This window comes from Rhodobacter capsulatus (assembly GCF_052363185.1).
GTDB classification, from domain to species: domain Bacteria; phylum Pseudomonadota; class Alphaproteobacteria; order Rhodobacterales; family Rhodobacteraceae; genus Rhodobacter; species Rhodobacter capsulatus_E.
Genome location: NZ_CP198955.1, coordinates 477,281 through 588,219 on the forward strand (window position 1 = coordinate 477,281; position 110,939 = coordinate 588,219).

Here is a 110,939-nt window from a genome sequence, read left to right on the forward strand (position 1 = left end):
GGCGCGTTGCGCAGCCATTGCCCGATGAACCTGCGGGTGAGCTATGAAACCTGCGAGCCCCCCGCGGCGGTTCTGGCCGATCTGGCGCGGATCGAGACGCTCTGGTCGATGGCGCGGGCGGCCCACGGCGCCGGGGGACCTTGGCTTTTCGGGCGCTGGTCGCTGGCCGATGCCTTCTTCGCCCCGGTGGCGGCGCGGATCGCGGGCTACAACCTGCCGGTGGGCGCAGAGGCCGCGGACTATGTGGCGACCTGGCTCGCCGATCCCGATTTCCGCGCCTGGCGCGCGGAGGGGCTGGCCGAAGGCCCCGATCAGCCGTTTTACAAGCGCGACTGGCCGACCCGTCCCTGGCCCGGACCGCAGTGACGGGCGCAGTGATCCGTTAACCCATCCCGCCCGGTTCTGCGCTAGGCTGCAACCGGGCGGAGAGTGGGCATGCTGGCAAGAACCTATACGGTGGCTTTCGAGGGCGTCGAGGCGCGGATCGTCGAGGTGCAATGCGCCCTTGCCGCCGGGATGCCATCCTTTTCCATCGTTGGCCTGCCCGACAAGGCGGTCTCCGAGGCCCGCGACCGGGTGCGCGCGGCGCTGGCGGCGCTGGCCATCGCGTTGCCGATGCGGCGGATCACGGTGAACCTGTCGCCTGCCGATCTGCCCAAGGAGGGGTCGCATTTCGACCTGCCGATCGCGATTGCGCTTTTGGCCGCGATCGAGGTCGTGCCCAAGGAAGAGGTCGAGGGGCTGGTCTCGATCGGCGAACTGGCGCTGGATGGCCGGATCGTGCCGGTGGTCGGCGCGCTGCCCGCGGCGATGGCGGCGGCGGCCGAGGATCGGGCGCTGATCTGCCCGAAATCCTGCGGTGCCGAGGCCGCCTGGGTGGGCGCGACCCAGGTTTTCGCCCCCGCGACCCTGACCGAGGCTTTGCGCCATCTGACCGGCCAGCAACCGCTGGCCCCCGCCCGCCCGGGCGAGGTGGAGACGCAGGCCCCCGCCCGTGACCTGCGCGACGTCAAGGGACAGGAACGGGCGAAACGGGCGCTCGAGATCGCTGCGGCCGGGCGGCATCATCTGTTCATGGTGGGCCCGCCCGGTTCGGGCAAGTCGATGCTGGCGGCGCGGCTGCCCGGCATCCTGCCGCCGCTTTCGGCGCTCGAAGCCCTTGAAACTTCGATGGTGCATTCGCTCTCGGGGCTTTTGTCCGAAGGCGGCATTTCCCGCGCGCGGCCGTTTCGCGAACCGCATCACACCGCCTCGATGGCGGCGATGATCGGTGGCGGGCGCGGCGCAAGGCCGGGCGAGGTGAGCCTCGCCCATAACGGCGTGCTGTTTCTGGACGAGTTCCCGGAATTTCCCCGCCCGGTGCTGGAAACCCTGCGCCAGCCGATCGAAACCGGCGAGGTGGTGGTGGCCCGCGCCAATGCCCATGTGCGCTATCCCTGCCGGTTTTTGCTGGTGGCGGCGGCCAATCCCTGTCGCTGCGGCTATCTGGGCGATCCGGCGCGGGCCTGTGCCCGGGTGCCGCAATGCGGGGCGGAGTATCTGGGCCGGATTTCCGGGCCGCTGATGGACCGCTTCGATCTGCGCATCGAGGTGCCCGCCGTCGATTGGCGCGATCTGGACTTGCCCGCGGCGGGGGACACGTCGGCGACGGTGGCGGTACGGGTTGCGGCCGCCCGCGAGATCCAGACCCGCCGTTTTGCCGCGCATCCCCATATCCGGGTGAATGCCGAGGCCGAGGGCGCGGTGCTCGACGAGATCGCGGCGCCCGATGCCGAGGGCCGGGAGCTTCTGGCCAAGGTCGCCGAACGTTTCGGGCTGACCGCGCGCGGCTATCACCGGGTTCTGCGCACGGCGCGGACGGTGGCCGATCTGGACGGATCGGATCGGGTCCGCGCGCCGCATCTGGCCGAGGCGGTCAGCTACCGTCTGACCTTTGCGGCGGCGCGCTAAGAACGCGGGTCACGAAACGGGCCGCATCGCGCAGGGCGTCCCGCGCCTCGGGGATCAGCCCGTCCAGCATCTGCCAGGCATGCGGCACGCCGGGCCAAAGCTGCAGCAGCACCTCGGCTCCGCCGCCACGCAGCTTTTCTTCCATCCGCAGCGCATCATCGCTCAGGATCTCGGTCTCGGAGGTTTGCAGCAGCACCGGCGGGCAGCCGGGGTAGCTGGCAAAGATCGGTGAGGCCTCGGGGTCGTCGGCCGGATGGCCCTGCAGATAGAATTGTGCGGCATCGGGCAGGCGATGACCCGCCAACATCGGGTCGGAGGCGGCGTTTTCGCGCACTGAAGGCGAGGCCCCGGTCAGGTCGAACCAGGGCGAAAAGGCAAAGGCCCCGGCGGGCGGCGTGCCCTTGGCACAAAGCTTCGACAGCAGCGCAAAGGCCAGCGCCGCCCCGGCGCTGTCGCCCGAAAGCACAAGGTTTTCAGGCCTGTACCCCTGTGCGAGCAAAGCGTCCCAGACCGTCTCGGCATCGCGCAGCGCAGCGGGGAAGGGATGCTCGGGCGCAAGGCGATAGGCGGGCGCAATCACCGTGACCCCGGCCAGTTTCGCCAGCCGCGACAGCATCGGCAGATGCGTTTGCGGACTGCCCGCGATGAAGACGCCGCCGTGGAAATGCACCACCGCCACGCCTTCGCGCGGGCGACCCGCCCGGATCGACAGCGCCGGCCGCCCGGCGAGCTGCAGCGGCATCGCCACACTGCCCGGCGCGGGACGCAAAGCGATGCGGGTGAACCGCTCCATCGCGTCGCGCAACTCCGCCGGATCGGTCATCTTCGCCAGCTTCGGCTTGGTGAAAAGCCGCAGGCCAAGGGTCAGAAAAGATGCGCGCAGGCTCATGTCAGACCCCGTTTCGCCTCGATCACCTGCCAGATCCGCTCGGCGACATTGGTGCCGTCGAATCGCTCCAGCTCTTGAATGCCGGTGGGAGAGGTGACGTTGATCTCGGTCAGCCAGTCGCCGATCACGTCGATGCCGACGAAAATCTGCCCCTTCTCGCGCAGGGTGGGACCGATGGCGGCGCAGATTTCCCGTTCACGATCCGTCAGTTGCGTGGGCTCGGGGCGGCCGCCGACATGCATGTTCGACCGTGTCTCGCCCAAGGCGGGAACGCGGTTGATCGCGCCGACGGGCTCTCCGTCGATCAGGATGATGCGCTTGTCGCCCTTGACCACGGCGGGGATGTATTTCTGCACGATCATCGGCTCGCGGTTGATCGAGGTGAAAAGCTCGTGCAGCGAGGCCAGGTTGCGGTCGTTCGGATCAAGCCGGAACACCCCGGCACCGCCATTGCCGTAAAGCGGTTTCAGGATGACATCGCCATGTTCGGCCTTGAAATCGCGAATCACCGCCAGATCGCGGGCGATCAGGGTGGGCGGCGTCAACTCGGGGAAATCGAGGACAAGAAGCTTCTCGGGATGGTTGCGCACCCAGAACGGATCGTTGACGACCAGCGTCTTCGGATGGATACGCTCCAGAAGATGCGTCGTGGTGATATAGCCCATGTCGAAGGGCGGGTCTTGCCGCAGCCAGACCACATCCATCTCGGACAGGTCGCATTCGGTTTCCGCGCCAAGGGTGAAATGAGCGCCCTGTTCGCGCCGAACGGTAAGCGGCCAGCCCCGCGCCAGAACCCGCCCCTGCCGGTAGATCAGCCGGTCGGGCGTATAATAGAACAACGAATGACCGCGCCCCTGCGCCTCAAGCGCGATGCGGAAGGTGCTGTCACCGTCGATGTTGATCCCCGCGATCGGGTCCATCTGGAATGCGACTTTCAAGGCCATGACGCCCCCTTTCGTTGCGCCCTTGATGCCCTGCAGGCCGCTGCGATGCAATGCCGCTAGTCGAACATATAGGCATTCTCGAGAATTTCGATCCGGCCCTGCGCATCGACCAGAGCCACGTCGAACCGCCTGTCGAGAGTGGCGCAATCCGGCATGGCGGCGACGAATTCATCGGCCGAGACGCAGATCCGCTCCAGTTGTCGCTGCGTCACCCGCTCGACCGCCCAGGCATGGGTTTGCGCGCGCTTGACTTCGATGAAGATCACCTTGTCGCCTTCGCGGGCGATCAGGTCGATTTCGCCGCCATAGCGGCCACGCCAGCGATGCGCCGCGATCTTGCTGCCGCCACGACGATAATGGGCCTCGACCTGATGTTCGGCCGCAAGTCCGGCATGATATGACATGGCGCCGCCCATCAGTCTCTCTCCATCGCCAAGGCACGCTGATAGACCTCTCGCCGGGGCAGTCCCAGCACCTCGGCCACTTCCGCTGCCGCATCCTTCACGCTCAGGCGCTGCAGACGATCCCGCAGCGCGGCTTCGACATCTTCGGGGCCGAACCGCGGCGCCCGGGACCGATCGACCAGCACGACGATCTCGCCCTTGATCGGCGCGTCGGCACAACCCGCCACGAGATCCGCCAAGGTTCCGCGCCGGACCTCTTCGAATCGCTTGGTCAGTTCGCGGCACAGCACCGCTTCCCGATCCGCGCCCAATTCTGTGGCCAGATCGGTTAACATTTCCCTAACGCGCTTGGGCGATTCATAGAAAACCAGCGTCGCCGGCACCTGGGCGAATTCGGCAATCCACTTGCGCCGCGCCTGGGCGGTGTTGGGGGGGAATCCGGCGAACAGGAACCGGTCCGAGGGCAGGCCGGAAACCGTCAGCGCGGCCAGCACGGCCGAGGGGCCGGGGGCGGCAAAGACCCGGCGCCCCGCGGCGATCGCGGCGCGGCCAAGCTGAAATCCCGGGTCCGCCACCAGCGGCGTGCCTGCCTCCGAGGCATAGGCCACCGTCTTGCCCTCGGCCAGGGCCGCCAGAAGGCGGGGGCGCACCGTCTCGCCATTGTGGTCGTGATAGGCGACCAGCGGCCGGCCCGCCAGCGGGATGCCGTGGATGTCCATCAGATGGCGCAGCGTCCGTGTATCCTCGGCCGCCAGAACATCCGCTTCGCGCAGAATGTCGAGCCCGCGCAAGGTGATATCCCGTGCCGCGCCGATCGGGGTCGAGACGAAATGCAGCCCCGGCGCGGGCTTGCGTCCGCCGGGGCCGTATTCCTCCAGCGGATCGCGGGGCGGTCCGGGGTCGTCATCTGGCTGCGTCATCGCTCCGCCTATCGTTTCCGAGTCAAGTTTACTTCGCGCGGCGAAAAGCTTACGGTTCGCCCAATTCCCCCCGCCGACACGGAGGCCGATTTCATGTTCGCCGCTTTGCGCCCCCCCCGCAACCCCCCTGACGATCCTTGTTGCCCTGATCGCCACGCTGCTTGTCGCAGCCTGCGAGCCGGTTCCCGGAACCGGCAACGGGCCGAGCGTCGAGGCCGGTGCCGCCGTGCCGGTGGCGCTTCTGGTGCCCGCAGGTTCGGGCAATACCGGCGACGAAACCCTGGCCGCCTCGCTCAAGCAGGCGGCGCAGCTGGCGATTTCGGACCTCAACGGCGTGCAGATCGACTTGCGCGTCTACAACACCGGCGCCGGACCCGAACAGGCGGCGGCGATGGCGACGAAGGCCGTGGACGAGGGCGCCAAGATCATCCTGGGCCCGGTCTTTGCCGAATCCGCCAATGCCGCGGGCCTGGCCGTCGCCAACCGCGGCGTCAGCGTGCTCTCGTTCTCGAACAACACCGATATCGCGGGCGGCAATGTCTTCGTGCTGGGGCCGACCTTCCCCAATACCGCGAACCGGCTGGCCCGCTTTGCCTCTGCGCAGGGCAAGCGCAACATCATGATCGTGCATGACCAGACCCCGGCGGGCACGATCGGCGCGGGCGCGGTGCAATCGGCCGTGGCCCGCTCGGGTGCGGCGGTGGCGGGCATCGCCTCCTATCCGTTCTCGCAGCAGGGCATCATCGAGGCGATGCCGACGATTTCGGGCCGGGTCAAGGCGGGCGGCGTCGATGCGATCTTCCTGACCGCCGATACCGCGGGCGCGCTGCCGCTTCTGGCGCAGATGCTGCCCGACAACGGCGTCAATCCCGGTCAGGTCAAGTTCATCGGCCTGACGCGCTGGGACATTCCGGCGGCGACGCTGGCGCTGCCCGGGCTGCAGGGCGGCTGGTTCGCGCTGCCCGATCCGAACCTGAACAGCCGCTTCAAGGAACGCTACGAGACCGCCTTCGGCGCCGCGCCGCATCCGATCGCGGGGCTCGCCTATGACGGCATCGCCGCGATCGGCGCGCTGGTGAAATCGGGCCGTCCCGACGCGCTCAGCCGCGCCGCGCTGACCCAGCCTTCGGGCTTCGTCGGCGTCAACGGCATCTTCCGGCTGCGCCCCGACGGCAGCAATGAACGCGGCCTTGCCGTCGCAGAAATCCGCAACGGGCAGGCCGTCGTCATCGACGCCGCCCCCCGTTCCTTCGGCCTGGCCGGGTTCTGATCCCGGCCGTTCCCCCGCCGCCGAAAGGCCCCAAGGACCATGAGCCCGCCGTGACCGACCCTGCCACTCCCGCCCCGGCCCCCGCCGGGGCGAGCTTGCTTTTCGATCTTCCCGCCCTGACCCGCGCGCTGGAGGCGACTTTGCAGGGCACCGATGCCCGCAACCTCCGCGCCGAGACGGTGCGCTTTCTGCTGGCCGAACGCGAAACCGCGCTGCCGCAGATCACCGCCGATTTCGGCCGTCATCCGCGCAAGGCCGGGGAGACCGTCGCCGCCTATGCCGCGATGACCGACGGGCTGATCCGCGCCGTCTTTCACGTCGCCACCACGCGGCTGCATCCGCCGCAGGTGCCGACCGCGGCCGAGGGGATCTCGGTTCTGGCCGTCGGCGGCTATGGCCGGGCCGAGATGGCGCCCTTTTCCGATGTCGATCTGCTGTTCCTGACGCCCTGGAAGATCACCCCCTGGGCCGAAAGCGTGATCGAGAGCATGCTTTACATGCTGTGGGATCTGAAGCTGAAGGTCGGCCATGCCTCGCGCACGGTGGAAGATTGCATCCGGCTTGGCCGCGAGGATATCACCATCCGCACCGCGCTTTTGGAAAACCGCTATCTCGATGGCGATGCGGCCCTGGCCGAGCGGCTGAACCAGACCCTGCGCAACGATCTGTTCAAGGGCACCGGCCCCGAATTCATCGAGGCGAAACTGGCCGAACGCTCCGAGCGCCATCGCCGTCAGGGCGGGCAGCGCTATGTTCTGGAACCCAACGTCAAGGAGGGCAAGGGCGGGCTGCGCGATCTGCAGACGCTCTACTGGATCGCGAAATACCTGCATGGCGTCAATGACACCGCCGATCTGGTCGGGCTTGGCGTCTTCACCGCCGAGGAATATGCGGTCTTTCAGGAGGCCGAGGATTTCCTCTGGGCGGTGCGCTGCCATCTGCATCTGATCGCCAACCGCGCCTCGGATCAGCTGTCTTTCGACGCGCAGGTCGAGGTGGCGCGGCGCATGGGCTTTGCCGATGCCGCGGGCCGTCGCGGCGTCGAGGTCTTCATGCAGCACTACTTCCGCCATGCGACGCGGGTGGGCGAGCTGACGCGAGTCTTCCTCACCGTGCTTGAGGCGCAGCATGCGAAACCGGCGCCGGTGCTCAAGCGGCTGTTCCGGCGCAAGAAACCGCTGAAAGCGCCGTTCTTTGACGATATTTCCCGCGTCAACGTCGCGGACACAAGGGCCTTTCTGGCCGATCCGCTGAACTTCCTGCGCATCTTCGAGGAAGCCCTGCGCACCAACATGCTGCTGCATCCCGATGCGATGCGGCTGATCGCGGCCAATCTGGACCGGATCGACGACCAGCTGCGCGAGAGCCGCGAGGCCGCGCATATCTTCCTTGATCTGCTGCTCAAGCATGGCAACCCGGAACGGGTGCTGCGGCGGATGAACGAGCTGGGCCTTCTGGCGGCCTATATCCCCGAATTCGAGCCGATCGTGGCGATGATGCAGTTCAACATGTATCACAGCTACACGGTGGACGAACACACGATCCAGTGCATCTCGACGCTGGCGCAGATCGAGCGGCGCGAGCTGATCGAGGAATTGCCGCTCTCGTCGCATATTCTGGATACCGGCGTGAACCGGCGGGTGCTGTATGTGGCGCTGCTGCTGCATGACATCGGCAAGGGCCGGCCCGAGGATCACTCGATCCTGGGCGCGCAGATCGCCCGCAAGGTGGCGCCGCGGCTGGGTCTGAATGCCGACGAATGCGAGACGGTCGAATGGCTGATCCGCCATCACCTGTTGATGTCGGACGTGGCGCAGAAACGCGATCTGTCGGACCCGCGCACCATCCGCGATTTCGCCAAGCAGGTGAAGACGCGCAAGCGGCTCGATCTTCTGACCGTGCTGACCGTCTGCGACATCCGCGGTGTCGGCCCGAATGTCTGGAACAACTGGAAGGCGACGCTCTTGCGCCGTCTTTATTCCGACACGACGACGGCGCTGGAACACGGGCTGGAGGCGGTGAACCGCGAGCAACGCACCGACGAGGCGAAAAAGGCGCTGCGCGAGGCGCTGACCGGCTGGGAGCAACGCGAGATCCGCGCCGAACTGGGCCGCCATTACGACCCCTATTGGCAGGGGCTGACGACCGGCACCCATGCGATCTTTGCCGAGTTGCTGCGCGGCCTTGGCGATGACGAAATCCGCATCGACCTGCATCCCGATCTGGATCACGATGCGACGCGGGCGGCCTTTGCGCTGTCCGATCATCCGGGGATCTTTTCGCGGCTGGCGGGCGCCTTGGCGCTGGTGGGCGCGAATGTCGTCGATGCCCGCACCTATACCTCGAAGGACGGCTATGCGACCGCGGTCTTCTGGGTGCAGGACAGCGAGGGCCACCCCTATGAAGCCGCCCGGCTGCCGCGGCTGCGGGGCATGATCGAAAAGACGCTGAAGGGCGAGGTGGTGGCCCGCGATGCGCTGAAGGATCGCGACAAGATCAAGAAGCGCGAACGCGAATTCCGCTTTCCGACCCATATCACCTTCGACAATGAAGGCTCCGACATCTACACGATCGTCGAGGTCGATACCCGCGACCGGCCCGGGCTTCTGTATGACCTGACCCGGGCGCTGGCCTCGTCGAACATCTATATCGCCTCGGCCGTGATCGCGACCTATGGCGCGCAGGTGGTCGACACCTTCTACGTCAAGGACATGTTCGGGCTGAAGCTGCATTCGGGGCAGCGGCAGGAATCGCTGGAAAAACGGCTGCGCGATGCGATCATCCGCGGCGCCGAACGGGCAGGGCAGGCATGAAACCCATTCGACTGGTCCGCGGTTTTCTGACCGTGGGCGGCTGGACCTTCGGGTCCCGCCTTCTGGGCTTTGCCCGTGACATGATGATGGCGGCATATCTGGGCTCGGGTCCGGTGGCCGAGGCCTTTCTGGTCGCCTTTTCGCTGCCCAACATGTTCCGCCGCTTCTTCGCCGAGGGCGCCTTCAACATGGCCTTCGTGCCGATGTTCGCGAAAAAGCTGGAAGGCGGCGAGGATGCGCTGGGTTTCGCGAAAGACGCCTTCAAGGGGCTGACGGCGGTTCTGCTGCTTTTTACCCTGATCGGCACGCTGGCGATGCCCTGGCTCGTCTGGGCGATGGCCTCGGGCTTTGCGGGTGATGCGCGCTTCGATCTGGCGGTGCTCTATGGTCAGATCGGTTTTTCCTACATCTTCTTCATCTCGCTTGTGGCGCTTTTGTCGGGGGTTCTCAATGCCTTCGGCCGCTTCACCGAGGCGTCGCTGGTGCCCGTTCTGATGAACCTGATCTTCATCCTGGCGATGGCCTTGGCGGACCGGGCGGGCTGGGACATGGGGCTGACGCTGGCCTGGACGGTGCCGATCACCGGCGTCGCGCAATTCGCCCTGACCTGGGTTTCGGCGCATCGGCTGGGCTATACGCTGCTGCCGGGCCTGCCGCGGTTTTCCCCGGATCTGAAGCGGCTCTTGATCATCGCCGGGCCTGCGGTGCTGGCGGGCGGCGTGGTGCAGATCAACCTTCTGGTCGGTCGTCAGGTGGCCTCCTTCACCGAGGGCGCGGTGGCCTGGCTTTCCTATGCCGACCGGCTTTACCAGCTGCCCTTGGGCGTTGTCGGGATCGCCATTGGCACGGTGCTTCTGCCGGTGCTCTCGCGTCATCTGCGCGCGGGCGAGGAGGCGCAGTCCCGCGACAGCTTTTCGCGCGGCGCGGAATTCGCGCTGTTCCTGACCGTTCCGGCCGCCGTGGCGCTGGTGGTGATCTCCACCCCGCTGATTTCGGTGCTCTATGACCGCGGCGCCTGGCAGCCCGAGGATACCGTGGCCACCGCCCTGGCGCTGGCGGCCTATGGGCTCGGCCTGCCCGCCTTCGTGCTGCAAAAGGTGCTGCAACCGCTTTACTACGCGCGCGAGGATACCCGCCGCCCGTTCCACTATGCGCTGGTCTCGATGGGGGTGAATGCCGCGTTTGCCATTGGCATGATGCCGGTGATGGGTTTTGTCGCTGCGGCCTTGGCCACCACGGTCTCGGGCTGGGTGATGGTCGGCCAGCTCTGGTGGGGGGCGCGCAAGATGGGCGCGGCCGCCCGCCCCGATGCAAGGTTCTGGCGCAGGCTGTGGCGGATCGCGCTGGTCTCGGGCGTGATGGGGGTGCAGCTCTGGTTTGCCGCCGACTGGCTGGCGCCGCAGCTGGCGCAGCCGGGGGCGGCGCGCTGGGGGGCGCTGGGTCTTCTGTGCGGCTCGGGCATCGCGCTTTACTTCGCGCTGGGCGCGCTGATCGGCGCCTATGGCTTTGGCGAACTGAAGGGCATGCTGCGCCGCCGCCGCGGCTGATCAGCGCTTGCGCAGCTTGCGCAACAGATGCCGCCAGCCGCCCGGGGCGACGAAGAAGCTGAGCAGGAACCCGGCGCCGAAGCCGGAAAATTCCGCGATCCAGTCCGGCCCGGTGCCGAACAGCGCGGCAAAGACGACCTGCAGCCCCGCCAGCATGCCGATCAGCGAAAAGGCCCGCATCCGGTTCGGCTCGCCCCGCCCCAGCCGCATCCACAGGATCCAGGTGAAGGCCCCGATCAACCCGTAAGCCCCGGTATAGCCGCCGATCAGCATCATCTGGGGAAAGGGCAGCGCGGCATAGACAAGCGCGCCCAGCACCGTCGATCCCAGATAGACCGCGGCCACCGCCCAACCGGCAAAGACCTCGCCGACGAATTTGCCGATCGCCAGAATGAAGACCACCACCATCGCCGCATGGGTCAGGCTCAGATGGACAAAGGCATAGCTGACGAGCCGCGCCAGATCTTGCACCGACCATTGCCCGATCTCGGCCATATGGCGAAAGCCCACCGGATCGAAGCCCAGCTGGCCCAGGATCGCCAGCCGCCAGCCCATCGCCTGCGCGCCCAGGGCGCCTGTGCTGCCCAGCGCGAACAGGATTTCCGTCACGATGATCGGCGCCGCCAGCAGCCAGACCACGGGGGGCAGCGGGTTCAGCGGTTGCTCGTCATGGCCGTGGTGCATTGTCCCTCCTTTGGGGGTGTCATTGACGCCCCGCGCCCTTTAGCGATAAGCGCAAGGCATCCGAATTTCCAGCCCGGAGCGCCCAGATGTCCGAACTCTCGCAACCTACCCCCGAAGAGATCAACGCCAAGTTCACGCCGCGGATCTTTTCCGGCATCCAGCCCTCGGGCAATCTGACGCTGGGCAATTATCTGGGCGCGCTGAAGCGCTTTGCCGAAAAGCAGGACGAGGGCATCGAAACGGTCTATTGCCTGGTCGATCTGCATGCGGTCACCGTCTGGCAAGACCCCGAGGCGCTGCGCAAACAGACCCGCGAGGCGGCGGCGGCCTTCATCGCCTCGGGCATCGACCCGGCGCGGTCGGTGCTGTTCAACCAAAGCCAGGTCTCGGCCCATGCGGAACTGGGCTGGCTTTTGAACTGTGTCGCGCGGATGGGCTGGATGAACCGCATGACGCAGTGGAAGGACAAGGCGGGCAAGAATGCCGAAAAGCAGTCGCTGGGGCTGTTCGCCTATCCCTCGCTGATGGCGGCCGACATCCTTCTTTACCACGCGACGATGGTGCCGGTGGGCGAGGATCAAAAGCAGCATGTGGAGCTGACCCGCGACATCGCGGCGAAGTTCAACCATGATTACGGCGTCGATTTCTTCCCGGCGCCGCTGCCCTTGATCGAGGGCGTCGCGACCCGGGTGATGAGCCTGCGCGATGGCAGCAAGAAGATGTCGAAATCCGATCCCTCCGATGCAAGCCGGATCAACCTGACCGACGATGCCGACACGATCGCGAAGAAGTTCCGCAAGGCGGTGACCGATCCCGAGCCGCTGCCCGAGAGCCTTGAGGGCCTTGAGGGCCGGGCCGAGGCGCGCAACCTTGTGAACATCTATGCCGCGCTGGCCGACAAGACCCCCGCCGAGGTGGTGGCTGAATACGCCGGGCAGGGCTTTGGCGTGTTCAAACCGGCGCTGGCCGATCTGGCGGTGTCGAAGCTGGAGCCGATCTCGACCGAGATGAGCCGGTTGATGAACGACCCCGCCGAGATCGACCGGATTCTGGGCCTGGGCGCCGAGAAGGCCGATGCGATCGCCCAGCCGATCCTGCAAAAGACGCTTGAGATCATGGGGATGATCCGCTCGCGCTGAGCGGTGCAGGCGGGGGCTCTGCCCCCGCACCCCCGGGATATTTGTGGCAAGATAAAAGCAAAGCCCCCTTTATCTTGCCGCAAATATCCCGGGGGGTGAATGAGCGCAGCTCAGAGGGGGGCAGCGCCCCCCTGCGCCGGTGCGGCTTTCGCCTCGGCCCGGGGATAAAGCCGCGCCATCGTCACGCCGCGGGCAAGGTTCAGCACCATCAGCGCCGCCCAGAGCCCGTGATTGCCGAAGGCCGGGATCAGCGCGCAGAGCGCACCGATGTAGATCGCGACCGAGAGCAGCATCGCGTTGCGCATCTCGCGCGTCAGGGTCGCGCCAATGAAGATGCCGTCGAACATCCAGGCGGCAATGCCGACGAGCGGCGCGAGGCCCATCCAGGGCAGGTAGTGCCGGGCCGTTTCCCGCACCTCGGGCGCGGTGGTCATGGTGTCGATGATCGCCCCGCCGAAGAGCAGGAAGGCTGCCGCCAAGAGCGCCGCACCGCCTGCGCCCCATTGCGAGGCAAGGATCGCCGCACGGCGTAACCGGGCGGGCGAGCGGGCGCCGACCGCCTGCCCGACGAGGCTTTCCGCCGCGAAGGCGAAGCCGTCGAGCGCATAGGCGGTGATTTCCAGAAACTGCAGCAGCACCTGATTGGCGGCGAGTTTCACATCACCCTGTCCCGCGCCCAGAAACAGAAAGGCGGTGAAGCTGCCCTGCAGGATCACCGAGCGGATCATGATGTCGGTATTGACCCGCGCCATCTGTTTCAGCGGCGCGGCGGCCAGGATCACCGCCCGGCTCAGCCCCGGCACGAGGGCGCTTCGGGCCAGCCAGAGCGCCAGCGCCAGCCCCGAGAGTTCCGCGATCAATGTGGCCGCCGCCACCCCTTTCACCCCCCAGCCAAGGCCGAGCACGAACCACAGATCCAGCCCTACATTCAGCCCGTTCATCAGCAGTTGCAGCACCAGCACGGCGCGGGTGCGTTCCAGCGCGATCAGCCAGCCGGTGAAGGCGTAAAGCGAAATCGTCGCCGGCGCCCCCCAGATCCGGATCGACAGGTAGTCCTGCGCCAAAGTCTCGACCCTGTCCGAGGCGGGGGCGATCTGAAAGGCGGCCCAGAGCATCGGCACCTGCAGCGCGATCAGGCAAAGCCCCGCGGCCAGCCCGATCCCCACGGCGCGAATGAGCCCGGCCGAGATTTCAAGACTGTCGCCCTCGCCCTTGGCCTGCGCCACAAGGCCGGTGGTGCCCATGCGCAGGAAGCCGAAGATCCAGTAAACCGAGGCCAGCACCACCGCGCCAAGACCGACGGCGCCAATGGGCGCGGCCTGCCCCATCTGGCCCACCACCGCCGTATCGACCGCGCCCAGAAGCGGCACGGTCGCATTCGAAATCACGATCGGGGCCGCGATCCGCAGCACCCGGCCGTGGGTGATGGGCGTCATTCCGCGCGGTCCGGCATCAGGAAATGTCCGGTCGCCTGGGCGAAAAGCTTCGCGCGGTTGTCCTGCCAGGCTTCGACATGAACGCTGGCATAGCGCCGCCCGGAGCGGTTCACCCGCGCCCGCGCATAGGCATCGCGCGGCAGGCCGGATCGCAGGTAATCCACGGTAAAGTCGATGGTTTTCGGCAGTCGCTGCAGAACCGGGTCGGGGGCGGACAGATCGATCCGCCCGGCCTCCATATCCTCCCACAAAAGCGTCCAGCTCAGTTCCATGATCGCCGACACTTCAAGGAAGGCCGCCGTCACCCCGCCGTGGATCGCCGGGATCAGCGGATTGCCGATCAGCTTGTCGTCATAGGGCAGCACGGCGGTCAGCTCGTCGCCGCGGCGGTCGAAGCTGATGCCGAGGAAGCGGATATAGGGCACGCCCGACACCAAAGCGCGCAGGGCGGCATCGCGGCGGCCCTTGACCAGATGCACGGGTTCGGGTTTCGGACGGCTCATTGCGCACCCCCTTTCGGGCGTTCGACGGTAAAGGCGCCGGTGGCCGAGGCGACGGGCAGGCCCGCTTCCTCGTCATGGGCGGTGGCGCGCAGGAAGGCGACGGTGCGGGTGATGTGATAGACCTCGGCCCGGGCGGTGATGCGCTGGCGCGGCGTGGCCGCGCGCATGTAATCGATGCGCAGGTCGATCGTCGCCGTGCCCGCGGGCGCCTCGGGGTGGCTCATCACCGCGGCGCCGCAGCAGGTGTCCAAGAGCGCCGAGACCGCGCCGCCGTGAATGACCCCGGTGCGCGGATCGCCCACCAGATCCTCGCGCCAGTCCATCGAGAGTTCCGCCGCGCCGCCGCCGATCGCGTCCAGCCGCATCCCCAGGGCGCGGGCATGCGGGATCGCCTCGATGAACATCCGCGCCTGTTTCAGCTTTGCCTCGTCCATGTGCCCTCCGGTTTTGGCCACGATGCCGTGACGTTGCGGTCAAGGCAAGCCGCGCGCGGCGCGAGAGTGGTTGATGCTGCGTCAACCGCGGGTTAGCTTCGCGCGCGAGGGGGAGCAAGCCATGGCAGAAGTGCTGAGCTTCAAGGAGATGTGCGCGCGGTTCGACGTCACGCCGCGGACGCTGCGCTATTACGAATATATCGAGCTGCTCTCGCCGCAAAAGGAGGGCAGGGCACGCTATTACGGCCCGCGCGAAGTGGCGCGGATGACGCTGATCCTGCGCGGGCGGCGGTTCGGCTTCAGTCTGGAAGAGCTGCGGCAGTGGTTGTTGATCTATGATCATCAGGGCACCGAGGCGCAGAACCGCGCCTGGATCGAACTGGCCGACCGGCAGCTGGGCGTGCTGGGCAAGCAGCTTGAAGAGCTGCAGGCCGCGATCACCGATCTGCGGGCCCTGCGCGACGATGTCGCCAGAATCATCGTCGACTGACCTTCGAATCGATCCTGGCGTCGGGGCGGACTTGCGGTGCGCGTCATTGTCTTGCCCGCCGTCGCGGGGGGCGTGATTTCCATTTTCCGGCAGTTTTTTCGCTGACATTACGTCAACGTAACCGTGACGCCACGTTACAGTGACGCGGACGTCAACCAAACTTGTAATGTGATGGTGGAAACTCGATCTGCCGCCTTACGTTACGCAAAGGGAAGCAAGGGGCGGCATGATGAGTGACGACATGATGACGATCCGCGAGATGTGCGATGCGTTCGAGGTGACGCCCCGCACCTTGCGGTTCTACGAGGCGAAGGAGCTGCTGTTTCCGCTGCGCGAGGGGCAGAAGCGGCTGTTCACCCGGCGCGACCGGGCGCGGCTGAAACTGATCCTGCGCGGCAAGCGCTTTGGCTTCAGCCTTGAGGATATTCGTCAGCTGCTGGACCTTTATGACATGGGGGACCAGCAGAAGACGCAGATGGCCGAGACGCTGAAACTGGCGCGTCAGCGGCTGAGGGAGATGGAGCGTCAGCGCGACGAACTCGGTCAGGCGATCGAGGAGTTGGCGGCGCAGATCGCCTGGGGCGAGGAGAGGTTTGCCGGCATGGCCGAGTGATCCCCGCCCCGGGCAGACCGGACAAGGGAGAGGACCATGCCGAACTATACCGCAAACACCCGTGACATGCAGTTCGTGCTGCATGAGCTTCTGAAGATCTCCGGGCAGGATGTGCCCGGCTATGCCGATCTGGAACGCGAGTTCACCGAGGCCGTGCTGGATGCCGCAGGCAAGGTCGCCTCCGAGGTGCTGGCGCCCTTGAATGCGGTGGGCGACCACGAGGGCTGCCGGCTCGAAAACGGCGCCGTGCGCGTGCCTGCTGGGTTTGACAAGGCCTTTGCCGCGATGAAGGAAGGCGGCTGGACGGCGCTCGATTGCAACCCCGATTATGGCGGGCAGGGGATGCCCTATGTGATCAACTGCGCCGTGGGCGAGATGTTCGTTTCCGCCAACATGGCCTTCAACATGTATCAGGGCCTGACGCATGGCGCCGTTTCGGCGATCGAGGCGCATGGCACGGACGCGCAAAAGGCGACCTATCTGCCGAAGATGATCGCCTGCGACTGGACCGGGACGATGAACCTGACCGAGCCGCATTGCGGCACCGATCTGGGTTTGCTCCGCACCAAGGCCGAGCCGCAGGCGGACGGCAGCTACAAGATCACCGGCACGAAGATTTTCATCTCGGCGGGCGATCACGATCTGGCCGAGAACATCATCCATCTGGTGCTGGCCAAGGCGCCCGGCGGCGGCGAGGGGACGAAGGGGATTTCGCTTTTCATCGTGCCGAAATTCCTGGTGAACGCCGATGGCTCCTTGGGCGCCCGCAATGCGGTCAGCGTCGGCAAGGTCGAGCACAAGATGGGCATTCACGGCTCGGCCACCTGCGTGATGAATTATGACGGTGCGACGGGCTATCTGCTGGGCGAGTTGCACAAGGGCATGCGCGCGATGTTCACGATGATGAACGAGGCGCGTCTGGGCGTGGGTCTGCAGGGCTATGCGGTGGCCGAGGCCGCCTATCAGGCGGCGCTTGCCTATGCCAAGGACCGCCTGCAGGGTCGGGCCGTGACCGGGGTTGCCAACCCCGCCGGTCCGGCCGATCCCTTGATCGTGCATCCCGACATCCGCCGCGCGCTGATGGACCAGAAAAGCTTTTTGGAGGGGGCGCGGGCCTTCACCTTCTGGGGGGCGACGCTGATCGACCGCGCGCATGGGCTGCAGGATGCCGAGGCCGAGGGGCTGATCTCGCTGATGACGCCGGTGATCAAGGGCTTTTTGACCGACAAGGGGTTTGAGGCCTGCGTGCAGGCGCAGCAGGTCTGGGGCGGGCATGGCTATATCGAAGAACAGGGCATGAGCCAGTTCGTCCGCGATGCCCGGATTGCCATGATCTACGAAGGCGCGAACGGGGTGCAGGCGCTGGACCTTGTCGGGCGCAAGCTGGCGGCCGGGGGCGGCAAGCCGCTGATGGGCTTCTTCGAGATGGTCAAGGCCGAGTGCAAGGCGCATGACGGCGACGAGCGGATGAAGCCTTTCACCGATCCGCTGAAGGTGGCGTCAAAGCAGATGCAGGCGGCGGGGATGTTCTTCATGCAGAACGCCGCGAAGAACCCGGATGCGGCGCTCTCGGGCAGCTATGACTTCATGCATCTGATGGGGCATGTCTGCCTTGGCCTGATGTGGACGCGGATGGCCGCGGCGGCCCATGCGGCGCTGGATGGCGGGGCCTCGGACCGGGCCTTCTACGAGGCGAAGATCACCACCGGGCGCTATTACATGGCGCGGCAGCTGCCCGCCTGCGGCTTGCATCTGGCGCGGATCGAAAGCGGCTCCGAGGTGGTGATGGGGCTCTCGGCCGATCAGTTCTGAGCCGCGCAGGATTTCGCCTTCGGGCTGGCGCCCGAGGCGACCCGCCGGGGGCTCCGCCCCCGGACCCCCGGGATATTTGCGGCAAGATAAAACCAGAGCGTCCGCATCTTCAGGATTGAAAAAGGGCCCGTCTGTCGCCGGAGGGGCCCTTGGTTTTTTCGCGTCGAAGCGATCAGCGGCGCGGATCGTGGCTGTCGTCTTCGTCCTCGTCGTCGTCGCCATGCGGCAGGTTGAAGAAGCTGTCGGCATCCGAGAAATCCTTCGGATCTTCCCGCTCTTCCTCGCGCGGGTCGAGGCCGAAGCCCTCGATGCCGCCGGGCAGGCGCGGTTCGGGGCTCATGCCGAGGCTTTGTTCGGTCGAGACCAGCTTGCGGCGTTCGTCATCGCTCATCACGCCATCGGCGGCGCGTTTCTTCGCGGCCTTCTGCACTTCGCTGTCCAGTTCGGATTGACGGCACAGGCCCAGCGCCACCGGGTCGATGGCGGTCATCGAGCCGATGTTCCAATGGGTCCGCTCGCGGATCGAGGCGATGGTCGGTTTCGTCGTGCCGACCAGGCGGGCGATCTGCGCATCGGCCAGTTCCGGGTGGAACTTGACCAGCCACAGGATCGCATTCGGCCGGTCCTGCCGTTTCGACAGCGGCGTGTAGCGCGGGCCGCGGCGCTTGTCCTCGCCCACGGCGGCGGCGTTGAATTTCAGACGCAGCTTGTAAAGCGGGTCCTTCTCGCCCTTTTCGATCTCGCGCGCGTCAAGCTGGTTCGAGGCGACCGGATCAAACCCCTTCACCCCCACGGCAACGTCGCCGTCGGCGATCCCCTGCACTTCCAGTTCATGCATCGAGCAGAAATCGGCGATCTGTTTGAAGGTCAGCGTCGTATTGTCCACGAGCCAAACGGCGGTGGCCTTCGCCATCAGGGGCTTGTTCGTCATCGGAGCGATCCTTTACACATATCTCTCCCGGGCCGAGAAACCGGCTGCGGCCCGGGTTCCCCCCGGCCGCGGTCCATCTCTGGTGGGGAATTGCGTATCCATATAGGGCCGAATGGCTGCGGAGGAAAGAGAAAATGAGATTTTTCGCCATTTGTGCCGCAGTTCTGCTCGCCTGTCACGCCCTTGCCGAGGGCGAGCGGGCCGGAGATTTCGACTATTATGTGCTGGCGCTGAGCTGGTCGCCCGGCTGGTGCGCGACCGACGGCAAGGGCCGGAACGCCCGGCAATGCGATCCGGGCAGCGGGGCGGATTTCGTCTTGCACGGGCTTTGGCCGCAATATGAGGCGGGCTGGCCGAGCTATTGCCGCACCACGGCCCGCGATCCCTCGCGGGCGCAATCGGCGGCGATGGCGGATGTCATGGGCTCGGATGGCGCGGCCTGGTATCAGTGGAAGAAACACGGCCGCTGTTCCGGGCTGACCGCCGCGGACTATTTCGCGACGGCGCGGCAGGCCTATGAGAGTGTCGCCATTCCCGTTCCGTTTCAGCAGCTTGCGCGGGATGTCCGGCTGCCAGCCGAAGCCGTCGAACAGGCGTTTCTGGATGCCAATCCGCGGCTTTCGCCCGAGATGGTGACGGTGACCTGCGCGGGCGAGCGGATCGACGAGGTGCGGATCTGCCTGACGAAGGATCTGGTGCCGCGGCGGTGCGGGGCGGATGTGCGGCGCGATTGCCGCAAGCCCGATGCGGTGATGGAGCGCGTGCGATAGCGGGGGCAAGGGCGTATTTGGACCAAGAAAAAGCAGCTGTGTTTTTTCTTGGTGCAAATACGCCCTTTCCGGGGGGCGTTTTCAGGAAACGCGCAGCACGATCTTGCCGATATGGGCGCTGGATTCCATGCGGGCATGGGCGGCTGGGGCCTCTTCCAGCGCGAAGGTGCTGTCGTGCACCACCTTCACCTTGCCCGCTTCGATCATCGGCCAGACCTGGGCGCGCAGCTGCCGGGCGATTTCGGCCTTGGCGGCGTCGGATTGCGGGCGCAGCGTCGCGCCGGTGAGGGTCAGGCGGCGCAGCATCACCTGGGCGAAGTTGATCTCGGCCTTCGGGCCTTCGAGGAAGGCGATGAAGACGAGCCGCCCGTCATCGGCAAGCGCCTTGATATTGCGGGCGATGTAGCTGCCGCCGACCATGTCGAGGATCAGGTTCGCACCGCCTTCGGCGCGCAGGATCTCGGCGAAATCGGCTTCGCGGTAGTTGATCGCGGTGGCGCCCAGGGCGTCGCAGGCGGCGCATTTTTCCGCGCTGCCCGCGGTGGCCCAGACCCGGGCGCCCAGCGCGCGGGCGATCTGGATCGCCGTCGTGCCGATGCCCGAGGAGCCGCCGTGCACAAGGAAACGCTCGCCCGCGGTCAGGCCGCCGCGCATCACCACGGTTGACCAGACGGTGAAGCAGGTCTCGGGCAGGCAGGCGGCGTCGCGCAGGCTGATCCCCGCGGGGACGGGCAGGGCATGGGCGGCGGGGCAGGTCGCATAATCGGCATAGCCGCCGCCCGGCAGCAGCGCGCAGACCGCATCGCCCACCGACCAGCCCGACACGCCCGGGCCCAGCGCGGCGATTCGGCCCGAACATTCGAGCCCGGGCAGATCCGAGGCACCGGGCGGGGCCTTGTAGGCGCCCGCGCGTTGCAGCGCGTCGGGGCGGTTCACCCCGGCAAAGGCGATCTCGATCAGGATTTCGCCCGGACCGGGCACCGGCACGGCGCGGCTGGCAAGTTTCAGCACCTCGGGGCCGCCGGGGGCGGTGATCTCGATGCAGCGCATCACCTGCGGCAGGGCGGTCACAGCGTTTCCCCCCGCGCCGAAAGACTGCCGGGCGCGATCCTCGGCTCGGGCGCGCGAATCGTTTCCAGAACGCCGCGCAGGCCGGGCAGGCGCATCAGCCCGCCCTTGAGCTTTTCGAACTGCAGCACGTTTTCGATCCGGTGATCGAGGAAGGCCCAGGTGTCGGCCTGCCCGGGGCTTTCGTCGCCGATCCAGAACAGCACCGTCGCCGAAAACACCCCCGAAAGCGTCAAGCGCTTGGAATACCAGTTGTAATCGCGGCTTTCATCGCCAAGGCCAAGCCAGATCGTATCGGCGGTTTCCCAGACGAGCCGCCCGCCCAGCGCCATGTTTTGCGGCAGGGCAAAGGCGGAACTGGCGCGGCGCACGAGTTCCGCATCGACAAGGCCGATGCGCATCTTGACTGCCGCCGCCACCTTGTCGCGGAAGCGAAGGCCCTGAAAATCCTGCGATTTCAGCGCCTCGGCCAAGGCGCGGTCAGCGGCGCGGTGATAGTCTGCCGCCAGATCGATGGCGCCGCGCGGGCAGACCAGACGCGCCAGCGTCGGATCGACGCCGATATCGGTCACCGCCGCCGCAAAGGCCGGATCGGACCAGCCATCGAAAGGCACATGCGGCGTGATCGCCTCGAGCAGGTCGGCCCGCAGGCGCGATGCCTCCAAATGGTCGTTTTTCATTGCTTTTCCCTTGCGCGGCAGCGGTGGACAAATGTCCGGACCTTTGCTATATGGCCGCTTCCTGCAAACTGATGCAACTCAAACTTAGGAAGGTGGTGACACCACATGCAGGTCAGCGTTCGCGACAACAACGTCGAACAAGCGCTTCGTGCCCTGAAGAAAAAACTTCAGCGCGAGGGGGTTTTTCGCGAAATGAAGCTCAAGCAGCATTTCGAAAAGCCGTCCGTGAAGAAAGCGCGCGAGAAAGCTGAAGCCGTTCGCCGTGCCCGTAAACTGGCGCGGAAGAAAGCTCAGCGCGAAGGCGCACTTTAAGAGGCGTTTGATAACGCTGGCGGGCTCGCCCGCACCGCGAACCCCCGTGGCCCAGCCACCGGGGGTTTTTGGTTTTCTGCGCGTCCCGGGCCCCTCAGATCGGCAGGGCGGTGGTCTTGAAGACGGTGCGCAGCGCGAAGGAGCTTTGCATGCCCTGCACCCCCGGCAGCCGCGCCAGTTTCGAGCGGTGGATGCGGGCGAAATCCTCGGTATCCTCGGCCACGACCTTCAGCAGGTAATCGGCCGAGCCCGCCATGAGATGGCATTCGAGCACGTCGGGGATCTTTTTCACCTCGCGTTCAAAGGCTTCCAGCACCTCGTCGGCCTGACCCGACAGCGTGATCTCGACAAAGACGGTGGTCGGACGGCCCAGGCGGCGGGCATCGAGCAGGGCGACGTAATCCTTGATGTAGCCCTCGTCCTCAAGCCGCTGCACCCGGCGGTGACAGGCCGAGGCGGAGAGGTTCACCCGCTCGGACAATTCGGCATTGGAGATCCGGCCCTGCTTTTGCAGCACGGTCAGAATGCGACGATCTGTGGCGTCAAGGCTCATGGGGGCGCAATTTTCTTCGAGGATTAGTCGGATTGATCGAAGATATGGCCGTTAAATTGTCTGTTTTGCAAGCACATTTGAACGCATTTTTCATGTCAACCAGCGCAGAGTGGGGGCAGAAATGGCAGGGAGGAACGCCATGAAGATCGGATGCGTGAAAGAGATCAAGCCGCAGGAATTCCGGGTGGGGATGACGCCCGCCGCGGCGCAGGAGGCGGTGGCGCAGGGCCATGCGGTCCTGATCGAGGCCGGGGCGGGGCTGGGCGCGGGCTTTGCCGATGCCGATTATGTCGCCGCCGGGGCGGAGATCGCGGCCGATGCTGCCACGGTCTGGGCCGAGGCCGAGATGGTGGTCAAGGTGAAGGAGCCGCAGGCCGCCGAACGGGCGCAGCTGCGCCCCGGGCAGGTGCTCTTCACCTATCTGCATCTGGCGCCCGATCCGGAACAGACCGCGGATCTGCTCAAATCCGGGGCCACCTGCATCGCCTATGAGACCGTGACCGACCGCATGGGCGGGCTGCCGCTTCTGGCGCCGATGTCCGAGGTGGCGGGGCGGCTGGCGCCGCAGGTCGGCTCCTGGGCGCTGCAAAAGGCGAATGGCGGGCGCGGTGTGCTGATGGGCGGCGTGCCCGGGGTGCGTCCGGCCCATGTGGTGATCATCGGCGGCGGCGTTGTCGGCACGGCGGCGGCGCGGGTGGCGACCGGGATGGGGGCGCATGTGACGGTGCTGGATCGTTCGATCCCGCGGCTGAGCTATCTCGACGATGTCTTCATGGGGCGGCTGACGACGCAATATTCCGACCGCGCCGCCACGGCCGAGCTGATCCGGGACGCTGACATGGTGATTGGCGCGGTGCTGGTGCCGGGGGCGGCGGCGCCGAAACTGGTCAGCCGCGCGATGCTGAAGACGATGAAACCGGGCGCGGTGCTGGTCGATGTGGCGATCGACCAGGGCGGCTGCTTCGAGACCTCAAAGGCCACGACGCATCAGGACCCGATCTACGAAGTGGATGGAATCATTCACTATTGCGTCGCGAATATGCCCGGCGCCGTGGCCCGGACCTCGACGCAGGCGCTGGGCAATGCGACGCAGCCGTTTTTGCTGGCGCTGGCGAACAAGGGCTGGCGGCAGGCCTGTGCCGACGATCCGCATCTTCTGGCCGGGCTCAATGTCCATGCGGGGCGGATCACCTGTGCTCCGGTCGGCGCGGCGCAGGGGCTGACCGCGATCGACCCGGTGACGGCGCTGAAGCTGTAAGATCGTCCCTGTTCCGGCAGGCGAGTCGGAACAGGGGCTGGTCGCGGCGGATTTCGGACAGTCTGGGCGGTCTGCGGGGGCCTGCTCAGCCCTGCGCCGGGCTTTCCGACATGCCGCGGCCGACCCGTTCGGCGATCCGCGCGGCAAGCCAGGCCGTCCAGCCCTCGGGCTGGGTGAAATGGAAGGGCGCGCCCTCGGGCATCGGGATCGGCGCCCCGGCCAGACGTGCCTCGGCCTCGAGCCGGGCGGCGGCGATGATCTGCGCCGGGCTGCGTTCCAGCGCCGCCAGCGCCAGTTCCACCGCCTCGTCCCGGCTTAACGCGGGATCGAACTGGGCGGGTTCCAGTCCCGCGCTGTCGATGAAACCGCGCAGGCGCGATTGCGCCGCCTCGATCCGCGCCACAGCGCTGTCGCGCTGATCGGCGCGAAAGGCGCGTTCCAGCGGCAGGGTTTCCTCGAACGAGGTCAGTTCCGCGCCAAGGCCGTCAATCGCCGCGGCCAGTTCCAGCGCCACGGTCCGGTCCTGCTGCAGCGCGATTTCGCTGCGGCAGGCGGAAATCATGTCGCGCAAGACCCTGATGCGGTTCACCGCGATCACATCGGCGGTTTCGGCAAAGGCAATGTCGCGGGCGGCCCGGCCAAGCTCGTCCATCGCCGATTCGAGCGGGAAGAGCGCCCCGGCAGGGCGGGCAGAGCTGTAAAGGTTTCCGGCAAGCGTCCAGGCAGCGTCGTGAAGCATCGTGCATCCCCTTCTGGTGATGCAGGAACTCTGTCACATCGGGGTGAACAAGTGGTGAACGGTCAGGGCGATGTTCGCCCTTCGTTCATGGCTTGCCGGTCAGTTCGCGGCGCGGATGATCTTGCACAGCGGCTCGAACAGCTCGCCATTGCCCGCGATCACCGTGCCGCTTTCGAAGATCGTCCGACCCTCGCGCACCGGGCCGACGAAGCCGCCCGCTTCCTTGACCAGGATCAGACCGGCCGCCATGTCCCAGGCGTTGATGCCGCGTTCCCAATAGCCGTCGTAACGGCCCGAGGCGACATAGGCGAGATCGAGCGCGGCCGAGCCGAAGCGGCGCACGCCCGCGCAGACCGGCATCAGCCGCGCCAGATCCTGCAGCGTCGCGGGCAGGGTGGAGCGGCCGCCAAAGGGCACGCCCGTCGCAAACAGTGCCTCGATCATGTTGCGCCGCCCCGACACGCGCAGCCGGCTTTCGTTCATGAAGGCGCCAAGGCCTTTTTCGGCATAGTAAAGTTCGTCCTTGGCGGCGTCGAAGACGACGCCCGCGACAACCTCGCCCTTGTGTTCGAGCGCGATCGACACCGCCCAATGCGGCAGCCCGTGCAGGAAGTTCGTGGTGCCATCGAGCGGATCGACGATCCAGCGCCGGGTCGGGTCTTCGCCCGCTTCCTCGCCGGTTTCCTCTCCCAGCCAGCCATAGGTCGGACGCGCGCCGCGCAGCTCTTCCTTGATGATCCGTTCGGCTTCGCGGTCGGCCTTGGAGACGAAATCCCCCGGACCCTTGGCCGAAACCTGCAGGTTCTCGACCTCGCGGAAGTCCTTCACCAGAGCCCGCCCCGCCTTGCGCGCGGCCTTGATCATCAGGTTGAGGTTGGCACTGCCTTGCATCGGGGACTCCTTAGGTCACAAGCGCCTGCCTTACACGGCACGGGTAAAGATTCCAAGAGGTCAGCCGCGGATCAATTCGGCGCGCCTCGGCAGCAGGATCGTCAGCACCCCCAGCACCGGCAGGGTGGAGCAGATCAGATAGACGGTGCGGATGCCCCAGTGGTCGGCCATCACCCCAAGCCCCGCCGCGGCGATGCCGCCCATGCCGAAACTGAGGCCGAAGAAGATCCCCGCCACCATGCCGACACGGCCCGGCAACAGTTCCTGCGCCAGCACGACGATGGCCGAAAAGGCCGAAGCGAGGATGAGCCCGATGCAGACCGTCAGCACGCCCGAGGCGATCAGCCCCACATGCGGCAAGGCAAGGGTGAAGGGCAGCACGCCCAGGATCGAGATCCAGATCACCACCATCGGGCCGAAACGATCCGCAATCGGCCCGCCCAGCACGGTTCCGGCCGCGACCGAGCCAAGGAACAGGAACAGCATCAGCTGCGCGGTGCGGGTATCCACCCCGAAACTCTCGATCAGGTAGAAGGTGTAGTAAGAATGCAAGGACGCCATATAGGCGTTCTTCGAAAAGGTCAGGATCACCAGCACCGAGATGGCGGCGATGGTGCGGCCGCGCGACAGCGGCAGGGTCTTGTCCACCGGCCTTTTCGCCCGCGCGGCCAGATGGCTGGCATACCAGCGGCTGACCTGCATCAGCACGATCCCCGACAGCACGGCAAGCGCGGCAAAGATCGCGACCGAGGGGCGGCCGAAGGGCAGCACGACGAAGGCCGCCAGCAGCGGACCGATCGAGGTGCCGAAATTGCCGCCGACCTGAAACACCGATTGCGCAAGGCCAAACCGCCCGCCGGAGGCGACGCGGGCGACGCGGCTGCTTTCCGGGTGAAAGATCGCCGAGCCCAGCCCCACCAGCATCGCCGCCGCGATCAGCGCCGGGTAGCTTGGCGCAAAGGCCAGCCCCATCACGCCCAGAAAGGTGCAGCACGACGCCAGCGGCAGCGACCAGGGCTGCGGTTTCGCATCGGTGTAAATCCCGATCGCCGGTTGCAAAAGCGAGGCCGTGCCTTGGAAGGCCAGCGTCAAAAGCCCGATCTGCCAATATTGCAGCGCGAAATCCGCCTTCAGGATCGGATAGATCGAGGACAGCATCGACTGCATCACATCATTGAGCATGTGACAGGCGGACACGGCCAGAAGGATCGGGAACACGGTCGCCTGAGCGGCGCGCGGCTGGGGAATGGCGGTCATCGGAGGTCCTCGGACTGAAGCCGCGATCTAACGCCGGGGCCGCGGGGCCGTCACGCGCAACTTTGTGACGGTTACATCACCCTTGCGTGACGGGGCTTACGCCCGCTGCAGCTTCACCGGTTCCGTCCGCGCCAGCCGCAGGAAATGCGCCATATAGGGCTCTGTCACGTCTTCCTCGCGCGTGGCCGCATAAAGCCGCTTCGTCAGACCCTGTTCGGTGACGCGCTTGGTGACATAGTCGGGCTGGTATTTCGCCTCGCGCAGCACCCAGTCGGGCAGCACGGCGACGCCCCGCCCCGAGGCGACGAGCATCAGGATCACCGTCGTCAGTTCCACCTGCCGATGCGCTTTCGGCTCCACCTTGGCGGGCGTCAGAAGCAGCGAGAACACATCCGACCGCGCCCGGTCGATCGGATAGGTCAAAAGCGTCTGATCGGCGAAATCCTCGGCCACGACAAAGGGTTTCGCGGCCAGCGGGCTGTTGGCCGAAGCGATGAAGGTGGGCGAATAGTCGAACAGAGGGTTGAAGGTGATGCCCTCGATCCGCTCGGGGTCGGAGGAGATCACCAGATCGACATCTTCGCGCGCCAGCGCCTGCAGCGCGGTGAAGGCGAGGCCCGGGCGAATGTCGATGTCGATCTCCGGCCAGATGCGGCGAAAGGCTTCCAGAACCGGAAAGAGCCAGTCGAAACAGGCGTGGCATTCGATGGCGATATGCAGCCGCCCGGCCCGTCCCTGCCGGATCGCGGCGAATTCCGCCTCGGTCGCGTCGATCTCGGGCAGGATGCGCTCGGCCAAGCGCAGCAGTTTCAGCCCCGCCGCGGACAGGCGCAAGGGCTTGGAGCGACGCGCAAAAAGCTCGACGCCCGCCTGATCTTCCAGACCCTTCACCTGATGCGACAGCGCCGATTGCGTGATGTGCAGGATGTCGGCGGCCCTTGCCAGACCGCCTGCATCGTGAATGGCCTTGATCGTGCGCAGATGCCGAAACTCGATGTGCATTATGAGGCGGCCTCATCACCTTCTTGAAGATTATGAATTTGTCTCACATCGCGGAATCGGCGACAAGGGGGCAACACAAAAAGGACGCCCCCGATGACCACGCCGCATGTCAGCTTTGAATTCTTCCCGCCGCAGACGCTTGATGCCTCGTTCCGGCTGTGGGAGACGGCGCAGGTTCTGGCGCCGCTCAAGCCCGGTTTCGTGTCCGTGACCTATGGCGCGGGCGGTACCACGCGCAAGCTGACGCATGAGGCCGTGGCGGCGATCCACAAGAATTACGGGCTGAATGTCGCCGCGCATCTGACCTGCGTCGATGCGACGAAAGCCGAAACGCAAGAGATCATCGACGCTTATGCCGACGCCGGCGTGACCGAGATCGTCGCGCTGCGCGGGGATCCGCCGAAAGGCGCCGCCCGCTTCACGCCCCATCCCGAGGGGTTCGCCTCCTCGGTCGATCTGATCGAATGGCTGGCCAAGGACGGCCGCTTCACGCTGCGCTGCGGCGCTTACCCGGAACCGCATCCGGAAGCCGCCGACACTTTCGCCGATGTGCGTTGGCTGAAACGGAAATGCGAGGCGGGCGCCACCTCGGCGATCACGCAATTCTTCTTTGAGGCCGAGACCTTCTTCCGCTTCCGCGATGCCTGCGTGAAGGAAGGGATCACCGCGAAGATCATCCCGGGCATTCTGCCGATCCAGTCCTGGAAAGGCGCCAAGGGCTTTGCGCAGCGCTGCGGCACCTCGATCCCGACCTGGGTCGAAGAGGCCTTCGACCATGCGATCCGCGACGACCGCGAACAGCTGCTGGCCACGGCGCTGTGCACGGAGCTGTGCGACAACCTGATCGCGGGCGGGGTGGAGGATCTGCATTTCTACACGTTGAACCGGCCGCAAATGACCCGCGACGTCTGCCATGCGCTGGGCGTCAACCCGGATGTGGTGCTGGAAAACGTCGCCTGATCCGATCGGCGGATCTGACGCAACGGAACTTTCACGGGGGGCTTCGGCCCCCTTTTCCGTTTCTTTCCCCTGCGTCACGCTGGCGCAAAGGGAGAGAGAGATGACCGAACCGAAATATGCCGCTGGCCCCGCGGATTTCCTGACGCTCAATGAGGTGCAGGCGATGACCGGGCTTGAGTACATGCGGGCGATGCTGGCGGGGCAGGTGCCGACGACGACTTTTGCGCGCGGCTGCAATTATCGCATCACCCGGGTCGAGCCCGGTCTGGTCGAAGTGACCGGCACGCCGGGGCACGAGCACACCAACGCCTTTGGCGGCGTGCATGGCGGCTGGTATGGGGTGCTTCTGGATACGGCGCTGACCTGTGCGGTGATCACCGGGCTGAAGCGCGGGCAGTATCAGACGACGACCGAATACAAGGTCAACATGCTGCGCGCGATTCCCTTGGGCACCGAGGTCCGCGCCATCGGCCGGGTCGAGCATGTCGGACGGTCGACCGGGGTCGCGCGGGGGGAAATCGTCGGGCTGACCGATGGCAAGACCTATGCCCTTGGCACCGCCACATGTCTGATCATGGGGGCCTCGGCCGGATAGGGCGCCAGCGCCAGGTCCGGTCTCGGGCCGCGGCGCTTCAGCCCGGTGCCGACGCGGATCCACCATTCCAGCTTGCGCTTGCGCACCGAATCGTGCAGCCGCTCCGACCCGTCCACGCCCACCCGGCGCGGCTGGCGCATGATGAAGAACTTGCCCCAGCCGCCCCAGCTGCCGACCGAAGGGGCGGCAGGATCGCAGGGAAACTCTGCCCGCCAGCCCGCGGGCAGGGCCAGGCCAAGACCCTCGGCCTGTTCCAGCATCCAGACCAGCGGAATGTTCGACAAGGGCCGGGCCGCATCATACTCGGCCAGTTGCCCGCCCACATCGGCATGACAGCCGCGAAACCAGACCTGTTCGATCCGCGTGGCGCCGGTGCCGTCGCTGTTCCACAGAAGCGGCGAGAGCACCGGCCGCGTCTCGTGCAGGGCGAGCGCCTGAAACCCGTGCCGGACCGACCGGCCCAGCCGATGATCGTGAAACCGCACCCGGTCCGCGCTCAGCGTCCAGAACAGCGGCAGCCGCACCCCCAGCGCCGCCACCGTGTCGAAGACGCCGACCATCTCGATCGGCGCGGTCGCATGACAGAGCGCATCGCGAAAGGCCGTGGGCGAGACCTCGGCCCGGTAATGCCGCCAGGCCTGTTCCACGTTGCGTTCGGTCGCGGCATCCTTGCGCAATAGGCCCACCCGGTCGATCAGCCCGGCCAGCGAGCGCGCGGCAAAGGCGCCGCGGGAATAGCCGATCAGAAAGATCCGGTCGCCCGGCCGATAGCGCATGGCCAGCCAGCCATAAGCGCGCAGGATCTGCGCCTCCACCCCCCAGCCCAGCCAGATGTCCTTGAGATCGCGCCATTCGCGATATTGCAGCCCCTTGCCATAATAGACCGAGGCCCGCGGCGAGGCCCGGCGCAAAAAGCGGTAAATCACCCCGATCGAAGTCAGATGCGCCTGCGACAGCGAGCCAAGCGTGCCGTCAAGCAGCACCACATGATCGACAGGGCCCCGCGCCGGGCGCGCAGAGGGAGAGGCATCAACACGCGCCGTCCCGGCCTTGCGTTGCCGCCAGTTCCCGATCACGCGATGAAACAGTCCGACCATGACGCGACCCCATCGCCCTGCGGCATTGAATGTTAACGGCCCTGTCCTGAACTTAGGACAAGGCCGTTAATCCTCAATTACGCACGCGCCAAAGTGTCGCGGATGTCGGCACCTGTTGCTTTCGGGTCAGCCTTTCAGCGCCAGCGCGGTGACGATTTCCATCTGCCCGAAGCCGTTGAAGCGGGTGTTGGTGGCCGAGCAATAGGCGCCCATGCCGTGGAACACCACATAATCGCCCTCGGCCAGTTCGGCGGGCAGGGCCACGTCGCCCGGCAGACGGTCGACCGAATCGCAGGTCGGGCCGAAGACGATCCGCTCGACCATGTCGCCGCCGCGCTCGAACCCCTCGGGCGACCAGACCTCGATCCGCTCGATGTTGCCGATCAGCGGCAGTTCCGCCAGACCGCCATAGACGCCGTCGTTCAGGAACACATGCGTGTCGTCGCGCAGCGCCTTGACCTTGGTGATATGGGTGAAGGCATCGCCCACCAGGCCGCGGCCCGGTTCGCAGACCAGAATCGGACGGTCAGAGCCGAAGGCCTCGGTGGTGGCGCGGTCGATCAGCGCGAAGATGTCTTCGAGCACCGGGGCCGGGCCCATCTTGCGATGGTTCGGGAAGCCGCCGCCAACGTTCAGCCGATGCGCCCGCACGCCCGCGGTGGCACAGATTTCCGAGGCGACCAGGATATAGGCCTCCCAGGCGGCCGGATCGGTGCATTGCGTGCCCGGATGGAAGGTGAGCGAGGGGATGAACCCGGCCTCTGCCGCGCGGCGCAGAAGCTCCGCCGCCAGATCGGCCGTCGCGCCGAATTTGGCGCCGAAGTTATAGGCGGCACCCTGCACCGGCAGCTTGAAGCGCACCGAGATTTCGCACCCCTCGGTCGGCACCATCTCGATCAGCTTGTCCAGCTCCGACCGCGAATCGACCGACCAGGTCTTCACGCCTGCCCGCACCGCATGGGCGATTTCCTCGCGCCCGCGCACCGGGTTGTGGTAGTGCAGCGCAGCCCCGGGGGCGAGACGACGAATGAGGTCGATCTCGTAGGGCGAAGCGACGTCGAACCCCTTGATGCCCGCGGCGACAAGGTTCTGGATCACCATCTCATCCGGGTTCGACTTCACCGCATAGGTGACGACGCCCGGAAAGCCCTTGAGGAACCGCCGCGCGGTTGCCTGCAACGCGGTGGGCGAGAACACCAGCACCGGATGATCGGGTTGTTTCGTCCGGATGATTTCGGACGGTTGAGTCCAAATAGTCTTGGAAAGTCCCATCGGCTTCTCCTCGCCAATAGAACGCAGCCACCTCTTGCCCCGGCTTGTTACGGGTGGGGAGACGCTTACGACGCGTTTCGACCTAACCCAGGCCAGGTGCGTATGAGCCGCCCTTTTCCTGCTCTCTCAGAATGCGCGATATGATGCACATTTTCACCGATCAAAAGAGTAGAAATGCGTCGATCTATCGTTATAATGACGAAAGCATCGGTCAATCTGTAAGTGTTGCACAATGGACGAACTTGATACGGCAATCGTGGGGCTGCTCTCGGGCGACGCCCGGATTTCGGTGGCGACTTTGTCGCGAAAACTGAAAGTTGCGCGCTCCACCATTCAGGCCCGGCTGGAGCGGCTGGAGACCTCGGGCGTGATCGCGGGCTACACGGTGAAGCTGGGCGAAGCGGCCCGGGCGGGGCGGCTGCGGGCGACCGTTCTGCTGATGGTCGAGCCCCGCGCGCAGGCGGGCATCCTGACCCGGCTGAAGTCGATCCCCGAGGTCGAACGGATCTCGACCACCTCGGGGCGGATCGACCTTTTGTTGCAGGTGGCGGCGAACTCGACGGCGCAGCTCGATGTGGTTCTGGACCAGATCGGCGAGATGCAGGGGGTGCGCAGTTCCGAAAGCCTCATTCATCTGAGCACGAAACTGGATCGCGCCGTGTGACACCGTGCGGCGGCGCTCAGACTGTTGTTCGGGCCCCCAAAGGGCTATGCTAAGTCTGGAACAAGCTCCCGGCCGCGAGGTTTCGGGGACCGGAGGAGATGCCAATGTCCTTTCACGGGCTTCCATGCTGGTTCGAGCTGATGGCGCGCGATCTTGATGCGGCGCAGGCGTTCTATACCGATGTGTTGGGCTGGGCTTGGGGGGCGGATGCGCGGGCCGGGTTCGACTATCGGCTCGCCCGGTCCGGAGAGGCTCTCGTCGCCGGTCTGATGCCGGTCGCGATCTGCCCCGAAGGCACGCCGATCAGCTGGATGCCCTATTTCGCGGTCGATGATTGCGATGCGACGACGGAGCTTGCCGAGATGATCGGCGGTTTCGTCTGGAAGTCCCCCGCCGACATCCCCGGCACCGGGCGCTTTGCCGTTCTGGCCGATCCGGCGGGGGCGGTCTTCGGTATCCTGGCGCCGCTGCCGATGGACCTGCCGCCAGCAAGCGGGGCCTGGAACCCCGCCCGTGCCGGACATGGTGCGGCGCTCGATCTTTGTCATCCGCTGCCCGAGACGGCGCTGCGCTTCTACAACCGGCTGTTTGGCTGGAGCGCCGCGCCCGGTCCGCAAGAGACCCTGACGCTTCTGGCGCGCGACGGGCGGGGCATCGGTCGCATCACCGGGCTTGGGGTGGCGCCGCTGCCGAACTGGCATTGCGGCTTTGCCGTGCCGGATCTGGCGGCATCGGCGGCGCGGGCCGAGGCCTTGGGGGCGACGGTGATCCGCCTGCCCGCGCACGACCCCCGGGCCGCGACTGCGGTGATCGTGCGCGATCCCCAAGGTGCCTGGTTCGATCTGAGCGCCCCGAAACCCTGATTGCACTGCGTCAAAGGCTTTTCCTTGCAAGGAGCCCGCGCTAAACAGCGTCAAGCCCTGAAAGGACAGAACCGATGAGCATGGAAAAGACCTTCGACGCGCGCGAGGCCGAGCCGCGGCTTTATGCGAAATGGGAACAGGCAGGCGCCTTCAAGGCCGGGGCGAATGCCTCGCGCCCCGAGACCTTCTGCATCATGATCCCGCCGCCGAATGTCACCGGGGCGCTGCACGTTGGCCATGCCTTCAACAACACGGTGCAGGACATCCTGATCCGCTGGCACCGGATGCGCGGTTTCGACACGCTCTGGCAGCCGGGGCAGGACCATGCGGGCATCGCCACCCAGCTGATGGTGGAAAAGGAACTGGCGAAGACCCAGCAGCCCTCGCGCGCGGATCTGGGCCGCGACGAATTCCTGAAGAAGGTCTGGGAATGGAAGGGCAAATACGGCTCGACCATCATCAACCAGCTGAAACGGCTGGGCTCGTCCTGCGACTGGGAGCGCAACGCCTTCACCATGTCCGGCGCGCCGAATGCCCCCGCGGGCGAGGAGGGCAACTTCCATGACGCGGTGATCAAGGTCTTTGTCGATCTTTACAACAAGGGGCTGATCTACCGCGGCAAGCGGCTGGTGAACTGGGACCCCCATTTCGAGACCGCGATTTCCGATCTGGAAGTCGAGAATATCGAAGTGGCCGGGCACATGTGGCACTTCAAATACCCGCTCGCGGGCGGGGAGACCTATGAATATGTGGAAAAGGACGCCGAGGGGAATGTGACCCTGCGCGAGACGCGCGACTACATTTCCATTGCCACGACGCGGCCCGAAACCATGCTGGGCGATGGCGCGGTGGCGGTGCATCCCAGTGACGAACGCTATGCCCCCATCGTCGGCAAGCTCTGCGAAATCCCGGTGGGGCCCAAGGAACACCGGCGTCTGATCCCGATCATCACCGACGAATATCCCGATCCGACCTTCGGCTCGGGCGCGGTGAAGATCACCGGCGCACATGATTTCAACGACTATCAGGTCGCCAAGCGGGCGGGCCTGCCGCTCTATCGGCTGATGGACACCCGGGCGAAGATGCGCGCCGACGGGGCGGATTACGAAACCTGCGCCCTCCGGGCGATGGAGATTTCGCGCGGCGCCGCCTTCACCGAGGCCGAGGTCGACACGCTGAACCTGATCCCCGACAATCTGCGCGGACTGGATCGTTACGAGGCCCGCAAGATCGTGGTCGAGGAGATCAACGCCGAGGGTCTGGCGGTGATGATCGCCAATCCGAAGGCGGGCGAGGACGGCCAGCCCGATCTGATCCCCTATGTCGAAGCCAAGCCGATCATGCAGCCCTTTGGCGACCGCTCGAAAGTGGTGATCGAGCCGATGCTGACGGATCAGTGGTATGTGGACGCCGAAAAGGTCGTCGGCCCGGCGCTGGACGCCGTGCGGACCGGCAAGACGAAGATCATGCCCGAGGCGGGCGAGAAGACCTATTACCACTGGCTTGAGAATATCGAGCCCTGGTGCATCTCGCGCCAGCTCTGGTGGGGGCACCAGATCCCGGTGTGGTATGACTCCAGAGGCAACACTTTCTGCGCTGCCTCTGTTGAAGATGCAATCGAGCAGGCCAAGGCGAAGTATCTGGAATTGTATCCCGATATGCGGATCGAGCCCTACGATGCGGGTTCGGTTGATAGTGACCAGGTTGGGGTTGAAGGCATCGCCCGCAGTGAGCGTGCCGAATTGCAAACCTTCGGCCTTGGCTTGCAACTGTCTGGTAGTGGCGCGGTTCTGATGCCGCTGACGCGTGACCCCGATGTGCTCGATACTTGGTTCTCCTCCGGCCTCTGGCCGATCGGCACGCTGGGCTGGCCGGCGGACACCGAGGAAATGCGCAAGTATTTCCCCACCGATGTTCTGGTGACGGGCTTTGACATCCTGTTCTTCTGGGTCGCCCGGATGATGATGATGCAGCTTGCCGTGACCGGGGACATCCCGTTCCACACCGTCTACCTGCACCAGCTCGTCCGCGACGAGAAGGGCAAGAAGATGTCGAAGACGGCGGGCAACGTCATCGACCCGCTGGAAATCATCGACGAATTCGGCGCCGATGCGCTGCGCTTCACCAATGCCTCGATGGCCGCCATCGGCGGCGTGCTGAAACTCTCGAAAGACCGCATCGCGGGCTATCGCAACTTCGGCACGAAGCTGTGGAACGCCACCCGCTTTGCCGAGATGAACGGCGTCTTCGAGGCCGAAGTCGCGGGCATCCCGCAACCGACGCAAACCGTGAACCGCTGGATCATCGGCGAAACCGCCAAGGTCCGGGCCGAGGTCGATGCGGCCTTTGAAAGCTATCGCTTCAACGATGCGGCGAATGCGCTTTACGGCTTTGTCTGGGGCAAGGTCTGCGACTGGTATGTGGAATTCGCCAAACCGCTTTTCGATGGCGAGCATGCCGCCGAAACGCGGGCCACGATGCGCTGGGTGCTGGATCAGTGCTACATCCTGCTGCATCCGATCATGCCCTTCATCACCGAAGAGCTCTGGGGCCTGACCGGCACCCGCGCGAAGATGCTGGTTCATGCCGACTGGCCAACCTACGGCGCCGAGCTGATCGACGCCGAGGCGGATCGGGAAATGAACTGGGTGATCGCCCTGATCGAGGAAATCCGGTCTTCCCGCGCGCAAATGGGCGTGCCCGTGGCGCTGAAGCTGCCGATGGTGCTGGCCGAGGCCGAGCCCCAAGCCCGCGCGGCACTGGCGCGAAACGAGGCGCTCATTCTGCGCATGGCCCGGCTTGAGGCGATCACCGAAGGCACGGTCGCCAAGGGCTCGATCTCGATCCCGGCGGCGGGGGCATTGTTCGGTCTGCCGCTCGAAGGGGTGATCGACGTGGCCGCCGAAAAGGCCCGGCTCGAAAAGGCGCTGGCCAAGGTCGGGAAAGAGGCGGCGGGGCTGAAGGCGCGGTTTGCCAACCCGAAATTCGTGGCGAATGCCGCCGAAGAGGTGATCGAGGAAGCCCGCGAAAACCTGGCCGCGCGCGAGGAAGAGGCGGCGAAGATCGGTGCCGCGCTCAAGCGTCTGGCCGAACTCGGATAGAAGAAGGGGGGGCGCTGCCCCCCGCTTCGCTCCCCCCGGGATATTTTCACCAAGGTGAAAGGGCCAAAGGCTCTGTTTTCACCTTGGCGCAAATATCCCACGGGGGTGCGGGGGTGTGAAACCCCCGCCACTGCCGCCGGTTCAGCCGCCCATCCCGAACCATTGCGCCCAAAGGCCCGCGGCCCAGAACATCAGGCTCAGCGTCATCATCAGGATGCCAAGCCCGAACTTGTCGCGCAGGGCAAAGACGATCGGGTCGTAATCCTGCTTGCCGAACCAGCCAAGCGCCACCATGCGCACCAGCCACCAGCCCATCGGCAGCATGGCGAGCCACAAAAGCCAGGTGTCGGGATAAAGCATCCGCCCCTGATCCGAGATCGAGTACAGGAAGAAGATCACCAGCGCGCCGACGACGCCGATCCCGGCGACATTGAGCAGATCGCCGCGGTCCGGACGGCCATAGCCGCGGCCGGGCAGGCGGTCGTCATTGGTGGCCAGCGTCAGCTCCGTCAGCCGTTTGACACAGCCGAGGCTGAGGAAGATCGGGAAGATGAAGATCAGCATGTAGATCGAGACATCGACCCGGGCCGCCGCCGCCCCCGCGATGACGCGGATCGTGTAAAGCGCGGCAAGGGTGGTGATATCGACCCAGCGCATCCGTTTCAGCCGCAACGAATAGGCGAGCGAGGTGGCCATATAAAGCACCACGATGCCGAAGAAGACGGCATTCAGCGCCGCCGCGATGCCCAGCGCGGCAACCCCAAGACCGGCACCGGCGATCATCCCCACCTGGATCGGCACCGCCCCGCTGGCAAAGGGGCGGCGGCATTTCGTCGGATGCAGCCGGTCGGCTTCAAGGTCGAGCAGGTCGTTGACGATGTAGATCGCGGAAGCGGCGAAAGAGAAGGCCAGCATGGCCAAAAGGATCGGGATCAGCGTGGCCGCGTCGAAGCGATGCGCCGCGATCATCGGCAGCAAGAGCAGGAGGTTCTTCACCCATTGATGCGGCCGCAGCGCTTTCAGCAGCGCCTCGGGCGCCCAGCCGCCGGGCAGGGTCACCACGCCGATGCCGCGCGCGGGCAGGGCGGCCGTCTCGGGCACCCGGCCCACCACCACCGCGGTTTCGGCATGTTCCCAGACCGCCATGTCGGCGGCCTCGTTGCCGGCATAGACGAAGCCGCGCGGCCCGAAGGCCCGCACCAGCGCCCCGGCCTTGGCCGCGCCCTTCAGGTTCAGCCGCCCGTCCGAGGCGAAGACCCGCTCCGACAGCCCGTGATCGGCCGCCAGCCGCGCCACCAGCCCCCGATCCGAGGCCGAGGCCAGACAGACCTCGCGGCCTTCTTCCTGCGCCTTGATCGCCACCTCGGCGACGCCGGGATGCAGCGGCATCAGATCGGTGCGCAGCGGCACCAAGGCGGCCAGGTCGGACTTGAGCCGGGCCGGGTCGCCAAGACCCGTCGCGGCGATGCGCAGCGTGGCCAGCGGATTGCGGCCCAGCCCGGCCCAGAAGCTTTCATAAAGCAGATCGGTGCGCAGAAAGGTGCCATCGACATCCAGCACCAGCGGTTTCACGTCCGTCATTCCTATCCCTTCGAGGCGAAGACGCAGCCGTCGGTGACCAGTTCGGGCGGGCTGAGGCACAGGCCCCGCGCCACCTGCCAGGCCGCCAGAACCTTGGGCACATAATCGCGTGTTTCCGCATAGGGTGGCACGCCGCCATTGCCCTTGACCGCGTTTTCCCCGGCATTGTAGGCGGCGATCACCATCAGCGGATCGCGGTCGAATTCCTTCATCAGCCAGTTCAGATAGGCGACGCCGCCCTTGATGTTCTGCCCCGGATCTCGGCTGTCGGAGACGGCAAAGCGCGTCGCCGTGGCCGGAATGAGTTGCATCAGCCCCACCGCGCCCGAATGCGACACCGCATCCGCCTGTCCGCCCGATTCCGTCGAGATCACGGCGAGCACCAGCGCGGGCGAGACCTCGGTGCCGATCGTCGCGGCCAGGATCTCGCGGCCATGCGTCTGGGCGATCGCCTGCAGGCTGGCCAGCCGCGGCGCCCGCACCGCCTGCCCGCCCGGGCCCATCGACAGCGCGTCGAGCGCCTGCTGGAACCGCCCCGAACGATCGGCGAGCGCGGGCGAGACCACGTTCCAGAACCAGGCATAAGAGGCCGCGCCGCCATTGGCGGGCCGGGTCGAGGCGGTGCCCTGCGGCGGAGGCGGCGTCGCGGTCAGCGGCGCGAAGGGCTTGGCCTCCTGTGCGGCCAGTGCCGCCGCCTGTTCCGCGGGGTCGATCTGGATCGTCAGGAAACGTGTCTGCCCGACCTTGGGCGGCAGCACGCGGCGGGGTTCGAAATGGTGAACGGTCGGCGATTTCGGGCCGATTTCGGCAAGGGCGGGCACGACCGAAACGGCCGCGCTCAGGGCGAGACTGACTGCAAATATCCGGCGCATTTGCGCTATCCTGCTCTTGTGGTCCGATTTTGGACCTTTTCCGGCCTTGTGCCGGTTGCCCGCACTATTCCCCAAAGCCGGTCAAAAACCAAGGAAAACGCGATTTGCGGGCGAAAACCGCCGCACATTGACGCCAAGGTGTTGCACGAAGGCTTGTCGCGACGCGGGGTGGGATGAGTGGGCGGCGGCAGGGGCCGCCCTCGGGTCGCCCCGAACGCTGATTTTTCAGGTTTTCGGGGCTGCTGTTAAGGTTTCTTCAATCATTTTCTGATGCCGCGAAGATTTCTGGATGCTGCCCAAATCGGGCCACGATTCGCCAGCATACAAGGGCCATACCGCGATGCAGCGGCGGCCGGAAAGCCCCGAGACAGCGTGGAAAACCAACCTGCCTGACGCCCCAAACCCAAGGAGAGATCCCATGAACTTCTTCAAACTCGCCCGCAAGATCCGCACCGAAGAAGATGGCGCCGTGACCGTTGACTGGGTCGTGCTGACCGCCGCCGTCGTCGGCCTTGGCGCCGCCGCGCTGACGCTGGTGCGCGACAACACCGAAACCCTGACCACCAAGATCGGCGACTATCTGGGCACCGCCGAAGTCAAGACCACGTTCTGATCGCTGCGCCAGATCTGATCGAAGGGCCGCCCCGAGGGGCGGCCTTGTCCATTTCCGCCCCGCATATTATTTCGGCCCGCCTCTCCGGGCCCGGGCCGCATCGGATCGGCCGAAGCGCCAAAATGGTTAATATTTCATTGACCAGCGGCCCATTTCGGGCTTGCCGCGAAGATATACCGACTCCGCCCCAATCGCGTCACGATTCACCGCCATAACGACCTCATCCCGCGAGGCTGGATACAGCGAAGCCCGGCAGCAGCGCGGCGCAACCCGAACCCAAGGAGAGATCCCATGAACTTCTTCAAACTCGCCCGCAAGATCCGCACCGAAGAAGACGGCGCCGTGACCGTCGACTGGGTTGTGCTGACCGCCGCCGTTGTCGGCCTTGGCGCCGCCGCGCTGACGCTGGTGCGCACCAACACCGAAACCCTGACCACCAAGGTCGGCGACTACCTCGGCTCGGCCGAAGTCAAGACCACGTTCTGATCTCCGCGCCAGGCGTGGATCGTCAGGGCCGCCCTCCGGGGCGGCCTTTCGCCGTTGAACGCGTTCGGATGCCACCCGGACTGTCGAAAAAAAATCCCCGATCTGCCGCAATTACGCCGACTTGCGGGGGCAGCCTGGCGGGAACGTTGTTTGCCGTATGGAGTATTGGAATGGGTTGGAGTGTGACGCCAGCTGGCTGGCACAGGGTCTTGCGCGAGGAAGATGGCGCCGTCACGGTCGATTGGGTCGTTCTGACCGCGGCGGTGGTGTCCATGGGCATGATCGCCGGGACGGTCGTCTGGAACAATTCGGGCGGCGTGGCGCGCAACGTCTCGACCTTTCTCGGATCGCAGTCGGTGGTCACCACCTTCTGACCCGGGGCGCCGCCGCTGGGGCCCCGCTTGCGGGCGGCCATGAAATTGCCCGATTTCGGGGCGAGTGTCGGGAAAGGTATTTGGCCGAAGGTTCGGCCGGGAAAGGATCATGGTGAGCCGATGCGCATGATTGTCGCTCTTGTGCTGGTCTTGGGCGTCGCCCTTGCCGGGGCCGCGGTCTATATGGCGCAACAGCAGATTTCGCAGTTCCAGGCCGAACGCGACATGCTGGTGGCCGAGCAGCGGAACGCGCCGAAACTGGTCGATGTGGTGGTGCTGCGCCGCCCGCTGGCCTATGGCGAACGCTTCACCGCCGCCGATCTGGGCGTGATCAAGATGCAGGAGGGCCACCTGCCCGCGGGCATCTTCCATCTTGTCGCGACGCCCCCTGATGCCCCCGAAGAGGCCCGGGCGGCCTCGGTCTTCCCGGGCGGCGAGACCCGTCCGCGGGCGGCCCTGCGCGCCTATGACGCCTACGAGGCGATCCTGGCCAACAAGATCACCGCGCCGGGCGTCGATGCCGGGATCACCGCGAACCTGTCGCCGAACATGCGCGCCTTCACCATTTCGGTGAATGCCACCACCGGGGTTTCCGGCTTCCTGCGGCCGGGCGACCGGGTCGATGTCTACTGGTCGGGCGAGGTGGGCGGCGAAAGGGTGACGAAACTGATCGACACCAATCTGAAACTGATCGCCATCGACCAGAGCGCCGATGCCGACCGCGCCGAGGAAACCAAGATCGCCACCACGGTCACCGCCGAGGTGACGCCCGAACAGGTCGCCTCGCTGACGCTGGCGCAGGGCACCGGGGAACTGACTCTGTCGCTGGTGGGCATGCAGAACACCGCCGATCCGGGCGCGATCGAGATCGACCGCAACAAGCTTCTGGGGATCAAGGCGCAGGAAGCGGTGCAGATCGAGGCCGAACGGGTCTGCACGGTGAAGATGCGCAAGGGCACCGAACTGATCGAGATGCCGATCCCCTGCAAGGACTGATCCGCCCGGTCCATCGCCATGGCCCTTGGCAGCGCGGTCCCGGACCGGGCCGCGGCTTGGCCCGGCTTTGGCGCATTCGGCAGGAAAAAGCCCCTGCAAACGGTTGATTCTTGCAAAAAAGCAAAGGCTCGGGCATTGTCGGCGCCATGCGGGTGAAAATCACCAAGATACCGGGCGTCAGATCCGGGTGGAGCAGCGTGATCGGAGAGGCAGGATCACAATGAAGATGAAAACTTTCTTCGGGGCTGTCGCGCTCGGTGTTGCGCTGTCGTCCGGCATGTCGCTGCCGCTGTTTGCGGAGACGCTGCGCATCGTTTCGGGCACCGGCAGCACGCCGCTTGCCGTGCCGATGAACCGCGCCGTGGTGGTGGAAAGCGACCAGCCGTTCTCGGAACTGTCGATCGCCAATCCCGGGATCGCCGATGTCACCACGCTCTCCGACAAGACGATCTATGTTCTGGGCAAGGTTCCCGGCCGCACGACGATGACGATCCTTGGCGCCGACGGGACGCTTCTGTCCAATGTCGAGGTGCAGGTCACCCCCGACATCGCCGAGTTCAAGGAACGGCTGCGGCAGATCCTGCCCGGCGAGAATATCGAGGTGCGCACCGCCAATGACGGCATCGTGCTGTCGGGCACGGTGTCCTCGGCGACGAAGCTTGACCGCGCGCTGGATCTGGCCCGGCGCTACGCGGGCGAGCGGGTGTCGAACCTGATGAATGTCGGCGGCACCCAGCAGGTGATGCTGAAGGTGCGCTTCGCCGAGATGCAGCGGTCGGTGTCGAAGAACCTCGCCTCGTCGCTGGCGATGCGCGGCACGGTGGGCGGCGGCAATGCCCAGACCGGCGTCGTCACCGGCACCGGCAATTTCACCGCCACCGATGCGGTGGGCAATGCTTTCGACAATGGAACGATGCCGATTTCGGCCTCGACCCAGGGCGCGCTGGGCCTTGGCTTCACCGTCGGTAACATGGAATTCGGCGTCCTGCTGGAGGCGCTGGAAAGCAAGGGGATGGTGCGCACCCTGGCCGAGCCGAACCTGACCGCGCTGTCGGGTCAGCAGGCCAAGTTCCTGGCGGGCGGCGAATATCCGATCCCGGTGGTGGACGACAACGGGATCAAGATCGAATACAAGCCCTTCGGCGTCGAGATGGCCTTCATCCCCCGCGTCGTCGATGGCGATCTGATCAATCTGGAAATCGCCGCCGCGGTCTCGGCCATCGACACTTCGGTGACGATGACGAACAACGGCACCACCGTGAACGCCTTCAAACGCCGCGAGACCTCGACCACGGTCGAGATGCGCGACGGCGAAAGCTTTGCCATTGCCGGGCTGTTGCAGGACGATTTCAACGATCTGAACAACCAGATCCCGTGGCTGGGCGACGTGCCGGTGCTGGGCGCGCTGTTCCGCTCGACCGCGTTCGAGCGCAAGCAATCCGAGCTTGTCATCATCATCACGCCGCATCTGGTCACGCCGACGCGCGGCGAGGCGCTGGTGCTGCCGACCGACCGGGTCCGGCTGCCCAGCGAATCCGAACTGTTCCTGCGCGGCAAGACCGAGGGCGGCGCCGCGGGCGAAGTGGCCCGGCAGGACTTTTCCGGCTCCTACGGCTATGTGATGGAGTGACGGGATGCAGCTTGGGGGCCAGGGGATGCGCTATTGGGTGATCGTCGCGGGCGCTTTGGCGCTGGCCGGGTGCAGCGGTGCCGAAGTGGGCAGCCAGTATGAGACCGGCGGCTTCGGCAATGCCACGATGAACAACACGCTGATGATGACCGGGCAACGCGATTTCGCCGTCAGCCTGACGCGCAAATTCGCCCAGGATGTGCCCAATACCGTCAATTTCGCCTTCAATTCCGATGTGCTCGACGGCCCGGCCCAAGCGGCGCTGGCACAGCAGGCGAACTGGATCCGGCAATTCCCCGAGGTGAAATTCCGCGTCTATGGCCACACCGACCTTGTCGGCTCGGATGCCTACAACAAGGCGCTGGGCCTGCGCCGCGCCAAGGCGGTGGTGGCCTTCCTGACCGGGCAGGGGATTTCCCGGTCGCGGCTTGAGGCGGTGGTGTCCTATGGCAAGACCCAGCCGCTGGTCTATGATCCGGGCCCGAATGCGCAGAACCGCCGCACCGTGACCGAGGTTTCGGGGCTGGTGAAACGCGCACCGCAATATCTCGATGGCCAATATGCGGAGCTGGTGTTCCGCGACTATGTCGCCTCGTCGACGCCGGGCAGCCTGTTGGTGATGACCACCGGCCAGGACAGCGGTGGCGGCGCCTCCGGCCAATAGGATCTGAGACCTTCCCAGTTTCCGGCGGGCTTTGGCAACAAGGCCCGCCTGTTTCATGGATCGTCGCCAAATACCCCACAATTGGAACAATCCGGCCCAAATGTCGCCCAGATTGGCCGCGACCCTTGGGACAGCTGGAAATGGCACGTCCGCCGAGTCGTGCCCCTTCCGCGGCTGTTCCGGCGCCGTTTCCCGGTTCGGATCGCGGAATGCGTAACAAAGGACCGAGGCAATGAGTGCAGCAGCAAGTCTTTCTCCGGAACCGGCCCCGATCGTGGCCTGCACGATCTCGCGCGATGTGTCGAATTTCGACCTGCTGATCGAGGATATGGAAGCCGAGCTTGGCGAAAGCTGGGGCGATCTGACCTTCGACGATGCGGTGGTCTTTCTCAACCAGCCCGATGCCGAGATGCTGGAATTCATCGCCATCGCGGTGGACAGCGAAGACGAAAGCAACCTGGCGCGGATTTCCGGCATCATCGGCACCGCCAAGGAAAAGGGCATCCGCGTCATCCTGATCGCCGAGGAGGTCAGCCCGATCGCCCTGCATCAGCTGCTGCGTCTGGGCGCCGATGATTTCGTGCCCTATCCGCTGCCCGAAGGCGCCCTGCACGAGGCGATCGAGCGGCTGGGCCAATCCGATCTGCCGCCCGAACTGCCCGCCGCCGCCCCGCCCGCCTTCAAGACCTCGGGCGGGCGCGATGGCGTCGTGCTGGCGGTGCATGGCCTTTCGGGCGGGGTGGGGGCGACGACCTTTGCCGTCAATCTGGCCTGGGAGCTGGCCGCGCCCGAGGCGTCGAAGAAAGCCACCACGCCGCCGCCCCGGGTCTGCCTGCTCGATCTGGACCTGCAATTCGGCTCCGCCTCGACCTATCTCGACCTGCCGCGCCGCGATCTGGTGTTCGAATTGCTGCAAGACACCGCCCATATGGATGTCGAAAGCTTCAATCAGGCGCTGTTGAGCTTCAATGACCGGCTGCATGTGCTGACCGCGCCTTCGGAAATGCTGCCGCTCGACATCGTCACCGCCGAGGATATTTCCCGCATTCTCGAGATGGCGCGGTCGAATTTCGACTTCGTGATCCTCGACATGCCGACCACCGTCGTCAGCTGGACCGAAACCGTGCTGAGCCAGGCGCATCTTTATTTCGCGCTGATGGAGCTCGACATGCGTTCGGCGCAGAACACCTTGCGGATGATCCGCGCGCTGAAGGCAGAGAACCTGCCGATCGAGAAGCTGCGCTTCGTGCTGAACCGGGCGCCGAAATTCACCGATCTGTCGGGCAAGGCGCGGGTGAAGCGGCTGGCCGAAAGCCTGGATATCGGGATCGAGGTGCTGTTGTCCGATTGCGGCCGGCTGGTGACCCAGGCCAATGACCACGGCCTGCCGCTGGCGCTGTCGGCCGCGAAACTGCCGCTGCGCAAGGAAATCCAGAAACTCGCCCAATCCATCGCCGAACTGAACCGCGCCGCCGAAGCTGCCAGGGCCTGAGCGGCGCTCCGGAGTTAGACCATGTTCTCGCGTTACAAGAAGCCTGCCACCGGGGCGCCGACCGCCGCCGCCCTTGCCCCCCCGGCCCGCCGCCCCCCCGGCCCCGCCGCCGTTGCCGATCGCGGCCGCGGCTGCGGCGCCGAAACCGGCGGTGCAGCGCAAGGCGATGCCGGGGGGCGCCGGTGCCGCCGCAGGTGGCGGCAGCCGACAAGGAACGCAAGCGCAAGGAACGGATGGGCGAGCTCAAGGTGGAGCTGCACAAGCGTCTTCTGGAAAACCTGAACCTGGCCGCGCTGGAACATGCGACGGAAGCGGAACTGAAAGCCGAAATCGCCGCGATTTCGGGCGAGGCGATGACCGAAATGTCGGTGGCGCTGAACAGCGCCGAACGCCAAAGCCTGCATCAGGAACTTTACGACGAGGTGATGGGCCTTGGCCCGCTGGAACCGCTGCTGAAGGACGACACCGTTTCCGACATTCTGGTGAACGGGCCCAATCAGATCTTCGTCGAACGCTTCGGCAAGCTGGCGCTGTCGGATGTGACCTTCAAGGACGAAAAGCACCTGTTGCGGATCATCGACAAGATCGTGTCGGCCGTGGGCCGCCGTGTCGATGAAAGCAACCCCTATGTCGACGCCCGTCTGGCCGATGGCTCGCGGTTCAACGCGATGGTGCCGCCGATCGCGGTGGATGGCTCGCTGGTCTCGATCCGGAAATTCAAGAAGGACAAGCTTGCGATCGACGATCTGGTCCGCTTTGGCGCCTTCACCGAGGAAATGGCCGCCTATCTGCAGGCGGCGGTGGCCACGCGGCTGAACGTGATCGTGTCCGGCGGGACGGGGTCGGGGAAAACGACGACGCTGAATGCGCTGTCGAGTTTCATCGACAATTCCGAACGCATTCTGACGATCGAGGACACGGCCGAACTTCAACTGCAACAGACCCATGTCGGCCGGATGGAAAGCCGCCCGCCGAACGTCGAGGGCAAGGGCGCGGTCACCCAGCGCGACTGTCTGCGCAACGCGTTGCGGATGCGCCCCGACCGGATCATCGTCGGCGAAACCCGCGGCGAGGAAGTCATCGACATGCTGCAGGCGATGAACACCGGCCACGACGGCTCGATGACGACGATCCACGCCAACAACGCCCGCGACGGCATCTCGCGTCTGGAAAACATGGTCGCCATGGCGGGCATCGAAATGCCGCTGAAGGCGGTGCGCAGCCAGATCGCCAGCGCCGTCAACCTGATCGTGCAGGCAAGCCGCCTGCAGGACGGCTCGCGCCGGATGGTCTCGATCACCGAGATCACCGGGATGGAGGGCGACGTAATCTCGATGCAGGAAATCTTCCGCTACGAACGGCTGGGCCTTGCGCCCGATGGCAAGATCATCGGCCGCTTCACCGCGACGGGGGTGCGCAGCCATTATTCGGACCGGTTCCGGCAATGGGGCTATGACCTGCCCGCCTCGATCTACGAACCGGTTCAGGACTGACAGGGGGCCCCATGATCATTTCCGCCACGCCGATCATCTATGGCCTGATCTTCGTCGCCGTGCTTCTGCTCGTCGAGGGCATCTATCTTCTGGTCTTCGGCAAGTCGATCTCGCTCAACAACAAGGTCAACCGCCGTCTGGAAATGCTCGACAAGGGGCAGCGGCGCGAACAGGTGCTGGACCAGCTGCGCAAGGAGGCGACGCAGCATTCCAACGCCCAGGGGATACCGCTTTATGCGCTGCTGGCGTCGAAGGCGCAAAAGGCCAATATCGCCTTTTCGCCCGCGGCGCTGATGGGCGTGATGGCGCTGGTCAGCTTCGTGGCCTTTCTGGGCCTGACGCTGGGCACCCAGGCCTCGACCCCGGTGCGGGTGGCGCTGGCGGTGGGGATGGGCGTCGGCGGGGTCTATTTCTGGATCCACGGCAAGGCCAGCAAGCGGCTGAAACTGGCCGAAGAACAGCTGCCCGATGCGGTCGAGCTGATGGTCCGGTCCTTGCGCGTGGGCCATCCTTTCGCCTCGGCGATTCAGGCGGTGGCCAAGGAAATCCCCGACCCTCTGGGCACCGAATTCGGCATCATCGCCGACGAGGCCGCCTATGGCCGCAATGTCGTCGACAGCCTGCGCGATCTGGCGGAACGGCTCGACATGCAGGATCTGCGCTTTCTGGCCGTGGCCGTGTCGATCCAGCAGACCTCGGGCGGCAACCTGGCCGAGGTGCTTGAAGGTCTGGCCAAGGTGATCCGCTCGCGCTTCCGGCTGTTTCGCCGCGTGCGCGCCATCACCGCGGAGCCGAAATGGTCGGGCGTCTTCCTGTCGGGCTTTCCAGTCGCGGTGCTGGTGGTGATCCAGGTCGTCTCGCCGAACTATTACGACGGCGTCAAGGACACGCCCTCCTTCATTCCGGCGGCGCTGATCGTCTTTGCGCTGCTGGGGGCGAATGTGCTGTTCATGAAGATCATGACGACGATCAAGGTATAAGGGGGCGCGGATGTCCGGAACGGTGATCATCGACATGCTGACCGAGACGCTGGGCCCGCTGGGCCCGGTGATCGTTGTGGGGGTGCTGGGCATCGTGCTGGTGCTGGCGGCGCTGCCCGCGATGCTGCGCAAGCGCGAAGACCCGCTGGACAAGCTGCGCAGAAGCCTTGCGGCCAGCGGCGGGCAGAACGGGGCTGCCCCGCAAAAGACGCAGAAGCTGCGCAACAGCTCGGGCCCCGACAAGCTGCAGAAATTCGCAGGCTTTCTGGAGCCGCAAAACAAGGAAGAAATGTCGGAAAGCCGGAAATGGCTGCAAAAGGCGGGCTATCGCGGCCCGCATGCGGTGCGTCATTTCCATGCCGTGCAATTCGCGCTGGCGATCGGGCTTTTGCTTTTGGGCGTCGCCTATGTGCTGTCCTACAATGCCGGGCACCAGGTGCCGCTCGATTCCACCAAGGCGGTGCTGGCGATCATCGGCCCGGGCGTTTTGGGCTATTACGCGCCGCGCCGCTGGGTGAACCAGCGCGTCGCCGCCCGCACGCAGGAAATTCAGGACGGCTTTCCCGATGCGCTCGACATGCTTCTGGTCTGTGTCGAGGCGGGGCAATCGCTCGATCAGGGCATCATCCGGGTGTCGAAGGAACTGTCCACCTCCTACCCCTCGCTGGCCGAGGAATTCGAGACCGTCGCCCATGAGATCAAGGCCGGTCTGGACAAGCCCTCGGTGCTGCGCGCCTTTGCCGACCGCTCGGGCGTGCCCGACGTCGCCTCTTTCGTCACCGTGATGATCCAGAGCCAGCAATTCGGCACCTCGATCGCCGAGGCGCTGCGGCTTTACGCGGCCGATATGCGCGACAAGCGGATCATGCGCGCCGAGGAAGCGGCGAACAAGATCCCGACCAAGATGACGCTGGGCACGATGCTCTTCACCGTGCCGCCGCTGCTCATCATCCTTGTCGGACCCTCGGTCCATGATATGATGGAAAACTTCAAATCCTTCAGTCAGATGTGATCCATGGGCCTTTCCTTTCGCGCGCTTGCCGGGGTGTTGTCGCTGTGCCTTCTGGCCGCCTGCCTGCCGGGCGGGCTTGGCGCGTCGAAGGCCAGCCCCTTTGCGCCCGGCATGGCCGAGGGCGACGGGGTGGATGGGCTGATCGTCGGGCATCGGCTGATGGCGGCGGGGGAATATGAACTGGCGCTGAAGGCCTATTACCGCGCCGCGGCCGACAAGGGGGCGACGGTCGATGTGCTTTCGGCCATCGGTTCGGCCGATCTGAAGCTGGGGCGGCTCGGTCAGGCCGAACAGATCCTGCGCCGCGCCACCGAAAAGGACGAACGCTTCGTGCCCGCCTGGAACAATCTGGGCGTCGTGCTGATGGAACAGGGCAAGGCGGCGGAAGCCGCGCGGGTGTTCCAGATCGCCTATGGGCTCGACAGTGGCGAATCGGACTCGATCCGGCAAAACCTGCGTCTGGCTCTCGCAAAGAAGGCGAAACCGGACTATGATCCGCCGACGGACAGACCGTTCAAGCTGGTCCGGCGGGGGGTGGGCGAATACCTTCTGCTGACCGAGCAGTGAGGCACGAGCAAAAGGACGCAGCAACATGCGCCACCCGATCTTCCTTGCCGCCCTTGCGGCTGGCGCTTTCGGCCTTGGCGGCTGCATGGGCAGCGACAAGGCCGAGGTCAGCAAGGCCATCGAAACGGTCAATGCGGTCGATGCCACCAACCTGTCCGACATCATGCTGACGGTGGGCGACCCGCGCGAGGCGGTCAGCTATTTCACCCGCGCCACGAACGAAGCCCCGGACCGGATCGACCTGCAACGCGGTCTGGCCAAGTCGATGGTGCGGGCGGGGCAGGCCGAAGCGGCGATCGGCGTCTGGACCCGGGTCATCGCCATGCCCGGGGGCGGCAACGAGGACAAGGTGGCGCTGGCCGATGCGCAGATCCGCGCCGGCAAATGGGACGCGGCCAAGGCGACGCTGAACACCGTCCCGCCGACGCATGAGACTTTCGAGCGTTACAAGCTGGAAGCCATGGTCGCCGACAGCGAAAAGAACTGGAAGAAGGCCGACAGTTTCTATGAGACGGCGTCGGGCCTGACCACGCGGCCGTCAAGCGTGCTGAACAACTGGGGCTTTTCCAAGCTGACGCGGGGCGATGCCAAGGGCGCCGAGGCGCTGTTCGCCGAGGCGCTGAGCTATGATGCCACATCCTTCACCACCAAGAACAATCTGGTGATGGCGCGGGCGGCGCAGCACAAATACGACCTGCCGGTGGTCGAGATGACCCAGACCGAGCGCGCCAAGCTGCTTTACACCGCCGCGCTTTCGGCGATCAAGCAGGGCGATGTGACGATCGGCAAGGGGCTGTTGCAGGACGCGGTGGACACCTCGCCCGTCTATTTCGAGGAAGCGGCCCGGGCGCTCGAGGCGCTGGATCGCGGCGGCAAGCGGGGCTGAGATGCTGGGGTTGAGCGTGTCGCAAGCGGCGCTGGCATTTCTGGTCGCGGTGGCGCCGATCTGCCTCTGGGTCGGCTATACCGATCTGAAATACATGAAGATCCGCAATGCGGCCGTGCTGGCGCTGGTGGCGGTCTTTGCCGTCGTCGGCCTGCTGGTGCTGCCCCTTGAGGTCTGGGCCTGGCGCTGGTTGCATCTGCCGGTGGTTCTGGGCATCGGGCTTTTGCTGAACATCGCGCTGGGCGTGGGCATGGGCGACGTGAAATTCGCCGCCGCAAGCGCGCCGTTCTTTTCCGCCGATCCGGGGCGGGTGATGCTGGCGATCCTGCTGTTGCAGGCCTGCCTGATCCTGGCCTTCGCCGTGCATCGCATCGCCCGGGCCATTCCCGCCGTGCGCGCGGCCACGCCCGATTGGGAAAGCTGGGGGCACCGCAAATTCCCCTTTGGCCTTGTGCTCGTGGGCACGCTGCTGGGCTATCTCGGGCTCGTCGCCGCGATCACCTGATCTGGGGCGCGGCTTTCTGCGCCTGATCGCCCAAGGCGCCATGGGCGCTCCACCAGCCCGGATGCGCGCGGGCCAGCACGGCCTGTGCCGCGGCAGCCTCGGCGTCGCTGCCGAAAAGGCCGAAACAGGTCGCCCCCGATCCCGACATCCGCGCCAGCTTGCAGCCGGGCAGGGCGGCCAGTACCGCAAGCACTTCGGCGATCACCGGGGCCTGCGCCACGGCGGGGGCCTGCAGGTCGTTGCGCTGATCTGCCAGCCAGGCGATGCAGGCACCCGCATCCGCAAAGGCCGGGATCTCGGGCAGGGGGGGATTGTCCTTGCAGCTCAGCGCCTTGAAGACCGAGGGCGTGGGCACTTCGACGCGCGGATTGACCAGAACCGCGGGCAGGGCGGGCAGGGCGACCGGGGTCAGATCCTCGCCGATGCCGCGGGTGCGGGCCGGGCGCGGGTCCAGACACATCGGCACATCGGCGCCCAGTTTCAGCACCGCCGCCGCCTCGGGCAGGGGCTGGCCGGTCAGCGCCGCCATGCCGCGCAAGGCCGCCGCCGCATCCGAAGACCCGCCGCCGATTCCCGAAGCCGCGGGCAGGCATTTGTCCAGCCCCACCGCCGCGCCCACGCCAAACAGCGCCGCCGCCTTCAGCACCAGATTTTCCGGGCCCTCGGGCACCGCCGCGCCTTCGGGGCCGCCGACCTTCAGCCCAAGCCCCTCGGCCGGGGCGAGCGTCAGCCCGTCGCCCACCGGCGAGAAGGCCACAAGACTGTCGAGCAGATGATAGCCATCGGCGCGCTGGCCGGTGACATGCAGGGCCAGGTTCACCTTGGCCGGGGCGAAAACGTCAATTCTGCGCATGTTCAGGGTGCAGCGGTGCGGCACCTTCCTCCTTCAGCACGACATCCAGCCCGACCTTGAGCTTGCGGCGCACCCGCTCCGGATCAAGATCGTTCGACGGACCCAGATTGAGCGCGCGGCGCCACTGGAATTCGGCCTCGCGCTGGCGGCCGACAGACCAGTAGACATCGCCCAGATGGTCGTTGAGCAGCGGATCGTCCGGGGTCAGCTCGACCGCCTTTTCCATCTGCACCACCGCCTCGTCGAACCGGCCCAGCCGGTAATAGGCCCAGCCCAGACTGTCGGTGATATAGCCGTCATCGGGCCGCCCGGCGACGGCCTTTTCGATCATCTGCAGCGCCTCTTTCAGGTTCTGGCGCTTTTCGACATAGGAATAACCCAGATAATTCAATACCATGGGCTGATCGGGCGAGAGTTTCAGCGCCATCCGGAAGCCCTTTTCGGCCGCCTCCCACTGGCCCGAGCGTTCCTGCGCGATGGCGCGGGAATACCACAGGCTCCAATCCGCCGGACGCGGCGTGCCGCTCAGCGCGATCGCCTTGTCATAGGCCTTGGCGGCTTCGGCATAGCGTTCTTCGCGGCGCAGCGTGTCCCCCAGCGAGGACCAGGCATTGGGCAGCGTGGCATGGGTGCGGGTGAGCTGTTCCAGCACCTCGATCGCCGCTTCCGACCGCCCGGCCGACACCATCGCCTGCGCCCGGCCCAGTTCGGCGGCGTAAAAGGCGGGATTGTCCGGGCCGATTTCGGCATAGGCGGCAATCGCCAGATCGTATTGGTCCTGCGATTCGAGGATATCGGCCGAGAGCAGGGCCGCATCGACATCGGCGGGGCTCAGCCACAGCGCCAGCCGGGCATGGATCAGCGCGAAACCGGGCAGCGAATCCGCATTCAGCGCCAGCGCCACCGACTGGAACACCTCGGCCACGCCATCGCGGGCCGAGCCGATGCGGGTAAAGGGCAGGGTCTCGCCCGCGTCCAGCCGCTTGCGGACCGCGGCGATCTCGGGCGGGGGGGCATTGCCATAGGCCCGGTCGATCAGCGCCACCGCATCGGCATTGCGTTCCAGCTGCGACAGCACCTGCACATGCGCCAGCACCCCGCGCCGGGTGCCGTCGAAGTAATCGGCATATTTGCCCGAAAAGATCGCTTCCGCGCTTTCGTAATCGCCCACCAGCGCCGAGGCCAGCGCCCGGTGATAAGAGGCGAAGCCCTCCAGCCCGTCGATCCTGGCCAGCGCATCGAAGGAGACCATCGCCTCGGACATCTTGCCCGTGCCTGCCAGCGCCCAGGCCTTGTAAAGCCCGCCCACCAGCTGCCCGGCATCGCCGCCGCCCTCCAGAAGCGCCTGCCCGGCGGCGAAATCGCCCGAGCGCGCCGCATCGGCCAGCATCACCAGAACCGCCACCTGCGACGGAGGCTTCGCGGTGATCATCTGCGCCGCCAGATCGCGGGCCGCCTCGGCCTCGCCCAGCGACAAGAGGCTGACCAGCAGCCCTTCCTGCACCCGCATGTCGGCGGGATCATCGGCCAGCAGCCGGGCGAAATAGCGCGCCGCCTCGGCATGGTTGCTGTCCATCGCCGCGGCCTGCGCGGCCAGATAGGCCCCGGCATCCTCGGCCCGGGTCGCCGATGCGGGCAGGGCCGCGCCAAGGCCAAGGGCGGCGACAAGGCACAGGGCAGGCGAGAGCTTGGAAACGAAGGGCACGGATGGGTCCTTTTGATCGGGCTGACGCAAAAGGTAGCGGGGCCCATCGTGCAAAGCAATCGGGGGAGGCCAAAGCCCCCCCCGCAACACGCCGATGTGACGCGCAAGACTCACATATTGGGGTAGTTCGGCCCGTCGCCGCCCTGCGGCGTGGTCCAGGTGATGTTCTGCGACGGGTCCTTGATGTCGCAGGTCTTGCAATGAACGCAGTTCTGGAAGTTGATCTGGAACTTCGCCTGATCGCCCTCGCCCAGCACCTCGTAGACGCCCGCCGGGCAGTAGCGCTGCGCCGGTTCGGCATAGTCGCGCAGGTTCACCGTCAGCGGGATCGCGGCATCCTTCAGCCGCAGGTGGCAGGGCTGGCTTTCCTCGTGGTTGGTAAAGGCGAAGCTGACATTGGTCAGCCGGTCGAAGCTGATCTTGCCATCGGGTTTCGGATAGTCGATCGGCGCGAAATCCTTGGCCAGCCCGGTATGGGCGGCATCGGTCTTCTTGTGCTTGAGCGTGCCGAAGAAGGAAAAGCCCAGCAGCGAATTCGTCCACATGTCGAGCCCGCCGAGGAACATCGAGGCCCAGATCCCCCACCAGGACCACATCGGCTTGACGTTGCGCACCGGGATCAGATCCTTGGCGATGGCGCCGGAGCGGACATCGGCCTCGTAATCCACGAGCTCGTCGCCCGCGCGCCCGGCCTTGATCGCCTTCGCGGCGGCTTCGGCCGCGGCAATGCCCGAGAGCATGGCATTGTGGTTGCCCTTGATCCGCGGCACGTTCACGAAGCCCGCCGAGCAGCCCAGAAGCGCCGCCCCCGGCACGGTCAGTTTCGGGATCGACTGCCAGCCGCCCTCGGAAATCGCCCGGGCGCCGTAAGCCACGCGCTTGCCGCCCTCCAGCAGCTGCGCCACCATCGGGTGATGCTTGAAGCGCTGGAATTCCATATAGGGGTAGAGATAGGGGTTCTGATAGTTCAGGTGCACCACCAGCCCGATGTAAATCTGATTGTTCTCGATGTGATAGATGAAGGACCCGCCACCGGCATTGTGGTCAAGCGGCCAGCCCATCGTGTGGCTGACGGTGCCCTCGCGGTGCTTCTTCGGGTCGATCTCCCAGATTTCCTTCATGCCGATGCCGAATTTCTGCGGGCATTTGCCATCGGAGAGGTTGTAGCGCTCGATCAGCTGCTTGGAGAGCGAGCCGCGCACGCCCTCGGCGAGGAAGACGTATTTGCCGCGCAGCTCCATCCCCGGTTCGTAGTTCGGGCCGGGCGTGCCATCGGCGGCCAGCCCCATCTCTCCGGCAACGACCCCGGCCACGCGGGTGTTGCCCGCGGCGTCCGTGTCCCAGACGAGCTCGGAACAGGACATGCCCGGGAAGATCTCCACCCCCAGCGCCTCGGCCTGTTCGGCCAGCCAGCGGCAGACATTCGCCATCGAGACGATGTAATTGCCGTGATTCGACATCAGCTTCGGCATCGGCCAGTTCGGGATGCGGATCTGCCCGGCGGCCGACAGCAGGAAGAAATTGTCTTCCTTGACCGGGGTCTTGATCGGCGCGCCCCTGTCCTTCCAGTCCGGGATCAGCTTGTTGAGGCCGCGCGGGTCCAGAACCGCGCCCGAAAGGATATGCGCACCGACTTCCGAGCCCTTTTCCAGCACGACCACGTTCAGATCCGGGTCGATCTGCTTGAGCCGGATCGCCGCAGAAAGCCCCGACGGACCGGCCCCCACGATCACCACATCGTATTCCATCGACTCGCGTTCGATCTCGGCCATCTCGGGGGCTCCTTCGTTCAGGCAGCAGCAGCGCGTTCCGGCGTCGTGGTAACGCGAATGGGAACATGAAGCAATTGTTACGCAGCGCCGCGACGCAACAATGTTTCGCATCTGCAGAAAGGTCACGCCCGCCCGGATGCGGCACCCGGTCGGCGGAAAACGCCCCGCCACCCTTGACACCGGACCCGCTTGGCGGATTTACCTCACAGGACTAAGAAGAAGAATTGGCAGCCAGCACAGGTCAAGACCGCCATGGAAAAGATACCGATGACGCGCGCCGGCTACGACGTGCTCGACGAGGAACTGAAGACGCTGAAGTCCGTCGAACGGCCCGCCGTGATCAAGGCGATCGCCGAGGCGCGCGAACATGGCGATCTGTCCGAAAACGCCGAGTATCACGCCGCGCGCGAAAAACAGAGTTTCGTCGAAGGCCGGATCAAGGAACTCGAATCGATTCTGGGCCGCGCCGAGGTGATCGACACGGTGAAGCTGTCGGGCTCGATCAAGTTCGGGGCCACGGTGACGCTTGTCGATGAAGACACCGAGGAAGAGCGCACCTATCAGATCGTCGGCGAACACGAGGCCGATCTGGAACGCGGTCTTCTGAACATCAAATCGCCGCTGGCGCGCGCGCTGATCGGCAAGGACGAAGGCGACAGTGTCGAGGTGCGCACCCCGGGCGGCCAACGCAGCTACGAAATCCTGTCGGTCCGTTTCCTGTAAGCGGACCCCGGCCATGGGTGGCGAGATGGGCGAGCCCCAGTCCGAGCGCAAGACCCCCGAAGGCGGTGCGGTGCCATGGTCGCCCGTGCCGCAACCGGACGTGCCGCCGCGCCGCACCGAATGGGTGGCGGGCGGTCTGACGGTGCTTTGGCTGGCGCTGGTCGGCGCCTTTTGGCTGTTTTTGCCCGCGGGCGAGGCGACGGGGATGACTGTCGGCACGCTGGTGGTGACGGTCGTAGGCGTCGTGCTGCCGGTGGTGATGATCTGGGTGGCCGCCATCACCGCGCGCACCGCGCAGGAGATGCGCGCCGAGGCGCAGGCGCTCAAGGTCTCGCTCGAGGCGATGCGCTCGGCCTGGCTCAACCAGAACCAGAGCCGCGCCGGTCAGGCGCTGGAACGCAAGCTTGACGAGGTGGCGATTGCCGCGCGGCAGGCGGAAACGGCGCTGGCGACGTTTTCGACCCGGCGCGAGGGTGTGTCGGTGCCCCCCCCGGCCGAGCGCAAGGCGGCCCTGGCCACGCCCATGCCCGCCGCGCCGCTCGACGATCAGCCGACGCTGGCGCTGGGCACCCCCGCCGAGGACATGAAGCCGCCGGTTTCGATGGCCGATTTCATCCGCGCCATGCAGTTTCCCGACAATGCCGAGGACAAGGAGGGCTTCCGTGCCCTGCGCCGGGCGCTGGAAGACCGGACCATGGCGAAATTGCTGCGCGCGGCGCAGGATGTGCTGAACCTCTTGGCGCAGGACGGCATCTACATGGACGATCTGAAGCCTGACCGCGCCCGGCCCGAGTTGTGGCGCCGCTTCGCCAAGGGCGAGCGCGGCCGCGAGATCGCCGCGCTGGGCGGGGTGCGGGATCGCTCGTCCTTGGCGCTGACCTCGGGGCGGATGCGCACCGACACGATCTTTCGCGACGCCGCGCATCATTTCCTGCGCCAGTTCGACCGCACCTTTACCGAATTCGAGCAAAACGCCAGCGATCAGGAAGTGGCGGAACTGGCCGAGACCCGCACCGCCTGCGCCTTCATGCTGCTGGGCCGCGTCACCGGCACCTTCGACTGAGGATCGGGGCCCGAAGGCCCCGACCTTTCGGATTTACAGGCTGTCGCCGAAATCGGCGCGGAACTTCGCCGCCAGTTTCTGCTGCCAGTCGCCCACCGGATCGAGCCGCCCGTAGAAGAAGCGCAGGATTTCCGGTTCCTCGACAAAAACCAGCCCGCCCACCAGATCGCGGTTCTGATAAAGCCAGTCGATCCGGTCGATGGCATATTTGACCTGAGAGAGCGTGAACACCCGCCGCGGCATCGCCAGCCGCAACAGCTCCATGTTCGAATAGACTTCCGTGCCGTCCGGGTTGCGCTGCTCGGACAGCGAGCCGCGTTCCATGCCCCGAATGCCCGACGCGATAAACAGCGCCGAGGCCAGCGCGCCTGCCGGATATTGCGACTGCGGGATATGCGGCAGGAAGCGCATCACGTCGATATGGCAACCGAGGCCCCCGGGCGGGGTGATGACGGGCACGCCGCGTTTCACCAGTTCGTTGACCATATATTCGATGAAAAGCGGGCCTTGCGAAATCATGTCCACGTCCATGGTTTCCTCAAGACCCACGGTCAGCGCCTCGATTTCCCGCACCGACATGCCGCCATAGGTCAAGAAGCCCTCGTAAAGCGGCACCAGCACCCGCATCTTGCGGTAAAGCTCTTCCGAGCGGATGCAGATCGCCCCACCGCGGGCGCAGCCCAGCTTGCGGGCCGAGAAATAGATCACGTCGCACAGATCGGCGATCTGCCGGGTGATTTCGGCAATGCTCAGATCCTTGCAGCTGTCTTCGCGGGTCTTGTTGAACCACAGGTTGTCGGCCAGAAGCGAGGCGTCCAGAACGAAGATCATCCCGTGCTTGTCGCAGGTGGCGCGGATCTCGCGCAGGTTGGCAATCGAGATCGGCTGCCCGCCGATCAGGTTCGTCCCCGCCTCCATCCGCACGAAGGCGATCTTGTCGGCGCCATGGGTGGCGACAAGGCCTTCGAGCTTCGATATGTCCATGTCGCCCTTGAACGGATGGGTCGAGGTGACCTCAAGGCCGCGGTCATAGGGGATTTCCTCGACCGAGCCGCCGTTCAGCACGATATGCGCCTTGGTGGTGGTGAAGTGGTAGTTCATCGGCACGATCGTGCCCGGCTTCACCAGCACCTGGGACAGGATGTTTTCGCAAGCCCGGCCCTGGTGGGTCGGCAGGATGAAGTTCATCCCGAATAGCTCGACCAGCTTCGCCGCGAATTTCTCGTAGGTGGCCGAGCCCGCATAGCTGTCGTCGGCGACCATCATCGCCGCCATCTGCCGGTCGGACATCGCGTTCACGCCGCTGTCGGTCAGCATGTCCATGAAGACATCGCGGTTTTGCAAAAGGAAGGTGTTGTTGCCCGCCTCGGCAATGGCTTTCAGCCGGTCCTCGATCGGCGCAAGGGTGAGCTTTTGCACCACCCGCACCTTGTGCATTTCAAGCGGCACGGTGTCGCCGCCAAAGAATTTCACGACCATGTTTTCCTCCCGGGCCGGTGGCCCTGTTTCCCGCCGCGATTGAGCGCCAGAGTGCCGCGCCGATCAATCCGCGGCGGCTGCGGCACAAGATCACGGCGGCGGGCCCGGGGCTCTGGCCTTCGGGGCGGCCTCGGCTTAGGCTGAGGGGCTAAAAAGGACCCGCCCATGCCCAAACGCCTGCGCCTGACGCGCCGCTTTCCGGTTTCGATGACGAATGACGCCTATCGCGTGCTGCACCGCTTCGCCGCGGAAGCCGGGCTGAGCCCGGACGAGGCTTTGTGCTTCGTTTTCGAGCATTTCAACTCGGTCATGCATGCCGAGAACCTGACGGTGCGGCTGCGGCTGTTCAAGGCGGAGCTTGAGGCGCGCAAGGCCTGAGGGCGCGCCGGGGGCCGGGGTCGGCAAGGGCGTATTTGGACCAAGAAAAAGCAGGCTCGAAACGAGTCCTTAACCATGCTGCGCAATGCTGGAGCCACGGTACAGGCTGGCGAGCCGATGACCGTCCAAGGAAAAGCCGCCCCGGCGCGGGGAATGATCTTCCCGAGAGGCTTGAGTGACCTCCGTCAGCCGGGGCGCATCTTGGCTGCTGCTTTTTCTTGGTCCAAATACGCCTCTTTGCGACCTCTCCTCCATGCGCCTTTCGTGACGTTGCGCCACTTTGTCGCCAGGCTACTTACGCGCACGTCAATTCGTTGCAATATGGGTCCCGACGCGGGATTTCCCGCGACGGGACAGGCCCGGTTCGTCCGGGCAGAGGAGGAGCGATGACCGAAGCCTATATCTATGACGCCTGCCGCACGCCGCGGGGCAAGGGGCGCGCTGACGGCAGCCTGCATGAAGTGACCTCGGTGGCGCTGTCGGCGCGGCTTCTGGATGCGGTGGCCGCGCGCAACGGCCTGACCGGTCACGCGGTCGAGGATGTGATCTGGGGCAATGTCACCCAGGTGGGCGAGCAGGGCGGCTGCCTGGCGCGGTCGGCGGTGCTGCTTTCGGGTCTGGATCAGTCGATCCCCGGCCTGTCGATCAACCGGTTTTGCGCGTCGGGCATGGAGGCGGTGAACCTTGCCGCCAATCAGGTCAAGGCGGGGGCGGGCGCGGCCTATATCGCGGGCGGGGTCGAGATGATGAGCCGCGTCGCCATGGGCTCGGACGGGGCGGCGATCGCCGTGGACCCCAGCCTGGCGATGAAGACGAATTTCGTGCCGCAGGGGATTTCGGCCGATATCATCGCCACCGAATACGGGTTCACCCGCGAGATGGCCGATGCTTTGGCGGTCGAAAGCCAGCGCCGCGCCGCCGAGGCCTGGGCCGAGAACCGCTTCGTGAAGTCCATCGTGCCGGTGCGCGATCAGAACGGCCTGACGATCCTTGAGCGCGACGAATATCTGCGCCCGGGCACGACGATGGAGGATCTGGCCAAGCTCAAGCCCGCCTTCAAGGACATGGGCGAGGTGATGCCGGGCTTCGACAAGGTGGCGATGCTGAAATATCCGCATCTGGAGCGGATCGAGCATATCCATCATGCGGGCAACTCCAGCGGAATCGTCGATGGCGCGGCGGCCGTGCTGATCGGCTCGAAGGACTTCGGGGAAGCGCATGGGCTGAAGCCGCGCGCCCGCATTCGCGCGACCGCGAAGATCGGCACCGATCCGACGATCATGCTGACCGGCCCGGTGCCTGTCACCGAAAAGATCCTGCGCGACAGCGGCATGGCCATTTCCGACATCGACCTCTTCGAGGTGAACGAGGCCTTTGCCGCCGTCGTCCTGCGCTTCATGCAGGCGTTCGACGTCGGTCAGGACCGGGTCAACGTGAACGGCGGCGCGATGGCGCTGGGCCATCCGCTGGGCGCCACCGGTGCCATCATCATCGGCACGCTGCTGGACGAACTGGAACGCCGCGATCTGTCCACCGGCCTTGCGACGCTGTGCATCGCGTCCGGCATGGGCGCGGCCACCATCATCGAACGGGTCTGAGGGAGGAAACCATGACCGATTTCACCTGTGACCTTGGCGCCGATGGCGTTGCCACCCTCACCTGGGACGTGCCCGGCAAGTCGATGAACGTGATGAGCCTTGAGGGGCTGGCCACGCTTGTTTCCCATGTCGATCGCTGCCTTGCCGATCCGGCTTGCAAGGGGATCATCCTCACCTCGGGCAAGAAGGATTTCGCCGGGGGCATGGATCTGAATGTCATCGCGAAAATGCGCGAGGGCGGCGCGCAGGCGGTGTTTGACGGCGTGATGCAGCTGCATGCCGCGCTGCGCAAGATCGAGCGCGCGGGGATGGACCCGAAGACGCTGAAAGGGGGCAAGCCGATCGCATGCGTCCTGCCGGGCACGGCGCTGGGCATCGGGCTGGAACTGCCGCTGTCGTGCCACCGCATCTTTGCCGCCGAGAACCCGAAGGCGAAGATCGGCCTGCCCGAAATCATGGTCGGCATCTTCCCCGGTGCGGGCGGCACGACGCGGCTGGTGCGCAAGATGGGCGCGATGATGGCGGCGCCCTTCCTTCTGGAAGGCAAGCTCTCCGACCCCAAGGCCGCCAAGGCCGCGGGGATCATCGACGAGGTTTGCGCCGATCCGATGGCTGCGGCGCGGGAGTGGGTGCTGAAAGCGACCGATGCCGATCTGGTCAAGCCCTGGGATGCCAAGGGCTACAAGATGCCGGGCGGCGCCCCCTATCACCCGGCGGGCTTCATGACCTATGTCGGCGCTTCCGCCATGGTTTCGGCGAAGACGCTGGGGGTCTATCCGGCCGCCAAGGCGCTGCTGTCGGCGGTTTACGAAGGCGCGCTGGTGCCCTTTGATCAGGCCCTGCGGATCGAGGCGCGCTGGTTCACGCAAGTTCTGATGAACCCGTCTTCGGGCGCGATGATCCGGTCGCTGTTCATCAACAAGGAGGCGCTCGAAAAAGGCGCGAACCGGCCGAAGGTCGCCGATCAGACGGTGCAGAAGCTGGGCGTTCTGGGCGCGGGCATGATGGGGGCGGGCATCGCCTATGTCGCCGCGAATGCGGGGATCGAGGTGGTGCTGATCGACAGCACGCAAGACGCGGCCGAGCGCGGCAAGGCCTATTCGACCGGCATCCTCGACAAGGGCATTCAACGCCGCAAGGTGACCGAGGCGAAAAAGGCCGAAGTGCTGGATCGCATCACCGCAACCACCGATTACGCGGCGCTGGCGGGCTGTGATCTGGTCGTCGAGGCCGTCTTCGAAGATCCGGCCGTCAAGGCCGAGGTGACGGCGAAAGCCGAAGCGGTGATCGGCGAGGGGGCGATCTTTGCCACCAACACCTCGACCCTGCCGATCTCGGGTCTGGCCAAGGCCAGCAAACGCCCGGCAAACTTCATCGGCATCCACTTCTTCAGCCCGGTCGACAAGATGATGCTGGTCGAGATCATCCGCGGCAAGGACACGGGCGAAGTCGCGGTGGCCAAAGCGCTCGATTTCGTTCGCGCGATCCGCAAGACGCCCATCGTCGTCAATGACGCCCGCTTCTTCTACGCCAACCGCTGCATCATCCCCTATATCAACGAGGGCATCCGCATGGTGGCCGAGGGGGTGAACCCGGTCTTGATCGAGAATGCCGCGAAGCTGGTCGGCATGCCGCTCGGTCCGCTGCAGCTGGTCGATGAAACCTCGATCGACCTTGGGGTGAAGATCGCCAAGGCGACCAAGGCCGCGATGGGCGAGGCCTATCCCGATGGCGCGGTCGATGAGGTCGTGTTCTGGATGGCCGAGCAGGGGCGGCTTGGGAAAAAGGCCAATGCCGGCTTCTACGCTTACCCGGAGGGCAAGCGCGGCGGTATCTGGGAGGGTCTTGCGGCGCAATACCCGCGCGCCGCAGATCAGCCTGAACTGACCCATGTGCAGCATCGTCTGTTGATGGTGCAGGTGCTGGAGGCCGTGCGCGCCTTTGAACAGGGCGTCCTGACCGACATCCGCGAGGGTGACGTCGGCGCGATCCTGGGCTGGGGTTTCGCGCCCTGGTCGGGCGGCCCCTTCGCCTGGCTCGACATTCTGGGTGCGGCCCGGGCGGTCGAGATCTGCGACGGGCTTGCCGCCCAATACGGCGCGCGGTTTGAGGCCCCGGCGCTGTTGCGCGACATCGCGGCCAAGGGCGACAGTTTCTACGCCCGCTTCGGCGCGGGTACGGCGGCGCAAGCGGCCTGAACCTGCGATCACGCGAAAGGGGGCGGTGCTTCGGGCATCGCCCCTTTTCCTTTGCGCCCGCGCAGCCTAGCTTTGGCGCAAAGGAGTGACCCCATGACCAATCCGCTTCTGGCCGAGGGCATCGGCCCCTTCGCGCTGCCCGATTTCGCCGCGATCACCGACGCCGATTTCGCCCCCGCTTTTGACATCGCCCTGACCGAGGCCCGCGCGAATATCGCCGCCATCGCGGAAAACCCGGAGCCCCCGAGTTTCGCCAATACGATCGAGGCGCTGGAACTGGCCGAAGGCCTGCTCGACCGGGTGGCGGGGGTGTTCTACAACCTCTCGGGCGCCGACAGCACGCCTGCGCGCGAGGCGCTGATGCGGGATCTGGCGCCGAAGATGGCGGGTTTCGCCTCGGAAGTGACGATGAACCGGCCGCTCTTCGCGCGGATCGAAACGCTTTGGGCGAGGCGCGACGACCTCGATCTGAGCCCGGAACAGGCCCGGGTGCTGGAACTTTATCACAAGATGTTCGTGCGCTCGGGCGCGGCGCTTGCGGGCGCCGAGGCCGACCGGATGACGGAAATCAAGGAACGGCTGGCCGTTCTCTCGACCGCCTTTTCGCAAAACCTGCTGGCCGATGAACGCGACTGGTTCCGCCCTCTGGCCGAAGACGAGCTGGAGGGCCTGCCCGATTTCGTCGTGGCCGCGGCGAAAGCCGCGGGGGCCGAGCGCGGGCTGGATGGCCCGGTGCTGACGCTGAACCGCTCGCTGATCGTGCCGTTCCTGCAATTCTCGTCGCGCCGCGATCTGCGCGAATTGGCCTATGAGGCCTGGGTCGCGCGCGGCGCGAATGGCGGGCCGACCGACAACCGGGTGATTGCGGCGGAAATCCTGAATCTGCGCGAGGAACGGGCGAAACTCTTGGGCTATGACAGTTTCGCCGCCTACAAGCTTGACCCCGAAATGGCGAAGACGCCCGAAAACGTCCGCGATCTCTTGATGCGGGTCTGGGCGCCCGCCAAAGCCGCGGCCGAGGCCGATGCGGCCAAGCTCACCGCGATGATGCATGCGGACGGGGTGAATGGCGATCTGGAGGCCTGGGACTGGCGCTATTATTCCGAAAAGCGCCGCGTCGCCGAGCATGATTTCGACGAGGCGGCGCTGAAACCCTATCTCTCGCTCGAGGCCATGCTGGCAGCGATGTTCGACACCGCGACCCGGCTTTTCGGCCTCACCTTCCGCCCGATCGAGGGGCCGTTCTATCACCCGGACGTGCGCGGCTGGGAGGTCAGCCGCAAGGGCCGCCACATCGCGGTATTTCTGGGCGATTATTTCGCGCGGCCCTCGAAACGCTCGGGCGCCTGGTGCTCGGCGATGCGGTCGCAAAAGAAACTGGGCGGCGAGACGCGGCCGATCGTGGTGAACGTGTGCAACTTCGCCAAGGGCGATCCCTGCCTGCTGTCCTATGACGATGCGCGGACGCTGTTTCACGAATTCGGCCATGCGCTGCATCAGATGCTCTCCGACGTGACCTATCAATTCGTCTCGGGCACCTCGGTCGCGCGCGATTTCGTGGAACTGCCAAGCCAGCTTTACGAACATTGGCTGGAGGTGCCCGAGGTGCTGGAGCGGCACGCCCGCCATTGGCAAACGGGCGAAACGATGCCGAAGGCGCTGCGTGACAAGCTCTTGGCCGCCGCAACCTATGATCAGGGCTTCCTGACGGTGGAATTCGTCGCCTCGGCTTTGGTCGATCTGGCCTTCCACGAGGGCGCGGCGCCCGCCGATCCGATGGCGCTGCAGGCGCAGGTTCTGGCCGGGATCGGCCTGCCGAAGGCGATCCGCATGCGCCATGCGACCCCGCATTTCGGCCATGTCTTCAGCGGCGACGGCTATTCGGCGGGCTATTACAGCTACATGTGGTCCGAGGTGATGGATGCAGACGCCTTTGCCGCCTTCGAAGAGACCGGCGACGCTTTCGACCCGGCCACGGCGGAGCGGTTGGAACGCTGCATCCTCTCGGTTGGCGGATCGGTGCCCGCCGATGCAGCCTGGCTGGCCTTCCGCGGCCAGACCCCGGGGGTCGAGGCGCTGCTGAAAGGGCGCGGCCTCGTGGAGGCCTGAGCCGCCATATCCCACGGGGGTGCGGGGGTTTCACACCCCCGTGGGATATTTCCGCCAAGGTGAAAGGGCGCCCGGGCTTTGTTTTCACCTTGGGGCAAATATCCCGGGGGGAGCCTCCGCAGGAGGCCGGGGGGCAGCGCCCCCCGCCTTGGCTAGCCTTGCCAGACATCCATGTGGATGATCACATCGGCCTGCGGATAGGCCTCGCGGATGGCGCGTTTCAGGCTGCGCGCGATCGCATGGGCGGCGTCCAGCGTCTGCTCGCCATCCAGTTCGATATGCAGTTGCACGAAGATGCGCGCGCCCGCGGTGCGGGTGCGCAGGTCGTGAAAGCCGCGCACGCCGGGCCAGAGCGCGGCGATCTCGGCGATGCCCTGCACCACATCGGCGGGGGCGGCGCGGTCCATCAGCGCATGCCAGCTGGCGACACCGATCAGCGCCGCGCCGCGCAGCATCAAGGCCGCGGCGAAAATCGCGATCACGCTGTCCGCCCGCGCCCAGCCGAAGCGGGCCGACAGAAACAGCGCCAGAATGGCGCCGACCGTCGGCAGCAGGTCGCCCACGTAATGCAGCATGTCGGCCGCCACGACCTTGTTGCCGGTCAGCCGCGCCACGCGGCGTTGCCACAGCACCAGCGCCGCCGTCAGCCCGGCCGAAACCGCCATCACCGCGATCCCCGCGCCCTCGGCCGCAAGCGGCACCGCCGGCGCCATCAGCCGCTCGAGCGAGGCCCAGAGGATCAGCCCGCCCGAAGCGGCAACGAAGATCGCCTGACCGAGCGAGACCAGATCCTCGATCGCGCTGTGCCCGAAGGTGTGATCGTCATCGGCGGGCCGCGCCGCATAGACGATCGCCGCCAGACCGGCCGCCGAGACAAAAAGATCCATCGCCGAATCGGCGAGCGAGGCCGCGATCGACAAGGCCCCGGTCGCCCAAAGCGCCCAGAGCTTCAGCCCGACCAGCACCGCGGCGACGCTGACCGAGGCAAAGCCCGCCGAAAGGTTCAGTTTCTGCGAGGGGGCATCATAGGGCATCGGCGACTCGGGGCTGGGGTGCGGGCCCTGTCCCTAGCCGATCTGCCGGCCTCAGTCACGGATTTCATCCGCCTCCACGCCCCAGATCGCCGTTTTCGGCACCCAGCCGTCGGCCTCCTCGGCGCTGATCTCGCACCAGTCCGGGGTGCACTCCTCGAGCCGCGCCACCGCCCCCATCTCGGCCAGCGCCACCACCGCCGATTTCGCATCGGCGCGGGCGTGAAGCTCGGTCATGTCCTCCTCGACGATCACCGTGCGCACGCCCGACAAAAGCGCGTAATGTACCCAGCCGCCCGCGCCGTCGCGGTCTTCGACCCGGCGCCAGTGGCCGAATTCCGCAGTGACCCGCAGGGGCATGCCGGGATGGGTGAAGACCCAGTCGATGCGATGGCTGAGCGAGGGGCCGCGCCGGGCGTTGCCCTCGGAGCCCTTGAGCGAGACGAAGCGCGGCAGCGGCAGGTTGGTCACCGGGCCGCGCCCGTTTTGCGCCGCCAGCGCCTGCGCCACCGCGGCCTCGCTGGGGATCGGCTCGTCGTCGATCTCCTGCGCGGGGGCAGGCGGCGCGCCCAGTCCCAGCGCCGCGGCCAGAATCAGCCCCGTCAGCCTGCCGCGCAGGTGTTGCCCGCAATCGGACGCGCAACAAAATTGCGCCGCCACGCCAAAAATCGTCATTTCTGCTCTCTCCGGGCCTTGTAACTTGCCCCTTTGACGGTCAATTTGCACGCAAGCACACAAGTTTGGAAGAGAGGAGAGACAACCATGCCCGCACCGCGACTGAGTGTTGTCGTGACGCGACGGTTGCCCGAAGTGGTCGAGACGCGGATGAAGGATCTTTTCGACGTCACCTTGCGGGAGACGGATGAAAAGATGACCCGCGAGGAGCTGGTGGCGGCGATGCAGGGGGCCGACGTGCTGGTGCCGACGCTGACCGATCACATCGATGCCAACATGCTGGCGGCGGCGGGCAACCGCTTGCGTCTGATTGCGAATTTCGGCGCCGGGGTCGATCATATCGACGTCGCCTCGGCGCGCTCGCGCAATGTGCTGGTGGCCAATACCCCCGGCGTCGTGACCGAGGATACCGCCGACATGGTGATGTCGCTGATCCTCGGCGTCACCCGGCGCATCCCCGAGGGGCTGGCGGAAATGGCGCGCGGCGACTGGCAGGGCTTTGCGCCGATGGCGAATCTGGGCGGGCGGATCGGCGGCAAGCGGCTGGGCATCATCGGCATGGGCCGGATCGGTCAGGCCGTGGCCCGCCGCGCCGCCGCCTTCGGGATGGAGATCCATTATCACAACCGGCGGCAATTGCGCCCCGAGACCGAGGCCGATCTGAAGGCGACCTTCTGGGACAGCCTGGATCAGATGGTGGCGCGGATGGATGTGATTTCGGTGAACTGCCCGCATACGCCCTCGACCTTCCATCTGCTCAATGCGCGGCGGCTGAAGCTGATGAAGCCTTCGGTCGTGATCGTGAACACCTCGCGCGGGGAGGTGATCGACGAAAACGCGCTGGTGCGGGCCTTGAAGGCGGGCGAGGTCGCCGGGGCGGGGCTCGATGTCTATGAACACGGCGCCAATATCAACCCGGCGCTGCGCGAGCTGCCCAATGTGGTGGCGCTGCCGCATATGGGCTCGGCCACGCGCGAGGGCCGGATCGAGATGGGCGAAAAGGTGATCCTGAACATCAAGACCTTTGCCGATGGCCACCGGCCGCCGGATCTGGTCGTGCCGGGGATGCTGTAAGCGAAAGGGCGGCCGCGGGGCCGCCCTTTTCACAGCACGCGCCGCCGGTCGCGGTCACATCGTCAGCCGGACGGTGCGCCCCCGTCCCTGCTGGCGTTCGGGGCTGACGGCGGCCAGCGACAGCGTGGAATAGGCGCCCTCGCGCGCCTGTGCGGCGGCCAGCTGGCTTTGCATCTGTTCTTGCGCCGAGGGCTTGTCGGTCAGGCTGGTGCCGCGCCGGGCGCGTCCCTCGGCCAGGGCCTTTTCGCTCATCTGCCGCAGCGCATCGTCCTGCTTGCTCACATCGACGCGCGTCTGCGCCAGATCGGTCTTTTGCGCCAGCGGCGAGGTCTGTTCGATCAGCGCGTTCAGTTCCTCGACATTGCCGCCGGGCTTGCCGCCCGCCTGCTGATCCTTCAGCACCTCGATCGGGGTCGGTTCGCGGACCTTCATTTCGGCTTCGGCCTGCGCCGCGATCTTCTTCACCGAATAGACCGCCCCGGCGGGCTGGCTTTCGGTGCTGGCGATTTCGCGCTTCATCGTGTCGGCGGCCGAGTTTTCGGGCATTTTCGCCGCCTCGCGCGAGACGTCGCGCATGGCGGTCAGCGAGGAGCGGACCACCTCGCCCATCTGGCGGCTGGCCGCGGTCGCTCCGGCCCCGGCTGCGGTCGCGGCGGTCTGCGGCGTTGCCGGGCCCGCCTCGGCGGCGGACCGGTCAGTCGAAGCACGGTCGGCCCCCCGGGAGACCGCAGGCACGGCAGAGACGGCAGAGATGGGCGCAATCATCGACATGGCAGCCTCGGAACAACAACGAACGCGGCCAGTCTACACCCGCGGGCGCTGCCGATCATGGTAAAGCTCACCAAATGGTAAACCCGGAGGATCTTGGCCGGTTCGTGTCGTTTTTCGCCATCAAATGTCGGCAACGCTTGCCCGAAGCTTGGCCAACCTGCGACAACGGGGGAAACGCTTCAGGAGTGCCCGATGAAGACCCATGTCAAAGCCCTTGTCGTCGGCGGCGGTGCCGTCGGCTGTTCGATCGCCTATCATCTGGCCAAGGCGGGCTGGGAGACGATGCTTGTCGAGCGTGACGAGCTGACCTCGGGCTCGACCTGGCACGCGGCCGGTCTTTTGCCGCTGTTCAACATGAGCTATGCGACGACCCACATCCACAAATATTCGGTCGATCTTTACAAGCAGCTGGAGGCCGAGACGGGGCTGAACGCGGGCTTTTCGGTCTGCGGCAACCTGCGCATGGCGCAGACGCAGGACCGGATGGACGAATACATGCTCTATTCGAGCGTGGCCGAAACCGCGGGCGTTTATCACGAATTCCTGACCCCCGCGCAGATCAAGGAGCGCTGGCCGCTGGTGCGGACCGACGATCTGAAAGGCGCGCTCTTCCACCCGCAAGATGGCTACATCAACCCCGCCGACGTGACCCAGGCGATGGCCAAGGGCGCCCGTCAGCGCGGGGTCGACATTGTCCGCAAGCTGCAGGTGAACGGCTACAAATGGACCGGCTCCGAATGGATCGTGACGCTGGAAAAGATGGTCGAAAAGGGCGGCAACCTTGTCGGCTCGGGCGAGCTGATCGACGTTCATGCCGAGCATGTGGTGACGGCGACGGGCAACCACGCGCAGCGCACCGCGCGGCTTTTGGGCATCAAGATCCCGGCGATTCCGGTGGAACACCAGTTCATCGTCACCGAGCCCGATCCGATGCTGCAGGAATGGCGCAAGAACAACCCGGAACACCCGGTTCTGCGCGATGCCGATGCGAAATGGTATGTGCGCGAGGAACGCGGCGGCTGGATCCTTGGGCCCTATGAAAAGGGCGCCCCGGCCCGGTTCCTCTATGACGTGCCGGAGACCTTCCGCGCCGATCTTTTCCCGCTCGATCTCGAACGCATCGAGGCCGAATACATGTCGATGATCCACCGGATCCCGTCTTCGGAAACCGTGGGTCTGAAAGACGATTTCAACGGCCCGATCTGCTACACGCCGGATGGCAACCCGCTCGTCGGCCCGGCCCCGGGGCTGCGCAACATGTGGCTGGCCGAGGGCTTCAGCTTCGGCATCACCGCCGCGGGCGGCACCGGTTATTATCTGGCGCAGCTGATGGTGAATGGCGAGGCCGAGATCGACATGGCCAGCCTCGATCCCAAACGCTACGGCAACTGGATGACCACCGAATATGCCGCGCGCAAGAACGAGGAATGCTACGATCACGTTTTCATCCTGCACCACCCGGACGAAGAACGCGAAGCCTGCCGCCCGCTGCGCACGGCGCCCGCCTATGAGCGACAGCTTGCGATGGGCGCGCAGATGGGGCAGGTGAACGGCTGGGAACGCCCGAACTACTACGGGCCCCTCGATGCGCCCGCCGATTTCGACCACAATTCCCGCAGCTTCCGTCGCGGCGCGTGGTGGCCCCATGCGGTCGCGGAAGCGCAAGCGATCCGCGAAACGGCGGGGATCATCGACGCCTCGGCCTTCACCAAGCATCTGGTGCGCGGCCCCGGCGCGACGGCCTTCCTCGACCATTTCACCTGCAACAAGCTGCCCGCCGTGGGGCGCATCAACCTGACCTATGCGCTGACCGAGGCCGGCACGACGCGGACGGAATACACCATCGTCCGTCTGGCCGAAAACGAATACTACCTGATCTCGGCCGGGGCCTGGACCGCCTATGACTATGATTTCCTGCAGAAATCGGCCGATGACTTCATGGCGGCCGGTGGCGGTCACATCGACATCCATGATGTCACTACGCAATGGGGCGTCTATGCGCTGGCAGGCCCCAATGCCCGCGCGATCCTGAACGAGATCGTCAAGGACGCGGCGCCGGAAACCGTGCTTGGCAACAAGCGCTTCCCGTGGCTCAGCTGCCGCAACATCGAACTGGGCATGTGCCCGGTCCGCGCGATCCGCGTGGCTTACACGGGGGAACTTGGCTGGGAGCTGCATTATCCGATCGAATTCGGCCGCTACCTCTGGGATCTGATCTGGTCGGTCGGGCCGAAACACGGGCTGAAGCCGGTGGGCGCGCGGGCGCAGAACTGGCTGCGGCAGGAGAAGAGCTACCGCGCCTTCGGCAACGAACTGGGCCGCGACGCGACGCCGATGGAAGCCGGGCTCGACCGCTTCATCGACCTCACCAAGGACTTCCGCGGCAAGCAGGCGATGCTCGATACCGGCATCCGCGCGAAATGCGTGACGCTGCTCATTGACGGGCCCTCGGACACCGATCCCTGGGGCAAGGAAGCGCTGATCCACAACGGCGAAAAGGTCGGCCGTCTGACCTCGGGCGGCTGGTCGGTGGCCTTCGGCAAGCAGATCGGCATGGGCTATGTCCGCCCCGATCTGGCCGAGGTCGGCACGAAGCTGAAGGTGAAGATCCAGCTGAAAGAATGGGATGCGGTCGTCACCGAAGACAGCCCGCATGACCCGACGAACGCCCGCATCCGCAAGGATGGCTGAAACAGGCGGGCCGGGGGGCAACCTCGGCCCGTTCGCTTCTGGCCCCTGTCGCAAGGGCGTATTTGCGCCAAGAAGAAACCCTGCGTTTCACCTTGGGTCAAATATCCCGGGGGGTGAATTGGCCGAAGGCCAAGAGGGGGGCAGCGCCCCCCTTTTTCCGTTCAACGCTGGGCGCGGGCAGCGAGCCAGCTTTCCCAGGCCCCGCGCGATCCGGCAAAGGCGTTGATGTCGACGATGCCGCCCACGCCCGGAACGACGCCGGTGCCGGTATATTGCCAGAAGGTCCAGCGCTCGCCCGGGTAGCGCTCGGACGGGTGCGCCGTCACCGCGCGCAGCCAGAAATCCACCCCCGACAGGCTGCCCAGATCGTTGTCGGCGTAGAAATCGGGCGTCGTATAGACAACGGGTTGCGTGCCGTAATGGCGTTCGAGCAGACTCAGGAAGGTGCGCATTTCGGACCGCACCTTGGCGGCCTCGGGACGCAGCTTGCAACTGGGCGAATCGGGGTTCCATTCGATGTCGAGCACCGGCGGCAGATCGCCCGCCACTTTCGGCACGTTGCGGATGAACCAGGCCGCCTGTTCCGAGGCCGGGCGGCAGAAATAGAAGAAGTGATAGCCGCCGACCGGCACGCCCGCGGCCCGGGCGGCCGCCGCGTTCAGATCGAAGCCCGGATCGACGCGGTCGCCGCCCTCGGTCGCCTTGAGCCAGGCGAAGGACACCCCGGCCCCCCGCGCCGCGGCCCAGTCGATCGCGCCCTGATAGCGCGCGGCATCCAGCCCGTGCACCGCGTAATGGTCGGGGGTGATTCCCTGCCAGGGATGCGGGTCGGTGTCGCCGAACCCCGCGGGCAGGCCGGGGGCGCGGTGATCTGCAGCGTCCAGCCGGTCGGGGGTTTCAAGCCGCCCCTTCACCGGGCCGGAATCCGGTCGGCCGCCGCAGCCAAGAACCAGCGCGCAAAGCGCCGTGGTGAAAAGGATCGTGGAAATCCGCATGCCTGCCCCTGCCCGTGCTGGTCTGATTTGGCCCAAGGGTGACGCAAAACGCCCCCGCTGTCACGGGGGCGTGGCCGGGCTGGCGGAGATTTGCGTTCAGGCGGTGGTGGTGCCCGGTTGTTCGGCGGCGAGCTCGTCCCAGCAGGCCAAAGCATGGGCCGCATACATCATCGCCGGGCCGCCGCCCATCTGGATCGCCACGGCGCAGATATCGGCCAGCTCTTCGCGCGTGCCGCCCGCGCGCATCATCGCGCCGATGTGAAAGCCGATGCAGGGCTCGCAGCGCTGCGCGATGCCCATGGCCAGCGCGATCCATTCCTTTTGCCGCTTGTCCATCACCCCGTTTTCGGTGATGGCCTTTTCCATCTCGCCAAAGCCGCGCATCGCCTCGGGGATGACCTTGCGCATCACGCGCAATTCGCCGCGCATCGTCTCGATCTTGGTCTTGTAGCTCATCTGGGCCTCCTTATTTGAGACCTTGATATATTCAAAACATGGAATGTCAATCGAAACGCGACGGGTCGAGGGCGGACAGAAGCGCGCGGTCCAGCGCGGGCGGGCGGCCCGCGATCAGATCGGCGACCAGTTCCGCCGCCGCAGGCGCCAGCTGGAAGCCATAGCCGCCCTGACCGGCCAGCCAGAAAAATCCGGGCGCCGCGGCGTCAAAGCCGATCACCGGCGCGCGGTCGGGCGCAAAGCTGCGCAGCCCGGCCCAGTTCGCCAGAAGCCGGGTCACCGGGGCGGTCACCGCCTCTTCGTAGCGCGCCAGACCCTCGGCCAGAACCATGTCATCGGCCCAGGCGTCCTGCGGTTCCATCGGGTCCTCGTCGGCGGGGGAGACGATCAGCGCCCCGGCGTCGGGCTTCATGTACCAGTCCTCGCCCCCGCCGATCACCATCGGCCAGCGCCGCACATCCATCCCCTCGGGCGCCGGGATCCGCGCCATCGAGCGGCGCAGCGGCGTGATGCCACGGGGCCGCACCCCGGCCAGCGCGGCGACCTGATCGGCCCAGGCGCCCGCGGCATTGATCACGATCTTCGCGGTGAAGACGGCGCCCCCGGCCTCGACCTCCCAGCCCGTGGGGCTGCGGGTGATCCGGCTGGCGCGGGACCGGGTGCGGATCGTGGCACCTGCCGCCCGGGCCTCGCGGGTGTAGCGGGCCAAAAGCGCGTCGGTGTCGATATCCTTCGCCCGGTCGGCATAACCGGCAAAGGCCACCGTCGCGGGGTTCAGGATCGGCCAGAGCGCCTGCGCCTCGGGGATTGTCAGCGTATCCAGTTGAAAATGGGCCAGATGGTCGCGGAACCGGGCCTCGTGGTCGGCGTCATCCACCACCATCAGCCCGCGCGGGGTGAGCAGCCCCGAGCCTTCGTAAAAGCCCTGCGAGGCGAGCGAGAGCGCCACCACGACCGGATTGCCATAGCGCGGTTCATACAGCGCGGCCGAGCGGGCGGAGGCGTGATAGGCCAGATCGGCCTCTGCCTCGAGCAGGGTTACCGTGCCGAGGGGGGCGAGATGGGCGGCCGCGGAAAGCCCCGCGATGCCACCGCCAAGAATGAGGAAATCGGTCTGCATGGCAGCAGGTTAGTGGGGCGCCCGGGCAAAGAAAAGGGAGATTGCATCGCGGCTTGTCGCGGGCGTAGGCTGAGCGCAGCCAAGGAGGGCGCGATGAAACAGGTTTGGATGCTTGGACTTCTGCTGGCTCTGGCGGCCTGCGGCGACAGCGTGCCGCTGGTGCCGTTCCTTTGAGAAAATGCGGCGCGCTTGTGGCGCGCCGCAGGGTGTCACTTCTCTTTGCGGACGCCTTTGAAAGGTGTCTTGTCAGAGGTTTTGACGTCCATGAACCGGCCCGTTTCGGTGTCGCGCTTGACCCAATGATCCGAGGGAGTCTGGGTTTGAGAACGATCCTTGATGGCACCGATGCGGTGATTGTCACCTTTCGGGGGATGGGTCGCCACGGTCATGCCTTTCAGGTGGAATGGCACGCTTGGCAGCAATGCTTGCAGCCGTTGATGCGATACCACGTCGGATGACGGCGCTTTGCTTCGGCGACAGCGCTGCTGCAGTTGGTGAACTCGCCCAAGTATTCGCGATTAGCAGGGCTGGGAAGCCAGCCGCAGCCAGCAGTGTGGACTTCGTAATCGCCGTTGGGTTGCTGGTTCGTGTTGAGATAATAGCTCGCCATTTTCCTCGCTCCTTAGCTTGAGGAATTGATTGCATTGGAGCGGACGAAGGCTTAGAATCAAAGCGCAACCAGAGACTCATCGCGGCTTCGTCCGCTTTGGTTTTCGAGAAGGCCGGCCCTGTGGTCGGTCTTTTTGATTCACGGTCCTGCTTGGGGGCAACCTCCCACGATTTCGACATCACAGAATCAGGCAGGCTGCCCGACACTGTTAACGATAGGGGGAATCCACGAGCAAGTCCAGCCGGAACCATATATGGCGCATTTCGCGCCAAGTCGCGTGTAGGTTGGTTCTAGGCCAATATGTTGTGGATATCAACTGGTATTATACATGATTTCAAGAAATTCTCTCATTTGTTCATGTGGATAACTTGCCTTGCTGCGAACAAATCGCGATCAAATCAATAAGGCGCCCGTTGGGGCGCCTTATTCTTCTCGTTAAAATACAGATAGGTCACGCCTGCAGCGGCCGGACCGAGATTTCGCCCTCGGCGCGGCTCTTCATCGCGGCGACGGCGGCGATACTGGCGGCGGCGGTGGTGAAATAGGGGATCTTGTCGTAAAGTGCTACGGCGCGGATTTCGCGGCTGTCCGACACCGACTGGTTGCCGTCGGTGGTGTTGAAGACCAGCGCGATATCGCCGTTCTTCAGCCGGTCAACGATGTTCGGACGGCCCTCGTAGACCTTGTTCACCGCCTCGGCCTCGACGCCCTTTTCCTTCAGCCAGGCGCCGGTGCCGCGGGTGGCGACCAGCGTGAAGCCCATCGCGATCAGATCGCGGGCGGCCTGCGCCAGATCATCCGACTTGTCGGCATCCTTGATCGACAGGAACACCCGGCCGCTTTCTGGCAGATGCGTGCCCGCGCCCATCTGCGCCTTGAGGAAGGCACGCGGGAAGTTGCGGTCCCAGCCCATCACCTCGCCGGTCGAGCGCATTTCCGGCCCGAGCAGCGTATCGACACCCGGGAAGCGGGCGAAGGGCAGCACCGCCTCCTTGACCGAGAACCAGGGCGTGTTCGGATCGGCGAGCGTCAGCGGATCGGCGAAGGGCAGGGGGGTTTCCGGGCCCACATCTTCGGGATAGGCGGCGCGCTGCGGGAAATTCGCCATCGGCTCGCCCGCCATCAGCCGCGCGGCGATGGAGGCAATGGCCGAGTCGGTCGCCTTGGCAACGAAGGGCACGGTGCGGCTGGCGCGCGGGTTCACCTCCAGCACATAGATCACCCCGTCCTTGATCGCGAACTGCACGTTCATCAGCCCTACAACCCCCAGCGCCAGCGCCATTTTCTCCGTCTGCGCCTTCAGCTCCGCCACGGTTTCCGCGCTCAGCGAATAGGGCGGGAGCGAGCAGGCCGAGTCGCCCGAATGGACGCCCGCTTCCTCGATATGCTGCATGATGCCCGCGACATGGACGGTCTTGCCATCCGAGAGCGCATCCACATCCACCTCGATCGCGCCGGACAGGTAGCTGTCCAGAAGCACCGGGCTGTCGCCCGAGACATGCACGGCGGTGGTGATGTAGCGTTTCAGATGGTCGGTGTCGCGCACGATTTCCATCGCGCGGCCGCCCAGAACATAGGACGGGCGAATGACCAGCGGATAGCCGACACGGCCCGCGATTTCAAAGGCTTGCGCCTCGGTCGAGGCGATGCCGTTGACCGGCTGCTTCAGTTCCAGATCGTTCAGAAGCTGCTGGAACCGCTCGCGGTCTTCGGCCAAGTCGATGGCGTCGGGCGTTGTGCCGAGGATCGGAATCCCTTCGGCTTCCAGCGCATTCGCGAGCTTCAGCGGCGTCTGGCCGCCGAATTGCACGATCACCCCGTGCAGCGTGCCGTTGTCCTGTTCGACGCGCAGGATTTCCAGCACATGTTCCAGCGTCAGCGGCTCGAAATAGAGCCGGTCCGAGGTGTCATAGTCGGTCGACACCGTTTCCGGGTTGCAGTTGATCATGATGGTTTCATAGCCCGCCTTCGTCAGCGCGAAGCAGGCATGGCAGCAGCAGTAATCGAATTCGATCCCCTGACCGATCCGGTTCGGGCCGCCGCCCAGAATGACGACCTTCTTGCGGTCCGAGGGCCGGGCCTCGCATTCGACATCGCCCATCGCGGGCACTTCGTAGGTTGAATACATGTAGGGGGTCTGCGCCTCGAATTCGGCGGCGCAGGTGTCGATGCGTTTGAAGACAGCGGTGACGCCCAGATTGCGGCGGGCACGGCGGACCTGCCCCTCGTCGCGGCCGGTCAGTTTCGCCAGACGGGCATCGGTGAAGCCCATCATCTTCAGCTTGCGCAGGCCCTTTTCGTCCAGCGGCAGGCCGTTCTTGCGGATCGCGGCCTCGGCCTCGACGATTTCGCGGATGCGGGCCAGGAACCACGGGTCAAAGGCGGTGGCGGTGACGATTTCGTCATCGGTCAGGCCATGGCGCATCGCCTGCGCGATGAGCCGCATCCGGTCCGGGGTCTGGCGCGAAATCGCCTTGATCACCGCGGCCTTGTCGGGGGCGCCCTCGATGGCGATCTCGTCAAAGCCGGTCAGGCCGGTTTCCATCGAGGCCAGCGCCTTTTGCACCGATTCGTGGAAGGTCCGGCCGATCGCCATCGCCTCGCCCACCGATTTCATCGCCGTGGTCAGCTCGGCCTTCGAGCCGGGGAATTTCTCGAACGCGAACCGCGGGATCTTCGTCACGACATAATCGATGGTCGGCTCGAAGGACGCGGGCGTGACCTTGGTGATGTCGTTGTCGAGTTCGTCCAGCGTGTAGCCGACGGCCAGTTTCGCCGCGATCTTCGCAATCGGGAAGCCCGTCGCCTTCGAGGCCAGCGCCGAGGACCGCGACACCCGCGGGTTCATCTCGATCACCACCATGCGGCCGTCTTTCGGGTTGATCGCCCATTGCACGTTCGAGCCGCCGGTTTCGACGCCGATCTCGCGCAGAACGGCAATCGAGCCGTTGCGCATGATCTGATATTCCTTGTCGGTCAGCGTCAGCGCCGGGGCAACGGTGATGGAATCGCCCGTGTGCACGCCCATCGGATCGACGTTTTCGATCGAGCAGACGATGATGGCGTTGTCGGCTTTGTCGCGCACAACCTCCATCTCGTATTCTTTCCAGCCCAGCAGCGATTCATCAATCAGCACCTGCGCGACGGGCGAGGCATCAAGCCCCGAGCGCACGATGGCCTCGTAATCGTCCCGGTTATAAGCGACGCCGCCGCCGGTGCCGCCAAGGGTGAAGGCCGGGCGGATGATCGCGGGCAGGCCGATATGCTCAAGGTCGATCAGCGCCTGACGCACGCCGGCCGAGATGTCGTATTTGCCGTTTTCCAGCTTCGGCGCGGAAATGATCGTGGCCTTCGGATTTTCCAGCCCGATCCGGTCCATCGCCTCGCGGAAGAGCTTCCGATCTTCGGCCATCTCGATGGCTTCGCGGTTGGCGCCGATCAGTTCGACGCCGAATTTCTCCAGCACGCCCATGTCGGCCAGCGCGAGCGAAGTGTTCAGGCCGGTCTGCCCGCCCATCGTCGGCAACAGCGCGTCGGGGCGTTCCTTTTCGATGATTTTCGCGACGACCTCGGGGGTGATCGGCTCGATATAGGTCGCATCGGCCATTTCCGGGTCGGTCATGATCGTCGCCGGGTTCGAGTTCACCAGAATGACCCGGTAGCCTTCTTCCCGCAGCGCCTTGCAGGCTTGCGCGCCGGAATAGTCGAATTCGCAGGCCTGCCCGATGATGATGGGACCGGCGCCGATGATGAGGATGGACTGGATGTCGGTTCTCTTCGGCATGGGGAACCCCTTCATGTGATGGCGCGGCAAGGCGCACCGGGCCACGGGGTCCGGTGCGCAAATTGATGGGCGTTATAGTCGGGTGGCGGCGCGGCGCAAGCGTCATTCCATGCGCGGCGGGCGGATTTGACCGCGGCCGCGGGCAGGGTGGCTTGACTTTGCCCGGCCTTCGCGGTTGATCGGGCGTCGATACGACAAGCCCGGGAAAGGGGAGAGTGATGCACGCCTATCGCAGCCATACCTGCGCCGCCCTCAGCGCCGCGAATGCGGGTGAGGAAGTTCGTCTGTCCGGCTGGGTGCATCGGGTGCGCGATCACGGCGGCGTGCTGTTCATCGACCTGCGCGACCATTACGGCATCACGCAGATCCTGTGCGACGGCGACAGCCCGGCCTTTGCGGCGCTGGAAAAGGTCCGCGCCGAATGGGTGATCCGCATCGACGGCAAGGTGAAGCTGCGCGACGCTTCGCTGGTGAATGCCAGGATCCCGACCGGCGAAATCGAAGTCTATGTCAAGGATGTGGAAGTTCTGGGCGCGGTCGAGGGCGATCTGCCGGTGCAGGTCTTCGGCGAGCCGGACTATCCCGAAGAAACCCGCCTGACCTATCGCTTCCTTGACCTGCGCCGCGACAGCCTGCATCAGAACATGATGCTGCGTTCGCATGTGGTGCGCAGCTTGCGCAACCGGATGTGGGACCGCGGCTTCACCGAGTTTCAGACGCCGATCATCACGGCTTCCTCGCCCGAAGGGGCGCGAGATTTCCTCGTGCCGTCGCGGCTGCATCCGGGCAAGTTCTACGCCCTGCCGCAGGCGCCGCAGCAGTTCAAGCAGCTGATCATGGTGGCGGGCTTTGACCGCTACTTCCAGATCGCGCCCTGTTTCCGCGACGAAGACCCCCGCGCCGACCGCAGCCCGACCGACTTCTATCAGCTCGACATCGAGATGAGCTTCGTGAAGCAGGAAGACGTGTTTGCCGCGGTGCAGCCGGTCATTCAGGGTCTTTTCGAGGAATTCGGAAAAGGCAAAAAGGTCGATCCGAACTGGCCGCTGATCGCCTATCGCGATGCGCTGCTGTGGTATGGCTCGGACAAGCCCGACCTGCGCAACCCGATCAAGATGGCCGATGTGTCGGAACACTTCAAGGATTCCGGCTTTGCGATTTTTGCGAAACTTCTGGAAAATGAAGGCACCGAGGTTCGGGCGATCCCGGCCCCCACCGGCGGCTCGCGCAAATTCTGCGACCGGATGAACGCTTTTGCGCAAGCGAACGGGCTGCCGGGCATGGGCTATATCTTCTGGCGAGAGATCAAGAACCCTAATTGGGATCCTCAAGTTTACGAGCAGCTTCTCGGTTGGATCGAAAGCAAAGAGGTTGATGAAGGCCTGTTAAACGCGATGCTGTCGGGCGATGTCGTCTCCGCTAAAGATACCTTGCAAGAGATCTGCAATCTGATCCGTACTGGTGATGGTTTGGACCTTCAGATCGCACAATCCTTGGCCGATGAAACCTATGCGCGGAAGGAAATCACCGAAGCCGCCGGTCCGATCGCGAAAGCCCTTGGGCCGGAGCGCACCGAAGCCATTCGCACGCAGCTTTCGCTGAACGAGGGCGATGCCGTCTTCTTCCTGGGCGGCAAGGCGGAACAATTCGAATCCGTCGCGGGCAAGGCCCGCAACGAGATCGGCCGCGAGCTGGGCCTGACCGAGACCGACACCTTCCGCTTCGCCTGGATCGTCGATTTCCCGATGTACGAGAAGACCGACGAGGGCAAGATCGACTTCAGCCACAACCCGTTCTCGATGCCGCAAGGGGGCCTTGAGGCGCTGATGGGCGATCCGCTCAAGGTCTATGCCTATCAATATGACCTCGCCTGCAACGGCTACGAACTGGTCTCGGGCGGCATCCGCAACCACCGCCCCGACATCATGTTCAAGGCGTTTGAGCTGGCGGGCTACCCCAAGGAAGAGGTCGAGAAACGCTTCGGCGGCATGGTCAAGGCCTTCCGTTACGGCGCCCCCCCCCACGGCGGCTGTGCGGCGGGCATCGACCGGATCGTGATGCTTCTGGCCGATACGGCGAACATCCGCGAAGTCATCATGTTCCCGATGAACCAGCGCGCCGAAGACCTGATGATGGGGGCGCCCAGCGAGCCCACCAACGAACAGCTGCGCGAATTGCGGCTGCGGGTGCTGCCCAAGGACGCGTGATCCTCACGAAAGCGTGAGTGAAAGGATGCCGAAGGTGACGACGGCATCCTTTCGTTTGCGCGTAACATCCTGCGCAATCTTCTTCGGGCGGAGGGCAGGATGGAGTTTTCGCAACTGGCGCAGGTGCGGTTCGGCTTTGGCCCCGCGCCGGGCAGGCCCGGTCCCGCCGATGCCGAAACGATGCTGGCCCGTCTGGCCGGCCCCGATGATCTGGCTGCCCGCTGGCCGGGGCTGAGCCTTGATCAGGCGCTGGCCGCGGCGCGGGGAGTATCGCACGGCGCTGAAAGCCTCCCAAACACGCTGAAAAGGCCGGGCAGGCGGCGGCCGAGGCGGCGCTGACGGCGCAAAAGCAGCGGGTGAATGCGCTCTTGCTGGAGGATCTGCGCCTGTCGCTGGCCCGGGCGGTCGAGGCGCCGGACGGCTTTCGCGAAAGGCTCTGGGCGTTCTGGCGCGACCATTTCACCGTGATCGCGAAGCGGCGTCAGGATGTCGGCCTGTCCTGCGCGCACGGCGCCGCGCTGCGCCCCCATATCACCGGCAATTTCAAGACCTTGCTGCGGGTGGCGGTGACCCATCCGATGATGCTGATCTATCTGGACCAGACCTATTCGGTCGGGCCGAATTCGCGGCGCGCGCAAAAGCGCCCCGGGCTGGGGCTGAACGAGAACCTGGCCCGCGAGGTGATGGAGCTGCACACTCTGGGCGTGGGCGGCAGCTATACCCAGGCCGATGTGCGGCAACTGGCCGAGCTGTTCACCGGCATGCAGGCGGATTCGGGCGAGGACTTCGCCTTTGCCCCGAACCTGGCCGAACCGGGCGCGGAAACGGTTCTGGGCAAAAGCTATGGCGGCGACCCGGCCCGGCTGGAAGATATCCATGCGGTGCTGGATGCGCTGGCGCTGCATCCCGACACGGCGCGGCATCTGGCGCGGAAACTCGCGGTGCATTTCGTCGGCCCCGACCCCGATCCGGCGCTGGTGAGCGCGATGTCCGAAGCCTATGCCGCGGCGGGGGGCGCCTTGATGCCGGTCTATCGGGTGCTGCTGACCCATCCGGCGGCGCTGCGCCCGCAATTTCTCAAGGTCCGTCAACCCTTTGACCATGTCGCCACCGGGCTGCGGGCTTTGGGGCTGGATGGCGCGGCGGTGATGGCGCGCAAGGACAAGGACATCCGGGCCGTCGCGGCCGGGCCGATGCGGGCGATGGGGCAGCGCTGGCTGGTGGCGAATGGCCCCGACGGCTGGCCCGAGGCGGCGGAAGACTGGATCTCGCCGCAGCAGCTTTCGGCGCGGATCAACTGGGCGCTGCGGGCGCCGCAGCAGCTGGACGCCCGACCCGAAGACCCGATGGCCTTTGCAAAAGTCGCGCTGGGGCCGCGTCTGTCGCCCGCACTGGCGCAGGCGGTGCCGCGGGCGGAAACCCGGGCCGAGGCCGTGGCGCTGGTGCTGGCCTCGGTCGAATTCATGAGGAGATGAACCGATGCTGACACGGCGTTTCTTTTTGCAAGGCGCGATGGTGGCGGGCTGTTCGGCGGCGGCACATCCCTTGATGAACACGGTCACCTTTGCCGCGGTGCCGGGCGACCGGCGGCTGGTGGTGATCATCCTGCGCGGCGGCATGGACGGGCTTGGCATCGTGCAACCCTATGGCGATCCGCGGCTGGCCGGGCTGCGCCCGGGCTTTGCGATCGGGCCGCAGGCGGGGGCGGCGGATCTGGACGGGTTCTTCGCGCTGCATCCGCTTCTGGTGCCCGCGCTGATGCCGATGTGGGCGGCGGGCGAGCTGGGCTTTGCCCATGCCGTTTCCACCCCCTACCGCGACAAGCGCAGCCATTTCGACGGCCAGGATATGCTGGAAGCCGGGACCGGCATGGATGTGCCCGGCGCGATGATCCGCGATGGCTGGCTGAACCGGCTGCTGCAGACCCTGCCCGGGGCCATGGCCGAGACCGCCTATTCGGTCGGCGAGGAGGAGCTGCGCCTGCTGTCGGGCGCGGCGCCGACGATGTCCTGGACGCCCGAGGCCTGGCTTGGCCTGTCCTCGCAGGGGCGGCGGCTGCTGGAAACGATCTATCACGACGACCCGCTGTTTCGCGATGCGGCGGCCGATGCGCTGGTGATGACCGCCGCCGAAGCGGGCACCGGGGACATGGCCGAAGACGATCCGGCCGAGACCCGGCGCCGTCCGAAAAAGCCCGAGGTCACGAAGGTGCCCGGGCGCGATCCTCTGGCCGCCTTTGCCGCGGCGCGGCTGCGCGGCGCGGCGCGGATCGCCGCCTTTTCGCTGAACGGTTGGGACACGCACCGCGGTCAGGACGCCGCGCTGCGCCGCCCGGCCAACCAGCTGGCGGCGATGCTGACGACGCTGAAGGCGGATCTGGGTCCGGTCTGGGGGAAAACGCTGGTGCTGGCGATGACGGAATTCGGCCGCACCGCGCGGCAGAACGGCACCGCGGGGACCGATCACGGCACCGGGGGCGCGATGGTGATGGCGGGCGGCGCGCTGAAGGGGGGCAAGGTCTATGGCACATGGCCCGGTCTGGCCGAGGCCGATCTTTACGCCGGGCGCGATCTGATGCCGACGGCCGATCTGCGCGCCTATGGCGCCTGGGCGCTGGCGGGGCTCTTCGGCACGCCGCGCGAGATGCTGGAACGGTCGATCTTCCCGGGGCTCGACATGGGCGCGGACCCGCGCTTTCTGGCCTGATCAGGCGAAAAAGGCGGTCCAGGCGGTGCCACCGATGGCGACGGCCAGGCTTGCCGCCCCAAGGCTGAAGCTCGTCCAATGCGCGGCGTCGATCAGGCGCTGGTCGGTCAGAAGGCGAAGGGTCCGGGCTTTCATGGCGATCCTCTGGCAGGGGAACCTTGCCAGACTTGCCGCCGATTGCGGCAGGATCAGGGAAGCAATGGTGCCTTTGCGGGGCAATTGCGCCGCCGCCCCGGGACGGCTAGCCTGCCCCGAAAGGGGAGGGTGAGCATGAAGAAATTTGGCGAAGCGGTGGGCGGCTGGAAGGCGCCGCGTTTTCCCGATGCACAGGTGATCGAGGGCCGGGCCTGCCGGTTGGAGCGGCTCGAGGAACGCCATGCCGATGCGCTGTTTCGCGCCAACAGCGAAGATGACGCGATCTGGGATTACCTGCCCTATGGGCCGTTCCCCTCCGAGGCGGGCTATATCCGCTGGGTGGGCGACATGGCGGCCTCGCAGGATCCCTTGTTCTATGCGGTGGTCGAAAAGGAGACGGGGCTCGCCTCGGGGGTGATGTCCTATCTGCGAATCACCCCGGAGATGGGGGTGATCGAACTTGGTCACATCAACCTGTCCCGCCGGCTCTCGCGCTCGACCGCGGCGACCGAGGCGATGATCCTGATGATGTCCTGGGCCTTCCGGGCGGGCTATCGGCGGTTTGAATGGAAATGCGACGCGCTCAACATTCCCTCGCGCCGGGCGGCCGAACGGCTGGGGCTGAGCTACGAGGGCACCTTCCGGCAAGCGGCGATCGTCAAGGGGCGCAACCGCGACACCGCCTGGTTTGCCGCCACCGACAAGGATTGGCCGGGTCTGCAGGAGGCCTATGAGGCCTGGCTGTCGCCCTCGAATTTCGATGCCAGGGGGCACCAGATCGAACGTCTGTCGGATCTCACGCGACTGGTGCGGGTGGCGTCGGACCCGGTGCTGGCCGGGCAGTAAGGCTTTGCGTATTTGAGCCAAGAAAAAGCTGCGGGTTTCTTCTTGGTCCAAATACGCCCTTGTCCCGATCCATCCGGGGCGCGCGGCGGTGTCAGAACCCCGAGGCCGCCGCCAGACGGGCTTGCACGATGCCGGTCAGGCGCGAGATCGCCGCCGGGGTCGGCGCAGTCTTGCCGCCCAGCGCCGAGGCCGCCGATTCGAGATCGCCGTCATGGGCCGAGCGCGCCACCCCGGCCAGGAATTGCGCCACATAGCCCAGCGCCGCGCCATCGGGACCGGCGGCCAGAACCTCGGCCACATGGTTCAGATCGTCGCGCAGGGCCAGCGGATCGGGCGAGACCTTGTCGTCATTCATCGGCCGCACCCCGGCCGGGCGCACATCGGGCGGCAGGACCGAGAGCACCCGAGCCTGAAAGGCGACAAGCGAATCGAGCGGTTTTTCCATGAAGGCATCCGCCCCCGCCACCATCGCGTCGGCCATCATGCCGGGATCGCCCGAAAGCCCGATCACCGCGGGGCTGCCGGGGCCGCCCGCCTTGATGTGGCGGATCAGATCGGCGCCCGAGCCATCGGGCAAGCCCATGTCCACCACCACCACATTCGGCCGATAGGTGGCCAGATGCCGATGCGCCGAGCGCAGGCAATCGGCGCGGCGGATCCGCGCCCCCGAACGCAGGCACAAAAGCCGCACCGCTTCGGAGGCGAAGCGGCTGTCTTCGACCAGAAGCACGGTCAGCCCCAGAAGCGGGCGTTCCGCGGTGGCGGGTCGGCAGGCAAGGAAAGAATTCAGATCGTCGGTCATGGCGCCACCCTGGCAGAGGAATTGCGGTTCCATCAGTTAACGGTGCATTTGCCTAACGTCGGGTTAACGCAAACAGCGAAAGCCGTGCTTGCATCGCGGTTTTCGCCCCCCTATGCGAAGAAAAGCAAAGGGAGGCCCACCATGATCGGACGTCTGAACCATGTCGCCATCGCCGTGCCGGATCTTGCGGCGGCGTCGGCGCAATATGCCAACACGCTCGGCGCAAAAGTGAATCCGCCGCAGGACGAGCCGGACCACGGCGTGACCGTGGTCTTCATCGAACTGCCCAACACCAAGATCGAGCTTCTTTACCCTTTGGGGGAAAACAGCCCGATCCGGGGCTTTCTGGACAAGAATCCCTCGGGCGGCATTCATCACATGTGCTTCGAGGTCGAAGATATCCTGGCCGCGCGCGACAAGCTCAAGGCCGAGGGTGCGCGGGTGCTTGGCACGGGCGAGCCGAAGATCGGCGCGCATGGCAAGCCCGTGCTCTTCCTGCATCCCAAGGACTTCAATGGCTGCCTGATCGAGCTCGAGCAGGTGTAAGCCTTTCGGCTGGCGCGGTTACCGCTGCGCCAGCCGGTGAAACAGATGGGTGAAGGCGGCAGCGCCCACCACCGGCACGGCCAGGTTCAGCACCGGCACCGTCAGCGGCAGCGCCATCAGCGCACCCGAGGCCCAGATCGTGCCCTTGTTGGCGGCATAAAGCGCCCGCGCCTCGGCCCGGCCCATGCGCCGCACCGCCGCCATCTGGAAATATTCGCGGCCAAGCAGATAGCCGTTCAGCGCGAAGAAAACGACGGGAGCCAAGGGCCCGACAAACAGATAGACGATCAGCGCCAGAAAGTTCGCCCCCAGCACGACGCCGAAAAACCGCAGGCTGTCGCCCAGCGTCTCCGACAGGCTCAGCCGGCGCACCGGCGGCAGGCCGGGGTAATGATGGCGCTCGACCAGATCGGCGACCTCGTCCAGAAAGAAGCCGGTGAAGATCGAGGCCACCGGCACCATCAGGAAGATCGAGGCGATCAGCATCACGCCGATCGAGGCGATCGACAGCGCCGGGTCGATCCAGCCGATCTCGCCGAAGAAGGGCAGGGTGATCGTGTCGGGGATGACCCAGCCGATCAGCTCAAAGAGGCCGAACCAGACGACCAGCAGCAGCACAATCGCAAGGCCGATGCCCTTGAGCAGCACTTTCAGCGCGCCGGGACGGGCCAGATCGGCCCAGCCGCGCAGGAAGATATCGAAGATCATGCGGTCACCCATGTGATGAGACTGTCAAGATCGGGGCGGGGCCGTTCCGGCGGCACCGCGGTCTCGGTGCCGATATGGATCAGCCCCGCGACCCATTCGCCGGGGGCAAGCCCCAGCGCCGGGGCGGCAAAGCGCAGATCATGCGCCACCCAGCCGGTGAGCCAGGCCGCCCCCCAGCCCGCCGCCAGCGCGGCATTCACCAGCTGCATCCCCGCGGCGCCGACCGACAGGGTCTGTTCGATCGCCGGGATCTTGTCTGTCGGCCGCGGCACGGCGACCAGCGCGACGCAAAGCGGGCTTTGCACGAATTGCGAGACCCCCTTGGCCGCGACCTCCTCGGGCAGCAGATGGGTGGCGGCAAAGACCGCGGCTTCATCCGCCAGCCGTTCCAGCGCCGGTTTTTCCAGCACGATGAAGCGCCAGGGCTCCAGCTTGCCATGATCGGGCACGCGCGCGGCGATGCTCAGGATCTCGCGCAGCGCGGCGCGGTCGGGCGCCGGGGCAGCGAGCAGCTTCGGCGGCCGCGAGCGCCGGGTGGAAAGGAAGGTGAGGGTCGTCTCGTCGCGCAAGGCGGGGTTGACGGTGCCGGGGGGAATATCCATCGCGCATCTCCTGTCTGGGGAAGATATCGGCGGCGGCGGGCGCGATTGCAAGCGCAGGACTTGCCCGGCGCTGCAGAGGCGGTAGAAGGGGGCATGACGGATCTGAGCCATCTTGCGCAACCGGGCGCGGAAATCGCGCTGCGGGTGACGCCCAAGGCCTCGCGCAACGAGATCGTGGCGGCCGAGGACGGGTTGCGCGCCTATGTGACGGTGGTGCCCGAGGGCGGCAAGGCCAATGCGGCGGTCGTCAAGCTGCTGGCAAAAGCGCTGGGCGTGGCGAAGACCCGGCTGACCCTGATCCGGGGAGAGACCGCGCGCGACAAGGTGTTTCGTCTCGATTGAGGCGGTCCGGGCAGGGGGCGCAGGTCCGCCCCGCTTGCGCCTTGGGTGCGGGACGGATCGCAAGGCCCGTCATGGCGCAACCCCTTCGAGCGGTTGCACGATCAGCCCGGCCTCGGTTTCGGCCAGATGGCAGCGGATGGCAAAGACCTGTTCAAGCAGATCGGGGGTGAGGACGGCGCGGGGCGGGCCGTCGGCGACGATCCGGCCCTGATGCAGCACCAGAAGGCGGGTGCAGAACCGCGCGGCCAGGCCCAGATCGTGGAGCGAGGCGACGGCGGCGCGGCCCTCGGACGCAAGCTCGCGCAGAACCGTCATGCAGGCGATCTGATGCGCCGGGTCCAGCCCCGCGATCGGCTCGTCGGCGAGCATGAGCGGCGTGTCCTGCGCCAAGGCCCGGGCGATCAGCACCCGCGCCTGCTCGCCGCCCGAAAGTGCGGTGGCCGGGCGGTCGGCAAGGGCCGTCACATCCATCCGGGCCAGGGCATGCGCGACCTGCGGGGCGTCCTCGCGCCCGTTCTGTGCCAGCGCGACCAGCGCCGCGACGCGCAGCCCCCAGGCGATCTCGCGCGCCTGCGGCAGCCAGGCGGCGGCGCGGGCGCGGGGGACGGGCGAGAGCCGGGCGAGCGAGGAGACCCCCGCAGCCGGGATCAGCCCGAGGCCCGCGCGCAGAAGCGTCGATTTCCCCGCGCCATTCGGACCGATCAGGCCGATGAACTCGCCCGGCTCCACCCGCAGGTTGGCGGGATGCAATGTGATACGGCCGGCCCGCGTCACGCTCAGATGTTCAAGGCTCATCAGGGTCATGGCTGGCCTCGCATCCGCCAGATCAGGTTCAGGAACACCGGCGCGCCGACGAGCGCCATCAGAACGCCCAGTTTCAGATCCTGCCCCGGCAAGACCTTGCGCACTGCGATATCGGCGATCAGCACCAGCACCGCGCCGCCCAAAGCCGCCGCGGGAAGAAGTCGCGCGGGGCTGGCGCCGACGAGCGGGCGCAACAGATGCGGCACGACAAGGCCGACGAACCCCACCGTGCCCGCCACCGCCGTTGCCGCGCCGACCGAGGCCGCTGTGCCCAGGATCACCGCAAGCCGCAGCCGGATCAGGTCGATGCCCATCGAGGCGGCGGCGTCCTCGCCCAAGGTCAGGGCGTCGAGGCCGCGCCCGGAGCGGGCCAGCAGCCAGCCCCCAAGCGCCATGAAGGGCGCGGCGATGGCGACATGGGTGAAGGAGCAATCGGCGAGCGAGCCCATCATCCAGAACACGATATCCTGCGCGGCAAAAGGGTTGGGCGAGAGGTTGAGCACCAGCGAGGTCAGCGCCGAGGCCAGCGCCGACAAAGCGATCCCGGCAAGGATCAAGGCCAGCGTGCCGCCGCCGCGCCCGGCCAGAAACAGGATCGCGCCCACGCCCAGAAGCGCGCCCAGAAGGGCTGCCAGTGGCAGGGCGAGGGCGAAGCTGGCGGCGAGCCCCGTCTGCAGCGCGATCACCGCGCCAAGGGCTGCCGAGGCGGAAATGCCGATCACGCCCGGCTCGGCCATCGGGTTGCGCAAAAGCCCCTGCAGCGCCGCGCCGGAAAGGCCAAGGCTCGCCCCCACCATCGCGGCGAGGATCGCCCGCGGCAGGCGGATTTCGCGCATCACGAGACCCAAGGGCCCCTCGCCCCCGGTGATCAGCGCCTTGAGCGCCGTCAGCGGCGCGACCTCGGCCACGCCGGTCAGGAGCGAGGCGAGGACCAGCCCGACCAGCGCCAGACCAAGGCCGACATGCAGGTGTCTTTCCGTCATTTCATCGCCCTCAGCCGGTCTGTGGCATCAAGAACCGAGGGCAGACCGCAGATCCAATCGCGGTCCTCCAGCGCGGCGTGGGGGCCGGTCAGGGCCCGGAAGGCCGGATGGGTCAGCGGTTCCTCGGCGCGGGAATGACCCTTCCCGAGCCGCCCGGTCACCACCAGATCGGGCGCGGCCAGCACCAGCGCCTCGAGCGGCAGGGTGCTGCCCTGATCGCGCCCCATCCGGGCGGCAAGCGTGTCAAACCCGGCCGTGGTCAGGATCTCTCCGGCAAGGCTTTGGCGTCCCGACATGTAGCCCCGCGCCGACCAGGTGGCGGCGAGCGGACGCGGCCCGGGCAGGTTCTCGGCGCGGATCTGCGCCAGCCTTGCGGCAAAGGCGCGGGTCATCGCTGCGGCTTCGGCCTCGCGGCCCAGCAAGGCGCCCATCCGGGTGATGTCGGTTTGCATGTCGGCAAAGCTGTTGGCGGGCTCGAAGACCGCGACCGGGATGCCAAGGCGGCGCAGCATCGCCACGGTGGGCTGCGCGGTGTAGCGCCCGGCCAGCACGAGATCTGGATGCAGCAGGTAAACCTCCTCGGCCCGGCCGCGGTTGGTCGGCCAGGCTTGCGCGGCCTTTGCCATCACCGAGGCGGCGGGGTCCCGCGCCAGATGGGTGATCGAGACAAGCTGCCCCGGGGCGGCCAGCATCATCGCCAGCTGATCGGTGCAAAGATTGATCGACACGACGCGCAAAGGCGCCGCCGCAGCGGGCAGCGCCAGCGCGCACAGCAGCGCCAGCCCCGCGGCCCAAAGGCGCTGGCGCCGCCGCGCGGGCGGCCGGATCGGCAAAGGCCCTGCATGCACCGTCATCTTCTCCCGGTTCCGAAGGCGCCGGAGGGTCCGCCCCCGGCGCGGCATCGTCAGAATTTGCTCCGCACCCCGACGTAAAGCGACCGCCCCGGCTGACCGAAATTCCGCGCGGTCTGATAGCTTTCGTCGAACAGGTTCTCGACCCGCAGGGTGGCCTCGGCGCTTTCGGTCAGCGCATAGGACATCGACAGGGTCGCCACCGTGTAATCGGACATCTTCTGCTGCATCGTCGCATAGGGGAAGCTGGAATAATCCACGTATTCATCCCACAGACCGGCCACATGGGTGACGCTGAACCGGGCGTCGAGCCGCGCGCCGATCCGGCCATCGACGCCCAGCGTCAGGTTGTGCCGCGGCGCCCTTGCGCCCCGCCGCTCGGCCGTGCCCTCCCGCACCGTCACATCGGTATAGGCATAGGCGCCGAACAGCGACCAGTGCGCCCCGATCGCGGCCGTGCCCGCCAGCTCGATCCCCTTGCTTTTCGTCGTTCCGGCCTGCTGCACATAGGTAAAGCTGTTGCTGTCGAAGGTGATCTGATCCTCGACCCGGGTGTCAAAAAGCGTCGCCGAGATCGAGCCGCCCTCAAACAGCCGCTCGGCGCCGATTTCGAAGCTGCGGCTGGTTTCGGGCTGGAAGGTCGGCTTGCCGTAGCTGCTCCAGAGTTCATAGGGCGAGGGGGCGCGGAAGCCGGTGGCGGCGACGGCGCGCAGGACCCAGTCGGCATCCGGGCGCCAGGCCAGCGCCAGACGGCCGCTGTCATGGCCGCCAAAAAGGCTGTGATCGTCGTGGCGCAGCGCGAACGACAGATCCAGATCGGTCCGCGGCGACCAGAGCGCCTCGGCAAAGGCGGCACTGGTGCGGATGCCATGCGCCGTGGTGGACCAGGACGAGGCAACCGAGAAATCGTCCGCGCCATGTTCAAGGCCCCAGTTCAGCGACAGTGTGTCCAGCGCCGCCCAGCGACCGGCATAGGCAAGGGTGTCGCGGTCTGAAAGGAAATGGGTGTCGCTGCCGTATTCGTGGACATCGCGTTCGGTGCGGGCGCGGGCAAGGGACAGTTCATGCCAGACCGCGCCGGTGTCGAATTGCGCAAAGACCCGCCCGCCGCGCAGGCGGCCCTCGGCATGGTTGTCGGCATCGGCGCCAGTGTTGTCGAAGGCGACAGCCGTGTCCTGCAGCAGCGCCGCCGCCCCGATCGTCAGGCTTTCGGTCAGCGCATGGCGGGCGGTGGCGTTGATCCGGGTGCCGTTGAACCCGTCGGCCTCGGTGCCCTGCGCATAGGCCGAGATGCCATCGGTCACGGTGCGGCTGGCGGTCAGCGCCAGTTCGGTCCGGTCCGTCCTCAGCCCGACCGAGGCGCTGCCGCTGCGGGTGCCCTGCGCCCCCGCCTCCACCGAGGCCTGCCCCGAGGTGCCCTCGGTCTCGGGCTGCCAGCTGGTGATGTCGATCACGCCCGCCACCGCCTCCGAGCCGTAAAGCGCCGATTGCGCGCCACGCAGCACCTCGATGCGCGACAGGCCCGCGGTGGTCAGCCCGCCGAAGGAATAGGAGACCTGCGGGTTCGCGGCATCGGTGACGTTGATGCCGTCAATTCGGGTGCCCAGGTAATAGGCGGGCAGGCCGCGCACCCGCAGCGAGGTCTGGGTGCCCAGCCCGCCGTTTGCGCTTAATGTGATGCCGGGCAGCGTGGAGAGGTAATCGGCAAAGGCGAGCGGGGCCTTTTCGATCTCTTCGGCGGTGACGACGGTGACGGTCGCGCCGGTGCGGCTCAGCTTGACCGGCTCCGACGAGGCGGTGACGGTGATTGCATCAAGGGGGATGACCTCGTCTTCCTGCGCCAGCACGGGGGCGGCGACCGAGGCGAGGGCGGCAGAGACAAAGGCAAGACGCGAAAAACGCGGCATCGGACAGACCTTTTCCGTTCGGACCCGAAGGCCCGGCATGAGAGATGTCGCGGAAAAGCCAAGACTTTCCGCAGACGGCGACAGCTCACCTCTGCGGATCAAGCCGCTTCCGCAGCGCCCCACGCGCCCGGAAAGGGTGATGTCCAAGCAGGTCTCCTGGCTCACGGGTCTTCGCTTGGTCGGCCTTCCCGGGGAACCCCAGTGGCATGTCGACGTCGCTCGCCGCTCACAGTTGCGGGGGCAGCCACGGTCTGGGCCAGACGGCCGTTCCGTGTTCCCTTTCAATCCGACCCGCAGGCCGGAACTTGGACGGGGGGTAACCAAGTCGAAATCCGGCCGCCCGTCAAGCGGGCATTTTCCGGGGGGCGGGCGGGATCGCCCCCCTCGCGCGCGAAGGGGTTGTGCGTCTTGGCGCCAAGGCGCAGTCAGGCTGTGGTGACATGTCGCAGCGCGCGACCGGCCCTCCCACCGGCGGCTGCGCCGCGCGGGCGCGTCAATCTGCAAGCCTGCGGGGAATTGACAGTGCCCCGCCAAGCGCGCATCTTGCCCGCGCCTTGGTTCCGCGGCTGATCCCGCGGACGAAGAGGGAAGCCGGTGCAAGTCCGGCGCTGCCCCCGCAACTGTAAGCGGCAAGCCCCAAGCATGGCCACTGACCCAAGGGTCGGGAAGGCGCAAGGGGCGCTTGAGCCGCAAGCCAGGAGACCTGCCAGGCCAGAAACCATCCCGGGCGGCGGGCCCGGAGGCAGGGTGCCCCGGTCTGTCCGGGGCCTGTCCCCTTACCGCTTTCCGGCCCACTGCCACAGAAACGGTATGGAGCCGAAAGAGATGATTTTCCTTGCAGCCCCGCGCAGGGCGGGCGGCCCGGTTCGGGCGATCCCTGCAATCGACCCGCAGGCCCGTCATGGCTGACGGAGGAACCCCCGCCAAACTGCGCCTGCCCCGCGTCGTGCAGTGCAGCCCCTGCCGTCATTGCAACGCGCCCTGCGCCCCGGGCCTTGCCTTTCTGAGCCGTCTGGACGCCGCGATCGCCCTTGCCCCGGTGGGGGGCGAGTTCGAATTGATCGGCTCGGCCAGTCTTTGCTGCGGCACAAGGCTTTGCCCGGTGGTCTGGCGGGCGACCGCCGAGGGCACAAGGCTGTGGGGCGATGTCGCCCCCGAGGTGCCGGTGGCGGTGCTGCTCGGCTCGGGCAGCGGGGCGTATGTTCCTGTCGCCGCCGAGATCGTCACCGAGATCGCAACCGGGGCCGTGGCCCTGCACTGAGCCCCTTGACTGCCGCCTGAACGGACCCTGCAATGACCTTTTCGCTTCCCGACCCTGACCCGGTGCCGCCGCTGCCGGACCTTGATGTGCCGCTTCTGACGCCACCCCCGCCCCGTCGCGGCCGGGCGCTGATGATCCAGGGCACCAGTTCCGACGTCGGCAAAAGCCTCCTCGTCGCGGGTCTGTGCCGTGCCTATGCCCGGCGCGGGCTGAAAGTGGCGCCCTTCAAGGCGCAGAACATGTCGAACAATGCCGCCGTCACCGTGGACAGCGATCTGCCCCCCGGGCCGGAGGGCCCGCGGCGGGGCGAGATCGGCCGGGCGCAGGCCTTGCAAGCCCGGGCCGCCGGGTTGGCGCCCTCGATCCACATGAACCCGGTGCTTCTGAAGCCACAAGCCCTTGTCGGCGCGCAGGTGGTGCTGCGCGGCCGGCCCTTGGGCAACTGGCCCGCGCGGCATTACCACCATCTGAAACCCTTCCTGCTGCCTGCGGTGATCGACAGCTACCGCCGCGTCGCCGCCGAGGCCGATCTGGTGCTGGTCGAAGGGGCGGGGGCGGCAACCGAGACCTGGATCAAGCAGAGCGACATCACCAACATGCGGCTGGCCGAGGAGGCCGATCTGCCGGTGGTGCTTTTGACCGACAACGACCGCGGCGGCGCCTTGGCCGCGGTCGTGGGCAGCTGGATGTTGCATGACGAAGCCGAACGGGCGCGGATCAAGGGCATCTTACTCAACAAGTTCCGCGGCTATTTCTCGCTTTACGAACCCGCCTGCCGGACCATGAGCGAACTGACCGGCTGGCCTTTCCTTGGCGTCGCGCGCTGGTTCGAGGGCGCCGCACAACTTCCGGCCGAGGATGCGCTCGCGCTCGAACGCCCGGCCACGGGCGCGGGTGCGGGGCTGATCGTCGCCGTGCCGCATCTCGATGGCGTGGCGAATTTCGACGACCTCGACCCCTTGGGCGCCGAGCCCGGCGTCGATCTGCGCTGGGTCCGTCAGGGCCAGCCGATCCCGGCCGAGGCCGATGTGGTGCTGCTGCCGGGCTCGAAAACCACCCGTCAGGCGCTGGCCACGCTGCGCGCACAGGGCTGGGATGTGGACATCCGCGCGCATCTGCGTCGGGGTGGCCGGGTGGTGGGAATTTGCGCGGGTTTTCAGATGCTTGGCCATGTCGTGCGCGACCCGGACGGGATCGAAGGCCCGCCGGGCGAGACCGAGGGGCTGGGGCTGCTCGATCTGGAAACCGTGATGACGCGCGACAAGCTGCTGACCGAGGTTGAGACGACCGATACGCTCTCGGGGCAGGTTCTGCGCGGCTACGAGATGCACATGGGCCGCACCAGCGGGCCGGGGCTTGATCGGCCGTGGTTCCGGCTTGATGGCCGTCCCGAGGGTGCGGTCTCTGCCGATGGCCGGGTGATGGGCAGCTATCTGCACGGGCTCTTTGGCGCGGATGGCTTTCGCAGCCATTGGATCAGGGCGATGGGCGGGCGCGCCTCGGGGCTTGATCACGCGGTGCAGATCGAGGCGACGCTTGATGCCTTGGCCGATCAGCTCGAAGAAGACCTTGATCTCGATGCGCTTCTGGCGCTCGCCACATAAGGGCGCGGGGGACTTCCGCCGCCACTGGCTTTCGCAGCTTGGCAGCCCCGCCGCCGCGCAGGACCATCCCGCCCGGATCGTCACCACGCTGGCTGTGCGCTGAGCGGCTGTCGCCCCGGCAGGGCTCAGCGCGCCTCTGCCCCGAACGCGGCAAGGCGTTCGTGGTAGTCCCTGGCGCGGACCCAGACGGCGAGCCGGGCCAGCAGATCATCCAGTTGCGTCAGTTCCTCGGCGCTCAACGGGGCCACCAGCAGCTTTTCCAGCGCTTCCGACAGCAGCCCGGCCTCTTCGCGTTTTTGGCTGCCCGCCTCGGTCGGGTAAAGCCGGAACCTGCGCGCATCGCTTTCGTCGTTCTCGCGCCGCACCAGCCCCTGCTTGATCAGGCTCTGGATGATCCGCGAGGTCAGCGTCCGTTCCAGATCCGCCAGCTGCACCAGATCGACAAAGGTCAGCCCGGCGCGGTCGTGGATGATCCGCAGCGCCCGGACCTCGCGGATGCTCAGCCCCAGCTGGCGCTGAAAGATCCCGTCGTTCGCGTCGATCGACTCCTTGGCCAGCATGTCGAGCCGGAACGTCAAACGTTCGCGCGAGAAGGGTTTTTCCATGGTCTTCGATCCTTTTCCGGCACCGCCGTCCGCACGGCTTCCGGCGCGGTCTCACATTCGGGGCCTCACGCTCGGGGCCTGCCGCGCGGGCCTGTATCCGCAAGGTGGCCGCGCAAGGCGGAAATTGCAACCGTTGCGCATCACAATGGTTCTGACATCTTCGTGCATTTTTCACTTGTTGCAAATAGAAACTATTGTATAGTGCGCGCAGAGGCAAGCAGGTGACCCGAGTCTCTCCTCCCGCCCCCTGCCCGGAGACCTCGCCTTGTTCATGCGCACCCCGCGCTTTCCAAAGGACCACCGAGATGTCTGACACATCCAAACCATCCTATCAGGGGACCGACAGGCTCCTTTTCGGGATCATCATGGGCGTTCTGGCCTTCTGGCTGTTTGCCCAGACCACGCTCAACATCGCGCCGCAGATGGCGGCCGATCTGCAGATCGAACAAAGCCTGATGAACATCGCCGTCTCGATCACGGCGCTGTTTTCCGGGATCTTCATCGTCGTCGTCGGCGGCATCGCCGACCGGGTCGGCCGCGTCCGCATGGTGATGTGGGGCTTCGTGCTGTCGATCCTCGGCTCGCTTCTGGTGGGTTTTGCCCCCGCGGGCGCCTCGGGCAGCACCTTCCTGATGTTCGGCCGCATCGCCCAGGGGCTGTCGGCGGCCTTCATCATGTCCTCCAGCCTCGCGCTGGTGAAAACCTATTGGGAGGGGGCGGCACGGCAACGGGCGATCAGCCTGTGGTCGATGGGGTCCTGGGGCGGGTCGGGCTTTGCCGCGCTTTTTGGCGGGCTGATGGCCTCGAACGTCGGCTGGCGCTGGATCTTCATCATCTCGGCCGTCGTCTCGCTGGTCGGCATGCTGATGGTGCGCGGCACCCCCGAGTGCAAGGCCGAGGCCAAGGGCAGCTACAAGTTCGACTTCAAGGGCCTTGTGACCTTCCTGATCAGCATGGTCGCGCTGCAGATCGTGGCGACGCAGGGCGCGAAAATCGGCTGGACCGATCCGCTTACCCTTGGCCTCGCGGTCGTCGCGGTGGTGTTTGGCGTGATCTTCTTCCTGTTTGAGACCCGCTCGAACGCGCCATTTGTCAACTTCAAGCTGTTCTCCAACCGCATCTATACCGGCGCGACGATCTCCAACTTCCTGCTCAACGGCATCGCGGGGATGATCATCGTCTCGATGATGCTGCTGCAACTGGGCGGCGGGCTGACGGCGCAGGCGGCGGGGATGCTGACGCTGGGCTATGCGATCACCATCGTCGCCTTCATCCGGGTGGGCGAGAAGCTGCTGCAACGATTTGGCTCGCGCAAGCCGATGCTCTGGGCTTGCCTGATCTCGGGTCTGTCGATCGCGCTGCTTCTGCCGACGAACCTGATGCTGGATCATTACCGCATCCTGGCCGTGATCTCCTACATCCTGCTGGGCCTTGGGCTGGCCTTCTACGCCACCCCCTCGACCGATGCGGCGCTCTCGAACCTGCCCGATGATCAGGCCGCGGCCGGGGCCGGGGCCGGCATCTACAAGATGGCCTCTTCGCTGGGCGGGTCGTTCGGCGTGGCGATCTCGGCGGCGATCTTCACCGCGCTGAGCGCCAATGACGCCTCGGTGCAGTGGCTGCAGGGCGTGATCACCTTCGTCGGGCGGCAGGACAATGTCGCCATCCGCGAAGCCGCGCTGGTCGCGCTTGGCTTCAACCTGATGCTCGTTGTCGTCGCCATCCTCAGCATCCTCTGGACGATCCCCGCGGGCCGCAAGGCCACCGCCTGACCGCTTTCGCCCCCGCCGGACGGCTGGCGGGGGCACCCCGAAACCGCCTTACAGGAGCGTGACATGAACGCCATCATCACCCGGCTCGAACAGGACAAATCCTTGATGGAAACCTGGTTCGCCCATCTGCACCGCACCCCCGAACTCTCGATGCAGGAAGAGCGCACCGCCGCCTTCATCGCCGACACCCTGCACAGCTTTCCCGGCGTCGAGGTTGTCACCGGCATCGGCGGGCACGGCATCGTCGCCTCGATCACCTCGGGCAAGGGCGACAAGGCGATCGGGCTGCGTGCCGATTTCGACGCCCTGCCGATCGAGGAGGTGACCGACCTGCCGTGGAAATCGCAGATCCCCGGCCGGGCGCATCTGTGCGGCCATGACGGCCATACCGCGATGCTGCTGGGCGCGGCGCAATACCTGTCCGAGACGCGCAATTTCAACGGCACCGTGCGGATGATCTTCCAGCCCGGCGAGGAGACGATGCAGGGCGGCCCGGCGATGATCGCCGATGGTCTGTTCGAGCGGTTCCCGGTCGATGCGGTCTTCGGGATGCACAACATGCCCGGGCTCGAAAAGGGCAAGCTTTACTTCACCGAGGGCGACACGATGGCCGCGGTCGACAATTGGGAGGTGGAGATCACCGGCAAGGGCGGCCATGGCGCCTTTCCCGAACTGGCGATCGACCCGGTCGTGGCGGGGGCGTCGCTGGTGATGGCGCTGCAAAGCGTGGTGGCGCGCAATGTGGCGCCCGCCCATAGCGCCGTTGTCACGGTGGGGGCGTTTCAGGCCGGTCATGCGGGCAATGTCATCGCGCAAAGCGCGGTGCTGCGGCTGTCGATCCGCACCACCACGCCGCAGGATCGGGCCATGGTTCTGGACAGGATCCGCCGTCTGGTGGCCAGCCAGTGCGAGTCCCTCGGCTGCAGCGCCGAGATCCGCAAGGGCCAGCCGGGCGCGGTGCTGACCAATGACCCCGAGGAAACCCGCAAGGCTGTCGCCATCGCCCGCGCCGCCTTTGGTCCGGACCATGTGATCGACAAGGGGCCGACCTATCTGGGCTCCGAGGATTTCGCCTTCATGCTGCAAAAGCGCAAGGGCACCTATTGCTTCCTTGGCAATGGCGACACGAAATTCGTGCATCACCCCGAATATGTCTTCGACCCCGAGATCCTGCCGATCGGTGCCGCCTATTGGGTGGCGCTGACCGAAGCCACGCTGCGCTGAGACTGGCGCTGTCCCGCCCCTCCCGGCGCGCCGCCCGTCCCGATCGTTCGGGGCGGGCGTTTCGCATCCGGCCGCGCGGCTCAGGGCTGGTCGGTCGGGCGTCCGGCGCGGGCGCGATAGGCGGGCAGCGTCCAGCCGAAAAGGATCGCCCCGGCGCGGGCGGCAAAAGCCACACACCCGCCCAGAAGCGCGTCGATCAGAACCGGCACGCCCAGCATCCGCAGCGTGACGAAGGTGGCCGCGCCCAGCACGGTGGCGGTGATGTAGATTTCCTTGCGGGTGACGGCGTTCGCCTCTCCGGCCAGAACATCGCGCAAGATGCCGCCCAGCGTGCCGGTCATCGCCCCGGTCAGGATCGCGATCACGGGCGAGCCGGTGATCTGAAACCCCTTTTGCGCCCCGGCCACGGCATAGACCGACAGCGCCACCGCATCGAGCCACAACAGCACCTTGTAGCGCGACTCAAGCAGCGGCGCGGTGAAATAGACCCCCGTCGCGGTGACGATGCAGACGATCAGATAGGCGTGCTGCTGCACCCAGAACACCGGAACATCCAGGATGAGATCGCGCACCGTGCCGCCGCCCACGCCCGTCAGCGTGGCCAGAAACACGAAGCCCAGAATGTCGAGCTGCCTGCGCGAGGCCGTCAGTGCCCCGGTCGCCGCGAAGAGCGCAACACCGAGATAGTCGAAAATGGTGATGTATGATGTCATGGCCGATCTCCCAGCAGCACTCCGGTCGAGCAGGTAGTGAATGTTGTGGCGAAATGCAACTATTGAGCGGCGCAAGTAGGGCCGCGGCACGGGCGCGGATATCAAGACAGGCCCGGGTAGCCCCCCCCCGGCCCGCCGTGTGGCAGGCGCAACGGATCGGCGGATTTTCTGCCTGCGGCATCGGTGCATCTGGCCCCGGCCGAATTTGTGAGTTTTCCTGATCAAAGGGTCGAAGCGGATCGTCTGTCCGCAACTGGACGCAGGCATTGCGTCATTCCGGACGGGTCGGGCTGTCCGGGTCTTGTTTTGCCGCATCTTGCGGCCCTGTCGTGTCATCTGCGGTCGGGGCGGAAAATGGTCGGATTTGGAAGGCTTCTGGTATTGTTGGCGGTGATGGCCGTGTCGGGCTATTGGATCTTGCGGCTGTCGCTTGCCTCGCGCAAACGTGAAGCGCTGGAAGCGGCATGGGACGCGGGCGCGGGTGATGCGCGCGATTTCGATGCCTATGTTCGGACGGGAATGGACGCATGGGAAAGCAGCCTGCCGTTGCGCATGTTGCGTCTGATCATGCTGATCCCCTTCGCCGTCGTCGGCGCTATGGTCTATTTCGTGAACTGAGAGGTGAGGATGGGATACGTCAAATGGGCTTTCTGGCTGCTGGTCGTGGCGATCTTCGGCAGCTTCCTGCACTACACCCTGCCGCGGCACGAAATCGTGCGCGTGGTCAACATCTATCAGGAGCGGCAGGATCTGAGCGGCTGGACCAGCATCTTCTGGTCGGGTCCGGATGTGAAAACCACCAACCAGACCAGCTATGACGTGCAGTTCATCTCGGCGGTGACGCCCGAGGGCAAGCCGATGGTCTATCGCAACGAGGACACCGGCTGGGGCTGGCCGCCCTATTTCAAATTCGACACCGCGAATCTGTCGACGCAGGCGGCGGATCTGCAATCGACCGCCGAGGCGCCGAAATGGGGGGTGATGACCTATTATGGCTGGCGCAGCCAGCTGTTCTCGATCTTCCCGAATGCGGTGCGGATGCGGCCGGTCGACAGCCCGGATGTGACGATCATCCCGTGGTTCAACATCATCTTCCTGACGCTGCTCACCATGGCGATCCTGACGGTGCGGGCGCTCTGGATCCAGTTCCGGCGCAATTCCATCGACCCGGTTCTGGGCGATGTCGCCGATGCGATCGAGGATGTGACCGACCGCGCCGGCAGCATGTTCGACGATGTGACCGGCAAGAAGTGATCCCGGCCGGGGGCGCTGCCGCTCCCGGGCTGCCCGGGATATTTCTGGCAAGATAAAGTAAACCGCGCCCGGGATCGGGGCGCGGTTTTCGCTTACATGCCGTAGGGCACCCAGATGGTTTTCGTCTGCGTCGCCTGTTCCAGCGTTTCCCGCATCTCCTGCGCCGCCCAGTCGCGCAGCGTCGGGCACCAGGTCGCTTTCAGATTGCCAGCACTTTCGCGCTCGATCCGCGCGGCGCCTTCGGGCGTGCCCGCATACCAGAGCGCCGCCACATCGTCGTGGCCTGCCAGCACCATGGCCAGATCGTCGCGCGGACCCGAAATCAGGTTCACCACCCCCCCCGGCACATCCGAACTGTCCAGCACCTGCGCGAAATCGGCCGCCACAAGCGGCTGCACCATCGCCGGGATCGCCACGACCCGGTTGCCCGCCGCGATCGCGGGCAGCACCAGCGCGGCCAGCCCCAGCAGCGGTTGCGCATTGGCGCAGGCGATGCCCAGCACGCCCCAGGGCTCGGGCCGGGTCAGGGTCAGCATCTGCGGTTTCGTCTGGATCACCGCGCCCTCGATCTTGTCGGCCAGCGCGGCGGCGCGGAAGGCCAGCCGGATCGTTTGCGTGACCTCGGCGGGATCATGGCCGGTCTCGGCCAGACGCGCCTCGAATTCCGCGGCGCGCAGCGACAGGTTCTCGGCCAGGAAATACAGCACCTGCGCGCGGGCGTGCCCGGTCTGCTTCGACCAGCCCGCGGCCTTGTGCGCCGCCTCGACCGCATTGCGGATATCCTTGCGCCCGCCAAGGGGGGCAAGGCCGATTTCACGCCCCGCATGGATCACGCGCCAGCTTTGCCCGCCATCGGGGCGTTTCTGCGCCCCGCCGATGTAAAGCTTCGCGGTGCGGTCGATCGGCTGCGGCGCGGCCGGTTCGGGGCAGGGGGCGGCGCTGAAATCGGGGGCTGGCGCCTCGGTCTGCGCGGGCGGGGCGGGGGGGCGCAGGCAGGCCCGCATCCCCGCGCGCCCGCCGTCGCGGCCAAGGCCGCTTTCGCGCATCCCGCCAAAGGGGGCGGCTGCGTCAAAGACGGAGTGGCAATTGATCCAGACCGTGCCCGCCACCAGCCGCGCCGCCAGATCCTGCGCCAGGGTGATGTTCTCCGACCAGACCGAGGCGGCAAGGCCGTAGCGGCTGGCATTGGCCAGTTCGATCGCCTCGGCCGGGGTGCGGAAACTGGCAAGCGTGGCGATGGGGCCAAGGATTTCTTCGTTGGCGCAGGGGTTTGCGGGTTCCGCACCCAAAAGCAGACCGGGCGCCACGAAGCTGCCCTGGGCGGGCAGCGGTGCGGCGCTGGTCACCAGATTGGCCCCGGCGGCCAGCCCCCGCGCCAGAAGCGCCCGGAGGCGGTCGCGCTCTGCGGGCGAGATCACCGCGCCGATATCGGTGCCCTTGTCGAGCGGATCGCCCAGGCGCAGCTTTTCCATCCGCGCGGCCAGACGGGCGGTGAAGCGCTCTGCCACCGGCTCGGCAACGAAGATGCGGGCGCCCGCCGCGCAGATCTGGCCCTGATTGGTCCAGACCGAGGCCACGACGCCCTCGACCGCGGCGTCCAGATCGGCATCGGCGCAGACGATCATCGCCGAGGTGCCGCCAAGGTCCAGCGTCAGGGCCTTGCCCGAACCGGCCGTGGCCCCGCGGATCGCACGGCCGACCTCGGTCGAGCCGGTGAAGGCGATCTTGTCGACCGGGGCGGCGACAAGGGCGGCCCCGGTTTCCGCATCGCCGGTGACGATGTTCAGCACCCCCGCGGGCAGGCCGATTTCGACGCAGATCTCGGCAAAGGCCAGCGCGGTCAGCGGCGTTTCCTCGGCCGGTTTCAGCACCACCGTATTGCCCGCAGCCAGCGCCGGGGCGACTTTGCGGGCCAGCATCAGAAGCGGGAAATTCCACGGGATGATCGCCGCCACGACGCCATGGGGGGCATGGCCGGGGAGGTCTTCCCCGCCCAGTTCGGCCCAGCCCGCATGATGGTAGATCTGCCGGATCGCCAGCGGCAGGTCGATGTCGCGGGTCTCCCGGATTGGTTTGCCGGTATCCAGAACTTCCAGAATTCTGAAAAATGCCTCGCGTTTCTGCAGGTTGCGGGCCAGCGCATAAAGCCATTTCGCCCGTGCATGCCCGGGCAGCGCCGCCCAGCCCGGCGCGGCGGCCCGCGCGGCGGCTACGGCGGCGGCTACATCGGCCGCGCTGCCCTGCGTCACTTCGGCCAGGGTCTCGCCCGTGGCGGGGTTGTGCGTCGCGAACACCGCACCGGGCGGGGTCATCGCCCCGTCGATCAGATGGCCGAACCGGCCGCGCGCCCGCAGCCAGGCCCGCACCTCGCCCGCGGCCCCGGGGGCGGGGCCATAGTCCATCGTTTCGAGGATTTCTTTCACGGAAGGCATCTTTCCCTCAGGCAAGCGCGTGGCGGTGGCTGGCGGCATAGCGGCCGGTGACATGGGTTTCCAGCTGGCGTTCGATATCGCCCAGCATCGAGGAGGCGCCCAGACGGAACAGGTTCGGCCTGAGCCAGTCGGTGCCGAGTTCCTCCTTCATCAGGATCTGCCAGGCCAGCGCATCCTTGGCGGTTTTCATCCCGCCCGCGGGCTTGAAGCCGATCTTCACGCCGGTCCGCGCGCCATAATCGCGCGCCGCCCGCACCATCACCAGCGAGACCGGCAGGGTGGCATTCACCCCCTCTTTCCCGGTCGAGGTCTTGATGAAATCGGCCCCCGCCTGCATCGCCACCATCGCGGCCTTGTAGACATTCGAGAGCGTCTGCAGATCACCCGTCGCCAGAATCGCTTTCATATGCGCCGCCCCGCAGGCCTCGCGCATGGCCGCGATCTCGTCATGCAGCTGCGCCCAGTCGCCCCGCAAGGCCAGCGCGCGGGAAATCACGATGTCGATTTCCGCGGCGCCCTGATCGACGGCATAGCGGATCTCGGCCAGCCGAAGCGGCAAAGGCATCAGCCCGGCCGGAAAGCCCGTCGCCACCGAGGCCACGGGAATATCGGCTCCCCGCAAGGCCTTGACGGCCGCGGCCACCATCGTCGGATAGACACAGACGGCGCCGGTCGTCAGGCCGTCAAGCCCCAGCCCGGCCAGGATATGATCGGCCAGCGGCGCCCGCGCCTTGGCGCAAAGCCGGGCCACGCGGGCCTCGGTATCGTCGCCCGAAAGCGTCGTCAGATCCATGCAGCGGATCGCATTCACCAGCCAGGCCGCCTGCCAGTTCTTCTTCAGCGACCGGCTGGCCATCAGCTGCGCGGCGCGGGCCTCGGCGGCGGGGGTGTTGATGGCGATCTCCTCGAACCAGGTCGGCTCAAGGGCGGTGCCGGGATTGCGAAGATGAGGGTCGGTCATGGCGCGCCTTCGGTTGTCTTGTCGCAGGCTACCGGTTGCCGCCCCGGGCTTCAATGACCGGCAAAGCGGCAAAACCCGGCGCAGGTTCACCCTGACGTTCCGAAATTTCCGCAAAACGGACGGAAACCGTTGCAGTATGACGGCTTTTGCGCATTCTTGCGGCATTTGAGGTGATCATGACGATGATGGCGTTACGAATCGAGGAACGGGTGGCGTTTGCCATCGAACGTCTGTTGCGGACGGACGACTCTTGGCGCAGCCTGGTGCGCGAGATGGTTGATTGCTGGCCCGAAGAACCGCCGCTGGAACTGGGTTTCACGCTGGTCTCGGCGGCTTCGGCGATCGAAAGCTCTTTCACCGAAGGCAGCCCCGCGCGCGAAGCCGCGATGCAGGGCTATCGGCTGGCCGCGCTGGTCAGCATGGATGTGCATGCGATGCAGCTTCTGGGGATGGACTGCGACCGGGCCGAGCATCTTCTGGCCTATTGGGATATCGACCCGTTTTTCGCCAGACTCTGAACGTTCCGAAAACGAAAAAGCCCCGCCGGAGCGGAGCTTTCGCAGCGGTCAGATCTTAGGCCCAGATCTCAGGCTCAGATCTCAGGCGTTAGCGGCGCGGATCTGGTCGGCGCGGCCCTTGTCATAGGCGATGCCCTTGTCGTCGAAGAGCTTGTCGAGCTCGCCCGAGAGCATCATTTCGGTGACGATATCGCAGCCGCCGACGAAATCGCCCTTGACGTAAAGCTGCGGGATCGTCGGCCAGTCGGAATAATCCTTGATGCCCTGACGCACATCGGCGTCGGCCAGCACGTTCACATCCTTGTAGGTCACGCCCAGGTAGTTCAGCACGCCCGCGACGCGGCTGGAAAACCCGCATTGCGGCATGTCCTTGGTGCCCTTCATGTAAAGGATGACGTCGTTTCCGGCGATATCGGCCTTGATCTGGTCGAGTGCGGTCATGGGAGGGGTCCTTATTTTGCGAAACGTGAACCGCGGCTCATTCGGCCTTGGTGGTCAGGGCAAGCGCATGAAGCGGCGCGTTCGGCCCGTCCATCGCGCCTTTCAGCGTGGCGAAGACGGCGCGTTGCTGCTGCACCCGGTTGAGCCCCTTGAACGAGGCGTCGATCACCTCGGCGCCCCAATGGTTGCCGTCGCCGGCAAGGTCGGTGATGGTGATCTTTGCATCGGGAAACCCGGCGCGGATCAGGGCTTCGATGTCACTGGCTTCCATCGGCATGGGCAACTCCTTGTTCTGGGGTCAATCTAGGCTGCGCGGCGAGAGGCGACAAGGGCCAAGCGCCGGGCGGCGTGCCAAGTCGGGCTCAGAGCGGGGCAAGCCGGGTCACGCCGGGCAGGGCCGCCAGATCGCGCAGATCTCCGGCGTGGCCACGGTCAAGCGCGGCGCGGGCCGCGGCGCTCCAGGGGTCGAAGGGCGGCTGTCCGGGGTGCAGGCGCGCGGCGGCGCGGGCGCGGCGCAGCAGCAGCCGGTAATCGCAGCCGGGATCGGCGGCGATCCGGGCCTGCAGCTGCCGGATCGCGCGCGCTGAAAGTGCCGGTTCGGGCGGGATCTCGGGCAGGGGAAGGCTGGCGCCAAAGCCGCGCAGGCCGGTCGCCCAGTCGATGAGCCGCGGGCGGAGTGCGCCCAGATCTTCCGCGGCCCAAAGCGTCAGCCGCGTGCAGACCGGCAGCATCCGGTTCACCAGCCAGAGCCAGCGCACCCCCGCGGGCGGCAGGGCGGCGGCGAAATCCTGAAAGCTTTGCCACGGGGCCTGGCGCAACTGCTCGGCCCAGCAGGCGGGCAGGAAGCTGGCCGGATGGCGGATCGCCAGACCCACCCGGACCTCGGCGCCGCCAAAAGCCGCCAGCACATCGCGCAGCCGCCGTGCCGCGAACGGAAAGAGCAGGCCGGTCTCGCCCAGGAATTGCGGTGGTGCCAGCGTGCCAAGGGTGTTTTCCGCGATCACCACCACATGCCGCGCGCCCGGGCAAAGCCGGTCCAGCGCGGCCCGGGTGAGGGCCGTCACCTCGGCGGCCGGGCGCCCCCCGGGCTGCAGCGCCGCCCGCAAGGTGTCGCCGGCCTCGGCCCCCGTCATCAGCCCCACACCCTCGGCCCGGAGCGTCTCGCGGGCGGCCACGAAAGCCCGCTGCAGGATCGGTGCCCCGGTTTGCGGGGGCCCGGTGATCAGCGTGATCGAGGCAAGCCGGGCCATGCGGCCCGCCTCAGCCTTCGACCGCCGCGGCGAAGGCGGTGCGGTAAAGCGTGCTGAGCTCGCCCAGCGGTGCGGCATCGGCGCCAAGGGCGACGGTCGTGCCCCCGAAGATGCCGACGCGGTCAAGCGGAACGCCCGCGGCCTGCGCCGCGGCTTCCAGCGCCTCGGCCCCGGCCTCGTCGCAGGCAACAAGGTAACGGGCCTGATCCTCGCCGAACAGCTGGGCGATGTCGCCGCTGTCGAGCTGCACGCCGATCCCGGCGGCCTCGGCCATCTCGAAGGCCGCCAGCGCCAGACCGCCATCGGTCAGATCGGCGGCGGCTTTCAGCACCCGGCCATTGGCGCGGATGAATTCGCCATGCTTGCGTTCATCGGCCAGATCGACCGGCGGCGCGTCGCCCGCTTCGATGCCAAAGGCCTCGGCCGCCAGCGCCGATTGGCCCAGATGGCCATGGGTCACGCCGATCACCAGCGCGATATCGCCCGCTTCGGGCAGCCCGCCGATCAGATCATCGAGCGATTTCAACAGGCCCACGGCGCCGATGGTCGGGGTGGGCAGAATGCCCGAACCGTCGGTTTCGTTGTAAAGCGAGACGTTGCCCGAGACGATCGGGAAGTCGAGCGCCTTGCAGGCCTCGCCGATGCCTTTGATCGCGCCGACGAACTGGCCCATGATCTCGGGCTTTTCGGGGTTGCCGAAGTTCAGGTTGTCGGTCGTCGCCAAGGGCAGGGCGCCGACGGCCGAAAGGTTGCGATAGGCTTCCGCCACCGCCTGCTTGCCGCCCTCGAACGGGTTGGCTTTCACATAGCGCGGCGTCACATCGCTGGTGAAGGCCACGGCCTTGTTGGTGCCGTGAATCCGCACCACCCCGGCGCCAAGGCCCGGACGGCGCACGGTATCGCCCATCACCTGCGTGTCATATTGCTCGAAGACCCAGTTTTTCGCGGCATAGTTGGGCGAGCCGATCAGCGCCTTCAGCGCCGCGATGGGGGTGATGTCGGGCAGGGCCCCCAGCGGTTCGGCGGGCGGCGTTTCTACCCAGGGGCGGTTGTATTCCGGCGCCGCCGACGAGAGTTTCGACAGCGGCAGATCGGCTTTCACCTCATTGCCATGCAGGATCAGGAAGCGGTCTTCCGCGATCGTCTCGCCGACGATGGCGAAATCCAGATCCCATTTTTCAAAGATCGCCCGGGCCTCGGCCTCTTTCTCGGGCTTGAGCACCATGAGCATGCGTTCCTGAGACTCGGACAGCATCATCTCATAGGCGTTCATGTTCTTTTCGCGCTGCGGCACGGCATCCAGATTCAGCTTGATGCCCAGGCCGCCCTTGTCGCCCATCTCCACCGCCGAACAGGTCAGGCCCGCGGCGCCCATGTCCTGGATCGAGATCACCGCATCGGTCTGCATCAGCTCCATGCAGGCTTCCATCAGGCATTTCTCGGTGAAGGGGTCGCCGACTTGCACGGTCGGGCGTTTTTCCTCGATCGTGTCGTCAAATTCGGCAGAGGCCATGGTGGCCCCGCCGACGCCATCGCGGCCGGTCTTGGCGCCAAGGTAAACCACCGGCATGCCGACGCCCGAGGCGGCGCAGTAAAAGATGTTGTCGGTCTGCGCGAGACCCGCGGCAAAGGCGTTCACAAGGCAGTTGCCGTTGTAGCTGGCATGGAAGCGCACTTCGCCACCCACATTCGGCACGCCAAAGCAGTTGCCATACCCGCCTACGCCCTCGACCACGCCCTTGACCAGATGGGGCGTTTTCGGGTGGCTCGGCACGCCGAAGGACAGGCTGTCCATCGCCGCGATCGGCCGCGCGCCCATGGTGAAGACGTCGCGCAGGATGCCGCCCACGCCGGTCGCCGCGCCCTGATGCGGCTCGATGTAGCTGGGGTGGTTGTGGCTTTCCATCTTGAAGATGATCGCTTGCCCGTCGCCGATATCGACGACGCCCGCGTTTTCGCCGGGGCCGCAGATCACCTGCGGGCCGGTGGTGTGCAGGGTGCGCAGCCAGACCTTGGACGATTTGTAAGAGCAATGCTCGTTCCACATCGCCGAGAAGATGCCGAGTTCGGTGAAGGTCGGCTCCCGGCCGATGATGTCCAGGATGCGTTGATATTCATCCGGTTTCAGCCCATGGGCGGCAATCAGGTCGGGGGTGATCTGCGGCTCGGTCATCGGCTCCTCCGGCATCGGCTTTGGTTTCCCTTAGAACATCGGGGCCGGTCGGGAAAGGGGCCTGCGCGGGGCCGGGGCGGATTTTGCCGCCCGCGCCGGGAGGCGATACAGCCAGAGGGCGAGAGCATTGCAAAGCGACATGCGCCCGCCCGAAAACGGCGCTTTTATCCGAAGATAAAAAAATGGCCGAGACAAGCTCGGCCTTAGTCCAACAGGGAGGTAGAAGGTGATGCGCGTTTCCGCAGGCCATCGCCTTCAACGCTCGATTTATGGGCAGAGTGCGAACGGTTCAAGAAGAATCATGCTGCGGGTGCAGCATGGCTGCTATGCAACGGCGGAATGGCTTTTCTCGCCTCTTGGTTGTTTTCTTGCTGGGGTCAGTCCGCGGACGCTTCGCCGGTCTGGGCGCGGCGATAGGCAAGGATTTCTTCCTGCACGAAATCGCGGAACGCATTGACCCGGCGCGAGGAGCGCAATTCCTCGGGATAGGCCAGAAAGACCGGCACTTCGACCGACTCGACCCCCGGCAGCACGCGTTCGAGCAAGGGGAAATCAGCGGTCAGGTAATCGGGCAGCACGCCGATGCCGATATGGTTCAAGACCCCCTGCAGCACGCCGAAATAATTGTTCACCATCAAGGTGGAGGGCACGCCATGCGCCATCACGCCCTGGGTCAGCTGGGCGCCCGCCTGCACCTGCGGCGTGGTCGGGTTCTGACAGATCAGCCGGTGTTTCGCCATGTCCTCGATCCGCTCGGGGCGACCGGCGCGGGCGATGTATTCGGGCGTCGCGTAAAGCCGCATCCGGATGTTGATCAGCCGCTTGCGGATCAGATCGGCCTGCGCCGGTTCCTTCATCCGGATCGCCACATCGGCCTCGCGCATCGGCAGGTCGAGCACCCGTTCTTCCAGCAAAAGGTCGATCTTCAGATCCGGGTAGCGGTCGTAAAGCTTCACCAGCCGCGGGGCGAGCCACATCGTGCCGAAACCGACCGTGGTCGTGACCTTCAGCTCGCCGAAGACCTCTTCCTCGCTGTCGCGGATGCGCGCGGCGGCGGAATCGAGCTTCTTCGCCATGGTCGAGGTGGCGTCGAACAAGAGTTCCCCCTGTTCGGTCAGGATCAGGCCGCGGGCATGGCGGTGAAACAGCGTCGTGCCCAGCGATTCTTCCAGCGCACGGATCTGGCGGCTGACCGCCGATTGCGACAGATGCAGCGCATCGCCCGCATGGGTCAGCGACCCGGCATCTGCCACCGCGTGGAAGATGCGCAACTTGTCCCAGTCCATGCCCTGCACGACGCCACCCGTTCATACCCGTTCTGCATCGGTTGCATACCTAAAACGCCGGGTCTTCACAAACGGCTTTCGGTCAAAATCGCTGTTAGCGCATAAACTTTCCGTCAGGGCGGCCTTTGTGCCTCCTTGCGGGCGATCCGGGCGGGGGCGCTCGCGCAATAGGCGTTTATTTCCGCGGCCGAGAGGCTTAGAACCACAGAAACAGCATTAACAGTGGGCAAGGTGGAGGCAGGCATGGCGGTTGGTGTTTTCGACAGTGGTCTGGGCGGGCTCACGGTCTATGAGGCGGTCTCGAAGCGGCTGCCCGAGGTGGCCTTTGTCTATTACGGCGACAATGCCCATGCGCCCTATGGGGTGCGCACCCCCGACGACATCTACAACCTGACCTGTCGCGGCGTTGAACGGCTGTGGGACGAGGGTTGCGATCTGGTGATTCTGGCCTGCAACACCGCCTCTGCCGCGGCGCTGAAGAAGATGCAGGAACACTGGATTCCGAAGGACAAGCGGGTGCTGGGCGTCTTCGTGCCGCTGATCGAGGCGCTGACGGAACGGCAATGGGGCGACAATTCCCCGCCGCGCGAAGTGGCGGTGAAACATGTGGCGCTGTTTGCGACGCCCGCCACAGTGGCCTCGCGCGCGTTCCAGCGCGAGCTGGCCTATCGCGCCATCGGGGTGGATGTCGAGGCGCAGCCCTGCGGCGGCGTCGTCGATGCGATCGAGGCGGGCGACGAGATTCTGGCCGAGGCGCTGGTGAAGAGCCATGTCGAGGCGCTCAAGCGGCGGATGCCCCACCCCGAGGCGGCGATTCTGGGCTGCACCCATTACCCCCTGATGCAAAAGACCTTTCAGGAGGCTTTGGGGCCGCAGGTCAAGGTTTACAGCCAGGCCAATCTGGTGGCCGAAAGCCTTGCCGATTACCTGACCCGCAAGCCCGAATTCATCGGCCGCGGCACGGTGTCGAAATTCATCACCACCGGCGATCCGGCCTCGGTCTCGATGCATGCGACGCAATTCCTGCGCCACCGGATCAGCTTCGAGGCCGCCTGATCCTCAGCCGAAGCGGTTCGGCCCGGGCGTCCCGCGCGAGCACAGGAAAACGAAGATCGCGATCCCGTAGCCAAGGATCAGCAACGACACCAGCCCGAGCAGCCCCAACGCGGTGGCGTCCGGGGCGCCCCCTGCCGCCTCGGCGGCGGCGGCCAGAAGGCCGATGCCCAGACCCACCGGCAGCAGCGCCAGATAGAAGCCGCCGATCCACCAGCCGGAGCGGCCGGTGTCATGCAGCCGCCGCACCGTCACCGAGAGCGACGGCAGAAAGGTCGCCAGCGAGGCCAGCCCGCTCAGCACCGCGCCATCCCGGCCCATCGCCGCTTCCAGAAAGCCGCCGACGAAGCCAAGGAGAATGCAGAACAGGAAGAACCACCAGTATTCCGAGCGGCTCGCCCGGCCCCGGAAGGTGGCGTAGTTCTGGAAGCAGACCTTGACCGCTTCGCCGAAACTGCGCGCGGGCGCGGCGCCCGAAACGCCTGCGCCCCGGGAACTGGCGCCCGCAAAGCGGGCCGTGGACGGCATCGCGGGCGGCCCCGGCGGCAGCGGCGGCATTGCGGCAAGGGGCTGTGGCGCAAAGGCGAAATGCCGGTCGGCCCGTTCCCAATCGGCCATGCCCTCGGCCCAGACCAGCGTGTCGGCCTTGATCCGCCCGGCCCGGATCAGATCGCGGATCGCCAGATCCTCTACCGGGCCCTCGCTCTTGCCCGCCCATGCGTAATGCCACGCCTTCGCCATGAAACCCTCGCGCAAACTTTGCTTGCGCGGCACCTTAGCCTGAGGCACGACGGGGGGACAATTGCGGAGACGAAAATGACCCAGAAAATCGCCATCCTCGGGGCTTCGGGCTATACCGGCGCCGAGCTTGCCCGGATCATCGCCACCCATCCCGAGATGGAGATCACGGCGCTGTCGGGCGACCGAAAGGCCGGGATGCAGATGGGCGAGGTGTTTCCGCATCTGCGCCATATGGGGCTGCCCGATCTGGTGAAGATCGAGGAGATCGACTTTTCCGCCATTGATCTGGCCTTTTGCGCGCTGCCGCATGCGACAAGTCAGGCGGTCATCGCCGAATTGCCGCGCGATCTGAAGGTGGTGGATCTGTCGGCCGATTTCCGGCTGCGCGACGCGGCCGAATATGAAAAATGGTATGGCAAGCCGCATGCGGCGATGGATCTGCAGGCCGAGGCGGTCTACGGCCTGACCGAGTTTTACCGCGACGAGCTGAAAACCGCGCGGCTTTGTGCGGGCACCGGCTGCAATGCGGCGGCCGGGCAATATGCGATCCGCCCGCTGATCGAAGCCGGGGTGATCGACCTTGACGAGATCGTCATCGACCTGAAAGCCGGGGTGTCGGGGGCCGGGCGCGCGCTGAAGGAAAACCTTTTGCATGCGGAACTTGCGGGCGGCACGATGCCCTATTCGGCGGGGGGCAAGCACCGGCATCTGGGCGAATTCGATCAGGAATTTTCCAAGGTGGCGGGGCGGCCGGTGCGGGTGCAGTTCACGCCGCATCTGATGCCGTTCAACCGCGGGATCTTGGCCACCGTCTATGTCCGCGGCACCCCCGAAGACATCCATGCGGCGCTGGCACGCCGTTACGAAAACGAGGTTTTCCTTGAGGTTCTGCCCTTTGGTCAGCTGGCGTCGACGCGCTCGATCGCCGGGTCGAATTTCGTCCATCTGGGCGTGATCGGCGACCGGCTGCCGGGCCGGGCCGTCGTCACCGTGGCGCTCGATAACCTCACCAAGGGCTCCTCGGGGCAGGCGATCCAGAACGCCAACCTGATGCTGGGCCTGCCCGAAACCCTGGGGCTGATGCTGGCCCCGGTCTTCCCGTAACGCAGGGGCAG

At 66.1% G+C, this 110,939-nt stretch carries 104 protein-coding genes, 1 pseudogene and 2 riboswitches (1 of these 107 cut by a window edge); of the genes and pseudogenes, 54 read left to right on the plus strand and 51 right to left on the minus strand.

Going from position 1 to position 110,939, the window contains the following annotated elements:
- Positions 1-366 carry the 3' portion of a glutathione S-transferase gene (locus ACTTAG_RS02445; RefSeq protein ID WP_444464024.1) on the plus strand. 321 nt of this gene lie to the left of the window's left edge, so the window shows 366 of its 687 coding nt (coding positions 322-687); its start codon lies beyond the left edge, outside the window; its stop codon occupies positions 364-366.
- 69 nt (positions 367-435) lie between these two features.
- Positions 436-1,950, plus strand: coding sequence for a YifB family Mg chelatase-like AAA ATPase (locus tag ACTTAG_RS02450; protein WP_444464025.1), 1,515 nt, complete (start codon positions 436-438; stop codon positions 1,948-1,950).
- Here ACTTAG_RS02450 and ACTTAG_RS02455 read toward each other — a convergent pair.
- The 4 genes from ACTTAG_RS02455 to rsmI are packed head-to-tail and all read right to left on the minus strand — an operon-like array spanning position 1,916 to position 5,107.
- Positions 1,916-2,839, minus strand: coding sequence for an alpha/beta hydrolase (locus tag ACTTAG_RS02455; protein WP_444464026.1), 924 nt, complete (start codon positions 2,837-2,839; stop codon positions 1,916-1,918). The genes ACTTAG_RS02450 and ACTTAG_RS02455 overlap by 35 nt on opposite strands.
- On the minus strand, positions 2,836-3,783 hold the full coding sequence (gshB, locus tag ACTTAG_RS02460; protein WP_444464027.1) for a glutathione synthase: 948 nt from the start codon (positions 3,781-3,783) through the stop codon (positions 2,836-2,838). The genes ACTTAG_RS02455 and gshB overlap by 4 nt, the downstream gene beginning before the upstream one ends.
- Before the next feature lie 56 nt (positions 3,784-3,839).
- Complete coding sequence (locus ACTTAG_RS02465; RefSeq protein ID WP_444464028.1) at positions 3,840-4,199, minus strand: YraN family protein; 360 nt, start codon at positions 4,197-4,199, stop codon at positions 3,840-3,842.
- Entirely contained in the window at positions 4,199-5,107 is a 909-nt protein-coding gene (gene rsmI, locus ACTTAG_RS02470; protein ID WP_444464029.1) for a 16S rRNA (cytidine(1402)-2'-O)-methyltransferase, read from the minus strand. The genes ACTTAG_RS02465 and rsmI overlap by 1 nt, the downstream gene beginning before the upstream one ends.
- An 88-nt stretch (positions 5,108-5,195) precedes the next feature.
- On the opposite strand from rsmI, the gene ACTTAG_RS02475 reads away from it, so the two are divergent.
- From ACTTAG_RS02475 to murJ, 3 genes are read left to right on the plus strand one after another with little or no spacing between them, the layout of a single operon-like run.
- Positions 5,196-6,377: a penicillin-binding protein activator gene (locus tag ACTTAG_RS02475; RefSeq protein ID WP_444465180.1), complete on the plus strand. Its 1,182-nt coding sequence runs from the start codon at positions 5,196-5,198 to the stop codon at positions 6,375-6,377.
- A gap of 50 nt (positions 6,378-6,427) precedes the next feature.
- Positions 6,428-9,190, plus strand: a complete 2,763-nt coding sequence (locus ACTTAG_RS02480; RefSeq protein WP_444464030.1) for a [protein-PII] uridylyltransferase — start codon at positions 6,428-6,430, stop codon at positions 9,188-9,190.
- On the plus strand, positions 9,187-10,737 hold the full coding sequence (murJ, locus tag ACTTAG_RS02485; protein ID WP_444464031.1) for a murein biosynthesis integral membrane protein MurJ: 1,551 nt from the start codon (positions 9,187-9,189) through the stop codon (positions 10,735-10,737). Before ACTTAG_RS02480 ends, murJ begins: the two co-directional genes overlap by 4 nt.
- Here the strand turns inward: murJ and ACTTAG_RS02490 are convergent, their stop codons facing one another.
- Positions 10,738-11,421: a rhomboid family intramembrane serine protease gene (locus ACTTAG_RS02490; RefSeq protein ID WP_444464032.1), complete on the minus strand. Its 684-nt coding sequence runs from the start codon at positions 11,419-11,421 to the stop codon at positions 10,738-10,740.
- An 86-nt stretch (positions 11,422-11,507) separates the two neighbouring features.
- Here ACTTAG_RS02490 and trpS point away from each other — a divergent pair, with 86 nt between their 5' ends.
- Positions 11,508-12,560 carry a tryptophan--tRNA ligase gene (gene trpS / locus ACTTAG_RS02495; protein WP_444464033.1) on the plus strand — a complete coding sequence of 351 codons (1,053 nt, stop codon included), beginning with the start codon at positions 11,508-11,510 and terminating at the stop codon, positions 12,558-12,560.
- A gap of 110 nt (positions 12,561-12,670) precedes the next feature.
- Here the strand turns inward: trpS and ACTTAG_RS02500 are convergent, their stop codons facing one another.
- The 3 genes from ACTTAG_RS02500 to ACTTAG_RS02510 are packed head-to-tail and all read right to left on the minus strand — an operon-like array spanning position 12,671 to position 14,933.
- Positions 12,671-13,996 (minus strand): MATE family efflux transporter, encoded by a 1,326-nt coding sequence (locus ACTTAG_RS02500; protein ID WP_444464034.1) that lies wholly within the window; start codon positions 13,994-13,996, stop codon positions 12,671-12,673.
- On the minus strand, positions 13,993-14,499 hold the full coding sequence (locus ACTTAG_RS02505) for a PaaI family thioesterase (RefSeq protein ID WP_444464035.1): 507 nt from the start codon (positions 14,497-14,499) through the stop codon (positions 13,993-13,995). The genes ACTTAG_RS02500 and ACTTAG_RS02505 overlap by 4 nt, the downstream gene beginning before the upstream one ends.
- Entirely contained in the window at positions 14,496-14,933 is a 438-nt protein-coding gene (locus ACTTAG_RS02510; RefSeq protein ID WP_023913917.1) for a PaaI family thioesterase, read from the minus strand. Before ACTTAG_RS02510 ends, ACTTAG_RS02505 begins: the two co-directional genes overlap by 4 nt.
- 121 nt (positions 14,934-15,054) lie before the next feature.
- Here ACTTAG_RS02510 and ACTTAG_RS02515 point away from each other — a divergent pair, with 121 nt between their 5' ends.
- The 3 genes from ACTTAG_RS02515 (at position 15,055) to ACTTAG_RS02525 (ending at position 17,848) form a co-directional block, all read left to right on the plus strand.
- A complete protein-coding gene (locus tag ACTTAG_RS02515) occupies positions 15,055-15,423 on the plus strand; it encodes a MerR family transcriptional regulator (protein ID WP_444464036.1) in 369 nt (122 codons plus the stop codon).
- Positions 15,424-15,652: 229 nt separating this feature from the next.
- On the plus strand, positions 15,653-16,036 hold the full coding sequence (locus ACTTAG_RS02520) for a MerR family transcriptional regulator (RefSeq protein WP_444464037.1): 384 nt from the start codon (positions 15,653-15,655) through the stop codon (positions 16,034-16,036).
- 36 nt (positions 16,037-16,072) lie between these two features.
- Positions 16,073-17,848 (plus strand): acyl-CoA dehydrogenase C-terminal domain-containing protein, encoded by a 1,776-nt coding sequence (locus ACTTAG_RS02525; protein ID WP_444464038.1) that lies wholly within the window; start codon positions 16,073-16,075, stop codon positions 17,846-17,848.
- A 172-nt stretch (positions 17,849-18,020) separates the two neighbouring features.
- On the opposite strand, the gene ACTTAG_RS02530 is transcribed toward ACTTAG_RS02525, so the two are convergent.
- Positions 18,021-18,779 carry a DUF1013 domain-containing protein gene (locus ACTTAG_RS02530; protein WP_444464039.1) on the minus strand — a complete coding sequence of 253 codons (759 nt, stop codon included), beginning with the start codon at positions 18,777-18,779 and terminating at the stop codon, positions 18,021-18,023.
- A gap of 134 nt (positions 18,780-18,913) precedes the next feature.
- Between ACTTAG_RS02530 and ACTTAG_RS02535 the strand changes: the two genes are divergently transcribed.
- Positions 18,914-19,549 carry a ribonuclease T2 family protein gene (locus tag ACTTAG_RS02535; protein WP_444464040.1) on the plus strand — a complete coding sequence of 212 codons (636 nt, stop codon included), beginning with the start codon at positions 18,914-18,916 and terminating at the stop codon, positions 19,547-19,549.
- 81 nt (positions 19,550-19,630) lie between these two features.
- Here ACTTAG_RS02535 and ACTTAG_RS02540 read toward each other — a convergent pair whose 3' ends face one another.
- Both ACTTAG_RS02540 and ACTTAG_RS02545 read right to left on the minus strand, forming a co-directional pair.
- A complete protein-coding gene (locus ACTTAG_RS02540; RefSeq protein WP_444465181.1) occupies positions 19,631-20,599 on the minus strand; it encodes an NAD(P)H-quinone oxidoreductase in 969 nt (322 codons plus the stop codon).
- Positions 20,600-20,616: 17 nt separating this feature from the next.
- The gene (locus ACTTAG_RS02545; protein ID WP_444464041.1) at positions 20,617-21,297 is read right to left on the minus strand and encodes a COQ9 family protein; all 681 of its coding nucleotides are present in this window, start codon (positions 21,295-21,297) and stop codon (positions 20,617-20,619) included.
- A gap of 105 nt (positions 21,298-21,402) precedes the next feature.
- On the opposite strand from ACTTAG_RS02545, the gene rpsU reads away from it, so the two are divergent.
- Positions 21,403-21,609 (plus strand): 30S ribosomal protein S21, encoded by a 207-nt coding sequence (gene rpsU, locus ACTTAG_RS02550; RefSeq protein ID WP_011748553.1) that lies wholly within the window; start codon positions 21,403-21,405, stop codon positions 21,607-21,609.
- A 94-nt stretch (positions 21,610-21,703) separates the two neighbouring features.
- On the opposite strand, the gene ACTTAG_RS02555 is transcribed toward rpsU, so the two are convergent.
- Positions 21,704-22,162 carry an Lrp/AsnC family transcriptional regulator gene (locus ACTTAG_RS02555; protein ID WP_444464042.1) on the minus strand — a complete coding sequence of 153 codons (459 nt, stop codon included), beginning with the start codon at positions 22,160-22,162 and terminating at the stop codon, positions 21,704-21,706.
- A 139-nt stretch (positions 22,163-22,301) separates the two neighbouring features.
- On the opposite strand from ACTTAG_RS02555, the gene ald reads away from it, so the two are divergent.
- On the plus strand, positions 22,302-23,420 hold the full coding sequence (gene ald, locus ACTTAG_RS02560) for an alanine dehydrogenase (protein WP_444464043.1): 1,119 nt from the start codon (positions 22,302-22,304) through the stop codon (positions 23,418-23,420).
- 85 nt (positions 23,421-23,505) lie between these two features.
- On the opposite strand, the gene ACTTAG_RS02565 is transcribed toward ald, so the two are convergent.
- The 4 genes from ACTTAG_RS02565 to ACTTAG_RS02580 all read right to left on the minus strand — a co-directional run bounded on the left by ACTTAG_RS02565 (position 23,506) and on the right by ACTTAG_RS02580 (position 27,309).
- Positions 23,506-24,159 (minus strand): hypothetical protein, encoded by a 654-nt coding sequence (locus tag ACTTAG_RS02565; RefSeq protein WP_444464044.1) that lies wholly within the window; start codon positions 24,157-24,159, stop codon positions 23,506-23,508.
- Between the two features lie 99 nt (positions 24,160-24,258).
- Positions 24,259-25,050 carry an inositol monophosphatase family protein gene (locus tag ACTTAG_RS02570; protein WP_444464045.1) on the minus strand — a complete coding sequence of 264 codons (792 nt, stop codon included), beginning with the start codon at positions 25,048-25,050 and terminating at the stop codon, positions 24,259-24,261.
- Between the two features lie 60 nt (positions 25,051-25,110).
- Positions 25,111-26,307 carry an MFS transporter gene (locus tag ACTTAG_RS02575; RefSeq protein WP_444464046.1) on the minus strand — a complete coding sequence of 399 codons (1,197 nt, stop codon included), beginning with the start codon at positions 26,305-26,307 and terminating at the stop codon, positions 25,111-25,113.
- Positions 26,308-26,403: 96 nt separating this feature from the next.
- Positions 26,404-27,309 carry a LysR family transcriptional regulator gene (locus ACTTAG_RS02580; protein WP_444464047.1) on the minus strand — a complete coding sequence of 302 codons (906 nt, stop codon included), beginning with the start codon at positions 27,307-27,309 and terminating at the stop codon, positions 26,404-26,406.
- 93 nt (positions 27,310-27,402) lie between these two features.
- On the opposite strand from ACTTAG_RS02580, the gene metF reads away from it, so the two are divergent.
- Both metF and ACTTAG_RS02590 read left to right on the plus strand, forming a co-directional pair.
- A complete protein-coding gene (metF, locus tag ACTTAG_RS02585) occupies positions 27,403-28,269 on the plus strand; it encodes a methylenetetrahydrofolate reductase [NAD(P)H] (RefSeq protein ID WP_444464048.1) in 867 nt (288 codons plus the stop codon).
- 100 nt (positions 28,270-28,369) lie between these two features.
- On the plus strand, positions 28,370-28,864 hold the full coding sequence (locus ACTTAG_RS02590; RefSeq protein ID WP_444464049.1) for a PaaI family thioesterase: 495 nt from the start codon (positions 28,370-28,372) through the stop codon (positions 28,862-28,864).
- Here ACTTAG_RS02590 and ACTTAG_RS02595 read toward each other — a convergent pair.
- On the minus strand, positions 28,813-29,961 hold the full coding sequence (locus ACTTAG_RS02595; protein ID WP_444464050.1) for a DUF2235 domain-containing protein: 1,149 nt from the start codon (positions 29,959-29,961) through the stop codon (positions 28,813-28,815). The genes ACTTAG_RS02590 and ACTTAG_RS02595 overlap by 52 nt on opposite strands.
- A 126-nt stretch (positions 29,962-30,087) precedes the next feature.
- Positions 30,088-31,233: a type III PLP-dependent enzyme gene (locus ACTTAG_RS02600; protein ID WP_444464051.1), complete on the minus strand. Its 1,146-nt coding sequence runs from the start codon at positions 31,231-31,233 to the stop codon at positions 30,088-30,090.
- Positions 31,234-31,465: 232 nt separating this feature from the next.
- Between ACTTAG_RS02600 and ACTTAG_RS02605 the strand changes: the two genes are divergently transcribed.
- From ACTTAG_RS02605 to ACTTAG_RS02615, 3 genes are all read left to right on the plus strand, one after another.
- A complete protein-coding gene (locus ACTTAG_RS02605) occupies positions 31,466-31,897 on the plus strand; it encodes an Lrp/AsnC family transcriptional regulator (RefSeq protein ID WP_444464052.1) in 432 nt (143 codons plus the stop codon).
- Between the two features lie 104 nt (positions 31,898-32,001).
- Complete coding sequence (locus ACTTAG_RS02610; protein ID WP_444464053.1) at positions 32,002-32,760, plus strand: VOC family protein; 759 nt, start codon at positions 32,002-32,004, stop codon at positions 32,758-32,760.
- A gap of 74 nt (positions 32,761-32,834) precedes the next feature.
- Complete coding sequence (locus ACTTAG_RS02615; protein WP_444464054.1) at positions 32,835-35,861, plus strand: valine--tRNA ligase; 3,027 nt, start codon at positions 32,835-32,837, stop codon at positions 35,859-35,861.
- Between the two features lie 141 nt (positions 35,862-36,002).
- Here the strand turns inward: ACTTAG_RS02615 and ACTTAG_RS02620 are convergent, their stop codons facing one another.
- Both ACTTAG_RS02620 and ACTTAG_RS02625 read right to left on the minus strand, forming a co-directional pair.
- Positions 36,003-37,442 (minus strand): UbiA family prenyltransferase, encoded by a 1,440-nt coding sequence (locus ACTTAG_RS02620; protein ID WP_444464055.1) that lies wholly within the window; start codon positions 37,440-37,442, stop codon positions 36,003-36,005.
- A 2-nt stretch (positions 37,443-37,444) separates the two neighbouring features.
- Entirely contained in the window at positions 37,445-38,314 is an 870-nt protein-coding gene (locus tag ACTTAG_RS02625) for a lytic transglycosylase domain-containing protein (protein WP_444464056.1), read from the minus strand.
- Between the two features lie 418 nt (positions 38,315-38,732).
- Between ACTTAG_RS02625 and ACTTAG_RS02630 the strand changes: the two genes are divergently transcribed.
- The 13 genes and pseudogenes from ACTTAG_RS02630 (at position 38,733) to ACTTAG_RS02690 (ending at position 50,012) form a co-directional block, all read left to right on the plus strand.
- Positions 38,733-38,927, plus strand: coding sequence for a hypothetical protein (locus tag ACTTAG_RS02630; protein ID WP_444464057.1), 195 nt, complete (start codon positions 38,733-38,735; stop codon positions 38,925-38,927).
- A gap of 291 nt (positions 38,928-39,218) precedes the next feature.
- Entirely contained in the window at positions 39,219-39,413 is a 195-nt protein-coding gene (locus ACTTAG_RS02635) for a hypothetical protein (protein ID WP_444464058.1), read from the plus strand.
- Between the two features lie 170 nt (positions 39,414-39,583).
- A complete protein-coding gene (locus ACTTAG_RS02640; protein WP_444464059.1) occupies positions 39,584-39,787 on the plus strand; it encodes a hypothetical protein in 204 nt (67 codons plus the stop codon).
- Positions 39,788-39,907: 120 nt separating this feature from the next.
- A complete protein-coding gene (gene cpaB, locus ACTTAG_RS02645; protein WP_444464060.1) occupies positions 39,908-40,783 on the plus strand; it encodes a Flp pilus assembly protein CpaB in 876 nt (291 codons plus the stop codon).
- 220 nt (positions 40,784-41,003) lie between these two features.
- Positions 41,004-42,413 (plus strand): type II and III secretion system protein family protein, encoded by a 1,410-nt coding sequence (locus tag ACTTAG_RS02650; RefSeq protein WP_444464061.1) that lies wholly within the window; start codon positions 41,004-41,006, stop codon positions 42,411-42,413.
- A 4-nt stretch (positions 42,414-42,417) separates the two neighbouring features.
- Positions 42,418-43,077, plus strand: a complete 660-nt coding sequence (locus ACTTAG_RS02655) for an OmpA family protein (RefSeq protein ID WP_444464062.1) — start codon at positions 42,418-42,420, stop codon at positions 43,075-43,077.
- Positions 43,078-43,309: 232 nt separating this feature from the next.
- Complete coding sequence (locus tag ACTTAG_RS02660) at positions 43,310-44,569, plus strand: AAA family ATPase (RefSeq protein WP_444464063.1); 1,260 nt, start codon at positions 43,310-43,312, stop codon at positions 44,567-44,569.
- 21 nt (positions 44,570-44,590) lie between these two features.
- A pseudogene (locus tag ACTTAG_RS02665) lies at positions 44,591-46,062 on the plus strand (CpaF family protein).
- 11 nt (positions 46,063-46,073) lie between these two features.
- Positions 46,074-47,042, plus strand: coding sequence for a type II secretion system F family protein (locus ACTTAG_RS02670; protein WP_444464064.1), 969 nt, complete (start codon positions 46,074-46,076; stop codon positions 47,040-47,042).
- Positions 47,043-47,052: 10 nt separating this feature from the next.
- Positions 47,053-48,054, plus strand: a complete 1,002-nt coding sequence (locus tag ACTTAG_RS02675) for a type II secretion system F family protein (RefSeq protein ID WP_444464065.1) — start codon at positions 47,053-47,055, stop codon at positions 48,052-48,054.
- Between the two features lie 3 nt (positions 48,055-48,057).
- Entirely contained in the window at positions 48,058-48,621 is a 564-nt protein-coding gene (locus ACTTAG_RS02680) for a tetratricopeptide repeat protein (protein ID WP_444464066.1), read from the plus strand.
- A 25-nt stretch (positions 48,622-48,646) separates the two neighbouring features.
- A complete protein-coding gene (locus tag ACTTAG_RS02685) occupies positions 48,647-49,507 on the plus strand; it encodes a tetratricopeptide repeat protein (protein ID WP_444464067.1) in 861 nt (286 codons plus the stop codon).
- A gap of 1 nt (position 49,508) precedes the next feature.
- On the plus strand, positions 49,509-50,012 hold the full coding sequence (locus ACTTAG_RS02690; RefSeq protein WP_444464068.1) for a prepilin peptidase: 504 nt from the start codon (positions 49,509-49,511) through the stop codon (positions 50,010-50,012).
- On the opposite strand, the gene ACTTAG_RS02695 is transcribed toward ACTTAG_RS02690, so the two are convergent.
- The 3 genes from ACTTAG_RS02695 to ACTTAG_RS02705 all read right to left on the minus strand — a co-directional run bounded on the left by ACTTAG_RS02695 (position 50,005) and on the right by ACTTAG_RS02705 (position 54,342).
- Positions 50,005-50,865, minus strand: a complete 861-nt coding sequence (locus tag ACTTAG_RS02695) for a 4-(cytidine 5'-diphospho)-2-C-methyl-D-erythritol kinase (protein ID WP_444464069.1) — start codon at positions 50,863-50,865, stop codon at positions 50,005-50,007. The genes ACTTAG_RS02690 and ACTTAG_RS02695 overlap by 8 nt on opposite strands.
- Positions 50,852-52,570 (minus strand): tetratricopeptide repeat protein, encoded by a 1,719-nt coding sequence (locus ACTTAG_RS02700; protein WP_444464070.1) that lies wholly within the window; start codon positions 52,568-52,570, stop codon positions 50,852-50,854. The genes ACTTAG_RS02695 and ACTTAG_RS02700 overlap by 14 nt, the downstream gene beginning before the upstream one ends.
- 110 nt (positions 52,571-52,680) lie before the next feature.
- Complete coding sequence (locus ACTTAG_RS02705) at positions 52,681-54,342, minus strand: 4Fe-4S dicluster domain-containing protein (RefSeq protein ID WP_444464071.1); 1,662 nt, start codon at positions 54,340-54,342, stop codon at positions 52,681-52,683.
- 252 nt (positions 54,343-54,594) lie between these two features.
- Here ACTTAG_RS02705 and greA point away from each other — a divergent pair, with 252 nt between their 5' ends.
- The gene (greA, locus tag ACTTAG_RS02710) at positions 54,595-55,065 is read left to right on the plus strand and encodes a transcription elongation factor GreA (RefSeq protein ID WP_013066258.1); all 471 of its coding nucleotides are present in this window, start codon (positions 54,595-54,597) and stop codon (positions 55,063-55,065) included.
- A 25-nt stretch (positions 55,066-55,090) separates the two neighbouring features.
- Entirely contained in the window at positions 55,091-56,128 is a 1,038-nt protein-coding gene (locus ACTTAG_RS02715) for a hypothetical protein (protein WP_444464072.1), read from the plus strand.
- Positions 56,129-56,161: 33 nt separating this feature from the next.
- Here ACTTAG_RS02715 and ACTTAG_RS02720 read toward each other — a convergent pair whose 3' ends face one another.
- Positions 56,162-57,607, minus strand: a complete 1,446-nt coding sequence (locus ACTTAG_RS02720; RefSeq protein ID WP_444464073.1) for a tryptophanase — start codon at positions 57,605-57,607, stop codon at positions 56,162-56,164.
- A 165-nt stretch (positions 57,608-57,772) separates the two neighbouring features.
- On the opposite strand from ACTTAG_RS02720, the gene ACTTAG_RS02725 reads away from it, so the two are divergent.
- The 4 genes from ACTTAG_RS02725 to ACTTAG_RS02740 all read left to right on the plus strand — a co-directional run bounded on the left by ACTTAG_RS02725 (position 57,773) and on the right by ACTTAG_RS02740 (position 63,890).
- Positions 57,773-57,985, plus strand: coding sequence for a hypothetical protein (locus ACTTAG_RS02725; RefSeq protein ID WP_444464074.1), 213 nt, complete (start codon positions 57,773-57,775; stop codon positions 57,983-57,985).
- A gap of 386 nt (positions 57,986-58,371) precedes the next feature.
- Positions 58,372-59,583 carry an acetyl-CoA C-acetyltransferase gene (locus ACTTAG_RS02730; RefSeq protein WP_444464075.1) on the plus strand — a complete coding sequence of 404 codons (1,212 nt, stop codon included), beginning with the start codon at positions 58,372-58,374 and terminating at the stop codon, positions 59,581-59,583.
- An 11-nt stretch (positions 59,584-59,594) separates the two neighbouring features.
- Positions 59,595-61,781: a 3-hydroxyacyl-CoA dehydrogenase NAD-binding domain-containing protein gene (locus tag ACTTAG_RS02735; RefSeq protein WP_444464076.1), complete on the plus strand. Its 2,187-nt coding sequence runs from the start codon at positions 59,595-59,597 to the stop codon at positions 61,779-61,781.
- 93 nt (positions 61,782-61,874) lie between these two features.
- Entirely contained in the window at positions 61,875-63,890 is a 2,016-nt protein-coding gene (locus ACTTAG_RS02740) for a M3 family metallopeptidase (protein ID WP_444464077.1), read from the plus strand.
- 152 nt (positions 63,891-64,042) lie between these two features.
- Here the strand turns inward: ACTTAG_RS02740 and ACTTAG_RS02745 are convergent, their stop codons facing one another.
- The gene (locus tag ACTTAG_RS02745) at positions 64,043-64,924 is read right to left on the minus strand and encodes a cation diffusion facilitator family transporter (protein WP_444464078.1); all 882 of its coding nucleotides are present in this window, start codon (positions 64,922-64,924) and stop codon (positions 64,043-64,045) included.
- 51 nt (positions 64,925-64,975) lie between these two features.
- A complete protein-coding gene (locus ACTTAG_RS02750) occupies positions 64,976-65,596 on the minus strand; it encodes an SH3 domain-containing protein (protein WP_444464079.1) in 621 nt (206 codons plus the stop codon).
- 87 nt (positions 65,597-65,683) lie between these two features.
- Here ACTTAG_RS02750 and ACTTAG_RS02755 point away from each other — a divergent pair, with 87 nt between their 5' ends.
- The gene (locus ACTTAG_RS02755) at positions 65,684-66,670 is read left to right on the plus strand and encodes a 2-hydroxyacid dehydrogenase (RefSeq protein WP_444464080.1); all 987 of its coding nucleotides are present in this window, start codon (positions 65,684-65,686) and stop codon (positions 66,668-66,670) included.
- 54 nt (positions 66,671-66,724) lie between these two features.
- Here the strand turns inward: ACTTAG_RS02755 and ACTTAG_RS02760 are convergent, their stop codons facing one another.
- Positions 66,725-67,441, minus strand: a complete 717-nt coding sequence (locus ACTTAG_RS02760; RefSeq protein ID WP_444464081.1) for a hypothetical protein — start codon at positions 67,439-67,441, stop codon at positions 66,725-66,727.
- Positions 67,442-67,633: 192 nt separating this feature from the next.
- Here ACTTAG_RS02760 and ACTTAG_RS02765 point away from each other — a divergent pair, with 192 nt between their 5' ends.
- The gene (locus ACTTAG_RS02765) at positions 67,634-70,132 is read left to right on the plus strand and encodes a GcvT family protein (RefSeq protein ID WP_444464082.1); all 2,499 of its coding nucleotides are present in this window, start codon (positions 67,634-67,636) and stop codon (positions 70,130-70,132) included.
- A 161-nt stretch (positions 70,133-70,293) separates the two neighbouring features.
- Here the strand turns inward: ACTTAG_RS02765 and ACTTAG_RS02770 are convergent, their stop codons facing one another.
- From ACTTAG_RS02770 to carB, 6 genes are all read right to left on the minus strand, one after another.
- Positions 70,294-71,127, minus strand: coding sequence for a GH25 family lysozyme (locus ACTTAG_RS02770; protein ID WP_444464083.1), 834 nt, complete (start codon positions 71,125-71,127; stop codon positions 70,294-70,296).
- Between the two features lie 96 nt (positions 71,128-71,223).
- Complete coding sequence (locus ACTTAG_RS02775) at positions 71,224-71,583, minus strand: carboxymuconolactone decarboxylase family protein (protein WP_074552981.1); 360 nt, start codon at positions 71,581-71,583, stop codon at positions 71,224-71,226.
- 46 nt (positions 71,584-71,629) lie between these two features.
- Positions 71,630-72,703, minus strand: a complete 1,074-nt coding sequence (locus tag ACTTAG_RS02780; protein ID WP_444464084.1) for an NAD(P)/FAD-dependent oxidoreductase — start codon at positions 72,701-72,703, stop codon at positions 71,630-71,632.
- Between the two features lie 209 nt (positions 72,704-72,912).
- Positions 72,913-73,092 carry a hypothetical protein gene (locus tag ACTTAG_RS02785; RefSeq protein ID WP_444464085.1) on the minus strand — a complete coding sequence of 60 codons (180 nt, stop codon included), beginning with the start codon at positions 73,090-73,092 and terminating at the stop codon, positions 72,913-72,915.
- 5 nt (positions 73,093-73,097) lie between these two features.
- Positions 73,098-73,313, minus strand: a complete 216-nt coding sequence (locus ACTTAG_RS02790) for a hypothetical protein (RefSeq protein ID WP_444464086.1) — start codon at positions 73,311-73,313, stop codon at positions 73,098-73,100.
- A 451-nt stretch (positions 73,314-73,764) separates the two neighbouring features.
- On the minus strand, positions 73,765-77,097 hold the full coding sequence (carB, locus tag ACTTAG_RS02795) for a carbamoyl-phosphate synthase large subunit (RefSeq protein ID WP_444464087.1): 3,333 nt from the start codon (positions 77,095-77,097) through the stop codon (positions 73,765-73,767).
- A 218-nt stretch (positions 77,098-77,315) separates the two neighbouring features.
- On the opposite strand from carB, the gene aspS reads away from it, so the two are divergent.
- The 4 genes from aspS to ACTTAG_RS02815 all read left to right on the plus strand — a co-directional run bounded on the left by aspS (position 77,316) and on the right by ACTTAG_RS02815 (position 82,010).
- Positions 77,316-79,304, plus strand: coding sequence for an aspartate--tRNA ligase (aspS, locus tag ACTTAG_RS02800; protein ID WP_444464088.1), 1,989 nt, complete (start codon positions 77,316-77,318; stop codon positions 79,302-79,304).
- Positions 79,305-79,403: 99 nt separating this feature from the next.
- Positions 79,404-79,643, plus strand: a complete 240-nt coding sequence (locus ACTTAG_RS02805; protein WP_444464089.1) for a hypothetical protein — start codon at positions 79,404-79,406, stop codon at positions 79,641-79,643.
- A 17-nt stretch (positions 79,644-79,660) separates the two neighbouring features.
- Positions 79,661-80,779: a DUF1800 domain-containing protein gene (locus tag ACTTAG_RS02810; protein WP_444464090.1), complete on the plus strand. Its 1,119-nt coding sequence runs from the start codon at positions 79,661-79,663 to the stop codon at positions 80,777-80,779.
- Positions 80,780-80,783: 4 nt separating this feature from the next.
- Entirely contained in the window at positions 80,784-82,010 is a 1,227-nt protein-coding gene (locus ACTTAG_RS02815; protein WP_444464091.1) for a DUF1501 domain-containing protein, read from the plus strand.
- On the opposite strand, the gene ACTTAG_RS02820 is transcribed toward ACTTAG_RS02815, so the two are convergent.
- A complete protein-coding gene (locus tag ACTTAG_RS02820; RefSeq protein ID WP_444464092.1) occupies positions 82,011-82,145 on the minus strand; it encodes a hypothetical protein in 135 nt (44 codons plus the stop codon). It abuts the gene before it with no gap.
- 135 nt (positions 82,146-82,280) lie between these two features.
- On the opposite strand from ACTTAG_RS02820, the gene ACTTAG_RS02825 reads away from it, so the two are divergent.
- Positions 82,281-82,991, plus strand: a complete 711-nt coding sequence (locus ACTTAG_RS02825) for a GNAT family N-acetyltransferase (protein WP_444464093.1) — start codon at positions 82,281-82,283, stop codon at positions 82,989-82,991.
- 91 nt (positions 82,992-83,082) lie between these two features.
- On the opposite strand, the gene ACTTAG_RS02830 is transcribed toward ACTTAG_RS02825, so the two are convergent.
- Positions 83,083-83,793 (minus strand): response regulator, encoded by a 711-nt coding sequence (locus ACTTAG_RS02830; protein WP_444464094.1) that lies wholly within the window; start codon positions 83,791-83,793, stop codon positions 83,083-83,085.
- Positions 83,794-83,934: 141 nt separating this feature from the next.
- Here ACTTAG_RS02830 and mce point away from each other — a divergent pair, with 141 nt between their 5' ends.
- Positions 83,935-84,339 carry a methylmalonyl-CoA epimerase gene (mce, locus tag ACTTAG_RS02835; protein ID WP_444464095.1) on the plus strand — a complete coding sequence of 135 codons (405 nt, stop codon included), beginning with the start codon at positions 83,935-83,937 and terminating at the stop codon, positions 84,337-84,339.
- 18 nt (positions 84,340-84,357) lie between these two features.
- Here mce and ACTTAG_RS02840 read toward each other — a convergent pair whose 3' ends face one another.
- Together ACTTAG_RS02840 and ACTTAG_RS02845 are read right to left on the minus strand one after the other, a co-directional pair.
- Positions 84,358-85,047: an EI24 domain-containing protein gene (locus tag ACTTAG_RS02840; protein ID WP_444464096.1), complete on the minus strand. Its 690-nt coding sequence runs from the start codon at positions 85,045-85,047 to the stop codon at positions 84,358-84,360.
- The gene (locus ACTTAG_RS02845) at positions 85,044-85,649 is read right to left on the minus strand and encodes a nitroreductase family protein (protein WP_444464097.1); all 606 of its coding nucleotides are present in this window, start codon (positions 85,647-85,649) and stop codon (positions 85,044-85,046) included. The genes ACTTAG_RS02840 and ACTTAG_RS02845 overlap by 4 nt, the downstream gene beginning before the upstream one ends.
- 93 nt (positions 85,650-85,742) lie before the next feature.
- Between ACTTAG_RS02845 and ACTTAG_RS02850 the strand changes: the two genes are divergently transcribed.
- Complete coding sequence (locus ACTTAG_RS02850) at positions 85,743-85,991, plus strand: DUF167 domain-containing protein (protein WP_444464098.1); 249 nt, start codon at positions 85,743-85,745, stop codon at positions 85,989-85,991.
- Between the two features lie 69 nt (positions 85,992-86,060).
- On the opposite strand, the gene ACTTAG_RS02855 is transcribed toward ACTTAG_RS02850, so the two are convergent.
- The 4 genes from ACTTAG_RS02855 to ACTTAG_RS02870 are packed head-to-tail and all read right to left on the minus strand — an operon-like array spanning position 86,061 to position 90,536.
- A complete protein-coding gene (locus ACTTAG_RS02855) occupies positions 86,061-86,795 on the minus strand; it encodes an ABC transporter ATP-binding protein (RefSeq protein WP_444464099.1) in 735 nt (244 codons plus the stop codon).
- Positions 86,792-87,778, minus strand: coding sequence for a FecCD family ABC transporter permease (locus ACTTAG_RS02860; RefSeq protein ID WP_444464100.1), 987 nt, complete (start codon positions 87,776-87,778; stop codon positions 86,792-86,794). The genes ACTTAG_RS02855 and ACTTAG_RS02860 overlap by 4 nt, the downstream gene beginning before the upstream one ends.
- Positions 87,775-88,632: an ABC transporter substrate-binding protein gene (locus ACTTAG_RS02865; protein ID WP_444464101.1), complete on the minus strand. Its 858-nt coding sequence runs from the start codon at positions 88,630-88,632 to the stop codon at positions 87,775-87,777. Before ACTTAG_RS02865 ends, ACTTAG_RS02860 begins: the two co-directional genes overlap by 4 nt.
- 50 nt (positions 88,633-88,682) lie before the next feature.
- Positions 88,683-90,536: a TonB-dependent receptor plug domain-containing protein gene (locus ACTTAG_RS02870; RefSeq protein ID WP_444464102.1), complete on the minus strand. Its 1,854-nt coding sequence runs from the start codon at positions 90,534-90,536 to the stop codon at positions 88,683-88,685.
- A gap of 129 nt (positions 90,537-90,665) precedes the next feature.
- Positions 90,666-90,860: riboswitch (cobalamin riboswitch) on the minus strand.
- Between the two features lie 214 nt (positions 90,861-91,074).
- Positions 91,075-91,261: riboswitch (cobalamin riboswitch) on the plus strand.
- Positions 91,262-91,437: 176 nt separating this feature from the next.
- Between ACTTAG_RS02870 and ACTTAG_RS02875 the strand changes: the two genes are divergently transcribed.
- Both ACTTAG_RS02875 and ACTTAG_RS02880 read left to right on the plus strand, forming a co-directional pair.
- Complete coding sequence (locus tag ACTTAG_RS02875; protein ID WP_444464103.1) at positions 91,438-91,797, plus strand: hypothetical protein; 360 nt, start codon at positions 91,438-91,440, stop codon at positions 91,795-91,797.
- A 32-nt stretch (positions 91,798-91,829) separates the two neighbouring features.
- Positions 91,830-93,401 (plus strand): cobyric acid synthase, encoded by a 1,572-nt coding sequence (locus tag ACTTAG_RS02880; RefSeq protein WP_444464104.1) that lies wholly within the window; start codon positions 91,830-91,832, stop codon positions 93,399-93,401.
- A gap of 125 nt (positions 93,402-93,526) precedes the next feature.
- Here ACTTAG_RS02880 and ACTTAG_RS02885 read toward each other — a convergent pair whose 3' ends face one another.
- Positions 93,527-94,006 (minus strand): MarR family winged helix-turn-helix transcriptional regulator, encoded by a 480-nt coding sequence (locus tag ACTTAG_RS02885; RefSeq protein WP_444464105.1) that lies wholly within the window; start codon positions 94,004-94,006, stop codon positions 93,527-93,529.
- A 305-nt stretch (positions 94,007-94,311) separates the two neighbouring features.
- Between ACTTAG_RS02885 and ACTTAG_RS02890 the strand changes: the two genes are divergently transcribed.
- Positions 94,312-95,778: an MFS transporter gene (locus tag ACTTAG_RS02890; RefSeq protein ID WP_444464106.1), complete on the plus strand. Its 1,467-nt coding sequence runs from the start codon at positions 94,312-94,314 to the stop codon at positions 95,776-95,778.
- 63 nt (positions 95,779-95,841) lie between these two features.
- Positions 95,842-97,002 carry a M20 aminoacylase family protein gene (locus tag ACTTAG_RS02895; RefSeq protein WP_444464107.1) on the plus strand — a complete coding sequence of 387 codons (1,161 nt, stop codon included), beginning with the start codon at positions 95,842-95,844 and terminating at the stop codon, positions 97,000-97,002.
- 80 nt (positions 97,003-97,082) lie between these two features.
- Here ACTTAG_RS02895 and ACTTAG_RS02900 read toward each other — a convergent pair whose 3' ends face one another.
- A complete protein-coding gene (locus ACTTAG_RS02900; RefSeq protein ID WP_444464108.1) occupies positions 97,083-97,715 on the minus strand; it encodes a trimeric intracellular cation channel family protein in 633 nt (210 codons plus the stop codon).
- Between the two features lie 354 nt (positions 97,716-98,069).
- Here ACTTAG_RS02900 and ACTTAG_RS02905 point away from each other — a divergent pair, with 354 nt between their 5' ends.
- Together ACTTAG_RS02905 and ACTTAG_RS02910 are read left to right on the plus strand one after the other, a co-directional pair.
- The gene (locus tag ACTTAG_RS02905; RefSeq protein ID WP_444464109.1) at positions 98,070-98,333 is read left to right on the plus strand and encodes a hypothetical protein; all 264 of its coding nucleotides are present in this window, start codon (positions 98,070-98,072) and stop codon (positions 98,331-98,333) included.
- A 9-nt stretch (positions 98,334-98,342) separates the two neighbouring features.
- Entirely contained in the window at positions 98,343-98,969 is a 627-nt protein-coding gene (locus ACTTAG_RS02910; RefSeq protein WP_444464110.1) for a DUF1523 family protein, read from the plus strand.
- A gap of 92 nt (positions 98,970-99,061) precedes the next feature.
- On the opposite strand, the gene ACTTAG_RS02915 is transcribed toward ACTTAG_RS02910, so the two are convergent.
- Both ACTTAG_RS02915 and deoC read right to left on the minus strand, forming a co-directional pair.
- Positions 99,062-101,401: an aldehyde dehydrogenase family protein gene (locus tag ACTTAG_RS02915; protein WP_444464111.1), complete on the minus strand. Its 2,340-nt coding sequence runs from the start codon at positions 101,399-101,401 to the stop codon at positions 99,062-99,064.
- A 7-nt stretch (positions 101,402-101,408) separates the two neighbouring features.
- Positions 101,409-102,362 carry a deoxyribose-phosphate aldolase gene (deoC, locus tag ACTTAG_RS02920; protein ID WP_444464112.1) on the minus strand — a complete coding sequence of 318 codons (954 nt, stop codon included), beginning with the start codon at positions 102,360-102,362 and terminating at the stop codon, positions 101,409-101,411.
- Between the two features lie 176 nt (positions 102,363-102,538).
- Here deoC and ACTTAG_RS02925 point away from each other — a divergent pair, with 176 nt between their 5' ends.
- Positions 102,539-102,880: a hypothetical protein gene (locus ACTTAG_RS02925; protein WP_444464113.1), complete on the plus strand. Its 342-nt coding sequence runs from the start codon at positions 102,539-102,541 to the stop codon at positions 102,878-102,880.
- An 81-nt stretch (positions 102,881-102,961) separates the two neighbouring features.
- Here the strand turns inward: ACTTAG_RS02925 and grxD are convergent, their stop codons facing one another.
- The 5 genes from grxD to ACTTAG_RS02950 all read right to left on the minus strand — a co-directional run bounded on the left by grxD (position 102,962) and on the right by ACTTAG_RS02950 (position 108,030).
- Positions 102,962-103,321, minus strand: coding sequence for a Grx4 family monothiol glutaredoxin (gene grxD, locus ACTTAG_RS02930; RefSeq protein WP_444464114.1), 360 nt, complete (start codon positions 103,319-103,321; stop codon positions 102,962-102,964).
- A gap of 37 nt (positions 103,322-103,358) precedes the next feature.
- A complete protein-coding gene (locus tag ACTTAG_RS02935; protein ID WP_013066292.1) occupies positions 103,359-103,598 on the minus strand; it encodes a BolA/IbaG family iron-sulfur metabolism protein in 240 nt (79 codons plus the stop codon).
- An 85-nt stretch (positions 103,599-103,683) separates the two neighbouring features.
- The gene (locus ACTTAG_RS02940; protein ID WP_444464115.1) at positions 103,684-104,571 is read right to left on the minus strand and encodes a hypothetical protein; all 888 of its coding nucleotides are present in this window, start codon (positions 104,569-104,571) and stop codon (positions 103,684-103,686) included.
- A 10-nt stretch (positions 104,572-104,581) separates the two neighbouring features.
- Complete coding sequence (gene purL, locus ACTTAG_RS02945) at positions 104,582-106,744, minus strand: phosphoribosylformylglycinamidine synthase subunit PurL (protein ID WP_444464116.1); 2,163 nt, start codon at positions 106,742-106,744, stop codon at positions 104,582-104,584.
- Positions 106,745-107,121: 377 nt separating this feature from the next.
- Positions 107,122-108,030 (minus strand): LysR family transcriptional regulator, encoded by a 909-nt coding sequence (locus ACTTAG_RS02950; RefSeq protein WP_444464117.1) that lies wholly within the window; start codon positions 108,028-108,030, stop codon positions 107,122-107,124.
- A 243-nt stretch (positions 108,031-108,273) separates the two neighbouring features.
- Here ACTTAG_RS02950 and murI point away from each other — a divergent pair, with 243 nt between their 5' ends.
- Positions 108,274-109,086 carry a glutamate racemase gene (gene murI / locus ACTTAG_RS02955; protein WP_444464118.1) on the plus strand — a complete coding sequence of 271 codons (813 nt, stop codon included), beginning with the start codon at positions 108,274-108,276 and terminating at the stop codon, positions 109,084-109,086.
- 3 nt (positions 109,087-109,089) lie between these two features.
- Here murI and ACTTAG_RS02960 read toward each other — a convergent pair whose 3' ends face one another.
- Positions 109,090-109,824 carry a DUF805 domain-containing protein gene (locus ACTTAG_RS02960; protein ID WP_444464119.1) on the minus strand — a complete coding sequence of 245 codons (735 nt, stop codon included), beginning with the start codon at positions 109,822-109,824 and terminating at the stop codon, positions 109,090-109,092.
- A gap of 75 nt (positions 109,825-109,899) precedes the next feature.
- Here ACTTAG_RS02960 and argC point away from each other — a divergent pair, with 75 nt between their 5' ends.
- On the plus strand, positions 109,900-110,928 hold the full coding sequence (gene argC / locus ACTTAG_RS02965; protein WP_444464120.1) for an N-acetyl-gamma-glutamyl-phosphate reductase: 1,029 nt from the start codon (positions 109,900-109,902) through the stop codon (positions 110,926-110,928).
- Positions 110,929-110,939 lie beyond the last annotated feature (11 nt).

Excerpts from the sequence above, each read along its gene's own strand:
- ACTTAG_RS02450 (WP_444464025.1), top strand. The coding sequence starts at position 436 with ATGCTGGCAAGAACCTATACGGTGGCTTTCGAGGGCGTCGAGGCGCGG.
- ACTTAG_RS02455 (WP_444464026.1), bottom strand. The coding sequence starts at position 2,839 with ATGAGCCTGCGCGCATCTTTTCTGACCCTTGGCCTGCGGCTTTTCACC.
- gshB (WP_444464027.1), bottom strand. The coding sequence starts at position 3,783 with ATGGCCTTGAAAGTCGCATTCCAGATGGACCCGATCGCGGGGATCAAC.
- ACTTAG_RS02465 (WP_444464028.1), bottom strand. The coding sequence starts at position 4,199 with ATGGGCGGCGCCATGTCATATCATGCCGGACTTGCGGCCGAACATCAG.
- rsmI (WP_444464029.1), bottom strand. The coding sequence starts at position 5,107 with ATGACGCAGCCAGATGACGACCCCGGACCGCCCCGCGATCCGCTGGAG.
- murJ (WP_444464031.1), top strand. The coding sequence starts at position 9,187 with ATGAAACCCATTCGACTGGTCCGCGGTTTTCTGACCGTGGGCGGCTGG.
- ACTTAG_RS02490 (WP_444464032.1), bottom strand. The coding sequence starts at position 11,421 with ATGCACCACGGCCATGACGAGCAACCGCTGAACCCGCTGCCCCCCGTG.
- trpS (WP_444464033.1), top strand. The coding sequence starts at position 11,508 with ATGTCCGAACTCTCGCAACCTACCCCCGAAGAGATCAACGCCAAGTTC.
- ACTTAG_RS02500 (WP_444464034.1), bottom strand. The coding sequence starts at position 13,996 with ATGACGCCCATCACCCACGGCCGGGTGCTGCGGATCGCGGCCCCGATC.
- ACTTAG_RS02505 (WP_444464035.1), bottom strand. The coding sequence starts at position 14,499 with ATGAGCCGTCCGAAACCCGAACCCGTGCATCTGGTCAAGGGCCGCCGC.
- ACTTAG_RS02510 (WP_023913917.1), bottom strand. The coding sequence starts at position 14,933 with ATGGACGAGGCAAAGCTGAAACAGGCGCGGATGTTCATCGAGGCGATC.
- ACTTAG_RS02515 (WP_444464036.1), top strand. The coding sequence starts at position 15,055 with ATGGCAGAAGTGCTGAGCTTCAAGGAGATGTGCGCGCGGTTCGACGTC.
- ACTTAG_RS02520 (WP_444464037.1), top strand. The coding sequence starts at position 15,653 with ATGAGTGACGACATGATGACGATCCGCGAGATGTGCGATGCGTTCGAG.
- ACTTAG_RS02525 (WP_444464038.1), top strand. The coding sequence starts at position 16,073 with ATGCCGAACTATACCGCAAACACCCGTGACATGCAGTTCGTGCTGCAT.
- ACTTAG_RS02530 (WP_444464039.1), bottom strand. The coding sequence starts at position 18,779 with ATGACGAACAAGCCCCTGATGGCGAAGGCCACCGCCGTTTGGCTCGTG.
- ACTTAG_RS02535 (WP_444464040.1), top strand. The coding sequence starts at position 18,914 with ATGAGATTTTTCGCCATTTGTGCCGCAGTTCTGCTCGCCTGTCACGCC.
- ACTTAG_RS02540 (WP_444465181.1), bottom strand. The coding sequence starts at position 20,599 with ATGCGCTGCATCGAGATCACCGCCCCCGGCGGCCCCGAGGTGCTGAAA.
- ACTTAG_RS02545 (WP_444464041.1), bottom strand. The coding sequence starts at position 21,297 with ATGAAAAACGACCATTTGGAGGCATCGCGCCTGCGGGCCGACCTGCTC.
- rpsU (WP_011748553.1), top strand. The coding sequence starts at position 21,403 with ATGCAGGTCAGCGTTCGCGACAACAACGTCGAACAAGCGCTTCGTGCC.
- ACTTAG_RS02555 (WP_444464042.1), bottom strand. The coding sequence starts at position 22,162 with ATGAGCCTTGACGCCACAGATCGTCGCATTCTGACCGTGCTGCAAAAG.
- ald (WP_444464043.1), top strand. The coding sequence starts at position 22,302 with ATGAAGATCGGATGCGTGAAAGAGATCAAGCCGCAGGAATTCCGGGTG.
- ACTTAG_RS02565 (WP_444464044.1), bottom strand. The coding sequence starts at position 24,159 with ATGCTTCACGACGCTGCCTGGACGCTTGCCGGAAACCTTTACAGCTCT.
- ACTTAG_RS02570 (WP_444464045.1), bottom strand. The coding sequence starts at position 25,050 with ATGCAAGGCAGTGCCAACCTCAACCTGATGATCAAGGCCGCGCGCAAG.
- ACTTAG_RS02575 (WP_444464046.1), bottom strand. The coding sequence starts at position 26,307 with ATGACCGCCATTCCCCAGCCGCGCGCCGCTCAGGCGACCGTGTTCCCG.
- ACTTAG_RS02580 (WP_444464047.1), bottom strand. The coding sequence starts at position 27,309 with ATGCACATCGAGTTTCGGCATCTGCGCACGATCAAGGCCATTCACGAT.
- metF (WP_444464048.1), top strand. The coding sequence starts at position 27,403 with ATGACCACGCCGCATGTCAGCTTTGAATTCTTCCCGCCGCAGACGCTT.
- ACTTAG_RS02590 (WP_444464049.1), top strand. The coding sequence starts at position 28,370 with ATGACCGAACCGAAATATGCCGCTGGCCCCGCGGATTTCCTGACGCTC.
- ACTTAG_RS02595 (WP_444464050.1), bottom strand. The coding sequence starts at position 29,961 with ATGGTCGGACTGTTTCATCGCGTGATCGGGAACTGGCGGCAACGCAAG.
- ACTTAG_RS02600 (WP_444464051.1), bottom strand. The coding sequence starts at position 31,233 with ATGGGACTTTCCAAGACTATTTGGACTCAACCGTCCGAAATCATCCGG.
- ACTTAG_RS02605 (WP_444464052.1), top strand. The coding sequence starts at position 31,466 with ATGGACGAACTTGATACGGCAATCGTGGGGCTGCTCTCGGGCGACGCC.
- ACTTAG_RS02610 (WP_444464053.1), top strand. The coding sequence starts at position 32,002 with ATGTCCTTTCACGGGCTTCCATGCTGGTTCGAGCTGATGGCGCGCGAT.
- ACTTAG_RS02615 (WP_444464054.1), top strand. The coding sequence starts at position 32,835 with ATGAGCATGGAAAAGACCTTCGACGCGCGCGAGGCCGAGCCGCGGCTT.
- ACTTAG_RS02620 (WP_444464055.1), bottom strand. The coding sequence starts at position 37,442 with ATGACGGACGTGAAACCGCTGGTGCTGGATGTCGATGGCACCTTTCTG.
- ACTTAG_RS02625 (WP_444464056.1), bottom strand. The coding sequence starts at position 38,314 with ATGCGCCGGATATTTGCAGTCAGTCTCGCCCTGAGCGCGGCCGTTTCG.
- ACTTAG_RS02630 (WP_444464057.1), top strand. The coding sequence starts at position 38,733 with ATGAACTTCTTCAAACTCGCCCGCAAGATCCGCACCGAAGAAGATGGC.
- ACTTAG_RS02635 (WP_444464058.1), top strand. The coding sequence starts at position 39,219 with ATGAACTTCTTCAAACTCGCCCGCAAGATCCGCACCGAAGAAGACGGC.
- ACTTAG_RS02640 (WP_444464059.1), top strand. The coding sequence starts at position 39,584 with ATGGGTTGGAGTGTGACGCCAGCTGGCTGGCACAGGGTCTTGCGCGAG.
- cpaB (WP_444464060.1), top strand. The coding sequence starts at position 39,908 with ATGCGCATGATTGTCGCTCTTGTGCTGGTCTTGGGCGTCGCCCTTGCC.
- ACTTAG_RS02650 (WP_444464061.1), top strand. The coding sequence starts at position 41,004 with ATGAAGATGAAAACTTTCTTCGGGGCTGTCGCGCTCGGTGTTGCGCTG.
- ACTTAG_RS02655 (WP_444464062.1), top strand. The coding sequence starts at position 42,418 with ATGCAGCTTGGGGGCCAGGGGATGCGCTATTGGGTGATCGTCGCGGGC.
- ACTTAG_RS02660 (WP_444464063.1), top strand. The coding sequence starts at position 43,310 with ATGAGTGCAGCAGCAAGTCTTTCTCCGGAACCGGCCCCGATCGTGGCC.
- ACTTAG_RS02670 (WP_444464064.1), top strand. The coding sequence starts at position 46,074 with ATGATCATTTCCGCCACGCCGATCATCTATGGCCTGATCTTCGTCGCC.
- ACTTAG_RS02675 (WP_444464065.1), top strand. The coding sequence starts at position 47,053 with ATGTCCGGAACGGTGATCATCGACATGCTGACCGAGACGCTGGGCCCG.
- ACTTAG_RS02680 (WP_444464066.1), top strand. The coding sequence starts at position 48,058 with ATGGGCCTTTCCTTTCGCGCGCTTGCCGGGGTGTTGTCGCTGTGCCTT.
- ACTTAG_RS02685 (WP_444464067.1), top strand. The coding sequence starts at position 48,647 with ATGCGCCACCCGATCTTCCTTGCCGCCCTTGCGGCTGGCGCTTTCGGC.
- ACTTAG_RS02690 (WP_444464068.1), top strand. The coding sequence starts at position 49,509 with ATGCTGGGGTTGAGCGTGTCGCAAGCGGCGCTGGCATTTCTGGTCGCG.
- ACTTAG_RS02695 (WP_444464069.1), bottom strand. The coding sequence starts at position 50,865 with ATGCGCAGAATTGACGTTTTCGCCCCGGCCAAGGTGAACCTGGCCCTG.
- ACTTAG_RS02705 (WP_444464071.1), bottom strand. The coding sequence starts at position 54,342 with ATGGCCGAGATCGAACGCGAGTCGATGGAATACGATGTGGTGATCGTG.
- greA (WP_013066258.1), top strand. The coding sequence starts at position 54,595 with ATGGAAAAGATACCGATGACGCGCGCCGGCTACGACGTGCTCGACGAG.
- ACTTAG_RS02715 (WP_444464072.1), top strand. The coding sequence starts at position 55,091 with ATGGGCGAGCCCCAGTCCGAGCGCAAGACCCCCGAAGGCGGTGCGGTG.
- ACTTAG_RS02720 (WP_444464073.1), bottom strand. The coding sequence starts at position 57,607 with ATGGTCGTGAAATTCTTTGGCGGCGACACCGTGCCGCTTGAAATGCAC.
- ACTTAG_RS02725 (WP_444464074.1), top strand. The coding sequence starts at position 57,773 with ATGCCCAAACGCCTGCGCCTGACGCGCCGCTTTCCGGTTTCGATGACG.
- ACTTAG_RS02730 (WP_444464075.1), top strand. The coding sequence starts at position 58,372 with ATGACCGAAGCCTATATCTATGACGCCTGCCGCACGCCGCGGGGCAAG.
- ACTTAG_RS02735 (WP_444464076.1), top strand. The coding sequence starts at position 59,595 with ATGACCGATTTCACCTGTGACCTTGGCGCCGATGGCGTTGCCACCCTC.
- ACTTAG_RS02740 (WP_444464077.1), top strand. The coding sequence starts at position 61,875 with ATGACCAATCCGCTTCTGGCCGAGGGCATCGGCCCCTTCGCGCTGCCC.
- ACTTAG_RS02745 (WP_444464078.1), bottom strand. The coding sequence starts at position 64,924 with ATGCCCTATGATGCCCCCTCGCAGAAACTGAACCTTTCGGCGGGCTTT.
- ACTTAG_RS02750 (WP_444464079.1), bottom strand. The coding sequence starts at position 65,596 with ATGACGATTTTTGGCGTGGCGGCGCAATTTTGTTGCGCGTCCGATTGC.
- ACTTAG_RS02755 (WP_444464080.1), top strand. The coding sequence starts at position 65,684 with ATGCCCGCACCGCGACTGAGTGTTGTCGTGACGCGACGGTTGCCCGAA.
- ACTTAG_RS02760 (WP_444464081.1), bottom strand. The coding sequence starts at position 67,441 with ATGTCGATGATTGCGCCCATCTCTGCCGTCTCTGCCGTGCCTGCGGTC.
- ACTTAG_RS02765 (WP_444464082.1), top strand. The coding sequence starts at position 67,634 with ATGAAGACCCATGTCAAAGCCCTTGTCGTCGGCGGCGGTGCCGTCGGC.
- ACTTAG_RS02770 (WP_444464083.1), bottom strand. The coding sequence starts at position 71,127 with ATGCGGATTTCCACGATCCTTTTCACCACGGCGCTTTGCGCGCTGGTT.
- ACTTAG_RS02775 (WP_074552981.1), bottom strand. The coding sequence starts at position 71,583 with ATGAGCTACAAGACCAAGATCGAGACGATGCGCGGCGAATTGCGCGTG.
- ACTTAG_RS02780 (WP_444464084.1), bottom strand. The coding sequence starts at position 72,703 with ATGCAGACCGATTTCCTCATTCTTGGCGGTGGCATCGCGGGGCTTTCC.
- ACTTAG_RS02785 (WP_444464085.1), bottom strand. The coding sequence starts at position 73,092 with ATGACCGTGGCGACCCATCCCCCGAAAGGTGACAATCACCGCATCGGT.
- ACTTAG_RS02790 (WP_444464086.1), bottom strand. The coding sequence starts at position 73,313 with ATGGCGAGCTATTATCTCAACACGAACCAGCAACCCAACGGCGATTAC.
- carB (WP_444464087.1), bottom strand. The coding sequence starts at position 77,097 with ATGCCGAAGAGAACCGACATCCAGTCCATCCTCATCATCGGCGCCGGT.
- aspS (WP_444464088.1), top strand. The coding sequence starts at position 77,316 with ATGCACGCCTATCGCAGCCATACCTGCGCCGCCCTCAGCGCCGCGAAT.
- ACTTAG_RS02805 (WP_444464089.1), top strand. The coding sequence starts at position 79,404 with ATGGAGTTTTCGCAACTGGCGCAGGTGCGGTTCGGCTTTGGCCCCGCG.
- ACTTAG_RS02815 (WP_444464091.1), top strand. The coding sequence starts at position 80,784 with ATGCTGACACGGCGTTTCTTTTTGCAAGGCGCGATGGTGGCGGGCTGT.
- ACTTAG_RS02820 (WP_444464092.1), bottom strand. The coding sequence starts at position 82,145 with ATGAAAGCCCGGACCCTTCGCCTTCTGACCGACCAGCGCCTGATCGAC.
- ACTTAG_RS02825 (WP_444464093.1), top strand. The coding sequence starts at position 82,281 with ATGAAGAAATTTGGCGAAGCGGTGGGCGGCTGGAAGGCGCCGCGTTTT.
- ACTTAG_RS02830 (WP_444464094.1), bottom strand. The coding sequence starts at position 83,793 with ATGACCGACGATCTGAATTCTTTCCTTGCCTGCCGACCCGCCACCGCG.
- mce (WP_444464095.1), top strand. The coding sequence starts at position 83,935 with ATGATCGGACGTCTGAACCATGTCGCCATCGCCGTGCCGGATCTTGCG.
- ACTTAG_RS02840 (WP_444464096.1), bottom strand. The coding sequence starts at position 85,047 with ATGATCTTCGATATCTTCCTGCGCGGCTGGGCCGATCTGGCCCGTCCC.
- ACTTAG_RS02845 (WP_444464097.1), bottom strand. The coding sequence starts at position 85,649 with ATGGATATTCCCCCCGGCACCGTCAACCCCGCCTTGCGCGACGAGACG.
- ACTTAG_RS02850 (WP_444464098.1), top strand. The coding sequence starts at position 85,743 with ATGACGGATCTGAGCCATCTTGCGCAACCGGGCGCGGAAATCGCGCTG.
- ACTTAG_RS02855 (WP_444464099.1), bottom strand. The coding sequence starts at position 86,795 with ATGACCCTGATGAGCCTTGAACATCTGAGCGTGACGCGGGCCGGCCGT.
- ACTTAG_RS02860 (WP_444464100.1), bottom strand. The coding sequence starts at position 87,778 with ATGACGGAAAGACACCTGCATGTCGGCCTTGGTCTGGCGCTGGTCGGG.
- ACTTAG_RS02865 (WP_444464101.1), bottom strand. The coding sequence starts at position 88,632 with ATGACGGTGCATGCAGGGCCTTTGCCGATCCGGCCGCCCGCGCGGCGG.
- ACTTAG_RS02870 (WP_444464102.1), bottom strand. The coding sequence starts at position 90,536 with ATGCCGCGTTTTTCGCGTCTTGCCTTTGTCTCTGCCGCCCTCGCCTCG.
- ACTTAG_RS02875 (WP_444464103.1), top strand. The coding sequence starts at position 91,438 with ATGGCTGACGGAGGAACCCCCGCCAAACTGCGCCTGCCCCGCGTCGTG.
- ACTTAG_RS02880 (WP_444464104.1), top strand. The coding sequence starts at position 91,830 with ATGACCTTTTCGCTTCCCGACCCTGACCCGGTGCCGCCGCTGCCGGAC.
- ACTTAG_RS02885 (WP_444464105.1), bottom strand. The coding sequence starts at position 94,006 with ATGGAAAAACCCTTCTCGCGCGAACGTTTGACGTTCCGGCTCGACATG.
- ACTTAG_RS02890 (WP_444464106.1), top strand. The coding sequence starts at position 94,312 with ATGTCTGACACATCCAAACCATCCTATCAGGGGACCGACAGGCTCCTT.
- ACTTAG_RS02895 (WP_444464107.1), top strand. The coding sequence starts at position 95,842 with ATGAACGCCATCATCACCCGGCTCGAACAGGACAAATCCTTGATGGAA.
- ACTTAG_RS02900 (WP_444464108.1), bottom strand. The coding sequence starts at position 97,715 with ATGACATCATACATCACCATTTTCGACTATCTCGGTGTTGCGCTCTTC.
- ACTTAG_RS02905 (WP_444464109.1), top strand. The coding sequence starts at position 98,070 with ATGGTCGGATTTGGAAGGCTTCTGGTATTGTTGGCGGTGATGGCCGTG.
- ACTTAG_RS02910 (WP_444464110.1), top strand. The coding sequence starts at position 98,343 with ATGGGATACGTCAAATGGGCTTTCTGGCTGCTGGTCGTGGCGATCTTC.
- ACTTAG_RS02915 (WP_444464111.1), bottom strand. The coding sequence starts at position 101,401 with ATGCCTTCCGTGAAAGAAATCCTCGAAACGATGGACTATGGCCCCGCC.
- deoC (WP_444464112.1), bottom strand. The coding sequence starts at position 102,362 with ATGACCGACCCTCATCTTCGCAATCCCGGCACCGCCCTTGAGCCGACC.
- ACTTAG_RS02925 (WP_444464113.1), top strand. The coding sequence starts at position 102,539 with ATGACGATGATGGCGTTACGAATCGAGGAACGGGTGGCGTTTGCCATC.
- grxD (WP_444464114.1), bottom strand. The coding sequence starts at position 103,321 with ATGACCGCACTCGACCAGATCAAGGCCGATATCGCCGGAAACGACGTC.
- ACTTAG_RS02935 (WP_013066292.1), bottom strand. The coding sequence starts at position 103,598 with ATGCCGATGGAAGCCAGTGACATCGAAGCCCTGATCCGCGCCGGGTTT.
- ACTTAG_RS02940 (WP_444464115.1), bottom strand. The coding sequence starts at position 104,571 with ATGGCCCGGCTTGCCTCGATCACGCTGATCACCGGGCCCCCGCAAACC.
- purL (WP_444464116.1), bottom strand. The coding sequence starts at position 106,744 with ATGACCGAGCCGCAGATCACCCCCGACCTGATTGCCGCCCATGGGCTG.
- ACTTAG_RS02950 (WP_444464117.1), bottom strand. The coding sequence starts at position 108,030 with ATGGACTGGGACAAGTTGCGCATCTTCCACGCGGTGGCAGATGCCGGG.
- murI (WP_444464118.1), top strand. The coding sequence starts at position 108,274 with ATGGCGGTTGGTGTTTTCGACAGTGGTCTGGGCGGGCTCACGGTCTAT.
- ACTTAG_RS02960 (WP_444464119.1), bottom strand. The coding sequence starts at position 109,824 with ATGGCGAAGGCGTGGCATTACGCATGGGCGGGCAAGAGCGAGGGCCCG.
- argC (WP_444464120.1), top strand. The coding sequence starts at position 109,900 with ATGACCCAGAAAATCGCCATCCTCGGGGCTTCGGGCTATACCGGCGCC.